The sequence below is a fragment of the Pseudaestuariivita rosea genome (genome assembly GCF_017592335.1).
Classification (GTDB): Bacteria; Pseudomonadota; Alphaproteobacteria; order Rhodobacterales; family Rhodobacteraceae; genus Parasulfitobacter; species Parasulfitobacter rosea.
The window spans coordinates 1-115,343 of the sequence record NZ_JACNMP010000002.1 but is presented as its reverse complement, the minus strand read 5'-3'; the positions used below and the strand labels follow the sequence as shown (position 1 = coordinate 115,343).

Below are 115,343 nucleotides of genomic sequence, written 5' to 3'. Positions count from 1 at the left end.
GAGGCAATCTATTGCCTTCTGATGCTGGAAAACGATTTCATTGCGCCCTCGATCAATGTCGAAACGCTGGACCCGGCGCTGGACCCCGCCGAAATCGCGACCGACCTGGTCGAAAACGCAGGACTGGACACAGTCATGACCAACAGTTTCGGCTTTGGCGGCACGAACGGGTCGATGCTTCTTTCAAAGTATAACGGATAATTTCACGATGGCGAATTTGATGACCGGAAAACGCGGCCTGATTATGGGTGTCGCAAATGAACGTTCCATCGCGTGGGGCATCGCCAAAGCGCTGCATGAGGAAGGCGCCGAACTGGCCTTTAGCTATCAGGGCGAGGCTTTTGGCAAACGTGTGGCCCCCCTGGCCGAAAGCGTGGGCAGCGATTTCCTGATCGACGTGGATGTGATGGATGACGATAGCCTGGATGCCTGCTTTGCCGCGCTGAAGGATAAATGGGGCAGTATCGATTTTCTGGTCCACGCCATCGCCTATTCCGATAAAAACGAACTGACGGGCCGCTTCATCAACACCACGCGCGAGAACTTCAAAACATCGATGTCGATCTCGTGCTATTCGCTGATCGACGTGTCCAAGCGCGCCTCGGAACTGATGCCGAATGGCGGAACGATCCTGACGCTGACCTATCAGGGATCGAACCGCGTGACGCCGTTCTATAATGTGATGGGCGTGGCAAAGGCGGCACTTGAATCGGCCGTGCGGTATCTGGCCAATGATCTGGGGCCAGAAGGTATTCGCGTCAACGCGATCTCGCCCGGGCCAATGAAAACGCTGGCCGGTGCGGCCATTGGCGGCGCGCGGCGCACTTTCCGCCAGACCGAGGCCAACGCCCCCCTACGCGCCAACGCAACGCTTGAGGCCGTGGGCGGCACCGCAGTCTATCTGGCCAGCGACTACGGCGCCAGCACAACTGGCGAAGTGGTGCGTGTGGACGGCGGCTATCACGTTCTGGGCATGCCGCAGCCTGAAAATCTTTGATAAGATTATCGTGGGGCTCTGCCCCACACCCCGGAGTATTTAGACCAAGAAGAAGGTATTAAACGCGATAAGCCCCTTCTTCTTGGCAAAAATACTCAAATCCCACCGTGCGCAGCTACAACCGGACGTTAGCATTTCTCGCCTAAAACCCGGCATCACGATATCGGACCAAGAATGGTTTTCCAGAACTTGTGTTTTGGCTTCACGACCCAAACCACAAGCCGCCTGAAAGATCATGCATGAAAGTTGAAAGCGGGGGCGTTGCGACCCCTTTCTGGCTAAACCAACCTTCAAGACGGTGGCGCCACCTTTCTTATCAGATCAGACCCAACACCCTGCCGCCGCAAGGCGCCGCGGGGCCAAGGGCGTTTCATCTACCTGCTCTTTCACTCGATCCACCGTCTGGCACCCGGACCTTTTTGACCCAACTGATCATCTGGATTGTACAGCGGACATTTCCCCAGGGACAGGCATCCGCAGCCGATGCAGCCATCCAGCTGTTCTTTCAGAAGGGTCAGTAATCGGATGCGCTCATCAATCACATCCCGCCACCCCTTTGAAATACGGCGCCAATCCTTTGCGCTTAGCTTTGCTTCGGCCGGGAAATCGGACAGGGCTTGCCGTATCTCAGACAGGCTCAGCCCGACCGATTGGGCCACCTTAATCACGGCGATCCGGCGCAGCATGGCACGATCATAGCGCCTGTGATTGGCTGCCGTGCGCCACCCCGATATCAACCCCTGTGCTTCGTAATAATGCACGGCCGACACCGCCACACCCGACCGCGCGGCCAGCTCACCCACAGTTAAATCACTGTTTTTTATCATAATAATCCATTTGACCTAAAGTTAACTTCAGGAATTACAGTGCCTGTCCATGTTCTAAAAATCAACAGACCGGGACAGACATATTGAAAAAGATCATAGCCATACTGCACGCCCTTCGACGCAGGCGCCACCCTCGTCTGCGCTTGATCGACATCAACGAACACGCAGCAAAGGACATAGGCCTCGAACGCGACCACCAGATCGCATGTATCCGCGACACCTTGCGTCGCTAAGGTTGTGCCCCGCGCACCACAAGGCGCGCGCTTTTCTTTTCAAAACCCACAAAAGGTCTTTATTTCGCCGCGCCGATTTTGGATCAAAGCGGAAACAAAAATGGATTTATGATGGCATTTCTATTCTGGTCGCTCGCCCTTTGTGCGGCAACAACCTACACCCTGCGCGAAGGCCTGTTTGCAAATGGGCAAGGGCAGATCCAGGGCATGGATCTGGAAGGCATGATACTGGCCGTCGCCGCCTTTGTCGCCGCTGCCTGGTTTTTCGGCCCGATGTATGGCGTGGCGATTGTGACCGGCGTCGTGATCCACGAATATGGCCATGTCGCCGCCTATCGCATTTGCGGCCACGATGATGCGCGCTTTCGCCTGATCCCGCTGATGGGGGGCGTTGCGATATCAGACAGGCTGCCCGACACCCAGGCCGAGGATTTCTTTATCTCGCTGATGGGTCCGGGCATCTGTCTGGCGCCGATGGTGCTGGCCTTTGCCGTATCGGGTCTGACGGTCGAAACATGGCCACAGGTGTCGCATTTTCTGTGGATTTTCGCCAGCGTCATGGGCGTTCTGAACTTTTTCAATCTGCTGCCCTTCTGGCCACTGGATGGCGGGCGCTGCGTCAGGATTATCGCCTATGCGATCTGGCCGCCACTGGCCACCGTCGTCGCCGTCGCGATGAGCGCCGCTTTCGCCGCCGTCGCGATCTATATGCAGTCGACGGTTTTGTTCATCTTTGCCCTGATGGGTGCGCAGAACCTGTTTACGACGCCCGACATCAGCAACCTGCAACGCCCGATGACCAAGATGCAGACGCTGACCGCCTTTGGTGCCTATGGCTTTACGGCTGCGGCGCATTTCATGGGTGGCTTTGCCCTTATTGATCTGTACCTGATCTAGGGTTGTTTCCCGCCGATTTTCCCCCCAAGGTGCCGTTAAGAAAAAGGGGGGACAATGGCGATTACAACCTGCATCTTTGATGCCTATGGCACGTTGTTCGATGTCTCGGCCGCCGCGCGCGAACTGGCCGACCGCCCCGAGCACGCAGATTTCGCCCCCCATTGGCAAAGCGTCGCGCGGGACTGGCGGCTGAAGCAGCTGCAATACACATGGCTGCGCGCCATCACCGGCGATCACACGGATTTCTGGCAGGTGACACAGGACGCGCTGGATTGGGCGTTAGAGGCTGCGGGCCAGACATCGGACACCCTGCGCGCCGATCTGTTGCAGCTTTACGAACATCTGTCGGCCTACCCCGAGGTGCCTGCGATGTTGCAGCAGCTAAAAGACAGGGGGCACCAGACCGGCATCCTGTCCAATGGCGCCCCCGCGATGCTAGACAGCGCTGTGCAATCGGCGGGCCTGGGCCGGTTGCTGGATCAGGTTCTATCGGTCGAGGATGTGAGCATCTTCAAACCCGATGCCCGTGTCTATGACATGGTGGGGCAACGCTTTGGCTGCAGCAAAGATCAAGTGCTGTTCGTCTCCTCAAACGGATGGGATGCGGCCGCTGCGGCCAGCTATGGCTTTGTGACCGCCTGGGTCAACCGCATGGGTGAACCCATCGACCGTCTGCCGGGCCGCCCTGACCACATCCTGAGCGATCTGTCCGGCATTCCGGGCCTGCTAAGCTGATGACGACGTTCAAGACCAGTGACGGCCTATCGCTTTACTACCGGGATCAGGGCACCGGATTACCCGTGCTCTGTCTGGCGGGACTGACACGCAATGGCGATGATTTTCAGCCCGTTGTCGACCACTTCGCGGATCAGGTTCGGGTCATCCGGCTGGACAGTCGCGGGCGGGGGCGGTCGGATTATACCGATTATCACAGCTATAGCATCATTCAGGAAAGCCGCGACGCCATGGCGCTGCTGGATCATCTGGGGTTGGACAGGGCGGCCATTCTGGGCACGTCACGCGGCGGGCTGATCGCCATGTCGCTGGCCGTGGCGCATCCGGACCGGCTGCTTGGGGTGATGCTGAATGACATAGGACCCGAGATTGACGCCCAGGGGCTGGCGGTGATCATGGACTATCTGGGCAACCGGCCGGGCTACAAGGACTTTACCGAAGCCGCGCAGCAGTTGCAGATCAAGCAAGCCAAGCGCTTTCCCGGTGTCACGCTGGACCAATGGGGCCAATACGCGCGCAATATATGGGTGCAGGCGGACGACGGGCTGGATCTGCGCTATGACCCGCTGCTGCGGCGCGCGGTGCTGGAACAGTCGGCCACGGGCGCCCTGCCCGACCTTTGGCCGCTTTACACGGCTGTTACGAAAGTGCCCCATGGCCTGATCCGGGGGCAGAATTCAGACATCCTGTCAGCGGAGACGGCGAAAAAGATGTGCCAGATTGCGGAAAACACTGTTTACGCCGAGGTGCCGGATCGCGGCCACGTGCCCTTTCTGAACGAACCACAGGCCATCGCGGCCATCACGGAATGGATAGGGCAGATGCAATGAACATAGATATGATCGAACAGGCGGCCGGGCGGTTGCAGGGCCACGCGCGCAGGACGCCATTGCTGTCGTCGCCCTTTCTGGATGATATCGCGGGGCGGCGGGTGTTTGTGAAGGCCGAATGTCTGCAACACACCGGATCGTTCAAGTTCCGCGGGGCATGGTCGGCGATATCGGCGCTGACGGACAATGCGCTGAAAACCGGCGTGATCGCGTTTTCCTCGGGCAACCACGCGCAGGGGGTGGCCTTGGCCGCGCGCCTGCACGGGGCACCCGCGACCATCGTCATGCCAAGCGACGCGCCGCAGTTGAAAATCGACAACACGCGGGCCCTGGGGGCCGAGGTTGTGCTGTATGATCGTGCGGGCGAAAGCCGCGAAGAAATCGGCGCAAAGCTGGCGGCTGAGAAGGGGCTGACCTTGATCAAACCCTTTGACGAACCGCAGGTCATCGCCGGTCAGGGCACCTGTGGGCTTGAGATCGCCGAACAAGCTGCTGCGGAAGGCATCGACCAAGCCGATGTTCTGGTCTGTTGCGGTGGCGGCGGGTTTACCTCGGGCATCGCGCTGGCGCTTGAGGCGAAAGCGCCCGGTCTGCGCCCCCGCCCGGTTGAGCCGGAAGACTTTGATGACGTCACTCGGTCACTGGTGTCGGGGAAGATTGAGATGAATGAGAAATCCAGCGGGTCGCTTTGTGATGCGATTCTGACCGAAAAACCCGGCGACATCACCTTTCCGATCATGCACCGCCTTTGCGGCCCTGGCATCGTCGTGCCCGAGGCTGACTGCCTGCGCGCCATGGTTCAGGCCTTTGTGCGGCTGAAGATCGTGCTGGAACCCGGCGGCGCGATTGCACTGGCCGCAGCACTCTATCATGGGGACCAGATCGAAGGCGATGCGGTGATCGCCACGGCCTCGGGCGGGAACGTGGACCGCCAGATTTTCCAAAACGCATTAGAGACCTACGGAGACGAGATATGACCCGTTTCACTGTCGCCAGTTTCAACGTTAAAAACCTGATCGGTGCGGATCAGGAGTATTACAAGTTCGAAAAATACACGCCCGAGGAATACGCCTGGAAACAGGACTGGCTGGCCGATCAGATCCTGACGATGGATGCCGATGTCATCGGGTTTCAGGAAATTTTCGAAGAAGACGCCCTGCGTCACGTCGTGGCCGAGGCCGACGTGCGTGGCGTGGCCGCGAATGAGGCGACGGTGCCCGATGCCTCAAAACGCTATCATAAGAAGGCGATATTCCGAAAGCTGGCCTATACGCCCTATACCGATGCCGCGCTGGCCTTTGCCCCCAACGCGAATGACGGTGGGCCGGGGCAGCGGCGGCCCGGTCTGGCGGTGTTGTCGCGTCTGGGGTTTGAGGGCACGCCAGAGGTGCTGCAGGTGCTGCCTGAACCGCTGGATATCCCCTTTCGCGATCTGACAGGGCAGGATGCCGGTCACTATCGCCTGACACGCCTGTCCCGCCCGGTGCTGAAGGTGCGCATACCGGTGGGCGGTCAGGTGATCACGCTGTTCAACTGCCACCTGAAATCGAAGCTGGGCGAATATCCACGGCCCGAGGGCGCGGCCTTTGCCCCCGAGGCTGATCTGACCAACTATGACCCCGCCGGTCGCGCCATGGGCAGCCTGCGCGCCGCCGTGCGCCGCATGGCCGAAGCCTGGGTCCTGCGCCGCGCGATACTGGACGAGCTGGAACAGGACCATCCGGTGATCGTGATGGGCGACTTCAACGACGGGGAACACGCAGTGTCCAGCGAGATCATCAGTGGAGAGATCCCGTTCAAGAACTACGCCTGGATGCGCCGCCATGACGCCGAGCGCCCCACTGACCGCTATACGGCCGAAGAAAATCTGCAGATCACCGAAGATGTGCAGCGCGTGCGGCTGCATTCGGCCGAAAAGCTGTTCGTCCGCAAATCGCTGCGCGATATGGTCTATACGGCCGCCTTTGGCGGTGTGTTCGAAAGCATCGACCAGATTTACCTGTCCCGCCATTTCGACCCCGATTTTGACACGCGTTTGGGCGAGATGGAGTATTTCAGCGTCTTCAACGACCACCTGACCGACGGCAGCCACCCCGAGGCACCCTATAACAAGCTGGCCTCGGACCATGGTCAGATCATGGCGCATCTGAAGTTACTGTAGTCCGGCGGAGCGCGCTGTCGCGCGCATTGTTTCTGGCACTTCGTGCGATTGGGGCTCTGCCCCAAGCCCCGGAGTATTTCGCCCAAGAAGAAGTCTAGAGTGACACACCCTTCTTCTTGGTAAAAATACTCCCGCCGGAGGCACGCTCTGAAAGAGCGTTACCTTAGGCCAATATTTGGGCTAACTTATAATTCCAGATCACAGTTCTAAATCCGGCACAGGCTTTGAAACATCTGAAAAACACCAGCAAACACGGCACGGTCATGGCCGTTTCGATGATGAAGGACGAGGCGCCTTTTTTGCTGGAATGGTTTGCCCACCACTTGGCCGTCGGGTTTACCGATATTCTGGTTTACACCAACGACTGCACCGACGGTACCGTTGAGATGTTGCAGCGGCTGGAACAACTTGGGCTGGGGTATCATCGCGAAAACAATATCCCAAAGGGCATCAAACCGCAGCCGAGTGCGATCAAACATGCGCAAGTCGAACCTTTGGTTCAGGCTGCCGATTGGGTGTTGCTGTTCGATGCGGACGAGTTTTTGTGCATCAATCACCCCTCAGGCACGATTGAGGGGATGTTGGATGATACCGTCGCCTTAGGCGCGAATGGCGTCGTGATCACGTGGCGGATTTTCGGGTCGGCGGGCCTGGTCGACTGGTCGCGCGCGCCTGTGACCGAACAATACACGCGCGCAGCGCCGCCGCTGTGGAACAAGGGGTGGGGTGTCAAGACTCTGTTCAAGTTCGACCCCGACTACTGGAAGCTAGGCATTCATCGCCCCAGCATCAAGAACAAGCATCTTGAGACGGGGTTCCCCGATACCGTCAAATGGCTGAACGGGTCGGGTCAACCGATGGAGGATTATTTCAAGTTCCGCGGCTGGCGGTCGATCCGGCGAACGCTTGGCTATGACTGGGCGCAGATGAACCATTATGCGATCAAGTCTATCGACAGCTACGCGGTGCGGAAATTTCGCGGCAATGTGAACAACAAGAAAGATAAATATAACGCCGATTACTGGGCGCTGCAGGACCGGAACGAGGTCGAGGATACCGCCATTCTGCGTCACGCCGACCGCCGCCGTCAGATCATGGACGAATTACTGACTGATCCGGTTTTGGCCAAGCTGCATTATGCAGCTTTGGAGCGGGTCGAGGCCACTTTGGCTGACTATAAAAAAACGCGCGATTACGAAGAGTTTCGCGATGGTTTGATTGAGGCGGGTCAGGTGCCGATCACTCAGGTCGAGGCCAAGCCGCCCAAGGCACGCGATCCGGCCAAGATTGCGCAGATGATGTCGTGGGTCGAAAAGAAGCTGGCCGATCAGCCCAAGGATGACCGCCGCAGCCCGGATGTGGCGGGATGGGCGGCGCAGGATGGGAACGCTTATCTTGCTGGGCCGATTGACCTGTCGGCGGACATTGCGGTGGACTGGGTGCCCAACCACGATATTGAGCTGCCCGCCGACCCCCGTATTTTTGCGCCCGAGGCCTTGAATGCGGTTTTGTCGGGCCGGTTTGATCGCCGCCATGCCCGCAATATCGCGGGGTATCTGCAGGGGTGTTCGCGTGTGCTGGACCTGGGCGCGGGCATCGGATTTGTACCCATGCGGGCGCTGCGGTTGATGCCGGATGTGGTTTTTATAGCGCAAGATCAAAGGACTGAACTGATCCGTATGGCGAAGCAGGTTGCGGAAAGGAATGCCTTGGCTGACACATCGCGGCTGAAGTTCACAGATGCCCCTTTGGTCTTTGAGACCGACGATGATGGTCACGCCAGCAGGCTGGCGGCATACCTGCGGGATTTTCGCCCCGATTGCCTGCGGATCAGCTATAGCACCCATGTGCCCCCCGATTTACTTGCAAATCAGGATATGGGGGACGTCAGGCGGGTGCTGATGCCTTTTGTATCACCTGATCAGGCCGCGCGGTTAAGGAAAGACTATGCGCCGGTTCTGCAGCACCTAGGCCTAACAGAGATGCCGGAAAGCGATAGCAGCGGGACGCTTCGATTTGATCGGCTGAGTTAGAGATATTTCCCCGCCTCGCGGCGGGCGAAGGGTTTCATCTGCGATCCGTGTTCCTCCAAAAACCCTTGCACCGCGGTGGCGTCGTGTTTGGAGAGTTCGCGCAGCCACCAGGCGACGGCTTTCTGGATGAACCATTCGGGGTCGGTGACATAGCCCGCGGCCCAGTCCAGCACCCTTTGACGGATGGCCAGATCGTCGGGTTTGGGGTGATTTTGTTTGGTCCAGGGCAATGTCATCACCAGCACTGCGCGGCGGGTCCACATGTGGTCGGACCGCGTCCAGGGTTCAAGCTGATCCGCGCGCTCAGGTTCCCAGACCAGCCGTTTCTGACCTGCGATGCTGGCGTGATCGGCGATGGCCCAGGCGTCAAAATCCGGCACCCAGCTTTTGATCAGGTCCCAGGCGGCGGTATCATCGGGCCTGATCCGCGCCTGGGTCAGCAGTTTGGCGGCAGCGATGCGGGCCTCGTGAATGTTGGTCTGCCAGAGTGCGGCGGCCAGATTCAAGCGTTGATCCAGGGAAAGATCCTTGCGCCATGCTTTGGTCAATGTGTCTATATCGGGGTTCGATACGCCCAGATAATCGCGCTGTGCCTTGTGATAGGCGGCCATATCGTCGGCCTTGCCCGCCACGGCCCTGGCGCGCATCTGGGCAAGAGCATCGTCAAGCTGCATCAGTCAATCAGACCGTCGGGTGGCAGAATATCGGTGGGCATGCCGTCGATCGTCGTTGTGTTGCGGTCGGCCCAATAGGTGCGGATCGCCTCGGGGCCTCGATCTTCGGCCCATTTTTCCAGCGTATCGCGCGGGCCGGTATAGTCGAAAAACGGGATCGAGTAGCCACAGGATGTCTGAACCAGATCGACCGACAGGTCATAGATTTGCCGGGCCGCGAACGAGGGCGGAAAATGATCGTAAAGCCCGCCCCAGTCGGCATCGCGCGGATGCAGGGTGCGGGCCGTGCCATAGACCCGCAGGATCATCGGGCGCGTCGTAAAGGAACACCACATCAGCGTCATACGCGGCGTGTCCAGCAGATGCCCCGCGGTTTCATTCCCGCTGCCGGTCAGGTTCAGCCAGGCAATGCGGTTCGGTCCCAAAACGCGCAGGCTGTCCATACCTTTGGGCGACACATTCACGCGCCCCCCGGCCGCAGCGGTGCCCACAAAGAACAGGTGTTGGTCCTCGATAAAGCGCTGATGCGGCGCTTCGATTTCAGAGAACTGTTTCGCCATCGTACTGATTTCTTCTTTTCATAGCTATGGTCATCACAACAAACACAATGCCGCCAACCATCAGAGATAAAAGACCAACACCAAAGAAAATCGATCCGAACCCCCAGATCGAAAACCAACCGTCAATGCGAATATGGTCATCGCGGTCATGGTTGTGGAAAACTTCAATTGTTTCGCCGATTTCGTAGTCGTAAAAGTTCGAAAACAGTTGCGATGCCGCTTCGCGGGTATCGCCTGCATTATCAACATAACGCACAGTGGGGCGATACGTTGGATTGTCGCCACTATTGTTAATATCCAAATGAATGACGACGGCCTCGACTTTTTGGGCACCAGACATGAACAGGTACTGTTTATAAAGGAAAACACCCCCTACCCCTATAAAAATCAGTCCAAGAGAAGCAAGAACGCCCAGTATCAACCAACGCGCTGTGTTTTCGGTCATCTGATCAATCCGTTGTCAAATAAAGCGACTATTCCACCGTCACAGATTTCGCCAGATTACGCGGTTGGTCAACATCCGTACCCTTGGCCACGGCGGTATGATAGGCCAGCAGTTGCGCGGGGATCGCATAAAGGATCGGGGCCAGCAGGCCGGGAACCTCGGGCATGATCAGCGTTTGCCACATGCCGTCGCCCGCCTGTTCGGCGCCCTTGGCGTCGGTGATCAGCAGCACTTTACCGCCGCGCGCCATGACCTCTTGCATGTTTGACACGGTCTTCTCAAACAGCGCGTCGCGCGGGGCCATCACGACGATGGGGGTCTTTTCATCGACCAACGCGATGGGCCCGTGTTTCAATTCGCCCGAGGCATAGCCCTCGGCGTGGATATAACTGATTTCCTTTAACTTCAGCGCGCCTTCCAGGGCCATAGGGTACATCGGGCCACGGCCCAGAAACAGGATATCCGTCGCCTCGGCCAGTTGGCGGGCGACGGCGTCGATATCGCCATTGCGGGTCAGCGCCTGGTTCATCAGCCCCGGCAGGTTGCGCAGGTCAGACAGGTGGCGCTGCAGCGTCGCATCGTCGATCCGGCCCTTATCCTGTGCGGCTTTCAGGGCCAGCAGGACCAGCACCGTCAGCTGGCAGGTGAACGCCTTGGTCGAAGCGACGCCGATTTCCGTGCCCGCATGGATCGGCAGCGCCACGTCGCTTTCGCGCGCGATGGAACTTTCAGGCACGTTGATCACCGACAGGATACGGTCGGCGCGCCCTTCGCAATAGCGCAAGGCGGCCAAGGTGTCAGCAGTTTCGCCCGACTGGCTGACAAACAGCGCCACGGTGCCTGCGGGGATGGGCGGTTCGCGATAGCGGAATTCGGACGCGATATCGACCTCAACCGGGATGCCCGCCAGCTGTTCGAACCAGTATTTCGCAGTCAGACAGGCATAAAACGCCGTGCCGCAGGCGACCATGACCAGCCTGTCGATGCCGGTAAAGTCAACCTCGGGCAGTGCAATCTGGCCATTCTGGATGTGATGGGCCAGCGCGTCGCCGATGACCGCAGGCTGTTCGGCGATTTCCTTGGCCATAAAGTGTTTATGTCCGCCCTTTTCGATCTGGGCTGTGTCGATCTGGATGGTTTTCACGGGCCGATTGGCCAGGGCACCATTGGCATCGCGGATCTGAACCGAGGTGCGGGTCAGAACGGCGCTGTCGCCTTCCTCAAGATAGGTGATCCGATCGGTCATGGGCGACAGGGCCAGCGCGTCTGAGCCCACGAACATCTCGCCCTCTCCATGTCCGATCGCCAGGGGCGACCCCTTGCGCGAGGCCACCATCAGATCGTCATGGCCATCAAACAGGAAACACAGCGCAAAGGCGCCGTGCAGCCGGTCGATGGTTTTCAGTGCGGCGTCCTGCGGGGAAAGGCCGGTGGTCATATAATGATGGGTCAGCAGGGCGACGGTTTCGGTGTCGGTCTCGGTCTCAAAACCGATGCCGTGATCCGCCAATTCGGCCCGAAGTTCGCGGAAGTTTTCGATGATACCGTTGTGCACCACGGCCACCGGCCCCGCCTTGTGCGGATGCGCATTCCCGACCGAGGGCGCACCATGCGTGGCCCAACGGGTGTGGCCGATGCCCGATTTCCCCGGCAGGGGGTCATGGACCAGCAGGTCCGACAGGTTGATCAGCTTGCCCAAGGCACGCCGGCGGTCCAGCGTGCCGCTGTTTACCGTGGCAATACCTGCGCTGTCATAGCCGCGGTATTCCAGCCGCTTCAGCGCCTCAAGAATAATGGGCGCGACCTCATGCGTGCCCAGAACGCCAACGATACCACACATCAGTTCAGCCCCTTCGCCTTGATCACGCGCAGTTTTTCCATCAACCGCCGCGCCAGCCCCGTTTTGTTGGTTTGTTTTTCGCGCGCCACGGCCAGATCACCGGCGGGCACGTCTTCGGTGATGACCGAACCGCTGGCGGTCATCGCCTCATCCCCGATCTCGACCGGGGCGACCAGCATGGTGTTCGACCCGATAAAGGCGCGTTCACCGATGGTCGTGTGATGCTTCATCACGCCGTCGTAGTTGCAGGTGATCGTGCCCGCGCCCACGTTGGTGCCCGCCCCGATGGTCGCATCGCCGATATAGGACAGGTGGTTGACCTTGGCACCCGTGGCCAGCGTTGCATTCTTGACCTCGACAAAATTCCCGATGCGTACGTCTTCTGCCAGTTCCGCACCTGGGCGCAGGCGGGCATAGGGGCCGACGATGGCCCCACGCGAGATATGGCAGCCCTCAAGATGTGAAAACGCGCGGACCCGCGCGCCGCTTTCAACGGTCACACCGGGGCCAAAGACGACATTAGGCTCAATCACCGTATCGCGGCCGATGACTGTGTCATGGGCAAAGATCACGGTGTCGGGCGCCTGCAACGTGACGCCGTTGTCCAGGGCTTCTGTGCGGGCGCGAGTTTGAAAGATACCCTCGGCCTGCGCCAGGGCTGCACGGGTGTCGATGCCCAATGTCTCGGCCTCATCACAAGTCACCACCGTTGCCGTCAGCCCGCGTGCACGGGCGATGCCGGGCACATCGGTCAGATAGTATTCCCCCGCCGCATTGTCGTTTGACACGGCATCCAGCAGGTCAAACAACGTCTGCGCATCCGCAGCAACGACGCCGGAATTGCAAAGGGTGATGGCACGCTCAGCTTCACTTGCGTCCTTATATTCAACGATCTTTTCCAGCACGTCGCCGGTCATCACCAACCGCCCGTAGCGCCCCGGATCGGCAGCCTGAAAGCCCAGCACGACAACCGCATGGTGCTGCCGCGCGGCGATCATCTTTTCCAGGGTTTCCGGCGCGATAAAGGGGGTGTCGCCGTATAGCACGATGACATCGCCTTGGAACCCTGACAGCGCCTGCCGCGCCTGCAGCACGGCGTGGCCCGTGCCCAGTTGTTCGGTCTGCAAGGCGACTTGCACCCTGTCGTCCCAATCCAGCGCCGCGGCTTTCACCTGATCGGCGCCATGGCCCGCAACAACGACCGTGCGGTCCGGCGCCAGCGACGCGCCCGACTTCATCGCGTGCACCAACAGCGGCGCACCGGCGATCTGGTGCAACACCTTGGGCAGGTCCGAATTCATCCGGGTCCCTTGACCGGCGGCCAGAATAATCAGGGCTGTGGGCATATTGGCCTCTTTCCTTCTGCTCATCGCCGTTCTATCGGTTCGGGGGCCGCCCGCAAGGGGGTGCGCCATCACAGTTGTTTACCAAGCATGACAGACGGGGTCCCATGCGCACAGTTATTTTCGATCTGGACGGCACACTGGCCGATACGTCTCGCGATCTGATTGAGGCCGCGAACAGCTGTTTTCGCGGGCTTGGCCTGGGCGATGTGCTGGACCCGGTGGCAGATGCATCGACCGCCTTTCGCGGCGGGCGTGCCATGCTGACATTGGGGTTTTCGCGCGTCGAGGGCTTTGGTGTGGATGAGATCGACCGCCAATATCCGCGGTTGTTGCAAAGCTATGGCGAAAATATCGACGTGCATACGGTGCTGTATCCTGGCGCGATGGACGCGGTTGAGGCGTTGAAGACCGATGGGTATGCAGTGGGGATTTGCACGAACAAGCCCGAAGGCCTGGCCGAGGAATTGCTACGCCGTCTGGGCGTGCGCGATGCCTTCGGGTCGATGATCGGGGCCGACACATTGCCCGTACGCAAACCGGACCCAGCACCCTATGTTGCCGCGGTTGAGCGCGCGGGCGGTGTTGTAGCGCAATCCTGTCTGATCGGCGACACGGTGACAGACCGCGAAACAGCGCGCGCAGCCGGCGTACCCTCGGTTCTGGTGACTTTCGGGCCGGACGGGGATGGTGTTAAAGCGTTGCAACCCGAAGCGCTGCTGCATGATTATCGGGACTTGGTGGGTGTTGTTAAAGAATTGATAGCCTGAAAATAGAGACATAGGGCAGCGACCGGCCCGAGGGTGGGTGCTGAAAGCGCCCGCCCTGGGGGGCGGGTCGGGCGCTGCCCGGTGGTGCTCACCGGGCAAAGACTTCCATTCAATGCTCAGCCCAAACCCGCTGAATATACCGGCTGGTCATCAAATCCAGATGTGCGCCGCCGCCGTTTTTGAACAGGGTGATCTGATCGTCGGACTGCCGCTGAAACGCACCAAGATCGTAATAATCGGCCAAGACATCATCGCGCGTGATGGCGCCTGAGGCGAGTGGGATTTTCAGCTCGCCTATATGATCAAGCGTCGTGTCAAAACTGTCGACGAAAATGCGCGCGCGGTTCAGGGCGGTGTCGTCGGCCTCGCGCATGTCACTGCGGTAGGCGCCGATCAGGTCGATGTGCTGGCCCGGTTGCAACCAATCCCCGCGGATCAGCGGTTCGGTCGTCATCGTGGCCGAGGTCACGATATCAGCCTGGCGCACGGCCTGTTCCATATCGGGCGCGGCTTTGGTGTTTTCATACTGGCTGGCAAAGCGGTCGGCCGCTGCGGCAGTCCGGTTCCAGACCAGAAACCGGGCGTTGGGGAAAGCGGCACCGTAAGCCTGTCGCAGACTGTGCCCCACCGTACCGGCGCCCACGATCAGGATCACCTGACTGTCAGGCCGCGCCAATCTGCGCGCGGCCAGCAGGCTGTCACCGGCGGTTTTCCATTTGGTCACCAGATGAAAATCCACCAGGCATTCCAATGTGCCATCTGTATCGGAAAAAATGCTGACCGCCCCGTTGACCAGCGGCGCGCCGCGGCCCGGGTTGCCGGGAAAAGCGGTGGCTGTCTTAACCGCCGCGCCCAATCCGTCGATCCAGGCGGCACGGGACAGCATGGTGTCGGGGTCGCGATAAAGGAACGTGTCGCCAATCTGAGCCTTGGGCAGGTCGTGACCCGCGGCCAGGGCATCGGTCAGCTCAAGCCAGTCGAGATGCGCCTCGGCCTGGGCCGGGATAATCTGAACCATCACGCAGCCTCGCTTTCAGTTAACAAACCAGCCTGCTGCAGCCGATCGGCCCAGCCTTGGGACCCCTGAAAATGATGCACCTGCCAGCCGCGCGCCTCGGCCATTTGGATATTCTCAAGCCGGTCATCCGTGAACAGCAGGCGGTCCGGTGACAGGCCACAATCCTGCTCAACCATCTGGTAAATCTGCGGTTCCGGCTTCACCGTCTTCATATGCCCCGAGATATAGCGTCGGTCGAATTCAATCAGCAGGGGGTATTGCGTTTCGGCATAGGCAAAGCTTTCGATCCCGAAATTTGTCAGCGCAAAGACCGGCACCCCCCTGGCCCGCAGCGCCCGCAGCAATCGCACAGAATGGTCAATCCGGGGTGTCGCCATTTCGATCCAATGATCGTACCACATGCGGATTTCATCGCCCCATTCGGGGTAGTGATCGGCCGTCGCATAGATCGTGTCGCGAAACGGCGCGCCGCGGTCGACCTGATCGTTCATGTCATGCAGATCGATGGCCTCAAACATCTGTTTGCGGCGCGCCTGACCGATCCGGCCGTCATAAAACCGCTCGGGCTGCCATTCGATCAGCACGTTGCCAATGTCGAAAATCACCGCCTCAACTGTCATGCCACGTCCCTTTTTGCCCGCTGCACCTCTCGTTCCAATGCATCCAGAAAGCGGGACCGGTCCGCCTTTGTAAACCCCTTGCCGCTGCCCTGGCGAAAGGGATCGGCTGCACGGATATCCGTCATCAGATCACGCATGGCCAGTTGCTGACCGATGTTGGCAGGTGTGAAGATTTCGCCATTATGACGCACGACGCGGGCGCCGGCATTGATGCATTTCGCAGCCAGGGGGATATCACCGGTGATCACTACATCCCCCGGCCCCGCGCGTTCGGCAATCCACTGATCGGCCACATCGGGGCCATCGGGGACAACAACCATTTCCACCAGCGGATTGGCCGACGGCCGCAGCCCACCGTTGCTGACGATATACAGCGTCAGTTTGTGGCGTGTGGCCACGCGTTCAGCCTCGGGTTTGACCGGGCAGGCATCGGCGTCGACATAGATCACGCGTAAAGCGCCTGTGCATGGAAAGCTATGTGATCTTCCATGAAACTCGACACGAAATAGTAGCTGTGATCATAGCCCTTTTGCATCCGCAGCACCGCCGGTTGTCGGCGTTCGGCGATGGCGTGGGCCAGCGCCTCGGGCTTGAGCAGGTCAAGGAACTGATCGCTGTCGCCCTGATCGATCAGGATGGGGCCGTCAAAGCCATGGTCGCGCATCAGAAGTGTCGCGTCGTGACGGGCCCAGGCGGCCTGATCGTCACCCAGATAGGCGCCAAGCTGCTTGATACCCCAATCCGACATGGTGGGATGCGCGATGGGCGCGAAGGCTGAGATACTTTTGAACCGGTCCGCATGGGTCATCCCGATGGTCAGCGCACCGTGCCCGCCCATGGAATGACCGGTGATGGCCTGCCTGTCGGGATCAATGGCGAAATGGTCTGTCAGCAACGCGGGCAGCTCATCACAGATGTAATCCCACATCCTAAAATGCGGCGCCCAGGGGTCTTGAGTGGCGTTGACATAGAACCCCGCCCCCTGACCCAAATCATAGGCCGCATCATCGGCCACCCCATCCCCACGGGGCGAGGTATCGGGGAAAACCACAGCAATGCCATGTTCGGCAGCCCACTGCTGCGCGCCGGATTTTTCCATCGCATTGGCGTGGGTGCAGGTCAGACCCGACAGATACCACAGCACCGGCACAGCATAATCACGTGCCTCTTCTGGCAGGAAAAGCCCGAAGGTCATGGGGCACTGACACGTGTCCGATTGATGGGAATAGACCCCCTGAATACCATCGAAGCATCTGTTTTCAGACTGTTTTTCCACCACATCCCCCTTTCGAAAATTATCCCGTTGTGCCCGGACTGGCGGCCCTGATTTCGTTAAAATGCCGATTATAACCGGTTTTTAACGACTCAGTCCCCATACAACCACGGGTGATATCGCGCTGTTTTTCTATTGATGACCGGACCCGGCGTGTACTGCAACCGTTGAACTGGGACAAATGCATATGAGCTTTATTAGAAACCTGCCGCTTACCTTCAAGTTACCGATGCTGATGGTCGCACTGCTGTTCGTAGCGGTCGGCGTGACCGGCTGGCTGGTTCTGAACGAGATGCGCAACTCGGCCAAGGCACAGATGGAGTATAATCTGCTCAAAGCGGCTGAACTACGCGGGGGCGAAATTTCGTACTGGGCGGAAAATATCTCAAAAAGTCTTGTCCGACAGTCCAAGATCAACACGGTCCACCGCGCGATGCAGGCCTTTAACTTTGCGTATCGCCGTGCCGAAACCGATATGGGCGCGCAGGCGTTGCAGGATGTCTATGTTGCCAACAGTCCCATGCCTGTTGGTGAACGTCATATGGTGGATGATCCCAAAGACGGGTCATCCTATTCCGGGGTTCACAGTCAGTATCACAGCTATTTTCGCAACCTGCTGGAATCCGAGGGCTATTATGACGTCTTCCTGATCGATACGCGCGGAAACGTTGTGTATACCGTATATAAGGAAAACGATTTTTCGACCAACATCCTGACAGGTCCTTGGAAAGACAGCGGTCTGGCGCAGGCCTTTCAGGCGGCTGTTGATAACAAGGACGACCAGCTTCATTCCAATTTCACTGATTTTGCACCCTATGGGCCGTCAGCCGATCAACCTGCCGGATTTGTGGGAAAAGCGTTGATCAACGAACGCGGTACGATGATCGGTGTGCTGGTCTTTCAGATGCCGATCAATCAGTTGGAAAAAGTCGTAAATTCAGAAAACAACCGCACCGAAACTACACGCTTTTATCTACTGGGCGGTGATGGAACGTTTCGAACGCCCGTTGCACATCTGGAAAACGGTGCAATCCTTCGTGACGGACTGGATACAGAGGCCCTTCGCCTGGCGAAAGAAAGCGAAACTGGTGCGGCACAGGGGATCGGGTCGGGCGGTGATACTGCCATATCGGCCGTGACCACAATTGATGTTCTGGGCGCCGAATGGACGCTGGTTGCGGAAAAGGCGCTGGCAGATGTCTATGCCCCGGTCTATGATTTCTTCCTGAACCTGGCCGCTCAGGTCGCTGTTTTGATGGCATTTTGTCTGACCGTCGCGATCTTTGCGTCCCGCGCCATCAGCCGCCCCCTGCAAAAGATCACGGCCTCGATGAAGAATGTCTCGGGCGGTGCGCTGGACACAAATGTACCCTATACAGGTCAGAAAGATGAAATCGGCGGTATTGCGAATTCGCTGGAACAATTCCGCCAGGCATTGGTCGCGTCCGAGGCGTTGCAACAGCAAAACCTGGAACGCAGCGCAGCCCTGGCTGGATCCGAGGCAGCCATGATGATCGTGGGCTTGGATAAGCGGATCAGCTATGCGAATGATGCCTGTGTCAAGCTGCTGACAAAAAACCAGGATGTCTTCTTGGTTGAAAACCCGGAATTTGCACCCGATGCGCTGGTGGATCAACCTTTGCCAGCCTTGCACCCAAGCTGCGCTGTGACCGAGGATTTGCTTGAAAATCCCGGTCAGTTGCCGTGGCAAGGCGAACTAAAGGTCGGCAAACGGCGCATTATTCTGTCTATAAACGCCATCACAGATGACGCTGGCAACTATTCAGGCAGCGTGATCCAGTTGGAAGATATCACAGAAGAAAAAATGCGCCGCGCCCTGCTGGATACGATTAATAGTGATCTTCTGACCGCCCAGGTCGCACCCGATGGTGTCATTATGCAGGCCAATGAAAATCTGGTCGCCGTCCTTGCCGGATCGTCAGATGAGTTGATTGATCAGCATATTGATCAGTTCATGGATCAAAAAGTCGCGCATGCCGTCGCTAATGGTGATCTGATTTCCCAGCTTTCCAAGGGTTTGACCGTCAAGGGCAGCTTTAAGATGGCCCGGACCAACGGCGACATCGCGTGGATCGAGGGCAGCTTCAGCCCCGTTCTGGACAGCGATGGCAAGCCGCGTCTGTTCCTGTTTATCGGGTCGGACATTACTCAGGCCCGCGTGGATCTTGAACGTGCCGATCAGGAACGTGAAGCGATGGTGGGCGCACAGACGACAGTGGTCAACGCCCTGCGCTTTGGTCTGCAGGCATTGTCCGAAGGCGACGTGCAGGCACGTATCGAACAGGCGTTTACCGATGAGTATGAAGAGCTGCGCCAGAACTTTAACGATGCCGCGCAGCATCTGGAAAGCGTTCTGGTCCAGGTCTTTGAAAACGCGCATACTGTGCAGAGTGAAGCCAGCGAAATCAGCAAAGCCGCCGAAGATCTGTCGGTTCGGACTGAAAAACAGGCCTCAACCCTTGAACAGACAGCCTCGGCTTTGGACCAGCTGACGTCCAGCGTCAGATCGGCCGCCGACAGTGCGGATCAGGCCAACCTTATCGCCACGCAGGCCAAGCAGAACGCCGAAACCAGCGGACAGGTGGTTGAACAGGCTGTTGTTGCGATGGATCAGATTTCCAGTTCATCTCAGAAAATCTCGAAAATCGTGGATGTTATCGATGATATCGCCTTCCAGACCAACCTGCTGGCCCTGAACGCCGGGGTTGAGGCAGCCCGTGCGGGTGAAGAAGGCCGCGGTTTTGCCGTTGTCGCATCCGAGGTTCGCGCCCTGGCGCAGCGATCATCCGAGGCCGCAAAACAGGTCAACCAGTTGATCTCGGAAAGCAGTCAGCATGTGTCGATGGGCGTCGAACTGGTGGGTGACACCGGCAATGCGCTGAACAAGATCGTCGATAATGTCCTGACAGTGTCCCAGCGCGTGTCCGAGATTGCGCAATCTGCGAAAGAACAATCGTCAGCGCTGTCCGATATCAACACATCGGTCAACGAACTGGACGCCGTGACGCAAAACAACGTTGCCATGTTCGAAGAAACAACCGCAGCAAGCCAGGCCCTGAACGCGCAATCCGATGCATTGCTAAAGGCAATCGGCAGTTTCAGCCTGTCTGCGCGGGCAACAAAAACCGAAGAGTCCAGCGACAAAACAAAGATGTCGGCGTAAGTCACGGTTGCAATAAATCAGGTCGGCCCAGCGGTTCACTCTGGGTCGAGCGGGTAAAGTTAAGGCAAGCATTTGGTTCTTGCCAATGCCGCAGGAATATTTAGCCGTCCATCTTCAGCGCCGAGATAAACGCCTCTTGCGGGATGTCGACCTTGCCGAACTGGCGCATCTTTTTCTTACCGGCTTTTTGCTTGTCCAGCAGTTTGCGCTTCCGTGTGGCGTCGCCGCCGTAACATTTGGCCGTCACGTCCTTACGCAGCGCGGCCAGGGTTTCGCGGGCGATGATGCGCCCCCCGATGGCCGCCTGAATCGGGATCTTGAACATATGGCGCGGGATCAGATCCTTTAGCTTTTCACACATCGCGCGGCCACGCTGTTCGGCGCGGTCACGGTGGACCATGGTCGACAAGGCATCGACGGGTTCATCGTTCACAAGGATCTGCATCTTGACCAGATGATCCTGACGATAGCCCGTCATCTGATAGTCAAAGCTGGCGTAGCCTTTTGTTACCGACTTCAGCCGGTCGTAAAAATCAAAGACGACCTCGTTCAGCGGCAGGTCATAAACGACCATCGCGCGGCTACCGGCATAGGTCAGGTCCAGCTGGATACCGCGGCGATCCTGACACAGCTTCAGCACATCGCCCAAATAATCGTCAGGTACCAGAATGGTGGCCTTGATCCGCGGCTCTTCCAGATGATCGACATGGGTCAAATCGGGCATGTCCGCGGGGTTGTGCAATTCGATCATCGACCCGTCGCGCATATAGACGTGATAGATCACACTGGGTGCAGTCGTGATCAGTTCAATATCATATTCTCGTTCAATACGGTCGCGGATGACCTCAAGGTGCAACAGACCCAAAAACCCACAGCGGAAACCGAAACCAAGGGCTGCCGAAGTTTCCATCTCGAAGCTGAAGCTAGCGTCATTCAAGGCCAGCTTTTCGATAGCGTCACGCAGGTCTTCGAATTCAGCGTTATCGACCGGGAACAGCCCGCAGAAAACCACAGGTTGCGAAGGCTTGAAGCCTGGCAGCGGCGTATCAGCCCCTTTCTTTTCAGTCGTGATGGTATCGCCCACGCGGGTATCGCGGACCTGTTTGATCGAAGCGGTCAGAAAGCCGATTTCGCCAGGTCCCAGTTCGTCAATAGCCTGCATCTGTGGGCGAAAAACGCCAATGCGGTCGACGGGATGGATACTGCCGTTCGACATCATCTTGATCCGGTCGCCCTTTTTCAGGACGCCGTCGATGATCCGAACCAGAACGATGACACCCAGATAGGCGTCGTACCAACTATCGACCAGCATAGCCTTGAGCGGTGCATCGCGGGTACCTTTGGGTGCAGGCAGAGTTTTGACAATGGCCTCAAGCACCTCATGAATCCCCTGTCCCGTCTTGGCGCTGACCGGGATCGCGCCCGAGGCATCGATGCCAATCACATCTTCAACCTGTTCGGCCACTCGGTCGATGTCACTGGCGGGCAGGTCGATTTTGTTGAAAACCGGGACAAGTTCGTGATCAGCATCGATGGCCTGATAGACATTGGCCAGCGTCTGCGCCTCGACCCCTTGGGTGCTGTCCACGACCAGAAGTGAGCCTTCGACAGCGCGCATGGACCGGCTGACCTCATAGGCGAAATCGACATGACCCGGCGTGTCGATCAGGTTCAAAACATAGTCCTCGCCGTCATCAGCGGTGTAGTCAATGCGAACGGTGTTCGCCTTGATCGTGATCCCGCGTTCCCGTTCAATGTCCATCGCATCCAGCAGCTGTTCCTTCATATCCCGGTCCTGTACGGTACCGGTTTCCTGAATCAGCCGGTCGGCCAACGTGGATTTGCCGTGGTCGATATGGGCCACGATGGAAAAATTACGGATTTTTGATAACTCGGTCATCCGCTGGATATGCGGCGGAAACGGGGTTTGGTCAATGGGGATTTATGGTGGGATTTGTCCTTTTGTCATGAGGTGCTTGCTGCAGGTCACCGCCCGCTTTCGCCGCTTAGGCGCGGGGTGACGCCTGGTTGATAAGAGATTGTCAGTGATACCCGGCTTGACCCCAATCAGCTTTATAACATTGTGTTTTATTCCGGATATGCATAACCTCATAACAAACAAGATAATTAACAAATAAGTTAAAAGGTTATTTGATGTCAAGTCCGGATAAGGTGTTTGAGGCCCTAGGATCGACGACCCGACGGCGTATACTGGCGTATCTGTCGGAAAAACCGCTGAGCGCGGGCGAGATTTCGAAACGCTTTGACATGTCACAACCCGCTGTTTCGAAACATCTTTCTATTCTGGAAGGTGCGGGGCTGGTCTGGCGAAAACGCGAAGGGCAGTTTGTGAGGTATGGCATGGAACGGGCAACGCTTGCCGGAACGCTCGCCAGTTTTCTGCAAGAGGTCTGCCCGCCATCGCGCGCGCTGAAAAAGGAGGCAAAGGCGCAAAAAGATGCAGACAGTCCGTCTGATGAATGAACCGCGCCCGCGTTGATGCAGGACAACGACAGTCAGCACCGCGTTGACCGATTTGCGCTGATATATCGTGGACACCCCACCTCTGCGCTAATTCAAAACCTGAAGACGGATATCGAAGCTCTGCGAGTTGGCGGCCAGGATATGCCGCTGAGCACAAGCAACGGATCCGATGCGCCGAACTGCTATATCTGCTGCCCAAGCGTGGCCTATATCGACTATGGTATTGAAGAAACACGACATTTCGACAGCCACCCCGTTATCAAGACAGCGCTGACTGGCATCATCAGGGCCAACCGGCCACTGATCCGGGCGACTGGTCTGGATCATCAGGTGCAGCCGAATAACTGGCTGTTTTCGACCAATCCCGTTCCCGACCTGACCCAAACAGATATAGAACAGATGCGCGATGATCTGGTCGCGCGCTTTCCGGATCGGGCGATTGTTCTTAGATCATTGAATGACCTGCGCGATCCCGAAAAGATCGAAGCCTTTGAAAAAGCAGGGTTTCTAATGCTGCCCGCCCGGCAGGTCTATGTTTTTGACCCACGGCATGCAGATATGTCAAAGGCCGATTTCAAACGGGATCAGACACTGCTGAGTCGAACGGATTATAGGGTGGTTGAGGGTGCCTGCTTTGCCGATGATGACTTTGACCGGGCGGCGGAGTTGTATGGGCAGCTTTATCTGCAGAAATACACGCCGCTGAACCCCGACTACACCCCGCTATATCTAAAGTCACTGCAGGCAAACGGTCTGATCCGCTTGTTTGGTCTGCAAACCCCCAACGGCCGGATTGATGGCATTCTGGGGTTGTTCGAAAATGCCGATACACTGACCGTTCCGATCATCGGCTACGACACCGGCCTGCCCAAGAAACTGGGTCTTTATCGCATGTTAAGCGCCCTGGCCCAGAAACACGCGATTGACGAAAACAAGGTTTTGAATTTCAGCGCGGGCGCGGCGGAGTTCAAGCGCAAACGCGGCTCGGTCCCGACGATTGAGGTGTCGGCGGTTTACGTGGCCCATCTGCACTGGCGCAAACGACTGGCAACGCGTAGTGTGAAGGCATTGCTTGATCGCATTGGTGTCCCGATTATGAAGCGTTTCGAATTATGACGATATCTGATTGGCGTCCTGTGGCTTTGGCCAAAGATGTTCTGCGACGCCCGCGACAGATTTGGTTTGAAAATATGCCGGTTGTGCTGTTTCACGACGGGCGCGATTTTCAGGCGCTGTTTGATCGCTGCCCCCACCGTTTTGCCGAACTATCAAAGGGACGCGTTATGCAAGGTGCGATTGAGTGCCCCTATCACGGTTGGCGGTTTCAGGGTGGCGGTAAATGCGTGGCGATGCCGGGGCATCTGGATGATTTGCCGAACATCCGCGTGAAATCCTTTGCCGTTCTGGAACAGGATCAGGTGATCTTTATCGCAGCCAAAGCCCCCGATCAGCCGCCCTATATCCACGCCATGGTCGGGCAGGATATTGTCGTCAAACGCGTCGAAAGCCGCGCGCAGTCAACATTGCTGGATGTCGCGGAAAATATTCTGGATGCAACGCACACCCATTTCACGCACAAGGGCATTTTACGAGGCCTCAGCGCCAAACGATACCGGGTAAAGGTTGAAGTATCGGGCGGCCCCGGCATGGTTGAGGCTGTCTATACCGGCGAAGATAAGCAGCAGGGGCTGGTCAGCACCTTGTTGGAAGGCGGGCGCACCAAGACCGTCGGGCGGTTTCGCGCCCCCGGTATTGCCGAGTTGGAATATTGGGGGCCGAAGGGCATAAACCTGGTCACGAGTTTTCATCTGCGCCAATCGACGCCGCAGACGGTCGATGGGATCGGATGGCTTGTGGGGCCGCGGGACGGCGGCCTGGGGCATCTGAAGGCGTTGTTTTTCAAGCCGCTGTTTCGGGTGGCCTTGGGGCAGGATCAACGCATTTTGGCCCGTTCCGCTGCAAATGCCGCGCGCGATCCGGTTGCAGCACCGGTCGTGGGGCCCCTGGATTTTCTGCGCGCCGATATCGAACGCATTCTGAACGGTGACCTGCCGCAGGCTTCCAAGTCGCCGCGCACCCACTACATCGAGCTTTGATCCGGCCCGTTCCATTCGATGTCAAAGGTCGACGCGGCCTGCAGGCTGATCCGCCGGGCCAGCGCGATACGCGCAATTTCAGCAACGGAGCGCAGCTGTTGTTTTTGCGGCCCAGGATCGCCGTCCCATTGCAAGGCATGCCGGGCGCAGCGGATATCCTGGAAAAACTGACCAAACTGCAGACCAGCAACAGCTTTGGGAAAGGCGTAAATCCACATGGCGGCGGGCACGGTCAGGGGTGTTTTGATATCCGGGTCGGCAAACCCATGACCAGAAAACGCCGTGGAAAACGCCCGCGCATTATGGAAGAAATGGATGCCGCTGACCGCGCGCGGGTTGCATTCCAGTGCGTATATTTTGCCTTGGGCCGTCCGGATGAAATCGAAAGACAGCTGCCCCGTCCAATCGATCCCTGCCGCGAATGTCGTGATGAAATCGGTGATGCCCGGGTCGATCACCGGGTCAAAATAAACCGCAGCACCCTTGCCCGCGCGGTATCGGGGGGCATAGATCGACAGCCCGTTCAGCTGGCCACGGGTGGCGAAGGCATAGGCGCAAAGCTCGGTCCCCTTGATGAACTCCTGTGCCACCCATGGAGTTGTCAGCGTCGGTTTGAATGTCAGTTTGCGTGGGTCCGGGCGGATCAGGACATTGGTCGCGAAGCGGGACCAGACCGGTTTGAAGACCAGATCGCGGGACTGCGCACGGTGTTTTTCCAGATCAGCCGGGTCGGTCAGAAGATAGGTCTGTGGCACCGGCAGCCCCAATTCCTGCGCCAGTTGCGTGAAGTCGTATTTGTTATGCGCGCGCGCCAAAAGACTGATATCAGGCGCGAAAAGTTGGGCTGGCATGGCGTCGGACCAGATTTGCGCCAGATAAAAGACCTCTTCACAGGTCGGGATGACCTGCGTGATGTTGTGACGGGTGATGACCTGTTTCACGGCCTCGGCGTAGGCCGACAGCCCATCGATGGGGCGCGGCAGGACTTCGTAGGCATCGCAGGCTGTTGAGACCGACGAAATGGTCTGGCGCAAACTGTCCGCCATGATCACCCGATGCCCTGCCCCGTGCATCAGCCGCGCCAGATGCAAACCCGCGGGCGCGCGGGCGCCGGTGATCAGCATTGTCTCAGCCATTGGGCTTATGCTGATTTTCAACGCGGCGCAGTTTCCGGTCGCCGCTGGTTTGCAGGGTGTGCGGTTCGACGGTGACGGCGGCATTCACCTGCTTTTTGGCCATCAAAGCAGTCATCGCCGACTGAACTGCAGCACAAACATCGGCAGGGGTCGCGGGTGGCAGATGCACCTGAATACTCTGCGGCCCGGTTTGCAACACGCGGAAATCGTCGATGCTGCGGTCGGTGTCGATGACGGTATTGCGCAGGATATCGGGGGTTAGCATGACCTGGCCATCGCGCCCCGGCAGATGAAAGCAGTCATCGGCACGCCCCACGACCTCGGCCAGAACATGGGTTGGCGCGCCGCAGGGGCACGGGTCGGGCGACAGGCGGACCAGATCGTTCATCCGATAACGCGCCATGATCTGCACGTGGCGGCTGAAATCGGTGATGATCATTTCTCGCAAGTCCGGATCATCCCCCACCTGCGGCAATTCGAAAAACATCGTATCTTCGTTCAGATGCAGCGCGCCGTGTTCGCAGGTGACGGCAAACAACCCCTCGGTCGCCATATAGATCTGGCCCATTTTCAGGCTGAAGTATTGGTTAATGATATCGCGGTCGAAATCATCCAGCTTTTCCGCGCCCGAGAAGACCCTGCGCGGGTTCAGCTGAACTTTCTGATCAACCATCCACCGCAAAACCTTGGGCGGCGCGATGATAACGGTGGGGTCTAAGCCCGTCAGATCATCGACCCACTGATCCATCGGCTGAGTCAGATCATAGAACCGAAGCTGCAACGTCGGCAGCCGATTGGCCGAGGCATAAAGCGGCGTGTTCAGCGGCAGCATGATCGCGATGCGATGCACCTGGCGCCAGAAGCCGGGCAGCGCCTTGGCCAGAATGGTGCCCAGCCAGCGAAATCGTTCGGCCTGCGAGATCACGAAAAGCCCGCGGTTGCCGCTGGTCCCCGTGCTGGCGCCGACGATGTGGTCGCCGACATGCTTATCGCCTGCGAAGGCCGCCCAACCCGTTTCCGCATCGATGCCCGCGGTGTTGAACTGATCGAAATTCTGCATCAGGACAGCCTTGTCGATGATCGGCAGGTCGGCCAGATCTGCGAGCGCATCGTGATAATAGGGCACTTTGGGCAGGCTGTTGTTCAGCCAGTGGTCCAATCTATGCTGTTGCAAACGCTCAAGCGCCGGGCGCGACCGGCAAGACCGCGCGGTCCAGCGCGTTTGGGCGTAGGCCATGATGGCGTGACGCAGGGCCAGTTTGCTGTCACCCATCGGTCTGATCCGTGAAATCATAGCGCGATGGGGCGGGATCATGGCACAGCAGGACCTCGCCCCCTTGATCAATGAAGGCGCGGATGCGGGTGATGCTGGCCTGTGACGCGGCCCGGTCGTGAAAGACCAGCGGGGTCGCCGGAAAGCCCGGAACGCGGTCCTGCGTTATCGCCTGCATCATCCATTGCGCGTCGGTGGCGTATAGCAGTGGCGGGTCGAGGTGCGGAAAACAGACCCCCAGATGCCCCGGCGCGTGCCCCGGCAGCGGGATTGTCAAGATTGAGCCGTCACCAAACAGGTCCGCGCCTTGACCAAGACCAAACGGCGCCTCGACTTGGGGCAGGCCAAGCGGATCAATCAAGCGGTCCGCAAAATCGTCGGGCAGCAGTTCGGTGAAGATACCATGGTGCACGTTGCCCAGATGGCTGTGGTTAGCCATAAACCGCACCGCCTCGGGCGCGATGATGAAGCGGGCGTTGGGGAAATCGCGCAGATAGGTGACATGGTCGGCGTGCAGATGGGTGACGATGATCGTCTGGACGTCTGCCGGATCAAATCCGTAGTGCGCCAGAACGGCCAGCGGGCTTTGCAGCGGGTCCAGCCGGGGTTTCAGCAAAGCCGCGTAGAGTTTCAGCGCCGCACTGCGCCCGGCCCCTTGGGTGACGCGGGGACCGTACCCTGCGTCAATCAGGACGGGTCCGTGTTTCGGATGACGGATCAGACCAAAGCGCACCCTTAATGCAACCTTGGTCAACCGCCCACCGCGCAGCACCAGACGTTCGCGGGTGAAAACATGGGCGCTATTTGCGAAAACCGGGATCATTGTGGCAGATCGGCGCCAAACGTGCGGCGGAACCCTTCGGGGAAGGACACCTGAGGCTGCCAGTTCAAATGGGTTTTGGCCTTGGTGATATCCATGGTCTGACGATAACGCATCAGGGCCAGACTGTAAGCGGTCACGGGCGGTTCGGGTCGACCGGGCAGAACCGATGCCGCCGTTTCGATCATGCGAACGGCCGACAGCGCCAGGCCAAAGGGCACGGTGCGCCAGCGGACGGGAATGTTGTGATGACGGGCGATGGCACAGATGATCTGGTCCATCCCGATGCATTGGCCGCCGCTGATGTTGAAGATTTCGCCGTGGGTTGACCCAGGGGCATCAAGCGCGGCCAGAGTGGCAGCAACAACGTCATCCACATGGGTGATATCGGTCGCGCCCATGCCACCGGGGAACCTTGGCAGACGAGATTTCTTCGCCACCTGCGACAAACGCGGCAGCAGGGCCGTATCGCCCACACCATATATGCCGCGTGGGCGCAAGATGATCGGGCCGATGTCGGGCGCGGCTAGAACCAATTGCTCGGACTGCGCTTTTGTCTTGGCGTAGAGGTTAACGGGGGGTGGCAGAACGGTGGTTTCGGGCAGTTGGTCCTGATCCTGAAACCGGAAATAAACGCTAGCGCTTGAGATATGGACGAAACGCCCAACGCCGCTGCGCCGGGCGAAATCGATCAGATTGGCGGTGACGGTGACATTGGCGCTTTCAAAAGCACGCGGATGGCCCCAAGGCGACGATAAAGCCGCCGAATGGACGATCGCTTCGATATTCGGGTTCGGATCAAGCGAATGGGCCAGATCGGCCGCCATGGTTTCCAGCCCCATGCTCTGCAACCCCGCCAACGCGTCCATGTTGCGCCCGGTTGCCAAAACGGGCTGACCCAGGTCATGCAGCCTACAGGCGACCGCGCCGCCCAGAAACCCCGTAGCGCCTGTGACCAGAACGGTCATTCAATAAACCATCGCGATGCCGCCAAAGGACACACCCGCCGATGTACCCAGCATCAACAGCCGTTGGCCGCGCGACAGGCGGCCATGGTCCACGGCATGGTTCAGGCTGATCGGCAGGGATGCCGCGATCTGGTTGCCATAGACCCGCGTGATATCGATGACCTGATCGGTCTGAAAGCCGCAGGCGCGGATCATATGGGCCAGGGCCAGCGGGCTGGCCTGGTGCGGCACGACCAGATCGACCTGATCCTTGGTCCATCCAGCACGGGCCAACAGATCGTCGACAAAACGGGCGAAATGCTTGCTGGACAGGCGAAACAGCTCTTTCCCGTCCATCTGAAACAGGGTGTTGGCCGCAAAATCTTCGGCCTGATCGCGGAAATCGAACCGCGTGCCCCCGGCCCCAATCCCGCAGATATCGTAACCGGACGGATGCGTTTCGAACCCGGTCGCGATGATCCCCTGCCCTTGCCCGCGTTCAACCACAACCGCCGCAGCGCCATCGCCGAAAAGGCCCGCGATATCGGGCCGTGTCTGCCAAGGCAAAGCACGCGAAGCGACCTCGGAACAGACGATCAGCGCACGCTGATACCGCCCCGCGGCCAACAACCCGTCGCAGCATTCCAGTGCGTTTAAAAAACTCAGGCAGGTGCTGTTGATATCGAATGCCGTGGCCTGTCCGTCGGGAATACCTAACGCCCGTTGCACCGCCGGCGCCGTTGACGGAATGGGCTGATAGGGCACCGCACATGCGCTGATCACAAGATCGATGTCGGTTGGCCGAAGACCTGCCGCGTCCAGCGCCGCATGGGCCGCCTTGGTCGCCATCGAGATCTGATCTTCATCGCCCACACAATAATGGCGAACGGGTACGCCGGTCTGACGCTCAACCTCGCCACAAGCCAGACCCAATCGCTGATCAAGCTGCTGCGACGTGGTTTTCCCATCGGGAATGTGGGCACCAATGCCCCTGATATGCAATCCGTCCGTCATCTAAAATATCTAGGTCTGATAAGCTGTGCACACAACGAAGAAACTGGTTCCGTTAATATTCACATTTTACCTTATAATCGGTCAGCGGTCAAAAGAGCTGCAGAACTTCACGGCACGCCCGCCGTTTTTCGCAAAATGTTCCCAAAATGTTCCATTTTTTCATTGGCCCTGATGGCGCTGCCCGCTATGTCTTGCCTATCGGTTAATGAGGGTCCCATGCCAGAGCTGAAAAAGATCGAAATTCGTGGTGCGCGTGAACACAATCTGAAGTCGGTTGATGTGGACATTCCCCGCGATGAACTGGTTGTAATCACTGGGCTTTCCGGGTCTGGCAAGTCGTCCTTGGCCTTCGATACTATCTATGCCGAAGGGCAGCGGCGCTATGTGGAATCACTTTCGGCCTATGCACGTCAGTTTCTGGACATGATGGAAAAACCCGATGTGGATCACATCAGCGGGCTAAGTCCGGCGATCTCGATTGAGCAGAAGACGACATCGAAAAACCCACGATCAACCGTCGGGACCGTGACCGAGATTTACGATTATATGCGGCTTTTGTTCGCCCGAGTCGGCACGCCCTATAGCCCTACAACCGGTCAACCGATCGAGGCGCAGCAGGTGCAGGATATGGTCGACCGCGTCATGGCGATGGACGAAGGCACGCGCGGCTATCTGCTGGCGCCCATCGTGCGCGACCGCAAGGGTGAGTACCGCAAGGAATTTGCCGAGCTGCGCAAGCAGGGGTTTCAGCGGGTCAAGGTTGACGGTGAGTTCTATGAACTGGATGAGCCACCCACCTTGGATAAGAAGTTCCGCCATGACATCGACGTGGTCGTCGACCGGATTGTCGTACGCGAAGGGCTTGAGACACGGCTGGCCGACAGTTTCCGCACGGCGCTTGATCTGGCCGACGGCATCGCCATTCTGGAAACGGCGCCCAAGGAAGGCGACCCTGAACGGATTACGTTCAGCGAAAAATTTGCCTGCCCTGTCAGTGGCTTCACCATTCCTGAAATCGAACCGCGGCTGTTTTCCTTTAACGCGCCCTTTGGCGCCTGCCCCGCCTGTGACGGCCTGGGGGTCGAGCTGTTTTTTGACGAACGGCTGATTGTGCCCGACCCATCTTTGAAACTGATCGACGGGGCCATTGCGTCTTGGCGCAAGGGCAAGTCGCCCTATCACACCCAGACGATCGAGGCGCTGGCGAAGCACTATGAATTCGACAAAAACGCGCGGTGGAAGGATTTGCCGAAGCATGTGCAGCAAGTGTTGCTCTATGGGTCCGGGGATGACGAAATCAAGTTCCGCTATGACGACGGTGGCCGGGTTTACGAGGTGACGCGCAGCTTTGAAGGCGTGGTGCCGAATATGGAGCGACGCTATCGCGAGACGGATTCGAACTGGACGCGCGAACAGTTTGAGCAATATCAGAACAACCGTGCCTGCGGTGTGTGTGACGGATACCGCCTGCGGGAAGAGGCCCTGGCGGTGAAAATTGCCGGGCTGCATGTGGGGCAAGTGGTTGAAAAATCGATCAAAGAGGCTCTGAAATGGTGCGAGGGCGTGCCGGAAACCCTGTCAGCGCAAAAGAACGAAATTGCGCGGGCGATATTGAAGGAAATCCGCGAACGTCTGGGCTTTTTGAACAATGTCGGGCTGGATTACCTGACGCTTAGTCGGAACGCGGGCACCTTGTCCGGAGGTGAAAGTCAGCGGATCAGACTGGCCAGTCAGATCGGGTCGGGCCTGACGGGGGTTCTCTATGTGCTGGATGAGCCTTCGATCGGGTTGCACCAGCGCGATAACGATCGGCTGCTGACCACGCTGAAAAACCTGCGCGATCAGGGGAATACGGTGATCGTGGTCGAACACGACGAAGAGGCGATCCGTGAAGCCGACTATGTTCTGGATATTGGCCCCGGCGCAGGCGTGCATGGCGGCCAGATCGTGTCGCGCGGTTCTCCGGCCGAGATTACGGCCGATCCGGCGTCCCTAACAGGGCAATACCTGTCGGGCCAGCGTGAAATCGCGGTGCCCGCCACGCGTCGCAAGGGCAACAAGAAGAAGGTGACGGTCAAAAAAGCCAGCGGCAACAATCTGAAGGATGTGACCGTTGATTTCCCGCTTGGTAAGTTTGTCTGCGTCAGCGGGGTGTCGGGCGGCGGAAAGTCGACACTGACGATCGAAACGCTGTTCAAAACCGCATCGATGCGGCTGAATGGGGCCCGTCAGACGCCCGCGCCCTGCGATGGGATCACCGGGCTAGAGCACCTGGACAAGGTTATCGACATCGACCAGCGCCCCATCGGACGCACGCCGCGCAGTAATCCAGCGACCTATACTGGCGCTTTCACGCCAATCCGGGATTGGTTCGCCGGCCTGCCCGAATCCAAGGCCCGCGGCTATAAACCAGGGCGCTTCAGCTTCAACGTCAAGGGCGGCCGGTGCGAGGCCTGTCAGGGCGATGGTGTGATCAAGATCGAGATGCATTTTCTTCCTGATGTTTATGTCACGTGCGAAACTTGCAATGGCGCCCGGTATAACCGCGAAACCCTTGAGCTTCGGTTTAAGGGTAAATCAATTGCAGATGTCCTGGATATGACAGTTGAAGACGCGCAGGAGTTTTTCAAGGCTGTGCCGTCGATCCGCGAAAAGATGGACGCGCTGATGCGTGTGGGTCTGGGCTATATCAAGGTGGGTCAACAGGCAACGACCCTGTCAGGTGGCGAGGCGCAGCGCGTCAAGCTGTCGAAAGAATTGTCGAAACGGTCGACAGGGCGGACGCTGTACATTCTGGATGAACCGACTACGGGTCTGCATTTCGAAGATGTGCGTAAATTGCTGGAAGTGCTGCATGAACTGGTCGATCAGGGTAATACGGTTGTGGTGATCGAACATAATCTAGACGTGATCAAAACGGCGGACCACATCATCGATATCGGTCCCGAAGGCGGCGATGGCGGCGGAACAGTCGTGGCCAAGGGCACGCCTGAACAGGTGGCTGAGGTCGAGCATAGCCACACAGGCCGCTATCTGAAACCAATGCTGGAAGCGCGTCGAAAGCGTGTTGCGGCTGAATAGACCTGTTTCCAGAACCCGATTTTAACGAAAAACGCCGCCCAGAAAGGCGGCGTTTTCATTAGGTTAATCGTTGGCTTAGTCTTTGCGCTGTTTCGCGCGCGCTTTGATCGGCGCCCACAAACGCTTGTTGGTCAGATACAGAAGAACCGCCAAAACCGTCAGGAACAACACGCCCGTCAGACCAGCCTGCTTACGCGCCATCATCTTGGGCTCAGCCGTCCACATCAAAAATGCAGCAACATCCTTTGACATGGACTCCAGATCGTTTGCATGACCGTCGTCAAATTCGATCCAGCCATCCTCAAGGGGGGGTGCCATCGAAATCCATCCGCCCGGAAACGCTTTATTTTCATAAAGTACGGCACCGGCTTCTTCGCGTATCTCACCTGTGTAACCGTTCAAAAGCGAAGCGATGTATTCCGGCCCGCCCATTCCGCGAACCAATTGGTTGATGCCAGAGCCATAAGGGCCGCTGAAACCAGCACGTGCCTTCGCCATCAGGCTAAGATCGGGCGCATTTTCAAGGTTTGATTCCGGAAAATGATCTGTTGGGGTTGCTGTACGAAAATCGCGAATGCTTTCGTCATAAACCTCCAACATCGCCGCATAAGCCCGCACCTGATCATCAGGCAAGTTCGGGCCACCTTCATCGCCCAATGTCCGGATCGGTACAAACTTCATACCATGACAGGCAGCACAGCTTTCGGTGTAGACCTTCAACCCACGCTGAAGTTGCTGCTGATCAAAGGTGCCAAAGGGCCCTTCGAAAGAAAAGTCATAGTCGGTGACTTCACCGGTTTTACCAGCAGCCATTGCACCGGATGCTGCAAGACCAAGGGTCAGGGCCATTGCGATTGTCAGTTTCTTCAACATGCTTATTGATCCCCTAGTCATTCAGCGGGCGACATGGCCGGTGCACCGGATGTCGATCCCTTGTTCGCATACATCGCGTTGAAATCATCTTCGATTGTCGCGGGTTGCGATAGCGGTTTCTCGAATATGCCCAGAAGCGGCAGGATCACCAGGAAGTAGGCGAACCAGTATGCCGACCCGATCAAGGCGATGGTTGGATAGATGCCTTCGGCCGGCATCGCCCCTGCCCACATCAGGACAAAGAAGTCGATGACAAGGACCGCAAAGAACCACTTGAACGCTGGTCTATAGCGACCTGACCGCACCGATGATGTGTCCAGCCACGGGGCCAGCGCCATCACGACCAGGGCACCGAACATCGCCAACACACCGAAGAATTTCGCATCCACGATACCGAAGGTGATCCATTCGACCGCGATCACGACCCAGACGTCACCGTCAAAGGCCCGCAGGATTGCGTAGAACGGCAGGAAGTACCATTCGGGCACGATGTGCGCAGGCGTGGCCAGTGGGTTTGCCTCGATATAGTTATCGGGGTGGCCCAGATAGTTCGGCATAAAGCCAACGATGGCGAAGAACACCAGCAGGATGATTGCCAGGGCAAACAGATCCTTGATCACGAAGTAAGGCCAGAAAGGCAAAGTATCACGCTCGGCTTCTTCTTTCGACGTGCGACGCACTTCGACACCGGTCGGGTTGTTATTGCCGGTTGTGTGGAAGGCCCAGATGTGAACGATCACAAGGCCTGCAATCACAAATGGCAGCAGATAGTGCAGTGAAAAGAAGCGGTTCAGCGCAGGTTGACCCACGGCGGAAGCGCCCAAAAGCCAGGTCTGGACCGACTCGCCCACGAAGGGGATCGCGCCAAACAGGCCAGTGATCACAGCCGTCCCGTGGAATGACATCTGACCCCATGGCAGAACATAACCCATAAAGGCCGTGCCCATCATCAGCAGATAAATCAGCATGCCGATGATCCACGTCACCTCACGCGGGGCCTTGTAGGACCCATAATACAGACCGCGGAAGATATGCGCATAGACCGCCGCAAAGAACAGCGACGCGCCGTTCATATGCACATAGCGGATCATATGCCCGCCATTCACATTCCGCATGATGTGTTCAACGCTAGCGAACGCCCTGTCTACATGCGGCACATAATGCATCGCCAGCACAACGCCGGTCGCGATTTGCAACACCAGCGTAAAGGTCAGAACGATGCCCCAGATCCACATCCAGTTCAGGTTTTTGGGGGTCGGGATCATCAGGGTGTCATACAAAAGACCCACAATCGGCAACCGCCGGTGCAGCCACTTTTCGCGGGCTGATGTGGGTTCGTAGTGATCGTGTGGGATTCCAGACATGTCTTAGGCCTCCTCACCCAGTAGAATTGTTGTTTCGTCAACGAAAGCGGCCATCGGAACCGGCAGGTTTTCCGGTGCGGGGCCGCTGCGAATGCGGCCCGAGGTATCATAGTGCGACCCATGGCAGGGGCAGAACCAGCCGTCAAAATCGCCAGCCTCGCCCACCGGCACACAGCCAAAATGCGTGCAGACGCCCATCATCACCAGCCATTCACCGCTTTCGCCTAGGGCGCGGTTTTCGTCGGTGGCGGGCACGGCTTCATCCAGATTGTCGTTCCGGGCCACCGGATCAGGCAGTTCGGACAGATCGACAGCACGGGCGGCCTCGATCTCTTCCGGGGTGCGATAGCGGATGAACACGGGCTTGCCCTGCCATAGCTGCGTCAGCTGCGACCCAGGCTGCAACCCACTGACATCAACGCGAATCGATGCCAGCGCCAGAACATCCGCACTTGGATTCATCTGATTGACCAGCGGCCAGACAGCGGCACCTGCCACCACAGTGCCAGCGCCAGCGGCCGCGTAATAGATAAAATCTCGGCGTGTACCTTCGTAATCGTCTGCGTGAGACACGGCTTAGATCTCCTTCCGGACTTGCGACATTCACCTATTTCATGGCGAACAGCATGTGAACCGTCAAAACGGCCTTTCGCGGGTATTTAGCCCCCCAATGCCGTGACGTCCAGCGGACATTCGCGCACAGGCACCTTTTGACAGTTTTGTCTAGCTTTGTGTTGGCGATATTCTTTAACATTGAATGTACGCGTATGAGTTGATGTCGGGTCTGTTGGGGATGCACCTGGTGAAAAGTAGTGTTTTAGGCGCCGTTTTGGCGATCGGTATGGCAAATTTGGCCCAGGCTGAATTTCAGCTGAGTCTTTATTCAGGTCTGCAGTCGGCCCCCGATGGCAATGTTGATGGCACGACCGGCGATGATACCTTTGATTTCGATGTGGAATGGAACGGAAATTCGACCGAAGTGCCGCCTTATTTCGGCTTTCGTCTGACCTGGTGGCAAAGCGAACGGCTTGGGTACGGGATTGAGCTGAACCACGCCAAGGTCGCTGCCAGTGACAGTACCCTACGCAACAGCGGATTTTCCGATCTTGAATTCACGGACGGCCTTAACCTTTTGACAGTCAACGGTTTTCACCGCTGGAGCCAGGAAAACAGGCGGTGGGATCCCTATATCGGTGGCGGCGTTGGCCTGGCCATTCCGCGTGTCGATGTCGAGATCGGCGCGAACGATACCTTTGATTATCAGATCACCGGCCCCGCAGTCGTCTTTATGGCGGGCGCGACGTATGAGCTGGATGAAAGCTGGTCGGTCTTCGGCGAATACAAGGGCAGCTATTCATCGAACACCGCTGATCTGGAAGATGGCGGCGAACTTGAAACCGACGTCATCACGAACGCGGTCAATGTCGGGCTGACCTTCAATTTCTAGCCAATTCACTGTCGGGTCGGGTGGCCTAAGCGATCATCAGATTTTTCAGCGGGCCGTCCGCTGCCCCATCAGGCAGAGAGACGTTGTGCAGCACCCTTATAGAGGCCAGATAAACGGAATAATGGCCGAGGCCAGTAGGCCAACCGAAAGATTTAACGGGATGCCCACCCGCAGAAAATCGGTGAACCGATACCCCCCCGGACCATAGACCAGCATATTTGTCTGATACCCGATCGGAGTGGCAAAACTGGCCGAGGCCGCGACCATCACCGCCACGACCAGCGGGCGGGCATCGATACCGATGGCATCGGCCAGACCGATGGCAATGGGCGTCACGACTACCGCGACGGCGTTGTTTGAAACCAGCTCGGTCAGGACCGACGTCAGCAGATAAATCGCCCAGACGATCAGGAAAGGCGGCAGGTCGCCCAAAGCAGGTGCAATCGCTTCGACGATCAGTCGCACAGCGCCTGAGGCTTCCAATGCGGCCCCAATCGCCAGCATGGCAAAGATCAGGGCCAGTAACCGTCCATCGACAAAGGAAAATGCCTCTTCGGCGTCAATGCAGCGGGTGATGAAGACCAGCGCGACGGCAAAAACGCTAAGCATCAGGATGGGGGCCACGCCAAAGGCCGCCAGCCCAACGATCCCCAACAGGGCCACCACGGCCAAAGGGGCATGGCCACGACGGAAAGCCCGCGCCTTGGGTTTGGCGACGTCCACCAGTTCCATATCAGACGCCAGTCGCTGAATGTCTTCGCCCGCGCCTTCCAGCAGCAAGGTGTCCCCAACCCGCACCACCAGATCATCCAACTGGCGCCCGATGTTCTGATTGCGCCGATGCACCGCCAGGGGATAAACACCGTACCGCCGTCGCAACCGGAGCGACCCCAGCGACCGCCCGATCATTTTACAGCCCGGAGTGATCAGAACCTCGACCGTAGTGGTCTGAACCGAACTCAGCTTATCCACCATGCGCACGTCTTTCGATTGCTGAAGCCCCAGCAATTCGGTCATTTGGGTGCGCAGAACAACCCGGTCACCGGCCCGCAAAACGACCTCGGACAGGTTTCGCCGTAGCGACGCATCGCCGCGCAGCACATCCACCAGCCGCACCCCTTCGCGCTTGAACAGATCGATGTCACCGACGGGCTGGTCGATCAGGCTTGAGTCCTCGGGGACGGCGACCTCGGTAAAGAATTTCATATTGGACTTCTGCGTCAGCAGGCCTGCCATACTGGTGCGTTCCGGCAGCAGAAATGGCCCGATGACGCGTAGATAAAGCATGCCCCAGATCACCAGAATAATGCCCAGCGGCGTGACCTCGAAAATCGTAAACGGCGCCAGCCCGTTGACCCGTGCAACACCATCGACCAGCAGGTTCGTGGATGTCCCGATCAGGGTCAGAGTGCCGCCCAGGATCGCCGCATAAGACAGGGGGATCAACAGCTTGGATGGCGCCAGCCCAAGCCTGCCGGCCAGTTGCACGAAGACCGGGATCATGACAACAACCACAGGCGTGTTCGACACGATGGCCGAAGACACGATGACAAACAGCATCAACCCGGCAATGGCCAGAACGGGCTGCCGATCCGCCCGCCGTTCGGCCATCTGAGTGAACCAGTCCAAGGCACCCGTCCGCACCAAGGCCCCCATCACGATAAACATCGCCGCAATCGTCCAGGGCGCCGGGTTGGCCAGAACGGCGACGGCGCGTTCATAGGGCAAAATGCCCAGAACCAGCATCAGCGACACCCCGGCGATGGCCACGACTTCGGTTGGATAGGACTCGCGTAAAAACAGCACGAACATGCCCGCGACGACGGCAAGGGCCACAATGGCCTGAGTGGTCTGAGAAAGCTCAAGCAAGCCCGTCATCAAAGCGGCGCGCCCTTTTTGATCCGAAAGCCGGTGTCAGAAAATATCATTCAAAGCATCCCCAAACTGTCAGATCGTTGACCAGAGCACAGATTAGCAGCGCAATCCGGCGCGCGCTACTGATTTCAGGGAATTGCTGCCTGCAAACGGCCACCATGGCGTATCATGCGTACCGTTTTGGCGCGGCCTGTCTGATCATCGGTTTCGACAAACAGACCAGATAATGTCGCTTCGCCCATGGCAGGGGTAAAGCGGCCCTTTGACATACCGGTGACAAAGCGGCGCAATGGTTCGGCCTTTTCCATACCGATGACCGAGTTATAGTCACCGCACATCCCGGCATCGGTCAGATAGGCCGTGCCGCCGGGTAAAATCTGCGCATCCCCCGTGGGCACGTGGGTATGGGTGCCCACCACGACTGATGCCCGCCCGTCGCAAAAATGCCCCATGCCCATCTTTTCCGACGTGGCTTCGCAGTGCATATCAACAACAATCGCATCGGCCTGCCCACCCAGGGGGTGATTGCGCAGAACCAGATCAACAGCCGAGAACGGATCGCCAAAGGCGCGCTTCATGAATACCTGACCCAGCACTTGCGTGACCAGAACCTTGCGCCCGTTTTGGGCCGTGAACAGACGTGCGCCCTGCCCCGGGGCCGTTTTGGCAAAGTTCAAAGGTCGCAGGATACGCGGTTCGCGTTCGATAAAACCCAGCATTTCCTTTTGATCAAACGCATGATCGCCCAGCGTCACACAGTCGGCCCCCGCATCAAACAGCAGCTTGGCATGATCGCCCGACAGACCGGCCCCATTCGTGGCGTTTTCGCCGTTGATGACGACAAAATCCAACCGCCACTCCTGGCGCAACTTCGGAAGGTGTTCGGAAATCGCAGACCGCCCAGCGCGGCCCATAACATCGCCTAAAAACAAAAGTCTCATGTCAAAAGCCCTAGGATTGATCAGTTCAAAGAACAAGTCTGAACACAGCATTGCGGGCGAAATTCGTCCTTATTGTCTGAAAACAGTGTTTTGTTATTGCTTAACAGTCGCCTTTTTTCTCTTGTCATCAGAGACTTTTCAAACGAGGCGCCCAAATGATCCGTAAAGCTTTCTTATTCAGTTTTTTTCTTATTGTTCTATCTGGATGTGAAACGATGACCAATAAAGAATGTATGCGGGCTGATTGGTACGGTATTGGGCTGTCAGATGGTCAGAGCGGTCGTTACAGCGATTATCTGGACAATCATGCGAAAGCCTGTGGAGATATCGGGATTGTCCCAAATCAGCAGAAATGGTTGGTCGGTCGTCAGGCTGGATTGCAGCAGTACTGTACTCCGGAAAATGCGTTCAAGATCGGTCGACGGGGCGATAGTATCAACAAGGTTTGTTCACCCGAACAACATAGTAAAATGTTTCAGCCATTTTACGTCGGTAAGCAAATTTATGACTTTGAATGGAGAATTAACTCACTTGAGTATGAACTCGAGCGGCTTCAATCTGACATTGACCAAGAGCTGATTTCAGAAAAACCAGACCTAAACGAAATTCGTAGATTACGGCGTAAAGTCCGGTCAAATGAACGCGAAATCCGCACGCTGCAACAGCAGAAGTTCGTTGTAGAGCTTAAGGTTCAGGACGTACTTTGATCCGGGCCAACCATGACCAGGTCTAGTTCTGTGACGACCATATCCAGCGGCTGATCCGTCGGGTCCAGCGGGATGTCGGGAAACTCTTGCGCGGCATAGGCAAATCCGATGGCCAGGGTTGGGTGTTTGGCGCGTAAGTTCTGCAGGGTGCGGTCATAGAACCCACCGCCATAGCCAAGTCGCCCGCCTGCGCGGGTAAAGGCCACCAGCGGGACGATCAGCAGTTCCGGTTCGATCCAGTCACCCGACGCAGGCACCATCACCTTGAACGGCCCTTCGACCAATTCTGCGTCCGGCTCCCACCTGCGGAATTTCAACGGCTTGCCCTGCGCTTCGATGACCGGGACGCAAACCGGTCCATGGGCTGCGGCTTCGGCCATGGCGGGCAGCGGGTCGATCTCGGACCGGATGGGGATATAGCCCGCAGTTGGCACGCCGCGATATCCGGCCAGAACCGACGACAAAACGCCCGCTGCAGCGCCGCTGTCCGTCGCATGGGCCTGCGCACGCCGTTGGAAAGCCTGCTTGCGCAATTCGGCCTTGCGATCCGCAAGGGTCATAAAAGCACCACCGCAGCCAGACCCAGAAACGCGAAAAAGCCGACGACGTCTGTCACCGTCGTCACAAATGCGCCCGAGGCCAGCGCAGGATCAATTTTCAGCTTGTCCAAAATTACTGGAATAACCGTGCCCGCCAGCCCGGCAACGACAAGATTGATCACCATCGCGGCGGCAATGACCCAGCCCAGATCGAACGAGTTGAACCAGACCAGCCCGACCAGCCCCATGACGACGGCAAAGATGACACCGTTCACCAGACCCACCAGAACCTCACGCCGGATCACGCGGAATACGTTGGACCCGGTCAGGTCTTTGGTCGCAATGGCGCGCACCGCCACGGTCAGCGATTGCGTGCCCGCGTTCCCACCCATCGAGGCCACAATCGGCATCAGCACGGCCAATGCAACGATCTGAGTGATCGCCTCTTCGAATTGCGCGATCACTGCGGATGCCAATATCGCCGTAATCAGATTCACCGCCAGCCACGGGAAACGGCGTCTGGTCGTGTTGATGACTTTATCGCTCAGACTGCCTTCGCCCACACCGGCCAGACGCAGGATATCTTCTTCATGCTCTTCATCCAGAACGGCCATGGCGTCATCAATGGTGATCACACCGACCAACCGTTCGTCTTCGTCGACCACGGGGGCTGAAATCAGGTGATACTGGTTAAAGGCATAGGCCACCTGATCTTCGGGCTGGGTCACGGGGATTGTGCGAAAACTGTCTTCGGTGATAATCGACAGCGGCACTTCGCGCCGATGCGACAAAAGCCGCCCCAGGGTGACATAGCCCGTGGGTTTCAGACGCGGGTCAACCAGAATGATGTGATAAAACTGTTCAGGCAGATCATCATTGGCGCGCATATAGTCAATCGCCTGCCCCACGTTCCAGTGTTCCGGCGCCATGACGAATTCGCGCTGCATCAGACGACCGGCGGACTCCTCGGGGTAAGACAGCGCCTGTTCGACCGCGACCCGGTCGGCATCATCCAGCGCCTCAAGCACGGCTTCCTGGGTGGGTTCGTCCAGATCCTCGACCAGGTCGACGACATCATCAGAGTCAAGATCGCGGACGGCTTCGGTCAGCGCCTCTTTCGGTAGAAAATCGATGATTTCTTCCCGCAGGGCTTCGTCCAGCTCGGACAGCACCTCACCATCGACGATCTCACTGGACAGCAGCAGAATTTCGCGCCGCTGCGCGGTGTCGACCTGTTCCAGAAGGTCAGCAATATCCGCCGCATGCAACGGCTGCAGCAACTCAAGCAAACGGGCGCTGTCAGCGGTTGCAACAGCAAGCCTGACCGACGAAATCAGCTTATTATCCAGCTTGTAGCTGTCTTCTGCGGGGGGGGCCTGTTCCAGCACTTCTTCCGTCATGTTCCGCCTTTCGATCATGCGCGCAGCCTAACCCGACCGACATCGGTGGCAATAGGTTAACGCGGGATTTACCCTGCCTGTTCCTGCGCATAGGGTGACAGCCATGACAGATCAAGATCGATTGCTGCTTGGCCAAACACTGACTTTTTCGGGCGACCCGTTCCATATGCCGATTGGGGACGCCTGTGATCACAACAGCCAGGGCGGCATTCTGATCCGCGACGGGGTGATTGCGGCGGTGGATCACGCCGACACCCTGAAATCGGCCTATCCCCAGGCCGAAGTGATGGATTACGGCCGCAATCTGATCCTGCCCGGTTTCATCGATACCCATGCGCATTATCCGCAGACCGCGATTATTGCCAGTTGGGGCAAGCAGCTGATCGATTGGCTGAACACATATACATTCCCCGAGGAAATGCGCTTTGTCGATCCCGACTATGCGCAGGCCATGGCGCGCACCTATCTGGACCTGCTGCTGCGCAATGGCACGACGACCGTTGTCAGTTACTGTACATCGCACCCCGTCAGTGTCGATGCCTTCTTTAGCGCCGCCACTGAACGCCAAATGTCTGTTTTTGCGGGAAAAACCTGCATGGATCGCAACGCGCCTGCGCCTTTGCTGGACACTCCGCAGCGCGCCTATGATGAAAGCAAGGCATTGCTGGATCAGTGGCACGGACGCGACCGATGCAAGTACGTGATTACCCCGCGGTTTTCGCCCACCTCGACCCCCGAACAGCTTGAGGTGCTTGGCCAGCTGTGGGCCGAACACCCCGATTGCTTGATGCAGACGCATATCAGTGAACAACTGCCCGAACTGGACTGGGTGGCAAAACTGTTCCCGAAGGCGCGCGATTATCTGGACACGTATGAGATGTTCGGGCTGTTGGGCGCCCGCGGGCTTTACGGCCATGCGATCCACCTGACCGACCGCGAGAAAAGCCGGTTAAGGGATGCGGGCGGCGCGCTGGTGCATTGCCCGACCTCGAACACCTTCATCGGATCAGGGCTGTTCGATATGGGCGCCCGCAAGGGCGAAGGGCATAAGGTCGGGTTGGCCACCGACACGGGCGGCGGATCGTCCTTTTCCATGTTACGCACGATAGCCGCGGCTTATGAGATCGGGCAGCTTTCCGGCACGGCGCTGCATCCGGCGCAGTTGTTATGGCTGGCGACGGCTGGCAATGCGCAGACCTTGCATGCCGATGATCATTTGGGGCACCTGGCGCCGGGATATGCAGCCGATATCACCGTCATCGATCTGACCTCGACCGCCGCCATCGAAACCCGCGCAAATCAGGCGGAAACCTTTTGGGATATGGTGTTCCCCACCATCATGATGGGGGATGATCGGGCAATTGCAGATGTTTGGGTGAATGGAGGACGTGTTGGTCAGCTGTCGTAGTCAAATCGCTGCAAAATCTCTAGCGCTGCCTGGTGTTGCTGGACCGAGGCCGCGGCCAGTGCACGCCCGCCGTCATGAACCGGCCCGCCGCTCCAATCCGTGACGATGCCGCCCGCCGCCTGGATAACGGCAATCGGCGCGGCAATGTCATAAGACTGCAAACCGGCCTCGATCACCAGATCAATCTGACCAGCCGCCAAAAGCGCATAGGCATAGCAATCCATCCCATACCGCGTCAGCTTGCAGTTTCGCGCAACCGCGTGAAAGGCGTCGCGCTCGGGCTGTGACCCAACCTCGGGGAATGTAGTAAAGATCGTAGACTGCGCAAGTGGCTGATCTGGCTTTGTTTTCAACGCCATTTGCCCATGCGGCCCGATCAGCGCCGCGTGGCCAAAGCCGCCTTCAAACCGCTCGGAAATATAGGGTTGATCGATCATGCCGTAGATCGGGCCATCCGCGTCAGACACTGCGATCAGCACACCCCAGGTCGGCGTGCCGGAAATAAACGCGCGGGTGCCGTCAATTGGGTCAAGCACCCAGGTCAACCCGGTTGTGCCGCCCTTTTGCCCGAACTCTTCGCCCAATATCGCATCATCGGGGCGCCGGTCCGCCAGAATGGCACGCATCGCTTCTTCGGCGGCACGATCGGCCACAGTGACGGGGTCAAAATCGCCGGCCAGCTTGTTTTCGACCGATAATCCGTTGCTGCGGAAATGCGGCAAAATCGCCTGCCGCGCCGCATCAGCCATCTGATGCGCCGTTTCACGCAGGTTTTCCTGATCAGAGGAACTTAGATTTATGCGGGCCGCCATAGATTTGGCGGTATCCCGCATCCACAGGGCGCGTCAAGCAGAACCACGCCCTTTACGTTTTCAGGCCGCTTCGCTCAGCACGCGGGCCAGGTCGAACAGACGACGGCGCTGATTTTCTGGGATCGCATAGTAGGACCGCACCAGTTCAAGCGCTTCTTTATCGGCCAGAATATCGCTTGGTACATTCGAATCTGTTCTGTTTTCATCCTGAATGTCACTGAGACCTTCAAAGAAAAAGCTCACCTCAACACCAAGGGCATCGGAGATATCCCACAGTCTGGACGCCGAAACGCGGTTCATGCCGGTTTCGTACTTTTGAATTTGCTGGAATTTGATACCAACTTTTTCGGCAAGCTGCTGTTGCGTCATGCCAACCATCCATCGGCGGTGGCGAATACGTTTCCCTACATGAACGTCAACGGGATGCTTCATTATGTATGCTCCTGGTTGTTTTTTATATCATACAACACGTTTATAAAGAAATCACGCGTTTTTCACGGTAAATTTCACGTTAATTTCACGAAGCTTTTGCGTGAGGCAATTTTTATAAGGTTTTTCAGCGTGTTTGTTTCTAGATTGAATACAGTTTTTTTACAACCTGAGGCTAAACGGCAACAAAAAACACACGCATCACCCTATCTAATCCCGCAATTCACGCAAAAACAGCGATTCTTTCCTCGCGTCTTTACAATCACTGATTTAATTTGACGCGAAAATAACCGGAGAACAGCATGCGCGCCTATCAAGTGAATGAACTTGGGAAAATTCCCTCTCTCGTTGATATACCCACACCTGAACCAAAAGAGGGAGAGGTCCGGGTGAAAATTCACGCTTGTGGGCTGAATTTCGCCGACCTTTTGCTGTTAAAGGGCCAATATCAGGAAAAACCGACACTTCCCTTCACGCTTGGGTTCGAAGTTGCGGGTGTTGTCGACGCCTGTGGGCCCGGTGTCAGCTTTCCACCGGTCGGAACGCGCGTCGCCGTGATGGGAAATTCCGGCGGGCTGGCAGATTATGGTGTTTTCCCCGCAAACCGTTGCCTGCCCATTCCGGATAAGATGCCTGCCGAACACGCCGCTGCATTTCAGGTCGCCTATGGCACCAGCCATCTGGCCCTGACGCAGCGCGCCGCTTTGAAAAAGGGTGAAACGCTGCTGGTTCTGGGGGCGGCGGGCGGTGTGGGGCTGACCGCCGTTGAAATTGGCAAGAAACTGGGCGCGACCGTGATCGCCTGCGCACGCGGGGCAGACAAACTGGCGGCGGCCAAGGCGGCAGGTGCGGATCATCTGATCGACAGCACAGATGCCGATATCACCGCCGCGGTCAAAGATCTGGGTGGCGCAGATGTTGTCTATGATCCTGTGGGTGGCGATCAGTTCACGGCGGCCCTGAAATCCTGCAAACGGGGCGCGCGGCTGCTGGTTATCGGCTTTGCAAGTGGTGATGTGCCCCCGATCCCCGCTAATATCCTTCTGGTCAAGAATATCTCGGTCATCGGATTTTACTGGGGCGGGTACCTGTCGATTGACGCCCCCGCCCTGATCGGCAGCCTGGGCGAATTGCTGCAATGGTATGAAAAGGGCGAACTGCACCCCCATGTCAGCAACGTCCTGCCGCTGGAACAGGCCCACGACGCGCTTGAGCTGCTACGCACCCGAAAATCCACCGGCAAGGTCATCGTTACGATGTAATGCTACCCCAAAGCCTGCGTCGCCGTGGCCTGATACGCCTCGGTGATCAGGCGGCATAGGTCGTCGATGGCGGGCACCTCAGGGCGGGGTTTGCGGTAGATATTCACCTTCATCGACGTCAAATCAGGCAGGGCGCCCCCGTGCTGGATATGTTCCAGATGATTGATCGACGTGCCCTGAAGCATCGCATGCACGGCCAGATCGGCACTGACCATGGCGCCAATCGTCCGAAAGCTGTCTGACTCAACCGCCATTTCCCAGGAAATACCCGCCTGATCCAACAGCTTCTGCACCCCGCTGCGAAAAACGCATGTATGTTCAAAGGCCAACCGCAATGGACGCTGGCGCCAGGCCTGCCCACCCGGGGCGCCCACCCAGACCAGTGGCAGTTCCAGCAGGGTCTGCCCGCCGTGATCCAACTGTTCTTCGGTCGTCAGAATCACGTCGACTTCGCCCGCCGCGAACTGTTGCTTTAACTTGCGGGTAAAAGACGACAGCAACTGCACCTTCACACGCGGGAACTGCTTGTCGAACCGTTGCAATACCTTTGGCAAGGCGGGATAAACAATGTCGTGGGGCACGCCCAGAATGATCTCACCTTCATAATCACGCGACGTCATCCGCGACACAGCTTCATCATTCAGGGCCAGAATACGGCGCGCGTAACTTAGCAGCTGTTCCCCTGCGCCCGTCAGCGCAACGGTGCGGTTGCTGCGGTCCAACAGCTCAAGCCCCAATGATTCTTCCAATCTTTTCAGCTGCATCGACACCGCCGATTGGGTCAGATTCAGAAAACCGGCGGCCTTGGTGATGCCGCCGACCTCGGCCACGGCCACGAAAGACCGCAATGATGTTGTGTCCAGATTTCTCATTATATCACAATTCCTGATACTAAACCCATCAATCATTCATTTTGAAAATGACACCGAGTCGCCTAAGTATCAAGGAAATTGATCATCACGTTCTAAAACATCACAAAAACTGCAGGAAGCAACCATGGCCTACATTACTGAAATCCACCACTTCCCAAAACGCCGTCATCATAGCATCCCGTCACTCAGACAAATGCTGGCTGTCATGAAAAGCCGCCGCGAACTGGCAAAACTAAGCGATTATGAGCTGAAAGACATCGGTCTGACCCGCGCAGAGGCAACAAAAGAAGCCCGCCGCCCCTTCTGGGATATCGCCTGAATCTAAAACCTGCGGCATACATGACAATTTTACGCAGGTTTTCGTACAAGTTACGCTTGAAAAAGACTGGCGCTCTGCCAATATCAAGGACAATAACGGGGGGATAACCCTTCGTCACTGTGTGACCTTTGGAGAGAGCAATGCAACAATACGCGAGAGTTCGGTCTACTGCCGGCATCCGCTCGGAAGAGATCGACGCCGGGCTTCGCGCCCATATGAACAAAGTCTACGGCACAATGTCCGTAGGGATGCTGATCACTGCACTGGCCGCATGGGCCATCGCAGGTTTGGCAACGACGACCGATCCGACGCTGGCAACGGCACAACTGGCAAATGGCACATTGCTGACCGGGCTTGGCTCGGCCATTTATCTGTCGCCATTGCGCTGGGTTATCATGCTGGCCCCTCTGGCCTTTATCTTCCTGGGCTGGGGCGCGCTGATGCGTAATGCCTCATCCGGCATGGTGCAGCTGTCGTTCTTTGGCTTTGCGGCCCTGATCGGCCTGTCGCTCAGCTCGATCTTCATCGTCTTCACGGCGTTCTCAATCGTGCAGACCTTCCTCGTGACAGCCATCGCATTCGCTGGCCTGTCGCTGTGGGGCTACACCACGAAGAAAGACATCTCGGGCTGGGGATCGTTCCTGATCATGGGTGTCATCGGTCTGATCGTGGCGATGATCATAAACATTTTCCTGCAATCGCCAGTGATGATGTACGCGATTTCCGCCATCGGCATTCTGATCTTTGCCGCGCTGACCGCGTTCCACACCCAAGAGATCAAGAATACATATGTTCAGATGGCCATGTCAGGCGATCAGGAATGGTTGAACAAAGCCGCTTACGACGGTGCGCTTAGCCTCTACATCAGCTTCCTGAACATGTTCCAGTTCCTGCTGATGTTTATGGGACAGGAATAGCGATCACCTCATATACATAAGAAAAAGGTCGGCCCAGTGCCGGCCTTTTTATTTGAATCTGTCCAGCATTGTCCGGGTTTCTTCGGTCCAGGCGTCCAGGTTTTTCTGATCTTCTTTTGCCAATTGGTGCCGTCTAAGAGGCCTCTTTTCCGGCAAACGTTCCGCCTGCACCAGCCAACCCTCATGCGGGGCGACGCCCAGAAATCCGGCCAGCGGCACAAGCTGCGCGCGCGGGTCGGCGACAACATCTTCATAATGAAACACGTGTTTGCGACTGTCGGGCAAAGCGTCAAAGGCGCGAATACCCATCTGCGTCAATGCCGACCAGAACGCAGCGCAGTCTTTCAATTCGGGTTCACGTTCAATAATCCGGCGGACGGGCAGCAACCGGCCCAGCATCTGTTCGGTAAATGCAATCATCCGGCTTTGGCCCACGTGACGGTCGGGGTTCAGGATATCCACCCCGAAGCGTTTGCCCATGGTCCAGACCCAGACCATAAACCGCAAGGGCTTATGCTGCTGCATCGACAGCACCACATCACGCCCATCCCGCAAAAGCAGGGCCATGCGTGCCTCGGGGAAAGCCGCGGCGGCTATGCCAGTGCCCAACAGTGACCCGCCCGACCGTTCGACCCACATCTTCGCACCGGTTTCCTGCATCAGCAGGGAAAATAGATGCCGATAATGATCAGGCCGCGTCTGGGCGGGAACTGTCGAAAACCCCTTTGCCAGCCTATCAAACACAGCATCGGGGTCCTCAAACAGATGCGGCAGGACCACGGCCAGAATGGGCGGGCAGTTGTTCACATCGAACCGACGACGTTCAACCGTGTGGTACAGGAATTCATTCGGGGAAACATCGGGCCGCGCCAAAACCCGTGTCAATGGCGTCGGGCGCGCCATCTGTTGCCAGAACGCAGGACCCGAAATACGACCCGGCACCAATGCCTGGCTGCCCTGCAGCGCAAACAGCTCAGACACACTTAGAATATCAGGATGCAGCCGGATGATCTGCGACATCATCGTGGATCCGGTGCGCGATGCCCCCAGGATCAGCGCGCCCGGCGTGACGTCAGTCATCTATGCCTTATTCAAGCAGCTACATGCGCTGCAACCCATCAAAGCAATTGGTGAGATCAGCAAAAGATACCCCGTACGCATCAAATCATACTCCTTCAAACCAGCGACGTTTCACCGGCAAGACTGACGCGCCCGCAGCGATCCCGCGAGTCTTACAACGTTTTCTGCATCTGAACCGCCGGAAAGATCATACCGCCCCGCAGTTTGACGTCGATGGGCCCAAGCGTCACGAACCCTTGCGACGCGTAAAACGGCACTGCCGTTCGCGTCGACATGCAATTCAGAACCGCCACGCCCGAGGTCTTGGATATATCAAAGATATGCTGCATCAATTGCCGCCCGATCCCCTGCCGAACGTGCCGGTGGTCCGTGACCACGTGACGAATATCGGCCACAGGGGCTGATCGCGATGCCGTCCAGCCGCCTGCCCCCACAATCAGCCCCCCGTCGGTTTCGGCGACATAATAGGTACCGCTGGCCAAAAGACTGGGCCGTGCGCGGCTGATCACAGGCAGGGCCGTGACCAGAACCGAGGGCGGGTAGTCGTTTTTCAAAAGCTTTGGATAGCTGCGAGATAACAGCAGATCCACTTGTGGAATATCTGCGCGTGTGGCCACCCTGACCGTGAATTGGGTCATCCCCGTGCCTCCAAAAGCAAAAAGCCACGCATCACGCGTGGCCCTTGTAATCCCCATGTGTCTGAAAGGTCGGCTTACTTGATTTTGCCTTCCTTGTACTCGACATGCTTGCGAACCACCGGGTCGTACTTACGCACGACCATCTTTTCGGTCATTGTACGCGCATTTTTCTTGGTCACATAGAAGTGCCCCGTGCCCGCGGTCGAGTTCAGACGGATTTTAATCGTGGTCGGCTTCGCCATGATATCTCTCCTGCAGCAAACCCGGCATCGGGCTGCCAAAAACTGTTCAAGCCCCGCCTTTTAAGCAGTTGCCAACGGCTGTCAACCGGATTCGGTCAAGTTTTCGGGGCGCCGCTTAGGTTTGCCGTAATGTCCTGTGACACGACCAGCAGCGCTGCAACACTTCCGCCGGTATCAAAGATCGGTGATAGGCTGACATCCCACTTACGGTCGTTGCCCCTGCGTGTTTCCCGCAGCGCCTGAAACCGCATCGACGCCCCCTTGGCGCCGCATCCCACCGCATCCTGCATCGCGGCATGGGCACTGTCGGGCCAGATCGACCACCAGCTTTGTCCGATGACATCCTGCGTCTCTTCCAGTTCCAGCAAATCCAGTCCCGGAGGATTGATGTTCAGAATCACGCCGTCGCTTGTCAGAAGTTTGACGCAATCCTGCGACGCCGCGAAAAAGCCATCCAGTGCCCGCAGTTGGTCAAGCGACAACGATCCAGCCAAAGCCTGCAAGGCACTTGGCGGTATTGAAGATGCGGATGACTGGCTTTGCATCTATTTTTGTCCTTTCACGGCGATCAGGGCTTGGGTGTCCCCAGTTTACGCCAGTATAGAACCGATTTAGATCAAGAATAAATACAACTTAATGATCAATTCGCACCATAGCGGCACAAACACCCACCGCATGGGGCGCATCCGCTGCGTTGGCCACTGACATCGCGCGACACAGCAAGGATCTTGTCGACACGCCCGTTCGGGCAATATATCGCCCGCACTGTCACATCCCAACACCGCATATTGTGCTTCATCGTGGGGCAACCGGCCTCGAACTGGACGATTTCACCTGCGCGGGCCCGTTCAAACGCAGATTTGACGAAAGACTGCGATTCTTCTGGCCAAAGGTCCCACCATTTATGTCCGACCACCTTGAAAAAATCGTCAATCTCCATCGCGCACATACCGTTCTCGCTCATGAAATTCAGATTGCCATGCAGATCCAAGACCTTAACACAGTCCGGCGTCATACTAAGATGGGCCAAAACGAACGAGGGAAGATTTTCGCCAACACAATCCAGAACAATAGAATCAACAATGGCTTTGTGGATAACGTCTTCAATCTCAGTCACTGTTACCTCCTAAAACTGCACGCTTAAGTTGATAATGATTCTTTATGGTCACAATTTGACGTAAAGTTAGCGCACGGCGGGCGTGTAAGCCGGATTCTGTCCAAGGTGTGACCTTGGGATGGCCATTCATCTTAATTCACCGTTACCGATGAACCTCTGGCTGCCAACCCGAACCCCGGGGCTGAAGCGGCCCAGATGGGGTTCCTATTTGGCATTGCTCCCGGTGGGGCTTGCCGTGCCGGTCCGGTTGCCCGTCCCGCGGTGGGCTCTTACCCCACCGTTTCACCCTTACCCCGCAAGGCGCGGGGCGGTTTGTTTTCTGTGGCGCTTTCCCTGGGGTTGCCCCCGCCGGGCGTTACCCGGCACCGTCGCTTCATGGAGTCCGGACTTTCCTCGGGCCATGCGACCCGCGGCCATCCAGCCCACCGTGCAAGGGTGCAGTTAAGCGGTGTTTGGGTCGCGGTCAACGCCGAAGCGTGCCGACAGATCAGCCGCGGCCGCCATATCCCAATCGTCCAAGGGGCCGGTTTCATGGGGCCGGAACCGCTGGCGAAAGGCATCCAGCAGGACATCTGCCCCCAGATCAGGGTATCCAAAATTCACGAGACTTTCACAGAAGCGGTCAGCATCCGTCGGTGTCGTCGCCGTGACATTTGGCCAGACCGCAAGCCCCTGCAGCGCCAGACGCCGCCAGTCAAAGCGCCGCCCCGGATCACATTTGCGCCCCGGCGCCATGTCGGAATGACCGATGACAGCCTTTGGCGGCAGATCGAACTGTTCCAGGATCTGCCGCAGCAGGCCCTCAAGCGCGGTCATCAGTAGTGCGGCGAAAGGCGATGATCCGTCATTGGCCAACTCAATCCCGATCGACCGGGAATTGATGTCATCCAAGCCGCGCCACGACCCGACGCCCGCGTGCCAGGCACGCATCTTTGGATCGACCATTTCATAGCACGCACCATCTTCGGCAATCAGATAATGGGCTGAAACTTCGTACTGCGGATCGCACAAGCGGTCCATCGCTGCCTGCGCACTATCCATCGCGGTATAGTGCAACACCACAAACTGAACCCCGGCCCCGGCTTTGCGCGGGCCGAAGTTGGGCGACGATCGCTTTATGATGTTCAGTAGCGCACCTGACGGAAAGGCGACGGATCCCAGGCACAGGCAAAGCCGTCGCCATCCGGATCAAGCGCCTTGCGATCCCGTTCCGGGCCACCGCTGGCCAGAAAATCCTCTTGCGCGACGTCGGACGACGGATATTGCGCACAGGCGCGAATAGACCGGTTTTCCAGGTTGATCCCGCGCCGCCTATATAAGCTGTCACCCACATTATGCGTCGTGCTTAGCGCATATTGCACGATATTCGGGCGATCTCCGGCCTGGGACCGGTCCGGCAATTCCGTGGGCTGAACCACCTGGTATTGCTGACGCTGGCGTTCCAGGCGTTCTGCGTCGCTTTCGATCGTTTCACGTTCTGACACGACCTCGAAATCGTTTTCCTGCGATATCGATCCATCACTGTTGCGCAGCGGTTCAGACTGGGCGGTGCCTTGCCCCAAAGCTGCCGTCGTGGCGGCGGCGATCTGTTCTGCCTCGGACTGTGGCCGTTCGTTGGAAATGGCGGCTGGTGGCAAAGACGCCCTGACGCTGCTGCTCAGCGCTGCATCCCGCACGCGCTGCTGTTCGCGATAGTTGTCATAATCGCTGAATCCGACGCCACTTTGTTGGGTTGTGGGTTCACAGGCCGCAACACCCAAAAGCGCTGCGGTGCCCAAAATCAATGCTCTCATGCCTGCATTTCCATTTTTGTTTTTTAGTGCTTTACCACCATTTCGACGGTTTTTCCACAAATCCTGTCGATTGTTCCAAACAATATGCAAAATTCAGCATTTCATCTTCGGCCCAGGGTTTACCGATCAACTGCAGACCTAACGGCAGACCCTGCTTGTCCAGGCCCGCAGGCACGGCAACACCGGGCAATCCGGCCAGGTTCACGGTCACCGTAAAGACGTCATTAAGGTACATTTGCACAGGGTCCGCATCGCTCATCTCGCCCAGGCCAAAAGCGGCCGAGGGCGTGGCGGGCGTCAGGATTGCATCGATGCCCTGATCGAACACCTGTTCGAAATCGCGCTTGATCAGTGCCCGCACTTTGCGCGCGCGATTGTAATAGGCGTCATAGAAGCCCGCACTAAGGACATAGGTGCCCACCATGACACGGCGCTTGACCTCGTCCCCGAAGCCTTCGGCGCGGGTTTTTTCGTACATCTCGGTGATGCCATCGCCCTGCGCCAGCTTGGCCCGGTGCCCAAAGCGGACACCGTCATAACGCGCCAGGTTCGACGATGCCTCAGCCGGGGCAATCACATAGTAAGCCGGCAGCGCGTATTTGGTGTGCGGAAGTGAGATATCGACAATCTCGGCCCCTGCGTCGCGCATCATCTCGCGGCCCTGTTCCCATAGCTTTTCAATCTCATCCGGCATCCCGTCCATACGATATTCCTTGGGGATGCCGATTTTCTTGCCACGGATATCGCCCGTCAGCGCGGCCTCAAAATCCGGCACAGCCAGATCTGCGCTGGTCGAATCCTTGGGATCATGGCCGCACATCGTCTGCAGCATGATCGCCGCATCGCGCACGGTTTTGGTCATGGGCCCCGCCTGATCCAGCGAGCTGGCAAAGGCGACAATCCCCCAGCGCGAACAGCGACCATAGGTGGGTTTGACACCCGTAATCCCGACAAAAGCCGCCGGTTGCCGGATCGACCCACCGGTATCGGTGCCCGTCGCCGCCAGACACAGATCTGCCGCAACCGCCGCCGCCGACCCGCCCGACGACCCGCCGGGGGTCAGGGCCGTGTCTTCGTTCCCGCGCCGCCAGGGGTTGACCACATCGCCATAGGTTGAGGTTTCGTTCGACGACCCCATGGCAAATTCATCCATGTTCAGCTTGCCCAGCATCACCGCGCCCGCATCGAACAGGTTCTGCGTGACGGTGGATTCATACTCCGGCTTGAACCCGCCCAAAATGGCCGAGGCCGCCTGCGACGGCACGCCCTTGGTGCAAAACAGGTCCTTGATGCCCAGGGGAATGCCGCACATATCGGGCGCATCGCCGCCCTTGATACGCTCATCCGCCGCCTTGGCCTGATCCAGCGCAATCTCGGGCGTGTTGTGGACAAAGGCGTTCAGGGCCTTGGCGCCCTCAATCTCACTCAGGCAGGCCTCGGTCAGTTCAACCGCGGTCACATCACCGGTGCGCAGTTTATCGCGGGCCTCGGCAATCGTCAGTTTTGACAGTTCGCTCATTATTCCACCACCTTCGGCACGGCAAAGAACCCCTCACGCGCGTCGGGGGCGTTGGCCAGAACCTTGTCCGGCTGATCACCATCGGTCACCACGTCTTCGCGCCGTTTCAGCCGCATGGGCGTGACCGAGGTCATCGGCTCAACCCCCTCAACATCAACCTCATTGAGTTGTTCGATAAACCCAAGGATCGTGTTGAATTCCTGCGCCAGCGCGGGCAGCGCATCATCTTCGACCTGAATGCGGGCCAGTTTGGCCACGCGGCGGGCGGTTTCCGTGTCGATTGACATGGGGGGTACTCTCCGTTCTGCGTCGGGTTTCGTTTAGCGCCACATCGCGGCAATGCCAAGCGGATGTCAGGCCCGTCCGGTCGCAATCATGTGTTTTCTGTAAACCTCGATCATCCAGCCCAGCATGATGCCGTTCAGAATATGCCACATGAAATGCGTGCCCAATGGCAATGCCGCGCACAGGGGTTCGTCCAGCGTGCGGAACGTCAACGACGCAATCAGGATCAGCGCCCCGATCAGCAGACCCCGCGACACCTGCGGCAACCGCTGGCCCAGAAACGCCGCATAAAGCAGGATCAGCAGCGGCACGGGCCAATAGGCGGCCGAGGGTTCCGTGATCGGGATCAGGTTGAAAATCGGGATCATCATACCGGCGTAAGGGATGAACAGCAGCGTCGCGCCCAGTGCCGCCCACAAGCCGAAATTCAGGTAATGATAATTCGCCACAAAGACATAGACCAGAATAAACAGCGCAATCGGCACCACATCCGCCGTCACCGCCCAGACCGTAGCGTGGGTGTGAAACAGATAGGACCCCACCCCAATCGCCGCCAGTATCCCGACCAGCAGATAGGCCAGCGGCAACCTGGTGCCCCGCAACCGCCAAAGCATCACCAAAGCCGCAATCAGAAAGGCCGCGTTGGTCACGGCATTGATCGGCTCGGACCAATAGGTCAGATCCGTCCGTTCGCAATAGGCATCAAACTGCTGCGTCCAATCCATCTGACCATCCCCGCCCGCGTTGGTGTGGTTATATATGGTGCAGTTCTGCAGAACTCAAAAAGGTAATCTAGAGCATCATCCTAAAAACCTGCAATGCTTTATCCGCCCATCTCGCCCGGTGGGCGCCACCGGGCAGCGCCCGACCCGCCCCCCAGGGCGGGCGCTTTCAGCACCCACCCTCGAGCCGGTCGCTGCCCTCAGCTCTCATCAAACACATTTCAGATTTTTAGGACGATGCTCTAACCCTTCAATCCAGCGCCTTTTATCGCCCACGCCATACTATACTTCCTTCATTTGATAATGCTTTGGCAGCCGCAGCCCTTGTTTCGCAGCGCTGGCCTCTAGTGTGTCGGACAGAAAGATATCGGGCTGCGACAGCTTCTGTTCCCTCCAAAGATGGGCGCCGCCGATGGCGTCATGCGATACTGCCAGGCCGGTGATGGCCTTTTTGATGGGGGCGATGCCGCGATAGTTCTCGTATCCTTCAATCCTATAGCACCCATCCTTGCTGTGATCCGGGTTGAAGGTGTCCAGAAACTGCCCAATTCGCAGGCCATAGTAGTTACCCGGATAGACCTTATTTCGCGGCATTGAGATTTTGATAGGCCAGAACTGGTGCACGCCGGGCTCAAGCTCTTCAATGAGCAATTTCAGTCCTTCATCAACCGCCAGAAGCCCGCCGTTCAACATTATCAGCGAACCTAATGTTTTGTATCCCTTTGCTGTTCTAAACTCTTTCGGACACCATTCTTGCCTCACTTCGCCATGCTCATTTCGAAACCGGTTTGTGAAATTGGTAAGGTCGAAACTTCGTGTCATTCCTAGCTTTGCTTTTTCAGCATCGGTTAACTCCTCAAAGTATTGGCGTCTCAATTCCTCGTACCAACCAACATAGCTCACCTCCGGAAAGAACGCTCCAAAGCTGCTCGGCTCGTGCATGCCCCATGCCATATCAATCACTCCCTCTATTCCCGCCTTTGTGGCGGTGTCTGAAATCTTATTTCCCGCCCGACCACCGGATCAGCACCCCAAGATCAGCGACGTTCGTGCCCGTCGCGCCTGTGATCAGCAGATCATCCGCGGCCTGCAGAACGGCGTAGCTATCGTTATTCGCCAGCATCGCCTGCACGTCGCAACCGGCAGCGCGGGCGTGCGTCAGGGTGCCTGCGTCGACCAATCCCCCTGCGGCGTCGGTGGGGCCGTCACGACCGTCCGTGCCGCCCTGCAGATACACCCAATCCGTCCAGCCGTGCTGTTCGGCCAGCAGGGCCACCCGCAACGCCAGTTCCTGATTGCGACCGCCCCGCCCGTCGCCCGCCAGATGCACCGTGGTTTCGCCACCAAACAGATAGATGCCCGGACCCTGGGCGAAGCTGATGACCTTTTCGGCGGCGTCTGACACGTCGCCCTCAAGCGGGTCGGGGAAAACCACCGCCTCGGGCGCGGCCTGGGCCATGGCGTTCAAACTCAGGGCATTCGACCCGATCAGTTCGTTTTCAGCCTCGGGCAAGGGTTGCGGTTCAACAGAACGCCCCAGATGCGCCTGAACCGAAGCGGGCATTTGATCCCACAGCCCCAGGTCCTGCAAAGTCGCACGCGCCATCTCAGCTGTACCCAGCGGCGCCACTGTCGGACCACTGGCAATCGCGCGCAGGTCGTCGCCCACCACATCCGACAGGATCAGCGCACGCACCTGGGCCGGGGCCGCCAGCCGCAACATTCCGCCGCCTTTCAACCGCGACAACTGCTGCCGGATCAGGTTCATCGTCACGATATCCGCCCCGCTGGCCAAAAGCGCTGCGTTGACCGCGGCTTTCTCGGCCAAAGCAATGCCGTCCACCGGCGCGGGCAGCAGGGCAGAGCCCCCCCCGCTGATCAGCGCCAGCACCTGACCTTGGGCTTGCGACAAGGCAGTGCACACCGCATCGGCCGCCGCCGCGCCATTTTCATCGGGTACAGGGTGGCCTGCGGCGAAAACCGTGGCGCCGGGGACTTCGGTCGCATTTTCATAATTGGTCACGATCAGCACATCGCCGACCGCAGGCAAAACCGCCTGCGCCGCGCGCGCCATACGCACCGCGGCCTTGCCCACCGCGATAACCAGGGGCGCGGGGCCTGCCAAAGGCCTGGCCTGCAGTGCGGACTGAACCGCCTTGTAAGGATCGGCACAAGCCACGCCTGCGTCGAACACCCCACGCGCCACCGCGCGCTGTTTTGAAAGATCAGCAACCATATCCGTTTGATGCCCCTTTGTGACAGCGCGGTCCAGTGCGGAAAAATGGCAAAGTTTTGCCGATCAATACGGCACATCCGCTTGCGATTATGCTGCCTAATGCTTGATCACCTTGTTATATATTGCGGAAAAGCCCGTTAAAAACTCATATTATTTTCAACAGATTAGCCCTGAATTTCCAAGTTGCGTATCTGGCAGACGATTCAGTATAGTTCGCCTAATAATAGTGCAGAGTATCCTGGTTTCCCCTGCGTTAAGCTGTCCGGTCCCTTGACGATGGCGGCCTTTCGCATTGCACTTACGCAATCAAGCAAAAAGAACACCGACAGAGGAGATGTCTTGTATGCTTTTCCAACCCCTTAAGAAAACCTTGCAGGCCGCGACCATCGCAGTCGCCTGCGCCGGCGCCGTGTCGGCCGAGGTTTACATGCGCGGCAATGACAGCGACCCCGAAACGCTGGACCAGCACAAGACATCGACCGTGGTCGAAGCCAACCTGCTGCGTGACCTTTACGAAGGGCTTGTGATCTATAACACCCGCGCCGAGGTCATTCCCGGCGTGGCCACCGACTGGACGATTTCGGATGACGGTCTGGTCTACACTTTTAACCTGCGTGAAGATGCGCGTTGGTCGAACGGTGATCCGGTCACCGCGGGCGATTTCGTCTTTTCGCTGAACCGTATCATGGAACCTGCGACAGCCGCGAAGTATGCGAACATCCTGTATCCGATCAAGGGCGCCGAGGCGATCAACAAGGGTGAGGGCGAAGGCATCGAGATGGGCGTGCGCGCCGTCGATGACACAACGCTGGAAATCACGCTGGAACAGCCCACGCCGTTTTTCATCGAACTTCTGACCCACCAGACCGCCCTGCCCCTGCATCCGGCCAGTGTTGAGGAACACGGCGATGCCTTTGTCCGCCCCGGCAACATGGTGTCGAACGGGGCCTATACGCTGGTGTCTTTCACCCCCAACGACAAAATCGTCATGCAGAAGAACGAGATGTTCCACGACGCTGAAAACGTGGCAATTGAAGAGGTGCATTTCATCCCCTTCGAAGACCGCGCCAACTGCGCCCGTCGGTTTGAAGCAGGCGAGGTGCACAGCTGTTCCGACATCGCGGCCGAGCAGATCGGCGATCTAAGGGACCGTCTTGGCGACCGTGTGCGTGTTGCACCCTACTTGGGCGTTTACTACTATGGCGTGAACTCGGCCCGTGAGCCTTTCGACGATGTGCGCATCCGTCAAGCGCTGAGCATGACCATGGATCGTGAATTCTTGGCCGAAGAAATCTGGTCTGGTGCAATGCTGCCTGCCTATAGCTGGGTTCCGCCCGGCATCGGTAACTATGTCGATGAACAGCCAACGCTGGACTATGCCGATCTGCCAATGCTGGACCGTGAAGACCGCGCGATCGAGCTGATGATCGAGGCAGGCTATGGCCCCGATAATCCTCTGGACGTCGAAATTTCCTACAATACGTCAGAAAACCACGAACGCACAGCGAATGCGATTGCTGATATGTGGGCACCGCTTGGTGTGAATGTGACCTATCAGGTCCGCGATGCTTCGGCCCACTACGCCATGTTGCGTGATGACAAGATTCACGATGTGGCGCGTGCCGGCTGGATCGGCGATTACTCTGACCCGCAGAACTTCCTGTTCCTGAACCGGGCCGATAACCCTGGCTTCAACTATGGCGCCTATGACAACCCCGAATATGACGGGTTGCTGGATCAGGCGGCTGCCACGGTTGATCTGGAAGAGCGCGCGCAAATCCTGGCCGAGGCCGAGGCGATGTTCCTGCGCGATGTGCCGCAAATTCCGATCCTGTTCTACTCCTCGAAGTCGCTGGTGTCCGACCAGCTAAGCGGGTGGGACGACAATATCCAGAATGTGCACCCGACACGCTTCCTAAGCCTGTCGAACTGATAAAACCCGCCGCGGGCGTTACGAAAAGGAATGGAACAGGAATTCTGAAGGAAGTTGATCAAAGAACCCGCCCGGTGGGCACCACCGGGCAGCGCCCGACCCGCCCACGTCACGCCAAAGGCGTGCTTACAGCACGACGGGCGGGCGCTTTCAGCACCCACCCTCGGGACGGTCGCTGCCCTCTGATCTTAAAAACGAACTTCAGCGTTCCATTCCTACCCTCTCAATCGCCCGCAGCATTGCTCGGACATCCCACATGCTGCGCTATATCTTTCGCCGTCTGCTCGGCGCCATACCGACGTTATTTCTGATCGTCACCACAGCGTTCTTTCTGATCCGCATCGCGCCGGGTGGCCCCTTTGACGCCGAACGCGCGCTGGAACCTTCGGTTTTGGCCAACCTGAACGCTTACTTCCACCTGGATAAACCGCTCTATCAGCAATACTTCCTGTATCTGTGGAACCTGTTGCAGGGCGATATGGGCCCCAGCTTTTTCCGCCGTGACTTTTCCGTGCAGGAACTGCTGGCCGCTGGTCTGCCTGCGTCAATCACTCTGGGCACATTAGCGCTGCTGACCGCGATTGTTTTCGGCAGCATCCTGGGCTGCATCGCCGCCCTGCGTCAGAACAGCTGGATCGATTATACCGTCGTCGCCACCGCCACCTTTGGGATCACAGTGCCGAATTTCGTTGTCGCCCCCCTTCTGGCGCTGGTCTTTGGCGTCTGGCTGAACCTGCTGCCCGCGGGGGGCTGGAACGGCGGTGCGCCCGCCAATCTGGTGATGCCCGTCATCGCGCTGGCCCTGCCGCAAGTCGCCGTCATCGCCCGAATGATCCGCGGCGCCATGATCGAGGCGCTGCGCTCGGACCACGTGCGCACGGCCCGCGCCTATGGCCTGCCCACGCGGATGATCGTTGTGACGCACTCGCTGCGCGCCGCCGCCCTGCCCGCCGTATCCTACCTGGGTCCCGCCGCCGCGGGCCTGCTGACCGGGTCCATCGTGATCGAACAGATCTTTGGCCTGCCCGGCATCGGACGTGAATTCGTCAACGCAGCGCTCAGCCGTGACTATACGCTGGTGATGGGCACGGTGATCGTGATCGCGGTCTTTGTGCTGATCTTCAACCTGATCGTTGACATCCTTTATGCCGCGCTTGATCCGCGCGTCCGCTACGAGTGACCCATGGCTGATATACAAATCGACGAACTTGACCTTGGCACCAGCCGTTCGCTTTGGGCAACGGCCTGGCTGCGCCTGCGCAAGAACAAAGCGGCGATGGTGTCGTTGGGTGTGCTAATCATCTATGTGCTGATCGGCATCTTCGGGCCGATGATGACGCCCTATGGCCATGACCAGACCTTCCGCGATTTCACCCGTGAACCCGCCAGTCTGGAACGCTACCCCCGCGTGGACGAAATTGTGCCCGCTGCAGAAAGGGTTGTGACCAGATCGCGCCTGCAAGCCGAAGAGATCGTGCTGGACGGCGACACGATCACCATCACCGCCACATCCCGGCGTGAAATGGACGAACGCGTGACGCGGTACATCGACCGGTCCGATATCTTTTCGAACACCCGCATTCTGGAAATGTCAGACGACAATCTGCGCGTGACCATGCAGGCCGATGTAAACCGTTATCTGTTCATATTCGGCACAGACACCAACGGACGTGACCAATTGGCCCGTCTGGCGATTGCGATCCGCATATCCTTGCTTGTCGGTGCGGCGGCAACAGTTGTGGCGCTGGCCATCGGCGTGCTTTACGGCGCGATTGCGGGCTTTATAGGCGGCATGACCGACAACATCATGATGCGCATTGTCGATATCCTCTATTCGCTGCCCTTCATCTTTTTCGTCATCCTGCTGGTGGTGTTTTTCGGCAATAATGTCTTTCTGATGTTCATCGCCATCGGCGCGATTGAATGGCTAGATATGGCCAGGATTGTGCGCGGTCAGACCCTGTCATTGCGCAGGCGAGAATTCGTCAGCGCAGCCGAGGCAATGGGCGTCAGGCCGATCTCGATCGTGAAACGCCACATCATCCCCAACACCCTTGGCCCGGTGATCGTCTACACCACGCTGATGGTGCCCAAGGTGATCTTGCTGGAATCCTTTCTGTCGTTCCTGGGGCTGGGCGTGCAGAACCCGCTGACCTCACTAGGGCTGATGATTTCCGAAGGATCGCGCGACATTCAGGGCACGCCCTATCTGCTGATCTATCCCGCGCTGGCGCTGACCATTCTACTGTTCGCGCTGAACTTCCTGGGCGATGGCCTGCGCGACGCACTTGACCCAAAGGACCGCTGACGTGACCGAAACCATCCTTGATCTGAAAGACATCACCGTCAGCTTCGACACCCCCGATGGCACGGTCGAGGCCGTGCGCGGCGTCAACATGCAGGTCCATCAGGGCGAAACCGTTGCAATCGTGGGCGAAAGCGGGTCCGGCAAAAGCCAGGCGATGATGGCCGCGATGGGTCTTTTGGCCGACAATGGCACCGCCACCGGGTCGGCGATGTACCGCGGGACCGAGTTGATCGGGCTGCCTCTGGCTAGAATAAACAAGATCCGCGGCGCCAAGATCACGATGATCTTTCAGGAACCCATGACATCGCTCGATCCGCTTTACACCATTGGGCAACAAATCTGCGAACCGCTGCAGGTGCATGGCAAGCTGTCACGTGCCCGCGCCAAAGCCCGCGCGCTGGAACTGCTGGAACTGGTGCAAATCCCCAATGCGGCCGAACGGGTGAAGGCCTATCCGCATGAACTGTCGGGCGGTCAGCGTCAACGCGTGATGATCGCCATGGCGCTGGCCAATGACCCCGACCTGCTGATCGCCGATGAGCCGACAACGGCGCTGGATGTGACCATTCAGGCCGATATCCTGGGGCTGCTGGCCGATCTGCAAAAGCGTTTGGGCATGTCGATCCTTTTCATCACGCATGATCTGGGCATCGTCGATGCTTTCGCCGACCGCGTCTACGTTATGCGCCACGGGCAAGTGGTCGAGGAAGGCCCGACCGATCAGATTTTCAACGCCCCGAGCGAGGACTACACAAAACTGCTGCTGGCGGCCGAGCCCGAGGGCGAAAAAGCCCCCGTCCCAGACACTGCGCCCGAAGTGTTGACCGCCGATGATGTGGTCGTGACCTTTGGCAGCGGCGGCGGTTTTCTGGGTGGCAAACGACGCGAAGTCAAGGCCGTGAAACACGTCAGCCTGTCGCTGCACAAAGGCCAGACGCTTGGCATCGTGGGCGAAAGCGGGTCCGGCAAATCGACCCTGGGCCGCGCGATCTTGCAGCTGTTGCCCGCAACCGGCCGCGTGGTCTTTAGCGGTCACGACATCAGTGGCCTGACGCCACATCAGATGCGCGCCTACAGGCGTGATCTGCAGATGGTGTTTCAGGACCCCTATGGGTCGCTCAGCCCGCGCATGACGGTGGGTGAGATCATCACCGAAGGGCTGCTGGTCCATGAACCGGGTATCAGCGGCAAGGAACGCGACCAGCGCGCGATGGACGCCCTGCGCGCCGTTGATCTGGACCCCAATGTGCGCCGCCGCTTCCCGCATGAATTTTCCGGCGGCCAGCGCCAGCGCATCGCCATCGCGCGCGCGGTGATCCTACGCCCGACGGTGATGGTGCTGGATGAACCGACCTCGGCGCTGGACCGGTCTGTGCAAAAGCAGATCATCGCACTGCTGCGGGATATCCAGCAAGAGCTTGACCTGTCCTACATATTCATCAGCCATGACCTGTCCGTCGTGCGTGCGATGTCGGACACGGTGATGGTGATGAAAGACGGCGACGTCGTTGAACAGGGGCCCACGCAGACGATCTTTGACAACCCCCGCAGCGACTACACCCGCCACCTGATGCGCGCGGCCTTTGACCTGAAATCGGTGCTGCGCGAACATATCGAGCTTACTGGATAATATTTTCTAAAAAGCGGCAAAAAAAATGAGCAACTTGGACAAGCTTATCAGTATACGGGAACGTCTTTGGAATACTTCCGGTTTCTTTTCTCCATCGGAATGTCTGGCCGAGATCAGTGAACTTGAAAACAATTGTGATGCTAAAGCCCTTGATCACCGTGAGGGCGCTGAAATCGCCTATCTACGCGGCTATATCTACAAGCGTCAGCACAAATATGCATTATCAAACGACGGGTATTTCAAAGCTCTGAAATATAATGATAAAGAACCATTCTTGGCCGCAGATGTCGTACTGAACACACGCTACGCACTTGTTACGAATTATACAGAGTTGGGCCAATACGCCGAAGCCATTGATCTCATTGAAACTATTTTAGCAAATTCGGAACCATCATCATCCATATCTGAAGATACAATAGCTATCATTAATGGAACACTGGCATTTTGCCTACACGAAGTTGGCCGGTTCACAGACGCTTTGCAAGTCAACAAAAGTGTTCTTGCCGTTGAGGAGCGCCTTTTCGGTTCAAAAGGTTATGAACTTAAGAAAGTTCTTACAAATATCGCACAGAATTATTACGAACTTCACCGCTACGATGAGGCTCCGAATGTCTTGCGAAGGGCTTTGAAACTTAGTGAAATACATGAAGACAAGGATGGTATAAACGAGTTTCTTTTCCAATTGGGTGTCGTTGCCTTTGAGGCGGGCCGGTACGACGAAGCAAACGAATACCTCGAACGCGCTTTACAGCACGCCAAACAAACAGAGGACCCTATTCTGATCGAAAGGGCGACCCGTAACATCAAAACTCTTTCAGAAAAATCTTGCAATAAATCTGGTGATTAAGCAGTTCATTTTGAACTTACTCAAGTTGATCTGCACAAGCCCTGCACAAACCACATACGGGGTCTGCAGGCCGCGGCGTCATATCTGTCAAAAAAGGGGACAGATATGACCGGCTATTTCACGACACGGCGTACATTGAACATCAGTCTTGGCATGGGATTGATTGGCCTGGGCTTTGGGGTCATCATGCAAATCCTGCACGTTAAATGGGATGCATTCTATCTGCCTGACCCACCGCTGTTTCTGATGGCTGCTTTTGCGGGCGGTTTTGCGGGCGGCCTGAGTTCTGCCTGGACTTTTGGCCGGTCCGGTGGGTCGGGCTTGCTGTGGGCGCTTGGGGGCGGCATTCTGGCCACAACCATCGGCGCTGCAGTCGGAGGTGCGGCCTTCAGCATCACCTTTGGCGCGCTGGTCGGCATCATGGCGGTGGCTGACGCTATGATCAGCTATCCGATAACCGTTGTGCCATGGCTTGTCATGATGCTGATCCTGCACGCCCTGACCGTCAAATGGCCTCGGCACCTGATGGCCTCCTGACTCAATTCGCCCTGAAAATTCAAAGGTTGAAAAACCTGTATCGTTGAGTATTTGGACCAAGAAGAAGGATAAGTGCCGTCTCGGAAACGCTTTGGGGTAGCGTTTCAAGCCCGAACAGGCGGAGCCCAGTAATGCACTTCACTTCTTCTTGGCAAAAATACTCATAATCCCACCGTACGCCGCCCTAAGCAGGCGTTAGCATTTCTCGTCTAAAACCCGATCCCACGACGTCGAACCAAGGAAATGGTTTTTCCAGAACTTGCGCTGCGGATTTACGACCCACAGTGCAAGCCGCCTGAAAGATCATGCATGAGACTTGAAAGCGGGGGAGTAGCGCCCCTTTCTGGCAAAACCAACCCAAAGACGGTGGCGCCACCTTTCTTATAATCATCAGCCCCAACCCCCTGCAGCCGGACCGGCCACGCGGGGCCAAGGGCGTTTGATCAGCCAACATAGCCCTGAAACAGGCGCCGTTCCATATCGCTGTTGGTTCCGGCATAAGCGATTGTCGTCATGCGCTTGAACCAGGCAGCGCAGGCAAACGACAACATGCCCGACACCAGCAGCAGTTCAACACCAGCAGCCCACAGCCGCGGATAGGCTCCGACATTAAAGGCCGGCAGCATCGTGGTCTGGACAAAGTAAGACGCAGACGCGACCAGCGCGGTATAGATGAAGGCAAGGATCAGAATAGCCGAAAACCCGCGCGCAAAGGTGCGTACACCTTGCAAATAGCCCGCGCGCTTGATGCCGGACAAACCTGTCAGGCCGAAAAACAATGCCGCACAGACAAACACAGCCTGTGTTGGCAAAGACATAAGATAGGCCTGCAGATCTGTTGATACGATGGTTGAAAACGCCTGAAGTCTCAGTTCGCCCAAACCCAGTATGGTAATATTCGTCGACAGCACATACCCAACCAGAGATGCCAAAAGAACAAAGGCCAACCCCGCCGTCGGCAGCCATGGCAAATTGGGCCAGATGTAATTCAACGGTCGACCATAGCCATCGATATCGATAACACGACCCGCAATCCTGTGCAGTTGAAAGGCCAGCAGCAAAGCCGCAAAACCTATGGCAATAGTCACAACAACCATTTGGATCGTCGTGGCCGTTACAGCATCCGGCTGCGCTCCGACGGCCGATGCGATCGGCCCCGTTACATCGGTCACCGCCGTTGTTGCGGCATCAGACAACTGCAGCGATGGCGCAAAATACAACACTGCAACAAGCAGCAGGATATATGGTAATGCATACAGCAGAACCATCAGCCCCCCGACAGGAGCCGCAATCAGATTCAAAATCAAACGACCGGTTTTCATCGCACAACAGTCCCCCAAGCGGATCCGCCGTCACAGTCATCTTGCCGTGACATCTTAGGATCAGCAGACAAATGCAGTTAACGACCCTCGATAAGACCGAGTCAAATCGACAACGCCAACGCCCCTATAAAGTGGCAACATTATGTCGAAATGCCACAGTTTTGCCTAGAAGTATTTTAAGCCATGTGGTTGTAAATGCAGCAAAATCATTGAAAATACACGCATAGATATTTTTGTAAAATATTAACTCGCGCATAGCTAGCATTGCCCGCCAGACAGGCAAAGGCGCACTTGTGCAATAAGCTGCTCGGTTGGCTCATATATCATGTTGGGCGCGCATAGCCCCAGATCAAATCTATAGCCCGCCGACGGATACAACAAAACCGGGCCAATCAAACGGCGGTCCGTAAGCAGGAATGGACCTGTGCCCCAGATCGCACTCTCTTCTGCGATACGGCTATCTTCAGGTATAAAAAATGTCACCGGTTGATCTGCATCAGCCCCGATGACACCCCCACGAAACACCCAGTCATCACTGCTGATCTGCCCTATCACAATACTGATCCGGTCGTCTTCCAGCGCCGCCTGGGCAAGCGACAGAATATCCGGGGTGTCGCAGCTTAGGGAATAGGCGGGCATGCCCATGGTACAAAAGATCACTGCTGCAAGTGCGTAAAATCGTTTCAAATCCAGTCTCCTCTCACGGTCAGTACAAGTAAGACGCGGTTGGATCTGAAAATCTTGGCGACTTAGAACCGAAAGTCAGGCATGTTGTCGCGCGTCGTAATATGCATTGGCCGCTTCGAAGTATTGTGGTGGGCCAAGCCATTCCAAGTTACAAACGTGATTGTAGAAATAGTCGCTTTCATTTTCAAAGAGCAGTCCGTCGGGATCAATTTCCTCGACAATCTCACGACGCTTTTCACTGTCGAGCTCATAACCGTTCGGAAATTTATCCATCGCCTGCTGCAATTGATGGGCCGCTTGCTGCAATCCTATTCTTTCAAATCCTTTAACGGCTTCCGGTGCAATTGTTCCCGTTGAATTGAAGAAGAATTGCCATATACCGCCATTGGCAATTTCCAGATGCGCCCAATGCATTGCAAATAGCTCAACAGCTTCGTCCGACACACCCTGGCAGCTTTTTTCCCATTCTTCGCGGGTACCGTAGAAGTCAAAATCCTCATAATGATCTATAAAAACTGCCATGTATCTGGCATTAGGTAGTGGACGGTTCAATATACGGCGCACAATCCATTCGAGGGGCATGAAGATCAGATTCAATACAAGGTTAATTACCAAGGACAGAAGCTGAAATGGAAACAAAATGACTTTTATAATTATTTCCATTGTCAACCCAATTCAAAACAAGAAATACCGCTGTGCCATGGGCAGTTCTTTGGCGGGCTCGCAGGTCAGCAACTGACCATTGGCCCGCACTTCGTAGGTTTCGGGGTTCACCTCAACCTCGGGTGTGGCGTCGTTCAGGATCATGTCTTTTTTACCGATCCCGCGGGTGCGTTCGACCGCAAGCGTGGATTTCGCCAGCCCCAGTTGCCCGCCGATATCCGCCGCCTGCGCGGCACCTGACACGAAGGTCACGGCAGAGTTTTCGACCGACCGCCCAAAAGCCCCGAACATAGGCCGGGTGTAGACGGGCTGAGGCGTCGGGATCGACGCATTCGGATCACCCATCTGCGCACAAGCAATGGTGCCGCCGATCAGCACCATCTCGGGCTTCACCCCGAAAAATGCAGGGCTCCACAGGCATAGGTCGGCGCGCTTACCTTCCTCAATCGACCCGATATGCGTGCTGATCCCATGGGCGATCGCGGGGTTGATTGTATATTTCGCGATATAGCGGCGGACACGCAGGTTGTCGTTGTCGCCCGCTTCCTCAGCCAAACGCCCGCGCTGGACCTTCATTTTATGGGCGGTCTGCCATGTGCGGATGATCACCTCGCCCACGCGGCCCATGGCCTGGCTATCGGACGCGATGATCGAAAACGCGCCCATGTCGTGCAGGATATCTTCGGCCGCAATGGTTTCCTTGCGGATGCGGCTTTCGGCAAAGGCCACATCTTCGGGGATGGACTTATCCAGGTGGTGGCAGACCATGAGCATATCCAGATGCTCTTCCAGAGTATTCACTGTATAGGGCCGCGTCGGGTTGGTGGAACTTGGGATCACATGGTCCAGCCCGCAGACCTTGATGATGTCGGGCGCGTGCCCGCCGCCTGCGCCCTCGGTATGGAAGGCGTGGATCGTCCGGCCCTTCATCGCGGCGATGGTGTTTTCGACAAAGCCGCTTTCGTTCAGCGTGTCGGTGTGGATCATCACCTGCACATCCATATCATCAGCCACAGACAGGCAGCAATCGATGGCGGCAGGCGTGGTGCCCCAATCTTCGTGCAGCTTCATGGCGCAGGCACCGGCGTTGACCATCTCAACCAAAGCCGCGGGTTGGCTGGCGTTGCCCTTGCTGGACAGGCCGACGTTCATGGGAAAGGCATCCAAAGCCTGCAGCATCCGCCCGATATGCCACGGCCCCGGCGTGCAGGTGGTGGCCAGCGTGCCGTGCGCGGGCCCGGTGCCGCCGCCCAGCATCGTAGTCAGGCCGGAATGCAAGGCATCCTCGATCTGCTGCGGGCAGATAAAGTGGATATGCGCATCAAAGCCGCCCGCGGTCAGGATCTTGCCCTCGCCCGCGATGGCCTCGGTTCCGGGGCCGATGATGATGTCGACACCCGGTTGCGTATCCGGGTTGCCCGCCTTGCCGATCTTGTGGATCTGCCCGTCTTTCAGGCCGACATCCGCCTTGTAGATGCCCGTGTGGTCGACGATCAAGGCGTTCGTGATCACCGTGTCCACCGCCCCGTCGGCCCGTGTGACCTGAGACTGCCCCATCCCGTCACGGATCACCTTACCGCCGCCGAACTTGACCTCTTCACCGTAGGTGGTCAGGTCGCGTTCGACCTCGATGATCAGGTCGGTGTCGGCCAGCCGGACTTTGTCGCCCGTGGTGGGGCCAAACATATCAGCATAAGTCGCGCGGGATATTTTTGCGGGCATTTCTTGGTGCTCCCTCGTCTGTCTGATTTATGCACTTAGGGCAGCGCCGGCCCGAGGGTGGCGCAATCGCGCCGCCCATGGGGGCGGGTCGGCGCGGCCCGGTGGTGCCCACCGGGCAGGTTCTGTTACCGATAGAAAAAACGTCGTGACTACCAAACTCACTCCAACGCCCCCATCACCTTGGCATTAAACCCGAACACTCGGCGGGCGCCGCGTAGGGGGACCAGGCGGACCTCGCGGGTTTGGCCGGGTTCGAACCGCACGGCCGTGCCCGCCGCGATGTCCAGGCGCAGGCCGCGGGCGGCGTCTCGGTCAAAAGACAGTCCCGGATTGGTTTCGGCAAAGTGATAATGGCTGCCCACCTGAATAGGCCGGTCGCCCGTGTTTGACACCGTCAGCACGATCACCTCGGCCCCGTCGTTCAGGGTGATCTCGCCCTTAGCCGGGAAGACCTGGCCGGGGATCATGCGTCTTCCCGCGTGCGTTCGGCGCGGATGACTTTCTGCACCACGAAATCTGAAATCCGCTTGCCGAACAGACCCACGCCCGCGCCCACAACCAGCAAAAACGCCGAGGTATCAATCCCGAACACCCCACAAAACGCAGCGCCCGCGATCAGCATGACAATCAGCGTCAGCAGGTCGAATTCGTTGGGGTCCAGCTTGACCTCGGACAATGCGACCTTTTCCATGAAGGCTTTCAGTTTGGGTTCGATCACGGGCACCAGATAGCCTGCGATTACTCCGACAATAAGACTTCCAAGCATGGCTGAATTCCTTTGCTAGCGAATGGGATGATGAACGGTCACCAGTTTGGTGCCATCGGGGAATGTGGCTTCGACCTGCACGTCGTGGATCATTTCGGGGATACCGGGCATGCACTGATCTGCGGTGATGACATGGGCGCCGGCCTCCATCAGATCGGCGACGGACCGGCCATCGCGGGCGCCTTCGACCACGAAATCGGTGATCAGAGCGATTGCCTCGGGGTGGTTCAGCTTGACACCACGTTCCAGACGGCCGCGGGCGACCATGGCGGCCAGGCTGACCAGCAGTTTGTCTTTTTCACGTGGGGTCAGGTTCATGCGCTCTCCTACAATTGCCAGACCCGCGGCAGGGGGGCCGTTCTAAGGGTATTGAGAACCAAAGCCGTCGCCTGACGCAAGGGAAAAGCGTCACTGGCCATCATCCGGATCACGCATTTGCCGTCCCAGGCCGAGGCCGCGGCGGGGATGTCCGCGGGCAATGCGGCGCGCACTTTGGGCAGATGGTCAGCGGCATCGGGGGCCAGCAACGCAATGGTGGTGAACGCGCGGTGGCCCGCCAGTGTGGCGGGGTTCTGGCGGTCTGTCAGGGTGTCGGTGGTGATGCGCAGGGGTTCGATCATCTCAGAACGGCCCGCGCGGGTGATCTGACGGTGATCGGTGAACTGCAGGGTGTCGACCGTTTCGCCCATGGCGGCGCGGCCCAGAACGATGGTTTCGACGAACAGAAAGCGGGCGTCATCGGCCAGGTCAACGCGGGTTTGCCGGGCCAGGGCCGCGCCGTCGAACAGGATCGTTTCCTGTGGCAGCCAGTCCAGCGATGCACCCTGCCCGACCGTGATCTGAACATCCAGCCGCGCGACACCGCCGGGGCTGGCATAGGCGCGCTCGGCCGTTTGGGTTGTCGCCACCAGCTGCGCATTTGGGGCGACATCAATCTGGAATATCAGGTGATCGCCCCCGGTCAGCCCGCCCGCGGTGTTCAGAAACACGACCTCGGGCACTGGATCATGGACATTGGGCAGAAAGGCCTTGGCCGAGCCTGACTGATGCAGGTCCCGCAGCACAGTGCGCCCGCCTTTGGCCTGCACGCCCACATGGGCGCGCCCGCGTGTGCGCTGAAGCGATTGGGAAGTCTGTGTGTCGAACATCTGTTTCAGGTTAGTGCATGCTTCGAAAAATCTGCAATACTCCATTAGGACAAATCGCCCGGTGGGCACCACCGGGCAGCGCCCGACCCGCCCCCCACGGCGGGCGCTTCTCGCCCACCCTCGGGCCGGTCGCTGCCCTTACATCTTTGTTTTCTTGGGCTTTCATGCAGAAAAGTGCGGCTGCCTAATTCTGAAAGACATGATCCACAGGAAAACCTGACTTGCGCAAATTTTAGGCACCAACCCCATGGTGCTGACCGCCCCGATTGTGTAAGCGGATGATATGACTGACCGAATAACGATCCGCCGCCCCGACGACTGGCATTTGCACCTGCGCGATGGGGCGATGCTGCAAGGTGTTCTGCCTGAAACCACCCGCCATTTCGCCCGCGCTATTGTGATGCCGAACCTGGTGCCGCCCGTTATGACCGGGGCAGACGCCGCCGCCTATCGTGACCGGATCATGGCCGCGATGCCGGATGGGGCCACATTTACCCCACTGATGACGCTCTACCTGACCGAGGACACCGACCCCGACGATGTCGCCGCGGCCCACGCCAGCGGGCTGGTCACGTCGGTCAAGCTTTATCCCGCGGGGGCCACAACGAACTCAGCCTCAGGCGTGCGGGATTTTGACAAGGTCCGCCCGGTGCTGGAAAAAATGGCCGAAATCGGCATGCCCCTTTGCGTTCATGGCGAGGTCGTGGATGCCGACATCGACATCTTTGACCGCGAGGCCGTGTTCATCGACCGCGTGCTGGACCCGATCCGCCGCACCACACCGGGGCTGCGCGTGGTGATGGAGCATGTGACAACCCGCGACGCGGTGGATTATGTGCAAAGCAATCCGGCCGATCTGGGCGCCACGATCACGACGCACCACCTGATCATCAACCGCAACCACATGCTGGTGGGCGGCATCAGACCGCATTACTACTGCCTGCCCGTGGCCAAGCGCGAAAGCCATCGTCAGGCTCTGGTTGCCGCCGCAACCAGCGGCGACGCACGGTTTTTCCTGGGCACCGACAGCGCGCCGCATACGGATCCGAATAAGGAAAGCGCTTGCGGCTGTGCGGGTGTTTTTTCGGCCACGAACACGATGTCTTGCCTGGCCGAGGTGTTTGAGGCAGCGGGCGCCCTGGAAAAGCTGGAAGGCTTTGCCAGCCTGAACGGCCCCGCCTTCTACCGTCTGCCCCCGAACGACGCCCAAATCACCCTGATCAAAGGCGATCCGGTGACTTACCCCGACAAAATCCACACCGGCGACGGCCCCGTGACCGTCTTTGACCCCGGCTTTCCCCTGCACTGGCGTATTGAGGTTGACGCATGATCCCCACAAGTTTTCCCGATGCCAAAGAAATGGCCCGCCTGACTGCGCGGATGCTGCTGGAAATCAAGGCGGTGCACTTCAATGCAGATGAGCCGTTTACGCTGGCCTCGGGCCTGCCCTCGCCCACCTATATCGATTGCCGCAAGCTGATCAGCTATCCGCGCATCCGGTCGACGCTGATGGATTTTCTGACTGTGACCGTCATGCGCGACGCAGGGTTTGAGGCCTTTGACAACATCGCGGGTGGCGAAACGGCGGGCATCCCCTTTGCCGCGATGGTGGCCGAACGGATGGCGCTGCCCATGACCTATGTGCGCAAAAAGCCCAAGGGGTATGGCCGCAACGCCCGCATCGAGGGGGCGATGTCTGAAGGCCAGCGCGTGCTGCTGGTCGAAGACCTGACGACCGACGGCGGATCAAAACTAAGCTTCGTCGATGCGATCCGCGACACCGGGGCCACCTGCGGGCATACGGCAGTGATTTTCTATTACGGCATTTTCCCTGAAACCGAGAAGACGCTTGGCGATCACGGCATCACTTTGCATTCCCTTTGCACCTGGTGGGACGTTCTGGCCGAGGCCAAGGCGCAAAAGGCTATTGATGCCAATACCTTGCGTGAAGTCGAAGCCTTCCTGAACGATCCCCGCGCCTGGCAAGCGGCCCGCAGCGGTGGATAACATGTGGACAGAACTGTCCACAGAATCGCTTTGGGCGACAAGATTTAGAGAAGACCCGACGCAGGCAACCAAGATATAGCCGTCCGAAAATACCCCACCGGTTTTGCACCGATTTATCCCGCATCTTATCCAAAAAGATTTGCACGTGGATTTTTATATGTTCTAACTGGTATCTGATCGTTCACAACAGAAAAGACGGGCAGTCACGATGAACGACCTGACAGCGGTTAAACCTGCGTCTGATGTGCAGGATATTGCGGATATTATGCCGCATTCGATCGAGGCCGAGCAGCAATTGCTGGGCGCGATTCTGACCAACAATGATGTGTTCGACCGGGTGTCTTCGATTATCGGGCCGCAGCATTTCTATGACCCCGTGCATGCCGAGATTTTTGAGATTGCCGCGCGGCGGATTTCGCAGAACAATCTGGCCTCGCCCGTCACGCTGAAGCCGTTTCTGGAAGATCACGCAGGGCTGGCTGAACTGGGCGGGCCCACCTATCTGGTGCGGCTGGCCGGGGCGGCGATCAGCGCGTTTGCGGCGCGGGATTATGCGCAGATGATCTATAACCTTGCGATCCGGCGTGAGTTGATCGGGCTGGGGCAGAATATCTCGTCCAAGGCGGCCAAGGTCGATGTCGACAGCGAACCGCGTGAACAGATCGTCGAGGCGGAACAGCATCTTTACAAGCTGGCCGAACAGGGGCAGGCGGAAAGCGGGTTTCAAAGCTTTCTGAAGGCTGTCACCGATGCAGTGAACGTCGCCAACGCCGCCTATCAGCGGGACGGCGGGCTGGCCGGTGTGTCGACCGGGCTGGTCGATATGGACAAGAAACTGGGCGGGCTGCACCGGTCAGACTTGCTGATTTTGGCCGGGCGCCCGTCGATGGGGAAAACCTCGCTGGCGACCAACATCGCGTTCAACATCGCCAAGACCTATAAGAAAGGCGCGCTGCCCGATGGGTCTGAGGGCGCCGTCGACGGGGGCGTTGTGGGCTTCTATTCGCTTGAGATGTCGGCCGAACAGCTGGCCGCGCGGATTTTGTCTGAAGCGGCCGAAGTGCCATCAGAACAGATCCGCCGCGGCGACATGACCGAGGCCGAGTTCCGGCGGTTTGTCGAGGCGGCAAAGGCGCTTGAGGCCTGCCCGCTTTATATCGATGACACGCCCGCCTTGCCGATTTCCCAACTGGCCGCGCGTGCCCGGCGGCTGAAACGGACCCACGGGCTGGACGTGCTGATCGTCGACTATCTGCAACTGGTCCGCCCCGCGACGGCCAAGGACAGCCGGGTGAATGAGGTGTCGGAAATTACCCAAGGTTTAAAGGCCATCGCCAAGGAGCTGGACATTCCGGTGATCGCGTTGTCGCAGCTGTCACGTCAGGTGGAAAACCGCGAAGACAAACGCCCGCAGCTGTCGGACCTGCGCGAATCCGGATCGATCGAACAGGACGCCGATGTGGTGATGTTCGTCTTCCGCGAGGAATATTACAAAGAACGCGAAAAGCCCGGCGACCACGATCTGGACGCCATGGCCAAATGGCAGGAAGAAATGGAGCATTTGCACGGCAAGGCCGAAGTCATCATTGGCAAACAACGTCACGGCCCCATTGGCACCATCGAACTAAGCTTCGAGGGTCAATTCACCCGCTTCGGCAATCTGGTCAAGCCGTGGCAGCAAGGTAGTGGCGGAAATGATTTCTGATATCCATCCACCACTACTGCTGAATACATAACATTGGCCGCTTTATGTGCAGCGAATTTCGAACTTCAAGACGCCGGTTTCAGAGTCAGAAAACAAGATCATTTCCGGTGACACTTCCAGAAAATAGACGTCGTCTTGAGTGATCGGCAGGAGATGTTGTTGCCCTGCGGGAATGACATGTCCTTGATGAGCAACCGCAAGTTCCATTCTATCGTCAATCGCCGGCTGTTCGCCATATATGACAGCGCTGACAGCAAGGGGTGTGGACGCGTTGTTTTGGACTGCGATCAACTGAGCGTTTGGCAGGTTGTCAAAAACTTCCGTGCCCTGATTGTCAAAATTCAAAGCTTCGGCATCACCAAACGGCAACAAGAAAGCCATTGTGCTGTCACTACAGTTTTGGGCAGTCAAAATCGCAAGCGTGTCATCTTTTACCGTTGTATTGAAGTAAAAATAGCTGCCACCAGCGGCCACGAAGCCAAGGATGCCCAGAATAGATCTGGTGCGTTGCGCTTTGAAGATCAGTACCAACAGCAAACATAGTAGCATAAACCCCGCAGGCACACCGTAGAGAAGAAGTTCGAAAGTCGTCTTTGACACAAGCATTGAAGGTCCACTCCTTGTATATTCAATGTGCGATACGGGTAGCCTTCAAAGTAAACGACTCTCAATCCTGATAGGCTGAACTTATGAAGATATGCATCAGCAGATACTGAAATACATCATGGCCCAAATGGACTATGCCTGATCACTGCGGCACGCCATTTGTCTGCTTTATTGCACAGACAACCCATTGATTTTAAATATTTTCAATGCCCAGGTAAAAGATACTATCTGACATGGTTTTGGGCGTTTGACCTTCGCCCCCTGAAGCGCGGGTAGATGTTGGAACAGTTCAGTCTGCAGATCATGTCATACTCAGGATGGAAGACGGACGGTACATAAGTTCTTTGCAATGACGAACAAAAAACAGGAATGGCCTGCCCCCCGAGGATAGAAAGTCCGCCCAGATTATGATCTATCTGATGGAACGGATTGCGGATCAGGGCACTGGCCCATGACAGGTGTGGCCCAGCCTTGCAGAAACCCGGCCAGGTGGGTTTCGATATCCAGTTTGGGGGCCAATCCGGGCTGTACGCGGCCGATCAGGCGACGCAGCAGGATGGGGCTGAGCAGTGACAGGACAAGCTCCATCGGCGGGCCGTTACGCAGGTGACCTGCGGCCTGATGCTGGGCGATGACCTGTCCCACGCGGGCCATGGCGGCGGCGGGGATATGACGGGCCTCATCTAGCACCGCATCGCGCTGCACGCTCAGCATGAAATCCGCCAAAAGACTGATATTACGGTCCAAAAGGCGGCTGTAGGCGTCGATAATCGCTTTCAGATCGCGGGTCAGGTCGCCAGTGTAGTCGATCCCGTCGCCTGCAAAAAGGTCAGCCTCTTTCGCCAGGGCTGCTGTGAACAGGGCCGATTTATCACCGAAACGACGGAAGATCGTGACTTCGCCTATTCCAGCGCGTTCAGCCACCTTTCGGGTGGTCGCGTCACGCAGGCCCTCTTCGCGCCAGATTTCCAATGCGGCGTCCAGAATGCGATCCTCGTTGATGGGCGCAGGCATGGCATATCCTCCCTTGTATTTTTCTTGGTTGACACCATCTGCTTTCAATAGCTAATGAAAGCGTATACTTACAATGCGATGAAAAAGACAGCAAAAACGACCGACACGGACAGGTTGCCACGGGCAAACCTTGGACAAGGGATGCAGAATGACTGAACCAGGCAAGGCCGACAATCGCGAACCAAAATTGCCGCTGAAAGAAACCGGTGTATCCAAGGCCGATACGGCTGCCCCTGCAAAAAAGAGGCGTCTGCGCTGGGTGCCCCGACTGGCGATGTTATGGGTCTTTTTGATTGTTGGCGGCGTGATCGGGTTGTATTTTCAACCCCCTGCTCTGCGTGCGATTTTTGCGGCAACCGGTCTGGAACCAGGCGGCGGCACTGATACCCCCATTGCTGTCGCAATCGCCCAGATCGAAGCGGCTGAGGAAATCGCGGTTCTATCCGAAGGCGATGTTGTGGCCCTGGGTCGGATCATTCCACAGGGTGATATTGTCGTGCTGGCGCCGCCCTTTGGAGCAGGTGACGCGCGTGTTGACACTTTGAACGCATCAGAAGGCAATCAAGTCAGCAAAGGCGATATTCTGGCGGTGCTGGATAACAAGGCCCAGCGCGAAAGTGCCGTTGCCACAGCCCGTGCAGCATTGCAGGTGCAGCGGGCCGCATTGGTTCAGTCACGCGCCGATGTGACGGCCAGCCTGGCCGAAGCCCGCGCATCTCTGGAACGGGCCGAAGCGACCGCCGAAGCGGCATCCTCGGATCTGGAACGGGCCACTGAATTGCTGGAACGCGGCGTGACGACGCGTGCGACTTTTGATGCGGCTTTGGCCCGCGCGACCGAGGCTGAACGCGATGTCGCCCGTAACCGCGCCACACTGTCCCGGTTCGAGATGACCGAGGGCACCGCACAACCCGCCATCCTGCTGGCCGAAGCGAATGTCGCCTCGGCCGAGGCCGAATTAAGCCGTGCAGAGCTGGCGCTTGACGAAGCCTTGGTGCGCGCACCGATTGACGGCACCGTTTTGTCGATCAACCTGCGCCCCGGCGAACGGCCCGGGTCCGACGGTATCATGAATTTGGGCAATACCGACGTCATGACAGTCGAGGCCGAGGTTTATCAGTCGATGATCGGTCGTGTGGCCATTGGTGACCCGGCCCAGATCACCGCCAGACCCTTTTCTGCGCCACTGACCGGAACGGTCACCGCGATCGGTCTGGAAATCGGGCGTCAGACGATCACCTCGGATGATCCAGCGGCCAATACCGATGCGCGTGTCGTGGATGTGATTGTCACGCTAGACCCTGAATCGTCGACCCAAGCCCGGCGATACACCAATCTGGAAGTCATCACCCGGATTGATGCAGGGCGCCAGGAATGACGCGATTTCTATCATGGGTGCTGGGACGACTGCCCATCGGCTGGCTACAGCTTAGTCATTCGCGAGCACGTCTGATCGTTGCGGTGGCCGGTGTGGTTTTTGCCAATGTGCTGGTTTTCGTGCAACTGGGCATTATGGGCGCGCTGAATGCCTCGGCCGTGGCGCCATATGATTTGTTCAAAGCGGATATCATGATCACCGCAAGCGACGCAAAGACGCTGACCGACGGCTCGAATGTATCACGTGCCCGCATGTTTCAGGCGCTTTCGATCCCCGGCGTCAAAGCAGCCGCCCCGATTTATATCGGGAATGTGGAATGGCAACGGCCCGATGGCGGCAGTTCGACTGTGCAGGCCATCGGTCTTGATCCCAGCCAGCCAGAGTTTGCCCGGAAAGACCTGCAAAGCAGCATGCAGACGCTTCAACTGGCCGACACGGTTCTGTTCGATGCGCTGACACGTGGCATCGCGCCCGGCCTGCTGGACACCGCCACCCCCGCAGCCCCCTATCAGGTCGAGCTGACCGGTCGGACGATCAATATTGTGGGCACAATGGAAGTCGGGGCGGGTTTTTCTGCTGATGGCACGCTTTATACCTCGGATCAGACGTTCCTGCGGCTGTTCAACAACCGCAGCTCTGGGGCACCCACGCATATTCTGGTCAACGTTGAAGACGGTCTTGACCACAATGTCGTCGTTGAGCGGTTGCGCCATGTATTGCCCGCGGATGCGGTCAAGGTCGCAACAACCGAAGACGCAATTGCCGCCGACCTTAGGTATCAGACAACAGAACGCCCCACAGGCATCATATTTGGCTTTGGGGTGATCATCGGCATCATCGTCGGGATCGTCATCGTTTATCAGGTGCTATCGACCGATGTGGCCGATCACCTGTCGGAATATGCCACCTTCAAGGCGGTGGGCTATCCACAAGGGTTCTTTGTTTCCATAGTGATCGAACAGGCGATCATTCTGGCGGTGCTGGGTTTTCTGCCGGGGCTTGCGATCGGCACAAGTATTTATGTGGTCCTTGGGGCCGCCACGGGATTGCAGATGACCATGACGTTCAGCCTGGCGCTGTCGGTGTTGATCGGAACCATTGCCGCCTGTGCCCTGTCGGGGGTGATTGCAACGCGACGGCTGGCGGCGGCTGATCCGGCGGATCTGTTCTGATGGACGGTGTAACGAAAACCGGGTTTGCTGTGTCTGTGTCGGGCATGAACCACTATTTCGGGTCGGGTGAGGCGCGCAAACAGGCGATCTGGGACGTATCGCTGGATATTGCCCCGGGCAGTCTGACGGTGCTGATGGGGCCATCGGGGTCGGGCAAGACCACGGTTCTGACCCTGATGGGCTGTTTGCGCGATGTGCAAGAGGGCAGCGTGCGTCTTTTGGGCGAAGAACTGAACGGCGCGTCTGGGGCGCAAGTGGTGGCGCTGCGCAAACGCATCGGCTTTATTTTTCAGGCGCACAACCTGCATGGCAGCCTGACCGCCACACAGAATGTCATGATGGCGTTGCAGGTGCATGGGTCCGGTGACACCGCAGCACAGCGCCGCGCCGCACATCATATGCTGGGCCTGGTCGGGTTGGCCGACAGGGTCAATTATCTGCCGCAGAACCTGTCGGGCGGTCAGAAACAACGGGTGGCCGTCGCCCGCGCGCTGGTGTCAAACCCCGAGGTCGTCTTTGCCGACGAACCCACCGCCGCATTGGACAAAGAGTCGGGCATGACGGTGGTTGATATGCTGAAAGACCTTGGCCGTCTGCGGGGCACAACGACAGTGATGGTCACCCATGACAACCGCATTCTGGACCGCGCCGATCGGATCGTGACGCTGGAAGACGGGCGGGTCGTTTCTGACAAGAATAACACGTAAATCGGTTATCTCGACTACATCCTACAACCTTTGTAATACGATCCTGACCTTGGTCGCGATATGTCGTTGACCTGACATTCCAGTGTTACGTTCAAACAATACGTCGGACTGAGACATGTCTTGAAGGAGATTCCGATGAAAAGTTTTCTGGGCCTGATCGCGGCCCTTGCGATGGCCGGAACGGCCGCTGCCGATGTTTCCGGCAAACTTGTTTTGTACACGTCGCAGCCCAATGCCGATGCGCAGCAGACTGTTGACGCCTTTACCGCCAAATACCCCGATGTCGAGGTCGAGTGGATCAGGGACGGCACGACCAAGGTCATGGCGAAACTGCGCGCTGAATTCGAAGCCGATGCACCCCAGCCTGACGTTCTGCTGATCGCCGATATGGTCACGATGGAGGGGCTGAAGGCCGAAGGGCGTCTGATGGCGCATATGGATGCGGATGTATCAGCCTATGATCCCGCGCTGATGGATCAGGACGGGTTTTATTTTTCGACCAAGCTGATCACGACAGGTATCGTCTATAACACGGCCGCACCCATGGTGCCCACGTCCTATGCCGATCTGCTGCGGCCCGAGGCGAAAGATCGTCTGGCCATGCCGTCGCCCCTGACATCGGGGGCTGCCACGATCCATATGGCGGCGATCACATCGCATCCTGATCTGGGCTGGGATTTCTATGAAGGCTTGGCCGAACAGGGTGCGAACCCCCAAGGCGGCAATGGCGGCACCTACCGGGCGATCGCGGGGGGCGAGAAGCTGTATGGGTTTGTCGTCGACTTCCTGCCGATCCGCAACAAGCTGGACGGCGCACCGGTTGAGTTCGTTTTCCCCGAGGAAGGCGTTTCTGCCGTGACCGAACCCGTGGCGATCCTGTCGACGGCACAGAACCCCACGGCGGCCAAAGCCTTTGTCGATTTCCTGATTTCACCCGAAGGTCAGCAACTGGCGGCCGACATGGGTTATCTGCCCGCACATCCCGATATCGCGCCACCCGAAGGTTTTCCCGACCGGTCGCAGATCAAGCTGCTTGATTTTGATCCCGCTCAGGCGTTGCAGGATGATCAGGCCAACAAGGAACGCTTTATCGAGATATTCGGCGGCTGATGCTGCGCCGTTTTCTGGGCGGCGAGTATCTGATGCTGGCCGCTCTGATCCTTTTTGCACTTTTTCTGTTCGTGCTGCCAATGGGCCTGTTGGGTCGGGTGGCACTTGGCGATGGGCTGGCACCCATTGGCGAGGCGCTGCAAAGCCGGTCCGTGCTGCTGGCGCTATGGAATTCACTGGAAAGCGCGGCACTGTCATCGCTGCTGGCTTTGGTGGCGGGCACTCTGGCTGCGCTGATCCTGGGGTTGACGGATGTTCGGGCCAAGGGGCTGTTCACCTTTCTGCTGCTGATCCCGATGATGATCCCGCCCCATGTGACCGCAATTGCGTGGATACAGGCGCTGGGGCCATCGTCGGCGTTGTTGCAGTCGGTGGGGCTGGCACCCGAGATCGGGTCGACCCATCCGCTTTATTCGCGTCAGGGGGTCATCCTGCTGTTGGGCCTGCAACACGCGCCGCTGGTCTTTCTGGTGGTTCTGGCCGCATTGCGCAGCCTGCCACGTGAGATGGCAGATGCTGCGCGGGTCGCAGGTGCACGGCCCTGGCGGCTGATGGTGCGGATCATCCTGCCGCTTTTGCTGCCATCACTGATCGCGGCATTTGCGCTGGCTTTCGTCTCGGCACTGGGAAATTTTGGCATCCCTGCGCTTTTGGGGATACCGGCGCGCTATACCACCCTGCCCGTCCTGATCTGGCAGCGGCTGGCCAGTTTCGGGCCTTCGGTTCTGACCGATATGGCCGTGATTGCCAGCCTTGTCGCCGTGATCGCGGTTCTGGCCGTTTTACTGCAGATGTGGCTGTCATCGCGCCAGCGCAACGCGCTGATCGGTCCGCCGCAGCCATCGCTTGATATTCGCCTTGGCCGCGCCCGGCCATTGGTTGAAGGTGGTCTGATCATGGTTCTGGTGGCGGTACTGGTTTTGCCCATCACCGCGCTTTTTGCAACGGCCCTTGTGCCGACCTATGGCGTGCCGCTGACGGCTGAGACCATCACGCTCAGCAACTTCTACGAAATCCTTTTCCGCCAGGCTGTGACCGCGCGGGCCTTTCTGAATTCGACCATCGTTGCAGGGTCCGCGGCGGCTATCATCGCGGTTCTGGCAACGCTGGTGGCGCGTTTCATGACCGTACCGCAGCGTTCGATGCGGCGGGTCGGGACGGGGCTGACCACACTGGCCGAGATGACCTATGCCATCCCCGGTCTTGTCATATCGGTGGCTTTTATCCTGGCCTTCATCAGACCAATCCCACTATTGAATATCTCAATCTACAACACGCTGACGATCATTCTGTTGGCCTATCTTTGCGCCTTCTTTTCCATCGCGCTGAAACCGGTCAGTTCGGCCTATCTGCAACTTGACCCGGCGTTGGATGAGGCCGCGCGCGTGGCGGGTGCCAGCTTTGGTCGCAGGTTGCGCCGGATCACCCTGCCCCTGATCGCCCCTGCCGCGGCCTCGGGCGGTATTCTGGTGTTTCTGACGGCCTATAACGAGGTGACGGTGTCCGCACTACTGTGGTCCAGCGGGACCGAGACGATCGGCACCACGATTTTCAACTATGAAGACGGCGGATATACCACTCTGGCCTCGGCCATGGCGGCGGTCACGGTGATTGCGACTGTGATGCTTATGTTACTGCTGGACTGGCTGGGCCGCCGTGCGCCGCCGGGTGTTGTGCCTTGGCGGATTTAGCCCGGCAAAACCCAAGCCTTTTCAAAGATCAGACGCAATTGTTCACCGACCTGAACCGGTTGTTGAACGTTCAATTGAATATCGGCATCGAGACCAGCGCTGTTGACTGTGACCTCCCAATGGCTGCCGCGATAATGAACGGATGTCACCTGGGTGGGCCAGCCATCGGGACCGGTTTGAATGTTTTCGGGTCGGACAAACAGGATACAGGGCCCGTCGGAAACGCCTGTCACCGCGATGTCCTGATCGGCAACCCTAGCACGTCCGTCTTGAACGGTGGATTTTATCAGCGTCCCCCGCCCGATGAACCGCGCGACTGTTTCGTTCGCGGGTTCGGCATAGATCTGCTGTGGCGGGCCGATCTGCAGAATATGACCCTGATCCATGACAGCCATGATATCGGCTAGCGCCATCGCCTCGCGCTGGTCGTGGGTGATGAATAATGTGGTGACACCGGACCGATCATGGAAGGCGCGCAGCTCGGTCTCCATCGTTTCACGCAGATGCGGATCAAGGTTGGCCAAGGGTTCATCCATCAGGATCGTCTGGGCCTTGCCCGCCAGACACCGGGCCAAAGCGACCCGCTGGCGTTGGCCGCCCGAAAGGGCCTCGGGGCGGCGGCCAGCGTATTGTGTCAGTGCGACGGTCTGCAGATGCTCGGCTGCCTTGGCACGCGCCTCGGCCTTCGCGAACCCCTGGGACTGATAGGGAAAGGCCACATTTTCCGCGACCGTCAGATGCGGCCACAGCGCGTAGGACTGAAACACAACACCAACACGGCGGTCTTCCGGCGGGATGAAAACATCATCGCCCACAACCCGTTGGCCATCCAATTCGATAGATCCGTGCTGCGGCGTCTCAAGCCCCGCGATCAGACGCAGCAGGGTGCTTTTACCGCAGCCCGACGGCCCGACGACGCAGAATAACTTGCCCTTCGGGATATCGAACGACACATCATCAACGGCGCGATGATGCCCGAAAATCTTCGTCAACCCTTTGACAGATATGCTCATTTATTCCCTACCCCCACTCTTTGCCATTCAGCATAGCTTTGTGTCAGAGGTATAACAGTCTGGTCTGGCGCGTTATCGCAAGAACCGCACACTGTCACGTTCGATCAGTTGCACATCATGCGTTTCCATGGCCGCGTCCGGCACCGCATCCGCGGCGATCAGGCCCAAGAGCAGTTTCATCGCGGCTTCGCCGATATCCAGCCGCGGCTGCCGAATGGTCGTCAGGCGGGGGCTGGCGACTTTGGAAAAGGCGATGTCGTCAAATCCGATCACTGACACATCCTGGGGGACACGCAACCCCAGAACGGCGCATTCGGACATAAGACCAATGGCCATTTCATCGTTTGAACAGAATATCACTGTCGGCGAATTGGTTTGGTTGACCAACGAGCGGGCCGCAGCAATGCCGCTTTCAATTGTGAAGTCCCCGTCGAAAATATGATCGGGCGCAACGGTCAGCCCGGCATCTTTCATACCGTCCAGAAAGCCCTGGTGTCGCTGTCGGGTCAGGATGTTGTCGGCGGGGCCTCTAAGATGAGCAATGCGGCGGTGACCATGATCAATCAGGTATTGCACCGCCATGCAGGCCGCGGCCGCGTTATCGATGCCGACGTGGGGCACGACCTGCTGTTCCAGACCTTCGGACACGGACACGATCGGCGGCAGGGTTGCGCCCGACGGTCCAAACCGCTCGACTAAGGAGGGTGGCAGATGGCCGTTCAGCAACAGCGCCCCATCCGCTTGGCCGTTGATCAGGGCATTCAGGAATTTTTCAGCTCGTCTAGGGTCTTGCCCGGCATCACCAATCAGGATTGTCTGATTGGCTGCCGATGCAACGCGTTCGATCCCGGCCAGGATTTCGGAAAAGAAGGTGTTCCCAATATCAGGCACCAGAACAATGACCGCATTGGCACGGCGTTGGCGCAGATTGCGGGCGGCCTGGTTTAAGGTGAATCCGGTCTGATCAATCGCGCCAAAGACGGCCTGCCGGGTCGAATCGGACACAATATCGGGCGTGTGGATCGTACGGCTGACGGTTGCTGTCGATACGCCCGCGATGCGGGCGACGTCCTCGATTGTGGCGCGTTTATTCATGGTTAACCTTTTGATCTGACTGGCTTTAAACGCTTGGTCGTTTACCAGCAAGAAAATCCTTTACAGCGCACAATGTAAAGGATTACATAAATATGTAAAGGTTTACATACCTTTCATGGGAGGAGAAAATGGCCAAACAAGACGGCCAGCCAAGTGCGCTGCTTGCCGGTGTGCAGATCCGCAAATCCTACGGCCCGGTCGAGGTGCTGCATGGTGTGGATTTTGACGTGCGCCCGGGCGAAGTTCATGCCCTGCTTGGTGAAAACGGCGCCGGAAAATCAACGCTGGTTAAAGCTCTGTCCGGTCTTGTCACGCCGACAGATGGTCAAATCCTGGTCGACGGGAGTCAGGTCTCTTTCAAGTCGGTTGCTGATGCCGAGGATGCAGGCATTATCCTGATCCATCAGGAATTCAATCTGGCCGAACTGCGCACGGTTGAGGAAAACATCTTTCTGGGTCGCGAACGCCGCCGTGGGCCGTTTCTGGATAAAGCCGCGATGCGCACCGAGGCACGCGCATTGCTGGATCAGTTGAATTGTTCTGCCCCGGCTACGGCGCAGGTCGCAAGCCTTGCCGTTGCAGACAAACAGATGGTCGAAATCGCAAAAGCCATGTCACGACAGGCCCGCGTGCTGTTTCTGGATGAACCCACCGCGGTGTTGACCAAGGCCGAGACCGCGTCTCTTTTCGCGCTGGTGCGGCGGTTGAAGGCCGAGGGCGTGGGCATCGTGTTCATTTCCCACAAGCTGGATGAGGTGGCCGAGATTGCAGATCGGATCACCGTTTTGCGTGACGGGGCCTGGGTCACGACGGTGGATGCCCAAGGGGTGACCCCCGATGACATGGCCCGGATGATGGTCGGGCGGGAACTGTCGGATTTTTACCCTGATATGCCAGAGCCGCTGCCGGATGCCTTGCTTGAGGTCGACAGTGTGGTGGCCCCCGGTGTAAGGCGTGCCAGTTTCAATCTGCACAAGGGTGAGGTGCTGGGCTTTGCCGGGCTTCAGGGTGCTGGTCGCACGGCTTTGATGGAGGCGCTGATCGGTCTTCACCCAAAGCAGAGCGGGACGGTGAAGCTGGGCGAAGCGGCACAGCATTTTCATAGCGTGGCCCAATCAAAAGCCGCGCGCATCGCCTATCTGACCAAGGATCGTAAGGGCAAGGGGCTGTTGCTTGGTAACGATCTGATCTGGAACTTTTCGCTGTTTGCGCTGGATAAATTCGCGAAGCCCTTTATCGACCGCAAAGCCGAAAGGCGGGCCTATGAAGCGGCGGCGCAATCGGTCGACCTGCGCGCGGCCTCGCCCAAGTTGACGGCGGGCAGTCTGTCCGGGGGCAATCAACAGAAGCTGCTGCTGGCCAAGGTTCTTGAAGCGGACCCGCAGATCATCATCATCGATGAACCCACCCGCGGGATCGATGTGGGCGCCAAGGCGCAGATCTATGGATTTATCGCCGATCTGGCGGCCCAGGGACGTGGGGTGATCGTTTTGTCGTCCGAACTGCCCGAAGTCATTGGCCTGAGTCATCGCGTGGTCGTCATGCACGACGGCCATGTCACGGGATGCCTGAGCGGCCCGGATATCAACGAAGAAACAATCATGCGCTATGCCTCGGGCCTTGTGTCCGATCAGGCAGCGTGACGGAGCGGATATGTCAGAGACAACAGCACAAGGCGCGGAACAGTCGAAATGGGCGCGGATCGATTGGAAGATGCTGGGACCCGTCGCGGCCCTTGTCGCTTTGCTGATCCTGGGCAGCTTTCTGAACGAAAACTTCCTGTCGGCGGGCAATCTGCTGAATATCCTGACGCGTTCGGCCTTTATCGGGATCATCGCGATCGGCGCGACCTTTGTGATTTCGTCCGGCGGCATTGACCTTAGCGTCGGGTCCATGGCGGCGTTCACGGCCGGTGTGATGATCATGCTGATGAACTGGATGCTGGGCATGACCGATATGATCTGGCTGATCGTCATGGTCGGTGTCCTGGCGGGCGCCTTTATCGGAACAACGGCGGGGTGGATCAACGGCATTTTGATCACCCGCGGCGGGATCGAGGCCTTTATCGTGACCCTGGGCACCATGGGGATTTACCGCAGTCTGGTGACTTACCTGGCCGATGGCGGTACGCTTAGCCTGGATCGTGAGGTGCGCGCACTTTATCGCCCGGTCTACTATGGCGATGTTCTTGGGCTGCCAATTCCGGTTCTGCTGTTCGCCTTGGCCGCCGTGATTGGGTGGGTTGTGCTGAACAACACCGCTTTTGGCCGCCACGTCCAGTCTGTGGGCGCGAACGAAGATGTGGCACGGTATTCGGCGATCAATACCAACCGGATCAAGGTTTACGCCTTTATGATCCAGGGGGCCTGTGTGGCCCTGGCCACCATCGTTTATGTGCCCCGTCTTGGCTCGGCCTCGGCGACCACCGGTGTTTTGTGGGAACTTGAGGCGATCGCAGCCGTGATCATCGGCGGCACACTGTTAAAGGGCGGATACGGTCGGATCGGCGGCACCATTGCGGGCGCACTGATCCTGACCCTGATCGGCAATATCCTGAATCTGACCGATCTGATTTCGAACTATCTGAATGGCGCTGTTCAGGGCGTCATCATCATCGCGGCCGTGTTCCTGCAACGCGGGCTGGGCCGAAAATCATAGACTGATACTTAAAGGGAGGAGACCCATGAAACACTTGCTTTCAACACTTGCCGTGGTGGCGTTCAGCGCCACAGGTGCGGCAGCCGAGGATGTGACCATCGGCGTATCCATTCCGGCGGCGACGCATGGTTGGGCCGGTGGTCTGAACTGGCATGCGGCCGAGGCCGAGCGCCGGCTTGAGGCGCAGCACGAAGGGCTTGATATCGTCATTTCCGCCGCCGGATCTGCCACAGAACAGGCCAATGCGCTGGAAGACATGGTTGCGGTTCAGAACATCGATGCGCTGGTCATCCTGCCCTTCGAATCCGACCCGCTGACCGATCCGGTGGCCCAGGTCGCCGCCAGCGGCGCCTTTATCACTGTGGTTGACCGTGGTCTGGCCGATCCGTCGATCCAGAACATCTACGTGGCTGGCGATAACGTGGGCTTCGGCCGATCAGCGGGCGAATATATGGTTGATCGCCTTGGCGGCAGCGGCAAGGTCGTGGCGATGCGCGGTATCCCCACAGTTATCGACGATCAGCGCATGCAGGGCTTTGAAGCCGCTATCGAAGGATCAGGGATCGAACTGATGGCTGCCGAACACGCCAACTGGTCACGCGACAAGGCGTTTGAGGTCATGCAGGATTACCTGACGCGCTTCCCTGAGATCGACGCCGTCTGGGCGGCTGATGATGACATGGCGCTTGGCGCTCTGGAAGCCATCCGGGAAGCTGGCCGCGAGGACGAGATGTTCCTGGTCGGCGGCGGCGGGGCCTCGGCCGTGATCAAGGGCGTTGCCGATGGCGATGCATCTATCCCGGCGACTGTGCTTTATCCGCCTTCCATGATTGCCACGGCGATTGATCTGACGGTTGCGCGGTTCATGTCAAACGGTCCGGTTGAGGGCACGTTCAACCTGGCCTCGCCGCTGATCACCTCTGAAAATGCGGCGGCGTTCTATTTCCCGGACTCGCCTTACTGATCCTTATTTCAGTCCGGGGCGGCGGCATACCCTTTACGCCGCCCCGACATTTTCTACCTTTAATCTACGGGAGGTGACGATGCCGTCGTCCATCAAGGGCCCTGGCCTGTTTCTGGCGCAATTCGCCGATGATCACGCGCCATTCAATTCGCTGGCCGACATTACGAAATGGGCCGCCGGTCTGGGCTATAAGGGCGTTCAGATCCCGACATTCGATGCGCGGCTGTTCGATCTGGACAAAGCGGCCGACAGTCAGACCTATTGCGATGAGGTGGCCGGGATTTGCGCCGAGGCTGGCGTCGAAATCACCGAACTGTCGACCCACCTTCAGGGGCAGCTGGTTGCGGTCCACCCTGCTTATGACCTGGCCTTTGATGCCTTTGCGCCCGAGGCTGTGCACGGCAACCCCAAGGCGCGTCAGGCCTGGGCGGTGGATCAGATGAAAAAAGCGGCAAAGGCATCACGGAACCTGGGCCTGGATGTATCGGTCAGCTTCACCGGGTCGCTGGCCTTCCCCTATCTTTATCCATGGCCGCAGCGCCCCGCTGGCCTGATCGAGGATGCCTTTGCCGAACTCGCCCGCCGTTGGACGCCGATTTTGGATGTTTATGACGAACACGGTGTTGACGTGGCCTATGAAATTCATCCGGGCGAGGATGTTTTCGATGGCGCGACCTGGGAACAGTTTTTGCAGGCCGTCGGCGGTCATCCCCGCGCGGCGATCAACTACGACCCATCGCACTTTCTGCTGCAACAGCTTGATTACCTTGCCTTTATCGATCTTTATCACGACCGCATCCGGGCTTTTCACGTAAAGGATGCTGAATTCAACCCCACCGGTCGCCAGGGCGTTTATTCCGGCTATGCGGGTTGGGTCGATCGCGCCGCCCGCTTCCGGTCGCTTGGGGATGGTCAGGTCGATTTCGCAGGGATTTTTTCCAAGCTGGCGCAGTACGGATATGACAGTTGGGCTGTGCTGGAATGGGAATGCAGCCTGAAATCGCCTGAACAGGGGGCCGCACAGGGGGCACCATTTATTTCGCGCCATATCATCGAAGTAACAGGCAAGGCCTTTGACGATTTCGCAGGCGCCGCAACAGATCAGGCGCGCAATCACGCGATGCTGGGGCTGTCGTCATGACCCCGCTTAAGCTTGGTATGGTCGGCGGTGGCCAGGGTGCCTTTATCGGGGGTGTGCATCGCATGGCCGCCCGTTTGGATGGACACTGGACACTGATCGCCGGTGCGTTTTCGTCCGACCCTGCCCGCGCCCATGCCTCGGCCAAACAACTGGGCGTAGCACCCGACCGCAGCTATGACAGCTTTGAACAGATGGCCGCGCAAGAGGCTACGCGGGATGACCGGATCGATGCCGTGTCGATTGTCACGCCCAACCACCTGCACGCCCCTGCTGCGATCGCGTTTTTAAAGGCCGGTATCCCCGTGATCTGCGACAAGCCCCTGACCGCGACCGAAGATCAGGCCATTGAGTTGGCCAAGGTCGTTCGATCCACCGGCACACCGTTCTTTCTGACGCATAACTACACAGGCTATCCCCTGATCCGCGAAGCACGTGAAATGATTGCGCGGGGTGATCTGGGCCAGATCAGGGTGATCCAGGCCGAATATGCCCAGGATTGGCTGGCCGAGGCGATCGAAACAGACGGACAGAAACAGGCCGCCTGGCGCACCGATCCGGCAAAATCCGGCGCTGGCGGTGCGATCGGCGATATCGGCACCCACGCGCTAAACCTGATCAACTTCGTGACGGGTGAAGCGCCCTCGGCGCTGTCTGCTGATCTGCAAAGCTTTGTGTCGGGGCGCAAGCTGGATGACAACGCTCATATCATGCTGCGCTTCGATAGCGGCGCCCGTGGTATGATCTGGGTCAGTCAGGTCGCTGTGGGCTGCGAAAACGGTCTGCGGATCAGAGTTTTCGGAGAAAAGGCGGGTCTGGAGTGGGCGCAGGAAGACCCGAACCGGATGAAGTTCAGCGAACTGGGCAGACCCACCCGCTGGCTGACCCGCGCCGGGGCTGGCACTGGCGCATTGGCAACACGTATCCCGGCGGGTCATCCCGAAGGGTATCTGGAAGCCTTTGCCACACTTTATACTGAAATCGCGCAGTCCCTGCAGGGTGATCAAACGGCCGCACGGCTGATCCCAGGGCTGCAAGATGGTCTGGCGGGCATGACATTCATAACCAAATGCGTTCGTTCAACCGCCAAGGACGGACAATGGGTGAACCTTGGTGACGGCGCTCTTTGAGCACAAAGGTTTCGTTCCATGATTTCGATCGCAACAGCGCACATATGATGCAAAACCAGATTACCCCGCTGACCCAAAGACCCCGTTGACGTGTCGATCAGAGGCCGCTAAACCCCGAAAGCTGGCCGGTGTGGCGGAATGGTAGACGCAGGGGATTCAAAATCCCCCGATGGCAACATCGTGAGAGTTCGAATCTCTCCACCGGCACCATTTCACATTTTTCTTTCAAACCTTCCAAAAACCTAAAGATTACAGAGGGTTGCGGAGTTCGAAATCCCTCTCTGCGGTGGTAGGCCAAAGGAGCCTGAAATGCTGTTTTCAGGATGGTTTTTCTCATAGCAAGTGTGCCTTTTTCGTAGATATTCCAGGGACTTGACAGGAAGGCTTTCAAAAGTTCGAAAATCTCGTCCTTGCTGTACTTCGGTTTGGTGTTTTGTGTGAGTTTATCGCTCAGGCGCAGTTTGTCTTCTTCCAGTTTCGCGACCTTGGATTCGAGCGCTGCCATGACCTTTGGGTTGGATGTTTCAACCAGCCGTTCCAGCAAGGCATCCTGTTGCTTATCCAGTTCAGTGATTTGACGCTTGAGAGCAGTTTGTGAGTGTTTGGATTGGGCGTCGCGTTGCGATGAAGCATCATGCAGCATTGAGGTCACAATATCCCGTATTGTCTTACTGGGCGTCATTGCCCGCAGGATGGCTTCAAAGCCCGTGTCGATTTTCTCTGCCCGGATACTCTTGCGGTATTCAGGGCAATCGCGTGTCTGGCACCAGTAATAAGGATAGCGCTTGCCTGTCGCACTCTTGGACCAGCAGGAGGTCATAGGTTGATGACAACAGGCGCAGGTCACGGCCCCACGCAGTGGGAAGTCTTCGTTGATATCTTTGCGTTTGGGTGCGAGTGACCTAGCCGCTTTACGCGCCTGGACCTTTTCATAGGTGTCCAGCGAGATGATCGGTTCATGGTGACCTTTGCGGCGGGGGATGCCCCAAGGCTCATGTTCAATGTATCCCGCATAGATCACGCGGTTCAGAATATCACTCACCTTTTGCTGGCGGATTTCTCCATGGGGCAGGTCTTTGGGAAAATCAGGTTGCGCTTCAAAGAACCGCTTTACTTCCACCTGTGTCGCGAAACGACCCGAGGCATAGCCTTCAATCCCTTCTTTGATGATTGATGCTAAAGGTTCATTGCGGGTGAGCAGTTTCCCATGCGATCCGGTCTTCTTGTATCTGTAACCGATGGGCGCGGCGAAGACGGAATAGCCATTCATCATCCGCCCCTTCATGCGGTTGGACGTTTGTTCCGCATTCTTCTCCCGTTGGTGTTGCGCCACCGATGCCAGCATATGCTCCACCAATCGCGAGTCACTATCTTCCCCAAACTCAATGGATGGGCTTTCCAAGATACCGCCAGCATCAGCCAAGGTTTCGCGCAGTTTGATATGGGCCTGCACATTGCGGGCAAAGCGACTGATATCATCGATAATGACCACGACACTGCCCTTGGGATGGAGACGTAAAAAGGCCAGCATCCGATCCATGGCGGGACGACGTTCAAATTTGCCAGACATGTCATCGGCAAAAACCTCGACAACATCATAGTCCTTATAGGTGGCATATTCCCGGCAGCGGTTTTCCTGTGAGGCCAGACCATCACCTTCACGGACCTGTTTTGGGCCGGAAACACGGGCATAGATGACCGCCTTTGTCGGTTTGTTTGTGTCTAGTCCTGCCATTGTGCCTCCTCTTCTGCGCGGGTCCGCGCCCATTCATTATTCAACAAGGATACCAAATCAGAGGAATCCTCATCCAACGCTTCCTGATCTTCTCCACAGATTTGCTGCACAGGATCGAGATCAAACCCTAGATCAACAAACATCACCACAATCGACCATAGGGTTTCGACCAGTTCCTTTTGCTGTTCCAAAGGCATATCGCTTTCTTCCAGCATAGCAGCATAGACTTCCCAATCCACGGATAGGCTGGGGCGTTTGGTCATATCAATCAGATCATGCGTGTTGGGTGGCTGGGACATGGGCCGGTCCTTTCGTAATAAATTTGGGAAAATGTGCGTCTCATCGTGTCCGTTGTTGCGGACACAGAATGAGAACAAATATAGAACATATTGACACACTTCCCATCGATCACGCAAGGAAAATCTCTGAATAATCCCCTGCGCTTAGCCCGTTCCTAGCATTGCAAGACCTCTCCAATCCCGGGTGTTCCACGGGTGAATACGGGTGTATGAAAGCGCATGGTGTTTGATCCGAAAACAAAGCGCACAAGGCACAGCTTTATCCTGTGCTCAAAGCCCTGGCTGACCTTGATCCACGTAAGACACCGGAACTGGTTATGGATGAGGCTGTGGGATACGCCATCGCCCGTGGTCAGGATTACACCCGCAATATGCGCCGGGGTGATATCAACAGCACATTCGCCGACCTGACGTATCACTGGCTGATGGAACATCACTTCGATCTGGCCCATCGGATATCGCCTGAGATATTCCCGGAAACACCGGAACAACGATGGCAGGCCATCCTTGATAAACGCGCAATCACAGATCGCTTCAGACTTGTTCTGGTTCCGCAATCTCTGGGCATTGTCCAGCGCAAAAGCCAGCTCAAACCAGCGGGCACAACACTCCGACTTGGTCAGAGGTTTTGCTTTGAGCTGGATAGTGAAATAGAGGGCTATGCCGTTGCACTACAGGGTGTTCGCGGCCAGTGGCATAGCATTCCTCTTGGGTCAGATGGCAGTGTAATTGCTCCGCTCAAACGCGGGATAAATCAACTGCCGCGAACAACGGACGGAACACTCGATCCACTTTCGGAGAACGATGACGAAGGGCAACATGAGTTTGTACTTGTCACTGCGCAAACACAGGATATTCCATCTGACATCAAAAACCTGATCACCTGGGTCAATGATGTTTCATTGCAATTGCACCGAACTCGGGTTCAGTTCGTGAAGTGACCACCCAATATGGGCTTAAGTGCTTCATTGCATGGCCAGAGCTTCGCCCATTCTCTGGCTCCTTGTGTCTTGAGTTCATCATGTCTTGATACGTCGCCAATCTTGGCAATCTCCAAATCCTTGAAGAAGTCTTCTGGCTTACCGAGATCATGTTCGATAGTTTCTGCGCCTGTAGCCTGCGCCAGATGAATTGCATCAAAAAAACATGGGATTGTAACATTCTGAGCAAAGGCTTTCAGTCGTTCATCATGGGGCAAGTGCGTTGGGTCACCATTCAATTGTGTCTGGATCAACGGTAACTCCGCCACATGCCCCAAAAGCTGAAAAATCCGGGTCGCCGCCTTAGGGTGTGTTCGCCCCTTGCAACTGTTCTTGGCATCTTCTCGTTCAATCAGCATCATCATGCCTGAGATTGCCATTACCCTTCGTCTTAGTTCTTCATGGCTATGACAGCTGAAAGCCCCCAAGAACACTTCAGTAGCTTCATGATCCGCTTGCATTTCTAGGCATTGACCTACGTAAAATTGATGTTTTGACGGTAGTTGAGCAATAGAATTCTGCTTGAAGGATAATCGCTGCGCGACACCGAAACTGTCAGAAAACCTGAAATGGCCAAGCAACTGATGGTGGGTTTCGTGCAAAAGCAGCCAATATATGGATTTATCTAGTAGTCTGGCAGAGCAGGTCATGGAAACATGGGCGCTAGGTTCATCAGCAAACGCTCCATACCAAATACCTTTGGTAGTCTGTATCAGTCCGGAGCTAAGAAGAATCGTCACGCCAACCCCAGACTGTTGCGTGAAGGCCCAAAATGAACGGTCGGGAGCAACTTCTAGCTTCATAGTGCAGCCTAACACTTGATGAACTGCGAACAATCTAGCATACTAGTAGCCTTTCTTGCGATAGCTCGTGATGGCACCCCATAGTCCCAATTTACCAACGAATTTAAGCATACCTATCACTCCGTCGTGCAGTATGGGTTTGCCAGTCAAGTGTTCTTAAATGGCAAAATATGGTTACCAATCAATGCGATATTGCTATATGATGTGTTCACTATATTTAAGATGCAACCTTAGGGAGAAATAAAACTGCAGGAAATAACGCCAGAAGAATTGCAGGAAATCTTGTCTGGGGATCCTGATGAGATTGACGTTCATCTGCAACTAGTTGAACGCGACATTCAGGTTGATGGCTGCGCTGTAAGAGTTCACTGCCACTGCATGACTGTGGATGGCAATGGTCTGGTTAAACCAATGCGGCTCGCCGAATTCATGAGAGATGCGATTGCTGATTACGCTATACCAAAGGCGAAGATGTCTGCAGCACGTGAGCGTGATCTAAAGTACAAGTCTTCAAGTGCTGTCACCCGACTTCATAATGAAGCAAGGGCAACTTTTACTGATCTAAGTAAGTCTGGTGAAGGTGGGGAAATGCTTTTGTTTCTCTTAGCAGAACGCTTTTTGGGGATTCCTCAAGTACTTTGCAAGATGGACCTCAAGACTGATTCTCATATGCATTATCATGGCGCTGATGGTGTATACGCAAGTGTTACTGATGAAGGTCTCTTGAAACTGTTTTGGGGAGAGTCAAAGATTTATTCAGACGCAACTACCGCAATCCGTGACTGCCTAAAATCCCTCGCTCCATTTTTGGTAGAAGATGATAGCGAAGGCTCCTCGCGGGAACGGGACTTAGTATTGCTCAGTGATAAAGCTGATCTGCATAACCCTGAACTTACCGGTGCGTTTAAAAAGTACTTCGACAGGACGTCAAAGCTTTCGAATCGAGTGCAGTATTGTGGCGTAGCACTTATTGGTTTCGACGCTGACTTTTACCCGAAAGATGGCTCAAAGGCCGTTTCCAACGAGATTGTTGAGGCTGCACGTACTGAAATGAGTGGTTGGATCAATAATGTTGGCAATCGACTTTCAGAGGAGAAAATTCAAGACTTTGAGATACAGTTCTTATGTGTCCCAATACCCTCTGCGAACGATTTTCGGAAATCATTTCTTGAGGCCTTGGGACTGAGCAATGAACCAAGATGATCTTTTCGATTGGCTAGAAAAGGAGGGTGTCGCCGACGAAGTTGCCACTCTTACAAGGCTTACCGTTCGCGCCGAAATTGACAATTTGGAGTTGTCAGAAGGCAGTGACGAACTTGAGGCCGAGTTTGACTGGAATCGACTAATGCTCGCTGGAAGCATATTAGCTCGTTCGAATGTAAGGCGACATAAGGAATTTGCATTACGAATTGCTACTGCTGCTGTCACTTTGGACACTTCTGTAGTAATTAAAGATGCTGGTGCTGTGTTACTAGAGAAATTGTCTAATCATCGGTCAGCGAAGCTGGCAGAGGATAGGTCTCTCGTATCTGCAAATAGAGACGAACGTCTTGGTGTCTCGATGCGTTTAGAATCTAGTCGGAGGTTACTGGAAGACTCAGTTTTAGTTGGTTCAGATGGTACATGGCTAAACGTAAACGAGTTCCAGGGCGAATTTTGGGAGGGCGCGTCTTCAAAGGGCTCTTGGCTCTCCGCGTCAGCCCCAACTGCCTCGGGAAAGACATTCCTTATTTTGCAATGGCTTGTTGACCAGCTGTTATCAGGTGAAGCAAAAGTGGCTATTTACTTAGCACCAACTCGTGCTTTGGTCACGGAAATCGAAACAAGCCTGAAGGAGCTGGTTGGAAAATGGGATAATATTGAAGTGTCATCCCTTCCTTTGACCGATTATTTCTTCTCGGCTATCACGCAAGAAAAGGCGATTATCTATGTATTTACACAGGAACGCTTGCATCTTTTAGCAAACCTACTTGAAGAAGAGTTGGTGATAGACCTTTTGATCGTTGATGAGGCTCACAAAATTGGAGATAACCAACGGGGCGTGATTTTACAGGACGCAATTGAACGAATTTCAAGAGCCAACCGAAAGATGAAGGCGGTTTTTGTAAGTCCTGCCACTCAAAATCCAGGGGAACTGCTCGCTGATGCGCCGGAAGGTATTTCAAAAGTTGAGGTGGATAGCGACAACCCAACAGTGTTACAGAACATAATTTTGGCCGAACAAGTACCACGCAAACCAAAACAGTGGACTATGCAGTTGGACTGGGGTGAGGACAGACTACCTATCGGTACTTTGAAATTAACTAACAGCCCAGGAACGATAAAAAAGAGGCTCGCATTTATTGCGGCAGCAGCCGGAGAACGCGGTGGAACACTGGTATACTGTAATGGCGCTGCTGAGGCAGAAGATGTTGCTCTTCTGATTAGTCAATTGTCGGGATCAGAAAAAACAGAAGATCAGGAGTTGCTTGATCTTGCTGATTTAGCGAGAAAAGGTGTTCATAGAAGTTATCAGCTCGCACCGCTTGTTGAGCGTGGCGTAGCCTTTCATTACGGAAACATGCCTGCTCTTATTCGAATGGAAATAGAGCGGTTGTTCAAGCTTGGAAAGATTAGATTTCTCGCATGTACATCCACCCTAATTGAAGGCGTCAACCTTTCCTGCCGAACTATCGTTGTTCGTGGCCCAAGAAAAGGTAAAGGACACCCGATGGAACCGCACGACTTTTGGAATCTGGCGGGGAGAGCAGGTCGTTGGGGTAACGAGTTTCAAGGTAATATTATTTGTGTCGAACCACATAACGAGAAAGCGTGGCCATCTGGCGTTCCGAAAAGATCACGTTATCCAATTAAACGCGAAACAGACGCAGTGATGGCTGATGTTGATGGCTTAAAAAACTATCTAGCGACCAGGACTGCCGTTGATATGAGAGAAATTGCGGACTCAGACCAATTTGAACAGGTAAGTAGCTTTCTCATAAATACTTATGTGCGAAATGGATCGCTTCTACAGGCGGCATTGGCAAAAAGGCATGACCAAGAAAAGCTTGAGATACTTGATAAAAGCCTTGCTGTTATTGCGGAGGAATTAGAACTTCCAGAAGAAATCATGACTAGGCATCCGGGTGTAAATCCAATTGGTTTGCAGAGGCTTCTTCAGGCTTTTAGTGACTATAAACTTGATGTTGAAAACCTAGTACCAGCCCCTTCCGAAAGTACGGATGCATATGAACGCTATGTCTCTGTGATGCGTCGAGTAAATCAAAATGTTTTCCCAGCATTTGTTCCAGATGGTATTGTTCCACTTCATGCCATGATTGTCGTGGAATGGCTCAAGGGATTTTCTCTATCATATATCATTCGTCGCCGTATTGAATATCAAAACCGACGTGGAAATACTTATAAGCTGGCGGTATTAATTAGGGAAACCATGGAGATGGTAGAGACTGTTGCCCGCTTTAAGGCGCCAAAATATATCTCAGCATATGTTGATGTTCTAAAACACTATCTACAGAGCGTCGGCCGTGACGATTTAATAGATGATGACTTGGACATCGGTGTTGCATTGGAATTCGGCGTTTCGAGTCAAACTCTTTTGTCTCTTATGGAGTTAGGTTTGTCGCGCATGTCCTCTGTGGAGTTATATGAAAAGATCGCTGATAGTGAGCTAGACAAAAATGGTTGTATCGAGTGGATTCGACAACATGGTCCCGGATTTGAAGGAATGGATATCCCTAATTTAATAGTTCGGGAGGTGCTCGAAAAAGTACCGCTTGAAAATCAAGGGGAAGATTAGAATGCCAGCAAAACCTATTGATATTGGGCCTTTGCATTTTGAACGCAAAGGTGATGCAATCAAATTTCTTCAAAATATACTTTATACATATGAATTAGGTGACCGAGTAACAGCAGAACATGCTAAAATTCTTACTGACTTAATATCTATGCATCCCGAAGCGTCAGAGAAGATTGGTTCTGGCATAATGGGATTTAGCGTACGTTCTGGCGATTTTGGAACACAGTGCTTCTGGGTTAATCGAACTGATGGCACAAGCGACAAGTTTTCTTTTCGGACTTGTCTGTAAGGCAATACTCTAGGACCTCGCTCTTGGATAACCGCCAGTTGTGGGTCATGTGACCCCTTACGCTGCGCGCCCAAGGGCCAGCTTACGATCTCAGGGTGATCGCAAGATGTGTGGGGTAGTACCCCACATCTTGACAAGGGGGCCCGCTGCGCGCCCCCGTTGTATCCCCCAGGGCCATGGCTCGGATCAGGGCATTGAGCCCCCAACCAAGCCAGTAGACCGTATCGCCGGTCAAACCCTCGTCGGGGAGATGTCATCTCTCCCCAACACCCCATAGATCAACCGTCCGCCGATTGAATGCCGCCAACGTCTCGGCGCTGGACCCAATCAAGGGGGCGGTGCGTGCCCCCTTGCAACCCACGCGCAGGCGTTTGGCCGCTGCACCACCAGTTAAAAACATTTCTTTTCGAAATGCCGATAAGCCAGTACTGATGATTCAATAATCATAGATAAATCAGCTTGGCAGATACGGCGTGTAAAAGCATTGATCTACTTGGTGGCGTTGCCTATAGCAGATCAGGTTGACACATCATTCTTCGGGAGATTTGAATGCTATTTCAACGATTTGAAGAACTTTACGACGAAGAAACATGTGGTTGGCATATTCCAAAGCAATGGCCTACGCGTTTCGAACCACATATGGTTCAAGAGTGGCGTAAGAAATACCCCCCTATGACCTCCCCGGTCGAGCGTGAAGTCGGGCAGCTTTACGCAGCGCTTGTTGCAATGGAAAGACCGTCTCGTGTCATAGAAACGGGTACAAACTTTGGATATTCGGGCCTAGCAATTGGCCACGCCTTGTACAAGCTTGGTGGCGACCGACATCTTTATACCGTTGATGTTTGGGGATGCGCCCATCTTTTTAAAGGGTCAGAAGCAGCCCCTTATATCACATTTTTAAAAGGCTCCTCCTTCGATGTAGAACTGCCAGAAGAGCGCTTTGATATGGCATTTCTGGACAGTGATCATAGCTATAAGACAATCATTAAAGAGCTGAACCGTTTTGCACCTATTATCGCGAATGACGGGCTAATCGTCATGCATGACACGCGTCACTTTGACGGTGTCGGCCTTGCTGTAAAGCAGTTGATGGAATGTGACGCATTTGAGGTTGTGAACATCAAAAGCCCTCGTAAAACTGGTGAAAATGAACGATGCCCTGGTGTGTCAATCGCGCGCAAAATCAAAGATGTCAGCCCGGGCTTTTTGGAAGAAAAATCTGAATACTTTGATGTGGTTCAATCCCTTCCAGGTCGAACGCTGAACTCACCACCATTGCTGCTTTGAATACGGCGTTCAATGGAGGCTTCTAAATCACTGAATTGAGCCCCTGTAAGAGATTGTAGTTGCGCAACAGGGACTCAATGGGAGCCGTTGATGAATTATTGGTGGCCCTTCCCAATCAAGAAAGGGCCACTCAATGAGCCGCAGTGGACCGATCTAAAACGCGAAATCGTTCTCCATGAGATCGTCAAGGGTCAGACCTTCTAGTGTCAGGGTAGCCCCGGCCAAGTTGTCGATCACAACGCCATTTACTGTCTCGCTCAGGTGATTGGTGATGAGGTCCTGATAGTCATCGATACCTGACAGACCGCTTAGACTGATCACGTCATCCCCCGTTCCAAAGTCGGTAATGGACGATATGCCACCGCTGAAGATGAACGTATCATTGCCAGCGCCACCGGTCATCGTATCACTACCCACCCAGGCATGAATAATATCGTTGCCATCACCAGCGTTAACCAGATCATGGCCAGCGCCAAGATAAATGACATTATGACCAGAGGAGCCGAAGAGCTGATCATCACCGTCGCCGCCACCAAGGGTATCATCATCCCCTGTTGCACCTGCGTAGATGGTATCATTGCCAGCGTTACCCCAGAGTTGGTCAGAACCGTCACCCCCACCTAAGATATCATCGCCAAGACCACCACTCAGAATGTCATTGCCGGTCTCACCCCAAAGCTGATCTGAACCATCACCACCGAGCAGAGTATCATTTCCGTCATAACCGATCAGGATGTCATTACCCGCGTCTCCGGTAATGCTGTCATTCCCTTCGTTCCCATTAAGGCTGTCATGGCCAGCGCCGCCATAAAGCCTGTCTTCACCAAGGCCCCCATACACTATATCATTGCCCTGACCACCCCACATCGTATCGCGGCCCTGACCTCCCCATATTTCATCAGCATCATCGCCGCCTGCCGCGTTATCATCACCATCGCCGCTGTAGATGGTGTCCATACCCGAGTCACCGATCAAATCGTCATTGCCTGCGTTGCCTTGCATAACATCAGCGCCTGCACCTCCGACAATACTATCATTTCCTCCTTCGCCACGCAGGTCATCATCACCAAGGCCACCAAACAATGTGTCATTGCCGTCCCAGCCACGAAGTTCATCGTTTCCATCCCCGGCATACATTTGATCATGACCATCACCGCCAAGCAGCGTGTCATTTCCAACGCCACCGTCAACGGTGTCATCCCCGTCACCGGCCCAGAGCGCGTCATTGCCTTCACCGCCAGAGATACTGTCGTCACCGCTCTCGCCAAGTACTGTATCATTGCCAGCAAAGCCCAGCACAGTATCATTGGCTGCAGTTCCGGTTAAACTATCTGCATCAGCAGTTCCGTTCAGTGAAAGACCTGTAAAGGCACCAACTGTGATATTGGCTGTAGCCGTCGACCAAGCACCAAGGTGATCGCTGACACCATAGGTGATACTCTCAATGATCGTCTCACCGTAATCGAGTCCATCATAGGCGCCATTCTGATCGAATTGCAGCATACCGCCGGCCAACAGAGTTACCGTCGCGCCTGAAGCAAGCGAGACAGTCCCGTTTTCGGACACTCGCTGCCCCGCCACATGTGTTACCATTAGCGTGTCGCCATCGGGATCGCTATCATTGTCCAACAGATTGATCTGGCCATTAATGCCCTTGTTGAGGGTCAATGCATCATTTGTCAGCTGCGGAGTATTATTTCCGGTTCCATCACTATCCCGAGTGGTTTTTTCAAGAATGCTATCGAGATTGAGTGTCCAGCCGTTCGCAAACTCAATTCTTTCCATCGTGCTGTGATTGTTTGCAACGAAATGACCGAGGATCGTAACGACATCCCCATTGGGGGTTGTGATCACTAAGTCACTCTGATCGTTTATCGCAAAGCTGACGTCAGTTGCATACAGATCGTTGAATATCAGGACATCATTGCTGCTAAAGATCGTGTAGTCACTGATCGTGTAAGACCCATCTCCAAGGCTGTGCGTATAGGTCTCATCAAGCCGTGTTCCAACAACTGCTCCAGTCGCTTTCATTTGATCCATTAGCATATTGCGTAGCCCTTCCGATGTGAGAAGGGAGCCGTCGGCAAACTCAAACTGCTCAATATGACTAGCTATATGCCTAAAGGCATTGGGATTAAGCTGACCAAGCAAAGTGATGCTTTCTCCGTTCGGGAGTGTGAGGATCATATCCACTCCGTCCCGCGCCAAGCTGATATCTTCTAAAGCCACATCCGTGAAAACAAGCTTATCAGCATCATTGAATATAGTGTAATCACTGATCGTGTAAGATCCGTCACCCAGTGTATGTTCATAAATTTCACTTCGCGCGGTTCCGACAACTTCACCACTGGCCTTCATCTGCTCAACAAGCAAATTTCGCATATCAGCTTCCGTGAATACGGTACCATCGGCAAACTCAAAGCGCTCAATGTCATGCACGCCATCGTAATCCAGCTGGTCTTTCAGCGTGATTGTTTCACTGTTTGGCAGTGTGATGATCAAATCGTTGCCAAAGCGGGTCAGACCGAGATCTTCTAAGACCACATCCGTGAAAACCAGTTTGTCAGAATTTCTATGTATGGCAGTGTCGTTAATGATATATGATCCATCGCCCATTGAATGAACATAAGTCTCACTCAGGCCGGTCCCAATCGCCTCACCGGTGGCTTTCATCTGCTCAACGAGCATATTCCGCATATTTTCTTCGGTTAGCACTGTGCCATCGGCAAATTCAAATAATTCAATGGTATCCTCGCTACCACCCCTGAAAACCCACAGCTGATTTTTAAGTGTAATTGTACCGCCATCAGGTAGCGTGAGTATCAGATCATTTCCATTGCGAGATAGAGTCAGATCAGCAGGATTAAGATCAACCAGGTGCAGTTTATCCGTCCGATCATGCCCAATTTCATTATCCTCAATGACATCATTTCCATCACCTAAGCGATAGATATAGGTGTCGCGCCCCCTGTTCCCGTACAACATGTCATCCCCTAGGCCACCCATAATCGTGCTTTCTTCGGTTCCCCCGGTAATCACATCATTGCCTTCATGACCCAGTACAACACCGGCTTCGGTAATGTTTATTGTGTCGTCTGTCGCAGTGCCTTCATGCGCGATTGTGATGTCGAAAACCTCTTCAATGCGCGCACGGTCAATATCCTTGAAGGCTGCTGCGACCAATGCGCCGAGTTCCGGGATATCTGTTTTGAACATTCCCAGAATATCGAGCGCTTCACTATCCGTCCCATAGCCTTCTGAGCGGTAGAGATTGATGAAATCTTCTGCGAATTTATTGGATGCACCAGATATATCATCGGTGAATGGATTGAAGTACAGATGTTGGAACGGCGCCAGACCGCCTAGATCAGCATCCTCACCCTCTTCGGCAATAATTGACCAAGCAGATTGCACCAGATACCGCGCGGCGTTGTAATCGCGGATTGAATTATAGGTACTCATCAAAGCATCAATTTCGTCCTCTTCCGGCCGTGCCACGACAACATTTTCAGGCGCAATGAAGTTCTCGGCCCGTCTGAAATTGAAACCTGTTGCCAGTTGCATAAAGGCAAACGCACTTGCGTCCATTGCTGGCGGTTCATTCACTTCACCCTCACCGAGTACTTCGAAGCGATCCACCCGCATTGTTTGCGGGCCAGAACTGCTACCTACACCGACACTAGGTCCGCTGAGATCAGCCGTGGATATAGGGAATCTCCAGTAACTTGGACGTTCAACATAATCACGTGGGAAGACCCCGTCCAACTCAGTTAAGAGCTCGTTTACCTCAACTCGGTCAAGAGATTCCGGCCCACCTATATAAAACGCAAATCCAAGAACCGTGGGCGCTGGACCATCATAGTGTGTGCCTTCACCGTTAAGTCCTATGATATCTGGTCCAACTTCAGCCATAATCTGAAATATCGTTTCTCGATCATAGATGAAGTCCACGTAGAAGTTCTCAACTTCTTCCAGCCAAATCACATCATCTGTTCCAGCCCAAGACGCAAGAAATGCGTCAAAATTTGTTGTAAAATCGTTGTAATTTCCATTGCGCGCTAGAGAAATGACATCGCGCGCCTGTTGAGCGAGTTCTGCATTTTCTGTCATACTGACCCAAAGATCAGAGATTGTTCCAGAGCCACGTAAAAATGGCATCGTGAATACGTCGCTATTGTATTCATAGTCATCTGACAGGTTAATAGTCGATTCAATCTGTGATAGATTAAACAACACTTCCCACGACTGTGTCGTTGTTCCATCTTCGAAAACAACTTCAGCAGTTTCAATAACGTCGTTGCCTTCAACGGTCTGATTCACCTCAGACACATTCAGGCTGATCTCTGCGATTCCAGCCTCCTGCAGCGATGATAATTCAACGGCTTCTGAGCGCCCATCACCATCGGTATCCTGCCACAGCAGAAGTTCAGAGAAAATGGCGTCATTGGCATTGATTACACCATCACCATTGATATCAAAATCGCCCAACTCTTCATAACCCGTACGATCTTCCGAACCAAAAACTTCTGTAATATCGTCAATCTGACCATTGCCGTTGCGATCTATCGCCAATAAAGCGTCATCTGGGCTCACCCAACCGGTACGTTCCGCAAAACCATCTCCATCAAGGTCGAAATATGCTTCTGAGGCATTCAGAGAAATCAACTCCAGTCCATCACCGTCAAGATCAATCACAAGTGGATCAATTGGTGGGCCTTCCCCAAGGATATCTGCAAGCGTTGGAATATCGCTCAACCAATCCGGGTTGAATTTTGTGTAGTAATCCCAAGCAAAACCAGCCGCTACGCCAGCTATCAGAGCTACCCCAATAATAACAGCTGCTGGCAAGGTGAATGCTGCTGCAACTGTCCCTACAACAACTGAAGCAGCAAAGGAGATAACAATCGCAGTCGATGCATTGGCCATTGTTTGCAATGCGCCATCGACATCGCCGTCTGCCCATTGCCCCTGGGCCTTCACCGCCGCAAAACCAAGTTGTCCAATATCTGCGACCGTTCCACCAAAGGCTAGGTAGCGTCCGCCCGGAATAGATGTCATCGCATCCTGAAAAGATCCGTAGGCATTCTTAATGCCATTCACCAGATTATTACTGAGCGCCTCAAACTCCACAGCGGACACAGCATTTGCCATACGCCCAAGATAATTATTCAAAGCATTCGTTAGGCTTCCGAAGTCCGCTCTGAACACATCTGCGTCAATGGCCGCTGCGGCATCAGGTGAAATCCGGCCTAAATTATTAGAGAACGAGTCAAGGAATGAGGAAAAACGTGACGTTGTATCCGAAAAATCTACCGTACCTGATGTCGGGTTATTGGGATCAAAACCGTCATTCAATCGATTTGTGAGCTCATGGACCAGTCTTTGAGGGCCGGGTACCTCGGCCAACGAACCGCGATTGGGCAATTTTGTATATTCGCCAGTTTCTGAATTGGTCGACTCAAACCCGATATGTTTCTTTAAAGCCTGGGAAAATGACTCGTCTGCGGTGCTTTTGATCTCCACAGTATCCTGATTGCCAGCACCATATGCACCATTTGTTGAATCGCCATTCAAAGCCGTTTTAAAAGCATCTGATTGACGGATTTTTTCCGGGGAGAACTGTTGACGATAATGTTCATGCATTTGCTCGGTGGTTGGGGTGTCACCAAAAAAAGCCTTAGCTGCTGGATCCTCACGGCCGATAAATGTCTTAAATTCTGTTTGTGGGTTGTCTGGGTTGGAGTAATCAAGCGCTCCTCGGAAGAAACTATGCGCTGCCTTAAACTGCTGTGCTTTTTGAATATCGCTGGCATCACTGGAGTCGATATCTTCTATTATGTTTCTCCAAGCGTTATTAAGCCAAGGATGTGAGCCCAGATGCTTTGGCAGTTTCATGGCTTCAGCGCCCTCTACCGTTGTCGGAAGCAGCACCAGATTATAAGCAGCATTTTGTACATATGGGACATTAGAGCCACTTTTAGTCCACCGATCTATGATATCTTTGAATTCATCATAAACTGCAGTCGGTAATATGTGATGAACCTGAACACCATCAGCCATAAACTATTCTCCAATTCTGATAGAAGACTTACTTAATATTTTTTGCTTTGAAGCATCGCGGCATCCGCAAACCTGTTTCTTTCAAGGCGTCTCGCAATTGATCTGACATCAATAATGAGCCAGGATATCTGGCCTCACGCCAAAGATGAATGTCGGACAACTTAGAAGGGTCAACAGTGATATCCTTTTTGTATTCAATGATGCGCTTGTCGGTGTTGTTTGGATTCGTCACGAATTTTTCAACGCTTGATTGATCGTCAACAATACTGTCACGGGTTTCAGTGACATTGATTGCATAGCATGGCGTGTCATGGGGCGTTCCGTTCCGATGGCGTATCTCAATCGGAAAAAACTGATGCAACCTAGAGTCCATTTTTTGGATAAGGTCACGGAACGGCTTCTGAACAATTTGAAGACCATTTTGGACGCGGAAATAGGAAGGTAGGCTTGTTGGATTTTTTCTGAGCTTGTATAGGGAAGGTACTTCCTCTGGCTGAAGCTTGCGCTCCCCATATCGATAAATATTCGATAGATCAGCCCTTGTGTTCAAATCTGGCTGCACCTCTTCAAATCCAATGAAATCCCCACCTTGCACTGTGGGTCCGACAAGCTGCAAATCAAACACATAGGTCATAGTTTTTCTTCTTTTCTTTTACTTTGAGGGTTTTAGCTTTGAAACATCTCGGCATGCGCAAGCCTGTTTCTTTCAAGGCGTCTCGCAGCTCATCTGACATAAGCAAAGACTGTGGATACCTTGCCTCTCGCCACAGATGAATATCAGATATCGTTGAAGGATCGACTGTGATATCTTTTTTGTAATAGATGATATGCTTGTCAGTATTTTTGGGATTCGTTACGAACTTTTCAACACTCGATTGCTGGTCAACAATACTGTCGCGCGTTTCGGTTACATTAATCGCATAGCATGGTGGATCATGCGGTGTCCCGTTTCGGTGACGCACTTCAATTGGGAAAAACTGATGTAGACATGGGTCTAATTGCTCAATCAGATCATAGAAAGGTTTTTGTACTATATAAAGGCCGTTTTGAACCATAAAGCTGGCTGGCAAGCTGTCTCGGGCTTTATCTAATTTGAAAATCTTAGGGATTTCTTTCGAAACGAGCTGACGAGTACCTTCAGCATAAACATTCGAAAGGCTTGCACGCATAGATACATCAGGTATCTGCTCTTCAAACCCAACGAAACCGCCAGTTTGGAACTGCGGGCCTACAATTTGCAAATTAAAGACATAGGTCATAGTTTTTCGTCTCTTCTTTTACTTTGAGCATTTTAGCTTTGAAACATCTCGGCGTGCGCAAGCCTGTTTCTTTCAAGGCGTCTCGCAACTCATCTGACATGAGAAGAGACCAAGGATAACGTGCTTCTCGCCACAAATGAATGTCGGTCAATTTGATGGGGTCAACCGTGACGTCTTTTTTGTAGTAAATGATATGTTTGTCAGTGTTGTTTGGATTGGTTACGAATTTTTCGACACTCGATTGTTCATCCAAGATACTGTCGCGTGTTTCTGTGACATTTATTGCATAGCATGATGGATCATGCGGTGTTTCATTCCGAAGACGCACCTCGATTGGGAAAAACTGGTGCAGTCCCGGGTCCAACTTTTCGATCAGATCACGGAACGGCTTTTGGACTATGTAAAGGCTATCAGCTGTCATGAAGCTAGCTGGTAAGTTTTGTGGATTTTTCTCAAGCTTAAGAACCGATGGCACTTCGTTTGGTTCAAGTTTGCGACCACCATATCGATAAACTTTGGATAAATTTGCTCGAACACTCAGGTCTGGCTGGACATCTTCAAATCCGACAAAATCGCCAATTTGCATCGTCGGTCCAACAATTTGCAAATCAAACACATAGGTCATGGTTTTCGTCTCTTCTTATTTGAATTTTATACTTTGTTACGCCTTTGTAATCGTAAATCGGCCTTCTGGATCAGTACTCTACTCCAAATGCATGATTTTGATCCTAAACGATTCTTTACCCCTCTTGCTTGTGACGGTACACGCGATGGTTTTGCAGGATAGGTATGGAATTCCATACTTTTTGTGGAAATGGCAATGCAGCAAGGCTATGTATTATAAGAAAAATTTTTCCACCACCCGCATTGGCAAGATCACGCTGTTTTGGACTGGATGGCAAGCACTGATCTGCAACATGGTATCGACCTATGCTGCGTGTACATCTTCTGTCATCCAAAATCGGATCAGTTTGAACAGTCCAACAATCATTCGGCCCAGAATAAAAAGGACAACAAATGTGAGGATCATGTTTTCCTGATCAACGGCATCAAACTTGCTGGTCTCCCCGATGATATTATGCCGATAGAAATAATAAACGGGGCCAGCCAGCAGAAGAGATACCATCACAAGCACCAGATAGCCACGCCAACTGACATTTGTCGCTTTTCTACGCCGTTCTGATCTTTGTTCCTGCTCTTCGATCTCGGCAATATCGTCATCTGTCAGTTGCCGGTATATGTCTTTGATCTCATCTGGAATGATGCGATATGGCTGTCTCATCATACCATCCGACAACACTTGACGCAGCGCTTCCATGAGCTGAGATCGCTCATGACTGTCAACAAGATGCAGAAAAAACGTTGGGCGCTCAATTGATCGAAAATGCAGAACAATTCCTGTTTCTTTTTTCGCCTTGGATTGTTCAACGGTGTTTTTTAGAGCCAGTCCAATTGACCCACCGATGCCCCGCGCACCGCCTGAGTGAAGGTAGTAATAATCATCTGTTGAAGGCACCGTTTCCGTTGTTTTCCTTAAATCAGATAATGGCAGAACGGCGTCTTCCCAAAGACCATTCACTTTTTCAAACAGAATTAAAGACTGCTTTTTGATGTTGATGGAAAAGCCCACATTTCCGCGAAAATACACCAGGTCGTCATGTTCGAAATCTTCTAAAAATAGAAGCGGCAATTCCTCAGTATCGGTTTCGTTTGGAAACAGTACATCGATCTGAAAGGGCTGCATGGTTTTCTGACCTCCTGATTAGGCGCCAGAAGCAGAAGGTCAAAAAGGGTCCTTTTTTATAGCTCTATCCCAAGTCGTCAATTGCACCACTCACGGGATATTATCCCCACGTTTTTGGGCTGTATCCAGCCCATGTCACCCAGGCTGACAGCGGCATTCAAAAAGGACCCTTTTTGACAAGAGGAAAATGCCATGATGCGTGCTTGCCAGTATAGAAAATCCCGTCACACTCGACAGGTGAGTAAAAAATATCATGAGGGACGCAAAATTGGATATATGCGGGTATCTGATTTAGATCAGTCAGAAGCGTTGCAACGGGATGCTTTGCAACAGGCGGAATGTGATTTGATTTTTTGTGATCACGGCCTGTCTGGTGTCACGCAGAAACGCCCCGGTCTTTCCGAACTGATGGTAGAACTCCGCTCCGGGGATACACTGGTTGTCTGGAAACTGGATCGCCTGGGCCGGTCTACGATCCATCTTTTGAAAATCCTCGAAGAGCTGCGAGATCGCGGCATGTATTTTACAGCGCTGACGCAAGGCATTGACACAACAACCGCCGTAGGTCGGATGATCTATGGGCAACTAGCAGTTTTTGCAGAATATGAACGTAGTCTGATTTCAGAGCGAACCAAGGCCGGAATGGCTGCTGCAAAAGCCCGTGGCAAAATCCTGGGTCGTCCTAAAATCATTACCACTGAGCGGGCTCGCCGTTATGCCAGCCGGGTTGAAAGTGGCCAAATCACATTGGCCGATCTTGCCAAAGACATTGAAGTATCCCCACGAACACTGCATCGGGCGATCTGCGGGTTTCTGGGATAGGCCTATGACTTCGGCTTTGAATTCGCCAAGAGGAAGTCATCGTAACCAGGGGGTTCCCCTTTGAACGGCAATGGCTTCCCATCGCGATAGTTGGTACACATGTCTAACCAGAGAAGCATTATTAACCATTCTCCAAATGCTTTTTCGGGTGGACGTTTTTTATCAAAGTCTTTGACCCAAGGAACAACATCCTGCCCCTGTTCAACCAGCCAGTCATAATAGTCCCAGTGTTCCTGATGAACGACAGCATTTTCTAGCTGCCCACGCCCATTTTCCAGCATTCGCCCAACTGGGGCATAACCTTCCTCTACGGATGAACCGAGATAATCATCTTGTTGGTAACCTTCAGGTGAGATGATAAGTGGGCACGTTTTACCTGTCAGATAGCGTTTGCGTTCATCATATTGCAGATTGGCCACCATCTGTTGGGTCATTGTCAGTTTTTCACCATGATGACGTCTGATCGCATCAACACGTTTCACCCAGGCAATCATGTCTTCGTCAGTATCCGCCAACCAGTCAAAATATTGCCAGTGCACTTCAGGCAGTTCTACCTCGACCGATTGACCCAGTCTGTTGATTAATGTTCTGACCGATGCATTATGCTCTGGTTTAATCTCAAAATCTTCGTATTCCATATGTCATAATTGTATCAGCAATGCTGACATAATTCCACAGATATCATCTTTTTCGACCACGTTTTGGGTCATGATCGGGAGGCTCAATATCAGGCGGTTTGATCCCATTATATTTCTCCAGCGTATCCATAACGATTTGCTTTTCCAAAGTTGTTTCTGGCTTTTGATGCCACTCACCCGCTTGGAAATGCGTTTTTGGTACCTCTTTTTCACCTTCAAGCAGGATCAGAATAGAAACATGCCCGCCATCAACGCCAAGCGGTGATTTTTCGTCTTCAATACGAGTTAACACACTATATCCATGCACTTTCTCATCAACGGTTATGTTTTCTCTCAGAAAGTCTATGGGAGGTACTTTGTCTTCTTTTTTACCAGTCTCTTTTTTAGGCGTTGTCTGCTTGACAGAAGACGCGCCACTGGGTCCGTTTTCGGGAGTAAAAAGGATCACGTATTCCTTTGGCTTATACTTGGGTGCTGTGTTGCTCTTGTCTGGCGGGGTCTCTTCAAAGACTTCCTTGTTGAACTCATCGCTCAAGCGTCTTTCGTCATTGCCAGACATGGTGTTCTCCTGTTTCAATTGATAAGCGGGATTATTGCTCTGCATAGAGATTGACGCCCAGGTCCTTCAGGTCTTCATCGTTAAACCATTCCGTTCTTTGGGCGATGATGGGATGAACATTTTCAATCAGGATCAGTTGTTGGTTTGATCCCAGACGCATCAGTTCATCGGGATAGATCAGCTTGCGTTGTGCCGCTGCATGGGTGTCAGACGTCGTTGTCGTGTCTGAGGAAGACCCACCGCCTGATCCGGAACTTCTGCCAATGGCACGCGACACCGCCGTACTGAACGTCCAGACCGTTTTTTCACCACAAAGCGCCGAGAAATATTCAGCCGTCATTTTATCCGAGGAGCCGAAGTAATTGATCATTCCTGCATTGGAAATGAACGACTGCCAGCCCTTATCGTAAATCCGTTCCAACTGGTTGAGGTCTTGAACGATCCCCCAAAGCTGGATACCAAATCCAGCCATCAGACCATAGGCCTGTTCAACCATGGTCAAGCGGCCTAAAGCTGCAAATTCATCAAGAATAAACAGCACAGCTGGCTTGGGAATATTGTCAACATCGCGGGCGTTCACTGTGATCGCCTGCTGCACCAACAAACGCAACCAGCGCCCAAAGGCATTGAGCCTGTCAGCTGGTAAAACCAGATAGATGGTCATGGGTTTGGATTTCAAATCCTCAAATCTGAAACTCGACTGGCTGAGGTTTTCCTGCAAACGACTACTATCCAGAAAATGCGTTTGAGCCTGCGTTGTTGCCAGAACGTTGGAGAGAAGTTCCGGGTCTTTCTGGATACATCTCATCCCTGTGCTGGCCACAATATGATGGAGGGATTTGGCCATTTTCTGATACAGGTCTTGCGCTGCTTTAGGCTCCAGCAACAACAATTGCCGTACACGGCTCAGTGTCCGTCGACCATCTTCTTCTTTTGCAGTGGCCACATAAAGAATGAGACCTTGCAGTAAGGCGCGCGCCTCTTCATTCCAGAAACTGTCCGAATGATTGTCGCCAACCACCAAAGCATCGGCCAGCAGCATGGCGTTTTCGGTGATATCCACATCAGTGATATCCAGCCAGTCCAGGGGATTGAACTGTGAGGTCTCAATGCCAGGAACGGCTGTAACCCCCCAGGGATCAACGATATGAACATCTTGCCCCATATCTTTGCGGCATTGAGCGGTGGTTCTTGCATTCTCACCTTTCGGATCAATGACAAGAGCCGAGCCCTCATAGGTCAGCAGGTTTGGAATAATCTGTGTTGCCCCCTTACCAGACCGTGTTGGGGCAACTGTCAGCAAATGACGTTCGCCTTTGTAAGACAGCAGTTGAATAGCCTCGTCGCCTTCGTGATATCGTTCGCCGATACAAATCCCTTCATCGCCAAAAATATCGTTTTGAGTGAGGTCTTCCGTTGTTGCCCAACGGCTTGATCCAAATGTGTTTGGCGTTTCGGCCAGTTTCGTCAAACCGGTTCGCGCCCACCACCCCAATGCAGCGAAAAAACCGATCAGGGATGCAAAGAACGTCAGGCTCCATCCGATAAAACCGTCAAAGATCAGGATTGTAATGATAACAGCCAATAGAATGACGAAGGAGAGGACCTGTCTGACATCCTTGGCAGTATCGGACATGAACCAACCAATCAGAAATCCCAGGCTTGATGACAAGACAACAACCAGAAGCCGAAGAAATCCTGCCGCAGTATCAACAGGTTCTGACTGAGTGCTTCTACCGGTATCAAATATCGACGCATCGGCGGGGAAGATAGAAAATGTGAAACAAAACAAAGCACTCAGAATAACGAAACATATCGTTTTCCAGGACATATCTGATCCTTATGAGATGACTAAATTGAAAGATTGGGGCCGCGCTTGCGGCGGCGGGTGGTCTCCTGTTGTGATGTATTAATCGGTTGGCGATGCAGACTTTGCATGACATCATGGGCCAGAATGCGCCGGTCATGTTTTTGCTGTTTCCGCAAGGTGATCAGCTTCTTCTGCAATTCCCGTCGATCTTTTATTTGGTCGATCACGAGTTGGTCCCGTTGTTTCTGATCACGCCTGGCGCATTGCAAGGCTTCCAGTTCGTTGCGCTTCTGCATGGCTTTGTGGGTGCCAGTCAGACGATCAAACAGACCGCGCAACCCGCCATTCAGGCGTTCAGATCGGGCCTTAACCTCCGCCCGCCAGCGCTTTTGCTGGTTGGACTGCAAGCGCTGGCGTTCCGCCCGGTGTTGGGTGATGAGGTCGGCTTTGTCTTGTAGCAATGGCCCAGCCTCTTTATGGTGCTGGGCTTTCACCTGGGCGATATACCCCCGCATCTGATCCGTGACTTTGGACCGGATGGTGGATTTGGTATCATCAACGGAAGGCAGGTTGTCAGGCGATCCAAGTTTATTGCGAACATCTTTGGCCTTCAGGCCTGCCCATTTGGCGACGGCGTAGATATTGCCATCAACATCCAGGGCAACAAAGCCGCGCCGATCGCCTTTGGCGAGGAAATACCCGCGTTCTTCCAGGGCATTCTTAAAGCCGATCTTACTGTCGCAGCGTTCCCAAGCCTGTTGGAAGGTCTGTTTGATCTCTCGCGGATCAAGCCCTTGCCTTTTGGCCTGTTGCCATTCTTCAAGCGTGAAGTTCAGGGGAGACTTATTGCCATAAGTGGCCAATCCATCAGGCAGTGCCCAACCATGATCCAGAAACAGATCGCGGGACAGGTCCCGCAGCTTGATTTTGAAGTGCGGCAGGTTGATCGCTTTCAATGCGCCTGCATCAATGCGCGACCACACCACATGCGCATGACGCCTGCCTTCCTTCTCATGAATGATGATAGCGCGGGGCTGGCCCTTGAGACCTAATTTCTCTTCTGCACGGTCAGCAGCCTCCAGAAACTGATCTTCCGTCGCGATATGATCTTGCGGTGGATTAAGGCTGAGGGAAAACATGTATTGCTGACAACGGGTGGCTTTCGAAATGGCGTGGGTTTCTACGAATGCACCGTGTACGTCATCTGATACGAATCCTTTCAACTCTAAGATGTGAATGTGATCATTGTCACGCTCATTCATCAGGTGATCGGCCAATTGTTTGGCCCCACCGCGTTGGGACCCTTTGAGGATCATGATCTCTCCTCCAGGTGCTCACCAGCGGTATCCGTTGTCTTCAGCCCAAGCGCCTGCATCAGTGTCACCCGCATCCAGGCCACCTCGGCAATGGCGACCGTGAGAGAAGCATGGGTGTCGTCGTCCAACAATAATGTCCCATCTTGCACGGCCTGGGCGATCTGTTGTAGGTTGCGATGGGTGTCACTCGCCCCGAGCCGCGCCAGAATATGCGCGAGCAGCTGTTGATCCGCCTCAGGTGCCCGCCGCCGTTTACGATAGCGCGGCGCCTTCTCATCTAGCACCACCGACTTCACATAGGCCGCCAGAGGCAGCGCCCCCGCCTTACGTTCCAAGACCGCCCGTTCGTTTTCCGTCAGGCGCAGCGAAAAGGGCGCGGGGCGCTTCTTGCGCTTGGAGGTAGGTGCGTTGTTTTGACTGGGTTCAAGAGCCTGAGACCTCATAGTTTCGGCCCTCGCAACAGCTCATCCCGAAACGGTGCCAACTGATCATTCCACTCGGACAGCTCATTAAACAGCTCTTCAAGATCAATGTCAGATGCACTCAGATCGAGATCAAAATCAGCCCCATCACCCTCGGGAAAAAGGTTCGAACTTTCTCCTTCCGGGCGCACCAATGACCTAGCAGATTTTTTGACTTCGTTCATTTGGCGAGTCCTACAGTTTTGCTTTTGTTCTGTTGAGCTGCCCCTAGGTTTGTAGACGCTTTGCCCCCTAACTTTGAGGCGAGGAGGCCGACATGGGGACAAGCAATTACAGCGACGAGTTCAAGCGCGACGTAGTGCATCAGATCACAGTGCGAGGCTATCCGGTTCGCGAGGTATCGCGGCGTTGGGGTGTCAGCACGCATTCTCTTTACAAATGGATGAAGCTGTTTGGGGGTCCGGAGCCTAAGCCTGGCGTGGACC

The 115,343-nt window shown here is 55.9% G+C and carries 109 protein-coding genes, 1 tRNA gene, 1 other RNA gene and 1 pseudogene (1 of these 112 running past the window's edge); 47 read left to right on the top strand and 65 right to left on the bottom strand.

Features of this window, described 5'->3' with window-relative positions; genetic code table 11:
* Positions 1–201: the 3' portion of a beta-ketoacyl-ACP synthase I gene (gene fabB, locus H7848_RS02120; RefSeq protein ID WP_208347593.1), read on the top strand. It extends 1,029 nt beyond the left edge of the window; only the last 201 of its 1,230 coding nucleotides appear in the window; the start codon falls outside the window, past its left edge; its stop codon occupies positions 199–201.
* Positions 202–208: 7 nt separating this feature from the next.
* Complete coding sequence (locus H7848_RS02115; RefSeq protein ID WP_208347591.1) at positions 209–997, top strand: enoyl-ACP reductase FabI; 789 nt, start codon at positions 209–211, stop codon at positions 995–997.
* A 386-nt stretch (positions 998–1,383) separates the two neighbouring features.
* Here H7848_RS02115 and soxR read toward each other — a convergent pair whose 3' ends face one another.
* The gene (gene soxR, locus H7848_RS02110; protein WP_208347590.1) at positions 1,384–1,824 is read right to left on the bottom strand and encodes a redox-sensitive transcriptional activator SoxR; all 441 of its coding nucleotides are present in this window, start codon (positions 1,822–1,824) and stop codon (positions 1,384–1,386) included.
* 344 nt (positions 1,825–2,168) lie between these two features.
* Between soxR and H7848_RS02105 the strand changes: the two genes are divergently transcribed.
* From H7848_RS02105 to H7848_RS02080, 6 genes are all read left to right on the top strand, one after another.
* Positions 2,169–2,954 (top strand): metalloprotease, encoded by a 786-nt coding sequence (locus tag H7848_RS02105; protein ID WP_208347589.1) that lies wholly within the window; start codon positions 2,169–2,171, stop codon positions 2,952–2,954.
* Between the two features lie 54 nt (positions 2,955–3,008).
* Positions 3,009–3,689, top strand: coding sequence for a haloacid dehalogenase type II (locus H7848_RS02100; protein ID WP_208347588.1), 681 nt, complete (start codon positions 3,009–3,011; stop codon positions 3,687–3,689).
* Positions 3,689–4,519: an alpha/beta fold hydrolase gene (locus H7848_RS02095; protein ID WP_208347587.1), complete on the top strand. Its 831-nt coding sequence runs from the start codon at positions 3,689–3,691 to the stop codon at positions 4,517–4,519. Before H7848_RS02100 ends, H7848_RS02095 begins: the two co-directional genes overlap by 1 nt.
* Positions 4,516–5,496, top strand: a complete 981-nt coding sequence (locus tag H7848_RS02090) for a threonine ammonia-lyase (RefSeq protein ID WP_208347586.1) — start codon at positions 4,516–4,518, stop codon at positions 5,494–5,496. Before H7848_RS02095 ends, H7848_RS02090 begins: the two co-directional genes overlap by 4 nt.
* Positions 5,493–6,680 carry an endonuclease/exonuclease/phosphatase family protein gene (locus tag H7848_RS02085; RefSeq protein WP_208347584.1) on the top strand — a complete coding sequence of 396 codons (1,188 nt, stop codon included), beginning with the start codon at positions 5,493–5,495 and terminating at the stop codon, positions 6,678–6,680. Before H7848_RS02090 ends, H7848_RS02085 begins: the two co-directional genes overlap by 4 nt.
* Positions 6,681–6,904: 224 nt before the next feature.
* The gene (locus tag H7848_RS02080; RefSeq protein WP_237072529.1) at positions 6,905–8,713 is read left to right on the top strand and encodes a glycosyltransferase family 2 protein; all 1,809 of its coding nucleotides are present in this window, start codon (positions 6,905–6,907) and stop codon (positions 8,711–8,713) included.
* On the opposite strand, the gene H7848_RS02075 is transcribed toward H7848_RS02080, so the two are convergent.
* Genes H7848_RS02075 through glmU form a run of 5 tightly spaced genes read right to left on the bottom strand, consistent with a single transcriptional unit; the run spans position 8,710 to position 13,578 of the window.
* The gene (locus H7848_RS02075) at positions 8,710–9,387 is read right to left on the bottom strand and encodes a DNA alkylation repair protein (RefSeq protein WP_208347582.1); all 678 of its coding nucleotides are present in this window, start codon (positions 9,385–9,387) and stop codon (positions 8,710–8,712) included. The two genes, H7848_RS02080 and H7848_RS02075, sit on opposite strands and share 4 nt — an antisense overlap.
* Positions 9,387–9,947 carry a pyridoxamine 5'-phosphate oxidase family protein gene (locus H7848_RS02070; protein WP_208347580.1) on the bottom strand — a complete coding sequence of 187 codons (561 nt, stop codon included), beginning with the start codon at positions 9,945–9,947 and terminating at the stop codon, positions 9,387–9,389. Before H7848_RS02070 ends, H7848_RS02075 begins: the two co-directional genes overlap by 1 nt.
* Positions 9,928–10,392, bottom strand: a complete 465-nt coding sequence (locus H7848_RS02065; RefSeq protein WP_208347579.1) for a DUF3592 domain-containing protein — start codon at positions 10,390–10,392, stop codon at positions 9,928–9,930. Before H7848_RS02065 ends, H7848_RS02070 begins: the two co-directional genes overlap by 20 nt.
* A gap of 28 nt (positions 10,393–10,420) precedes the next feature.
* Positions 10,421–12,232 carry a glutamine--fructose-6-phosphate transaminase (isomerizing) gene (glmS, locus tag H7848_RS02060; protein ID WP_208347578.1) on the bottom strand — a complete coding sequence of 604 codons (1,812 nt, stop codon included), beginning with the start codon at positions 12,230–12,232 and terminating at the stop codon, positions 10,421–10,423.
* Positions 12,232–13,578 carry a bifunctional UDP-N-acetylglucosamine diphosphorylase/glucosamine-1-phosphate N-acetyltransferase GlmU gene (glmU, locus tag H7848_RS02055; protein WP_208347577.1) on the bottom strand — a complete coding sequence of 449 codons (1,347 nt, stop codon included), beginning with the start codon at positions 13,576–13,578 and terminating at the stop codon, positions 12,232–12,234. Before glmU ends, glmS begins: the two co-directional genes overlap by 1 nt.
* Positions 13,579–13,682: 104 nt before the next feature.
* Between glmU and H7848_RS02050 the strand changes: the two genes are divergently transcribed.
* Positions 13,683–14,345: an HAD-IA family hydrolase gene (locus tag H7848_RS02050; RefSeq protein WP_208347576.1), complete on the top strand. Its 663-nt coding sequence runs from the start codon at positions 13,683–13,685 to the stop codon at positions 14,343–14,345.
* 109 nt (positions 14,346–14,454) lie between these two features.
* Here H7848_RS02050 and H7848_RS02045 read toward each other — a convergent pair whose 3' ends face one another.
* The 4 genes from H7848_RS02045 to fghA are packed head-to-tail and all read right to left on the bottom strand — an operon-like array spanning position 14,455 to position 17,259.
* A complete protein-coding gene (locus H7848_RS02045) occupies positions 14,455–15,363 on the bottom strand; it encodes an ornithine cyclodeaminase family protein (protein ID WP_208347575.1) in 909 nt (302 codons plus the stop codon).
* Positions 15,363–15,983, bottom strand: coding sequence for an HAD family hydrolase (locus tag H7848_RS02040; protein WP_208347574.1), 621 nt, complete (start codon positions 15,981–15,983; stop codon positions 15,363–15,365). Before H7848_RS02040 ends, H7848_RS02045 begins: the two co-directional genes overlap by 1 nt.
* Entirely contained in the window at positions 15,980–16,432 is a 453-nt protein-coding gene (locus H7848_RS02035; protein ID WP_208347573.1) for a YaiI/YqxD family protein, read from the bottom strand. The genes H7848_RS02040 and H7848_RS02035 overlap by 4 nt, the downstream gene beginning before the upstream one ends.
* The gene (gene fghA / locus H7848_RS02030) at positions 16,429–17,259 is read right to left on the bottom strand and encodes an S-formylglutathione hydrolase (RefSeq protein WP_208347572.1); all 831 of its coding nucleotides are present in this window, start codon (positions 17,257–17,259) and stop codon (positions 16,429–16,431) included. Before fghA ends, H7848_RS02035 begins: the two co-directional genes overlap by 4 nt.
* Positions 17,260–17,443: 184 nt before the next feature.
* Between fghA and H7848_RS02025 the strand changes: the two genes are divergently transcribed.
* Complete coding sequence (locus tag H7848_RS02025) at positions 17,444–20,440, top strand: methyl-accepting chemotaxis protein (RefSeq protein ID WP_208347570.1); 2,997 nt, start codon at positions 17,444–17,446, stop codon at positions 20,438–20,440.
* 100 nt (positions 20,441–20,540) lie between these two features.
* On the opposite strand, the gene lepA is transcribed toward H7848_RS02025, so the two are convergent.
* Positions 20,541–22,340: a translation elongation factor 4 gene (lepA, locus tag H7848_RS02020; RefSeq protein WP_208347569.1), complete on the bottom strand. Its 1,800-nt coding sequence runs from the start codon at positions 22,338–22,340 to the stop codon at positions 20,541–20,543.
* Positions 22,341–22,594: 254 nt separating this feature from the next.
* Between lepA and H7848_RS02015 the strand changes: the two genes are divergently transcribed.
* The 3 genes from H7848_RS02015 (at position 22,595) to H7848_RS02005 (ending at position 25,020) form a co-directional block, all read left to right on the top strand.
* Positions 22,595–22,924 (top strand): metalloregulator ArsR/SmtB family transcription factor, encoded by a 330-nt coding sequence (locus H7848_RS02015; RefSeq protein WP_208347568.1) that lies wholly within the window; start codon positions 22,595–22,597, stop codon positions 22,922–22,924.
* Between the two features lie 141 nt (positions 22,925–23,065).
* Positions 23,066–24,040: a GNAT family N-acetyltransferase gene (locus tag H7848_RS02010; protein ID WP_208347567.1), complete on the top strand. Its 975-nt coding sequence runs from the start codon at positions 23,066–23,068 to the stop codon at positions 24,038–24,040.
* Positions 24,037–25,020: a Rieske 2Fe-2S domain-containing protein gene (locus H7848_RS02005; RefSeq protein ID WP_208347566.1), complete on the top strand. Its 984-nt coding sequence runs from the start codon at positions 24,037–24,039 to the stop codon at positions 25,018–25,020. Before H7848_RS02010 ends, H7848_RS02005 begins: the two co-directional genes overlap by 4 nt.
* Here the strand turns inward: H7848_RS02005 and H7848_RS02000 are convergent.
* The 5 genes from H7848_RS02000 to H7848_RS01980 are packed head-to-tail and all read right to left on the bottom strand — an operon-like array spanning position 25,005 to position 30,210.
* Positions 25,005–26,156: an ATP-grasp domain-containing protein gene (locus H7848_RS02000; protein WP_208347565.1), complete on the bottom strand. Its 1,152-nt coding sequence runs from the start codon at positions 26,154–26,156 to the stop codon at positions 25,005–25,007. The two genes, H7848_RS02005 and H7848_RS02000, sit on opposite strands and share 16 nt — an antisense overlap.
* The gene (locus tag H7848_RS01995; RefSeq protein WP_208347564.1) at positions 26,149–27,429 is read right to left on the bottom strand and encodes a F390 synthetase-related protein; all 1,281 of its coding nucleotides are present in this window, start codon (positions 27,427–27,429) and stop codon (positions 26,149–26,151) included. The genes H7848_RS02000 and H7848_RS01995 overlap by 8 nt, the downstream gene beginning before the upstream one ends.
* Positions 27,422–28,252, bottom strand: coding sequence for an MBL fold metallo-hydrolase (locus H7848_RS01990; RefSeq protein WP_208347563.1), 831 nt, complete (start codon positions 28,250–28,252; stop codon positions 27,422–27,424). Before H7848_RS01990 ends, H7848_RS01995 begins: the two co-directional genes overlap by 8 nt.
* Entirely contained in the window at positions 28,249–29,217 is a 969-nt protein-coding gene (locus tag H7848_RS01985; protein ID WP_208347560.1) for an NAD-dependent epimerase/dehydratase family protein, read from the bottom strand. The genes H7848_RS01990 and H7848_RS01985 overlap by 4 nt, the downstream gene beginning before the upstream one ends.
* Positions 29,218–30,210 (bottom strand): 3-oxoacyl-[acyl-carrier-protein] synthase III C-terminal domain-containing protein, encoded by a 993-nt coding sequence (locus H7848_RS01980; protein WP_208347559.1) that lies wholly within the window; start codon positions 30,208–30,210, stop codon positions 29,218–29,220.
* Between the two features lie 216 nt (positions 30,211–30,426).
* Between H7848_RS01980 and uvrA the strand changes: the two genes are divergently transcribed.
* A complete protein-coding gene (uvrA, locus tag H7848_RS01975; protein WP_208347557.1) occupies positions 30,427–33,291 on the top strand; it encodes an excinuclease ABC subunit UvrA in 2,865 nt (954 codons plus the stop codon).
* A 75-nt stretch (positions 33,292–33,366) separates the two neighbouring features.
* Here uvrA and H7848_RS01970 read toward each other — a convergent pair whose 3' ends face one another.
* From H7848_RS01970 to petA, 3 genes are read right to left on the bottom strand one after another with little or no spacing between them, the layout of a single operon-like run.
* On the bottom strand, positions 33,367–34,164 hold the full coding sequence (locus H7848_RS01970) for a cytochrome c1 (RefSeq protein WP_208347556.1): 798 nt from the start codon (positions 34,162–34,164) through the stop codon (positions 33,367–33,369).
* A gap of 17 nt (positions 34,165–34,181) precedes the next feature.
* Entirely contained in the window at positions 34,182–35,528 is a 1,347-nt protein-coding gene (locus H7848_RS01965) for a cytochrome b (protein ID WP_208347555.1), read from the bottom strand.
* 3 nt (positions 35,529–35,531) lie between these two features.
* The gene (petA, locus tag H7848_RS01960; RefSeq protein ID WP_208347554.1) at positions 35,532–36,101 is read right to left on the bottom strand and encodes a ubiquinol-cytochrome c reductase iron-sulfur subunit; all 570 of its coding nucleotides are present in this window, start codon (positions 36,099–36,101) and stop codon (positions 35,532–35,534) included.
* A 229-nt stretch (positions 36,102–36,330) separates the two neighbouring features.
* Here petA and H7848_RS01955 point away from each other — a divergent pair, with 229 nt between their 5' ends.
* Entirely contained in the window at positions 36,331–36,975 is a 645-nt protein-coding gene (locus H7848_RS01955) for an outer membrane protein (RefSeq protein WP_419555485.1), read from the top strand.
* A gap of 96 nt (positions 36,976–37,071) precedes the next feature.
* Here the strand turns inward: H7848_RS01955 and H7848_RS01950 are convergent, their stop codons facing one another.
* Both H7848_RS01950 and H7848_RS01945 read right to left on the bottom strand, forming a co-directional pair.
* Positions 37,072–38,853, bottom strand: a complete 1,782-nt coding sequence (locus H7848_RS01950; RefSeq protein ID WP_208347552.1) for an SLC13 family permease — start codon at positions 38,851–38,853, stop codon at positions 37,072–37,074.
* Between the two features lie 125 nt (positions 38,854–38,978).
* Positions 38,979–39,791, bottom strand: a complete 813-nt coding sequence (locus tag H7848_RS01945) for a TIGR00282 family metallophosphoesterase (RefSeq protein ID WP_208347551.1) — start codon at positions 39,789–39,791, stop codon at positions 38,979–38,981.
* Positions 39,792–39,946: 155 nt separating this feature from the next.
* Here H7848_RS01945 and H7848_RS01940 point away from each other — a divergent pair, with 155 nt between their 5' ends.
* The gene (locus tag H7848_RS01940) at positions 39,947–40,498 is read left to right on the top strand and encodes a DUF2799 domain-containing protein (protein WP_208347549.1); all 552 of its coding nucleotides are present in this window, start codon (positions 39,947–39,949) and stop codon (positions 40,496–40,498) included.
* Here H7848_RS01940 and H7848_RS01935 read toward each other — a convergent pair.
* A complete protein-coding gene (locus H7848_RS01935) occupies positions 40,483–41,058 on the bottom strand; it encodes a 5-formyltetrahydrofolate cyclo-ligase (RefSeq protein WP_208347548.1) in 576 nt (191 codons plus the stop codon). The two genes, H7848_RS01940 and H7848_RS01935, sit on opposite strands and share 16 nt — an antisense overlap.
* Positions 41,055–42,455 (bottom strand): magnesium transporter, encoded by a 1,401-nt coding sequence (mgtE, locus tag H7848_RS01930; RefSeq protein WP_237072527.1) that lies wholly within the window; start codon positions 42,453–42,455, stop codon positions 41,055–41,057. Before mgtE ends, H7848_RS01935 begins: the two co-directional genes overlap by 4 nt.
* An 85-nt stretch (positions 42,456–42,540) precedes the next feature.
* Here mgtE and guaD point away from each other — a divergent pair, with 85 nt between their 5' ends.
* The gene (guaD, locus tag H7848_RS01925) at positions 42,541–43,845 is read left to right on the top strand and encodes a guanine deaminase (protein WP_208347547.1); all 1,305 of its coding nucleotides are present in this window, start codon (positions 42,541–42,543) and stop codon (positions 43,843–43,845) included.
* Here the strand turns inward: guaD and hisN are convergent.
* Together hisN and H7848_RS01915 are read right to left on the bottom strand one after the other, a co-directional pair.
* Entirely contained in the window at positions 43,833–44,678 is an 846-nt protein-coding gene (gene hisN, locus H7848_RS01920) for a histidinol-phosphatase (RefSeq protein ID WP_419555484.1), read from the bottom strand. The genes guaD and hisN overlap by 13 nt on opposite strands.
* A 39-nt stretch (positions 44,679–44,717) precedes the next feature.
* Positions 44,718–45,089, bottom strand: coding sequence for a helix-turn-helix domain-containing protein (locus H7848_RS01915; RefSeq protein WP_208347546.1), 372 nt, complete (start codon positions 45,087–45,089; stop codon positions 44,718–44,720).
* 299 nt (positions 45,090–45,388) lie between these two features.
* On the opposite strand from H7848_RS01915, the gene H7848_RS01910 reads away from it, so the two are divergent.
* A complete protein-coding gene (locus H7848_RS01910) occupies positions 45,389–46,348 on the top strand; it encodes an NADPH:quinone oxidoreductase family protein (protein ID WP_208347545.1) in 960 nt (319 codons plus the stop codon).
* Between the two features lie 2 nt (positions 46,349–46,350).
* Here H7848_RS01910 and H7848_RS01905 read toward each other — a convergent pair whose 3' ends face one another.
* Positions 46,351–47,223, bottom strand: a complete 873-nt coding sequence (locus H7848_RS01905; RefSeq protein ID WP_208347837.1) for a LysR substrate-binding domain-containing protein — start codon at positions 47,221–47,223, stop codon at positions 46,351–46,353.
* Positions 47,224–47,344: 121 nt separating this feature from the next.
* Here H7848_RS01905 and H7848_RS01900 point away from each other — a divergent pair, with 121 nt between their 5' ends.
* Together H7848_RS01900 and H7848_RS01895 are read left to right on the top strand one after the other, a co-directional pair.
* Positions 47,345–47,539, top strand: coding sequence for a DUF1127 domain-containing protein (locus H7848_RS01900; protein ID WP_208347544.1), 195 nt, complete (start codon positions 47,345–47,347; stop codon positions 47,537–47,539).
* A 140-nt stretch (positions 47,540–47,679) separates the two neighbouring features.
* On the top strand, positions 47,680–48,456 hold the full coding sequence (locus tag H7848_RS01895; RefSeq protein ID WP_208347543.1) for a Bax inhibitor-1/YccA family protein: 777 nt from the start codon (positions 47,680–47,682) through the stop codon (positions 48,454–48,456).
* Positions 48,457–48,504: 48 nt separating this feature from the next.
* Here the strand turns inward: H7848_RS01895 and H7848_RS01890 are convergent, their stop codons facing one another.
* The 13 genes from H7848_RS01890 to H7848_RS01830 form a co-directional block, all read right to left on the bottom strand.
* On the bottom strand, positions 48,505–49,536 hold the full coding sequence (locus H7848_RS01890) for a sulfotransferase family protein (RefSeq protein ID WP_208347542.1): 1,032 nt from the start codon (positions 49,534–49,536) through the stop codon (positions 48,505–48,507).
* 152 nt (positions 49,537–49,688) lie between these two features.
* Entirely contained in the window at positions 49,689–50,174 is a 486-nt protein-coding gene (locus H7848_RS01885) for a GNAT family N-acetyltransferase (RefSeq protein ID WP_208347541.1), read from the bottom strand.
* Positions 50,175–50,248: 74 nt separating this feature from the next.
* Positions 50,249–50,416, bottom strand: a complete 168-nt coding sequence (gene rpmG / locus H7848_RS01880; protein WP_007814563.1) for a 50S ribosomal protein L33 — start codon at positions 50,414–50,416, stop codon at positions 50,249–50,251.
* Between the two features lie 95 nt (positions 50,417–50,511).
* A complete protein-coding gene (locus tag H7848_RS01875; protein ID WP_208347540.1) occupies positions 50,512–50,961 on the bottom strand; it encodes a PAS domain-containing protein in 450 nt (149 codons plus the stop codon).
* A gap of 95 nt (positions 50,962–51,056) precedes the next feature.
* Positions 51,057–51,533 (bottom strand): PAS domain-containing protein, encoded by a 477-nt coding sequence (locus H7848_RS01870; RefSeq protein ID WP_208347539.1) that lies wholly within the window; start codon positions 51,531–51,533, stop codon positions 51,057–51,059.
* 69 nt (positions 51,534–51,602) lie between these two features.
* Positions 51,603–51,962: RNase P RNA component class A (rnpB, locus tag H7848_RS01865), an RNA gene on the bottom strand.
* Between the two features lie 12 nt (positions 51,963–51,974).
* Positions 51,975–52,592: an N-acetylmuramoyl-L-alanine amidase gene (locus H7848_RS01860; protein WP_336512051.1), complete on the bottom strand. Its 618-nt coding sequence runs from the start codon at positions 52,590–52,592 to the stop codon at positions 51,975–51,977.
* A gap of 65 nt (positions 52,593–52,657) precedes the next feature.
* Positions 52,658–53,326 (bottom strand): hypothetical protein, encoded by a 669-nt coding sequence (locus tag H7848_RS01855; protein ID WP_208347538.1) that lies wholly within the window; start codon positions 53,324–53,326, stop codon positions 52,658–52,660.
* Positions 53,327–53,357: 31 nt separating this feature from the next.
* Positions 53,358–54,845: an Asp-tRNA(Asn)/Glu-tRNA(Gln) amidotransferase subunit GatA gene (gene gatA, locus H7848_RS01850; protein WP_208347537.1), complete on the bottom strand. Its 1,488-nt coding sequence runs from the start codon at positions 54,843–54,845 to the stop codon at positions 53,358–53,360.
* Entirely contained in the window at positions 54,845–55,132 is a 288-nt protein-coding gene (gene gatC / locus H7848_RS01845) for an Asp-tRNA(Asn)/Glu-tRNA(Gln) amidotransferase subunit GatC (RefSeq protein WP_208347536.1), read from the bottom strand. The genes gatA and gatC overlap by 1 nt, the downstream gene beginning before the upstream one ends.
* A gap of 66 nt (positions 55,133–55,198) precedes the next feature.
* A complete protein-coding gene (locus H7848_RS01840; RefSeq protein ID WP_208347535.1) occupies positions 55,199–55,855 on the bottom strand; it encodes a ceramidase domain-containing protein in 657 nt (218 codons plus the stop codon).
* Positions 55,856–56,134: 279 nt separating this feature from the next.
* The gene (locus H7848_RS01835) at positions 56,135–56,806 is read right to left on the bottom strand and encodes an imm11 family protein (protein ID WP_336512053.1); all 672 of its coding nucleotides are present in this window, start codon (positions 56,804–56,806) and stop codon (positions 56,135–56,137) included.
* A 46-nt stretch (positions 56,807–56,852) separates the two neighbouring features.
* Positions 56,853–58,088 carry a glycerate kinase type-2 family protein gene (locus H7848_RS01830; protein ID WP_208347531.1) on the bottom strand — a complete coding sequence of 412 codons (1,236 nt, stop codon included), beginning with the start codon at positions 58,086–58,088 and terminating at the stop codon, positions 56,853–56,855.
* A 343-nt stretch (positions 58,089–58,431) separates the two neighbouring features.
* Between H7848_RS01830 and H7848_RS01825 the strand changes: the two genes are divergently transcribed.
* From H7848_RS01825 to H7848_RS01800, 6 genes are all read left to right on the top strand, one after another.
* Positions 58,432–60,021, top strand: a complete 1,590-nt coding sequence (locus H7848_RS01825) for a peptide ABC transporter substrate-binding protein (protein ID WP_208347529.1) — start codon at positions 58,432–58,434, stop codon at positions 60,019–60,021.
* Between the two features lie 256 nt (positions 60,022–60,277).
* Positions 60,278–61,201, top strand: coding sequence for an oligopeptide ABC transporter permease OppB (gene oppB, locus H7848_RS01820; protein ID WP_208347527.1), 924 nt, complete (start codon positions 60,278–60,280; stop codon positions 61,199–61,201).
* Positions 61,202–61,204: 3 nt separating this feature from the next.
* Positions 61,205–62,329 carry an ABC transporter permease gene (locus H7848_RS01815; protein WP_208347525.1) on the top strand — a complete coding sequence of 375 codons (1,125 nt, stop codon included), beginning with the start codon at positions 61,205–61,207 and terminating at the stop codon, positions 62,327–62,329.
* Position 62,330: 1 nt separating this feature from the next.
* Positions 62,331–63,959 (top strand): ABC transporter ATP-binding protein, encoded by a 1,629-nt coding sequence (locus H7848_RS01810; protein WP_336512050.1) that lies wholly within the window; start codon positions 62,331–62,333, stop codon positions 63,957–63,959.
* Between the two features lie 25 nt (positions 63,960–63,984).
* The gene (locus H7848_RS01805; protein WP_208347521.1) at positions 63,985–64,806 is read left to right on the top strand and encodes a tetratricopeptide repeat protein; all 822 of its coding nucleotides are present in this window, start codon (positions 63,985–63,987) and stop codon (positions 64,804–64,806) included.
* A 105-nt stretch (positions 64,807–64,911) separates the two neighbouring features.
* On the top strand, positions 64,912–65,343 hold the full coding sequence (locus H7848_RS01800) for a hypothetical protein (RefSeq protein ID WP_208347519.1): 432 nt from the start codon (positions 64,912–64,914) through the stop codon (positions 65,341–65,343).
* Positions 65,344–65,786: 443 nt separating this feature from the next.
* Here H7848_RS01800 and H7848_RS01795 read toward each other — a convergent pair whose 3' ends face one another.
* From H7848_RS01795 to H7848_RS01760, 8 genes are all read right to left on the bottom strand, one after another.
* Positions 65,787–66,611 carry a hypothetical protein gene (locus H7848_RS01795; protein WP_208347517.1) on the bottom strand — a complete coding sequence of 275 codons (825 nt, stop codon included), beginning with the start codon at positions 66,609–66,611 and terminating at the stop codon, positions 65,787–65,789.
* Between the two features lie 312 nt (positions 66,612–66,923).
* Complete coding sequence (locus H7848_RS01790) at positions 66,924–67,352, bottom strand: hypothetical protein (RefSeq protein ID WP_208347516.1); 429 nt, start codon at positions 67,350–67,352, stop codon at positions 66,924–66,926.
* Positions 67,353–67,427: 75 nt separating this feature from the next.
* Entirely contained in the window at positions 67,428–68,015 is a 588-nt protein-coding gene (locus H7848_RS01785; RefSeq protein WP_208347515.1) for a DMP19 family protein, read from the bottom strand.
* Between the two features lie 12 nt (positions 68,016–68,027).
* On the bottom strand, positions 68,028–69,737 hold the full coding sequence (ureC, locus tag H7848_RS01780) for an urease subunit alpha (RefSeq protein ID WP_208347514.1): 1,710 nt from the start codon (positions 69,735–69,737) through the stop codon (positions 68,028–68,030).
* 158 nt (positions 69,738–69,895) lie between these two features.
* On the bottom strand, positions 69,896–70,204 hold the full coding sequence (locus H7848_RS01775) for an urease subunit beta (RefSeq protein WP_208347513.1): 309 nt from the start codon (positions 70,202–70,204) through the stop codon (positions 69,896–69,898).
* Positions 70,201–70,503 carry a hypothetical protein gene (locus H7848_RS01770; protein WP_208347512.1) on the bottom strand — a complete coding sequence of 101 codons (303 nt, stop codon included), beginning with the start codon at positions 70,501–70,503 and terminating at the stop codon, positions 70,201–70,203. Before H7848_RS01770 ends, H7848_RS01775 begins: the two co-directional genes overlap by 4 nt.
* Before the next feature lie 15 nt (positions 70,504–70,518).
* Positions 70,519–70,821, bottom strand: coding sequence for an urease subunit gamma (locus H7848_RS01765; protein WP_208347511.1), 303 nt, complete (start codon positions 70,819–70,821; stop codon positions 70,519–70,521).
* A gap of 8 nt (positions 70,822–70,829) precedes the next feature.
* Positions 70,830–71,651, bottom strand: a complete 822-nt coding sequence (locus H7848_RS01760) for an urease accessory protein UreD (RefSeq protein ID WP_208347510.1) — start codon at positions 71,649–71,651, stop codon at positions 70,830–70,832.
* 283 nt (positions 71,652–71,934) lie between these two features.
* Between H7848_RS01760 and pyrC the strand changes: the two genes are divergently transcribed.
* The 3 genes from pyrC (at position 71,935) to H7848_RS01745 (ending at position 75,363) form a co-directional block, all read left to right on the top strand.
* Complete coding sequence (pyrC, locus tag H7848_RS01755) at positions 71,935–72,981, top strand: dihydroorotase (RefSeq protein WP_208347508.1); 1,047 nt, start codon at positions 71,935–71,937, stop codon at positions 72,979–72,981.
* Complete coding sequence (locus H7848_RS01750) at positions 72,978–73,658, top strand: orotate phosphoribosyltransferase (protein WP_208347506.1); 681 nt, start codon at positions 72,978–72,980, stop codon at positions 73,656–73,658. Before pyrC ends, H7848_RS01750 begins: the two co-directional genes overlap by 4 nt.
* 208 nt (positions 73,659–73,866) lie before the next feature.
* Complete coding sequence (locus tag H7848_RS01745; RefSeq protein WP_208347504.1) at positions 73,867–75,363, top strand: replicative DNA helicase; 1,497 nt, start codon at positions 73,867–73,869, stop codon at positions 75,361–75,363.
* Between the two features lie 42 nt (positions 75,364–75,405).
* Here H7848_RS01745 and H7848_RS01740 read toward each other — a convergent pair whose 3' ends face one another.
* Entirely contained in the window at positions 75,406–75,969 is a 564-nt protein-coding gene (locus tag H7848_RS01740) for a hypothetical protein (protein ID WP_208347503.1), read from the bottom strand.
* A 405-nt stretch (positions 75,970–76,374) separates the two neighbouring features.
* Positions 76,375–76,983 carry a TetR/AcrR family transcriptional regulator gene (locus H7848_RS01735; RefSeq protein ID WP_208347502.1) on the bottom strand — a complete coding sequence of 203 codons (609 nt, stop codon included), beginning with the start codon at positions 76,981–76,983 and terminating at the stop codon, positions 76,375–76,377.
* Between the two features lie 148 nt (positions 76,984–77,131).
* Here H7848_RS01735 and H7848_RS01730 point away from each other — a divergent pair, with 148 nt between their 5' ends.
* From H7848_RS01730 to H7848_RS01710, 5 genes are all read left to right on the top strand, one after another.
* Complete coding sequence (locus tag H7848_RS01730; RefSeq protein WP_208347501.1) at positions 77,132–78,361, top strand: HlyD family efflux transporter periplasmic adaptor subunit; 1,230 nt, start codon at positions 77,132–77,134, stop codon at positions 78,359–78,361.
* Positions 78,358–79,533: an ABC transporter permease DevC gene (devC, locus tag H7848_RS01725; RefSeq protein WP_208347500.1), complete on the top strand. Its 1,176-nt coding sequence runs from the start codon at positions 78,358–78,360 to the stop codon at positions 79,531–79,533. The genes H7848_RS01730 and devC overlap by 4 nt, the downstream gene beginning before the upstream one ends.
* Positions 79,533–80,240: an ATP-binding cassette domain-containing protein gene (locus tag H7848_RS01720; RefSeq protein ID WP_208347499.1), complete on the top strand. Its 708-nt coding sequence runs from the start codon at positions 79,533–79,535 to the stop codon at positions 80,238–80,240. The genes devC and H7848_RS01720 overlap by 1 nt, the downstream gene beginning before the upstream one ends.
* Before the next feature lie 135 nt (positions 80,241–80,375).
* Positions 80,376–81,350: an ABC transporter substrate-binding protein gene (locus H7848_RS01715; RefSeq protein WP_208347498.1), complete on the top strand. Its 975-nt coding sequence runs from the start codon at positions 80,376–80,378 to the stop codon at positions 81,348–81,350.
* Positions 81,350–83,041 carry an ABC transporter permease gene (locus H7848_RS01710; protein WP_208347497.1) on the top strand — a complete coding sequence of 564 codons (1,692 nt, stop codon included), beginning with the start codon at positions 81,350–81,352 and terminating at the stop codon, positions 83,039–83,041. Before H7848_RS01715 ends, H7848_RS01710 begins: the two co-directional genes overlap by 1 nt.
* On the opposite strand, the gene H7848_RS01705 is transcribed toward H7848_RS01710, so the two are convergent.
* Entirely contained in the window at positions 83,038–84,054 is a 1,017-nt protein-coding gene (locus H7848_RS01705; protein WP_208347495.1) for an ABC transporter ATP-binding protein, read from the bottom strand. The two genes, H7848_RS01710 and H7848_RS01705, sit on opposite strands and share 4 nt — an antisense overlap.
* Positions 84,055–84,126: 72 nt before the next feature.
* A complete protein-coding gene (locus H7848_RS01700; protein ID WP_208347493.1) occupies positions 84,127–85,149 on the bottom strand; it encodes a LacI family DNA-binding transcriptional regulator in 1,023 nt (340 codons plus the stop codon).
* A gap of 128 nt (positions 85,150–85,277) precedes the next feature.
* Between H7848_RS01700 and H7848_RS01695 the strand changes: the two genes are divergently transcribed.
* The 6 genes from H7848_RS01695 to H7848_RS01670 all read left to right on the top strand — a co-directional run bounded on the left by H7848_RS01695 (position 85,278) and on the right by H7848_RS01670 (position 91,249).
* Positions 85,278–86,792 carry a sugar ABC transporter ATP-binding protein gene (locus H7848_RS01695; RefSeq protein ID WP_208347491.1) on the top strand — a complete coding sequence of 505 codons (1,515 nt, stop codon included), beginning with the start codon at positions 85,278–85,280 and terminating at the stop codon, positions 86,790–86,792.
* A 10-nt stretch (positions 86,793–86,802) separates the two neighbouring features.
* A complete protein-coding gene (locus H7848_RS01690; RefSeq protein WP_208347489.1) occupies positions 86,803–87,807 on the top strand; it encodes an ABC transporter permease in 1,005 nt (334 codons plus the stop codon).
* A 25-nt stretch (positions 87,808–87,832) separates the two neighbouring features.
* The gene (locus tag H7848_RS01685) at positions 87,833–88,771 is read left to right on the top strand and encodes a substrate-binding domain-containing protein (RefSeq protein ID WP_208347487.1); all 939 of its coding nucleotides are present in this window, start codon (positions 87,833–87,835) and stop codon (positions 88,769–88,771) included.
* Between the two features lie 79 nt (positions 88,772–88,850).
* On the top strand, positions 88,851–89,912 hold the full coding sequence (locus H7848_RS01680) for a sugar phosphate isomerase/epimerase family protein (RefSeq protein WP_208347485.1): 1,062 nt from the start codon (positions 88,851–88,853) through the stop codon (positions 89,910–89,912).
* Complete coding sequence (locus H7848_RS01675; protein ID WP_237072525.1) at positions 89,909–91,039, top strand: Gfo/Idh/MocA family protein; 1,131 nt, start codon at positions 89,909–89,911, stop codon at positions 91,037–91,039. Before H7848_RS01680 ends, H7848_RS01675 begins: the two co-directional genes overlap by 4 nt.
* A 124-nt stretch (positions 91,040–91,163) precedes the next feature.
* Positions 91,164–91,249 (top strand) — tRNA-Leu (locus tag H7848_RS01670).
* Between the two features lie 550 nt (positions 91,250–91,799).
* Here the strand turns inward: H7848_RS01670 and H7848_RS01665 are convergent.
* Positions 91,800–92,774 (bottom strand): annotated as a pseudogene (locus tag H7848_RS01665) (recombinase family protein); the annotation flags it as partial.
* A complete protein-coding gene (locus tag H7848_RS01660; RefSeq protein ID WP_208347483.1) occupies positions 92,762–93,073 on the bottom strand; it encodes a hypothetical protein in 312 nt (103 codons plus the stop codon). The gene H7848_RS01660 and the pseudogene H7848_RS01665, both read right to left, overlap by 13 nt.
* A gap of 317 nt (positions 93,074–93,390) precedes the next feature.
* On the opposite strand from H7848_RS01660, the gene H7848_RS01655 reads away from it, so the two are divergent.
* Entirely contained in the window at positions 93,391–94,014 is a 624-nt protein-coding gene (locus H7848_RS01655; protein WP_208347482.1) for a hypothetical protein, read from the top strand.
* Here H7848_RS01655 and H7848_RS01650 read toward each other — a convergent pair.
* Positions 93,999–94,856 (bottom strand): hypothetical protein, encoded by an 858-nt coding sequence (locus H7848_RS01650; protein ID WP_208347480.1) that lies wholly within the window; start codon positions 94,854–94,856, stop codon positions 93,999–94,001. The genes H7848_RS01655 and H7848_RS01650 overlap by 16 nt on opposite strands.
* 270 nt (positions 94,857–95,126) lie before the next feature.
* Here H7848_RS01650 and H7848_RS01645 point away from each other — a divergent pair, with 270 nt between their 5' ends.
* From H7848_RS01645 to H7848_RS01630, 4 genes are all read left to right on the top strand, one after another.
* Entirely contained in the window at positions 95,127–96,059 is a 933-nt protein-coding gene (locus H7848_RS01645) for a HamA C-terminal domain-containing protein (RefSeq protein WP_237072524.1), read from the top strand.
* Positions 96,046–98,652 carry a DEAD/DEAH box helicase gene (locus tag H7848_RS01640; protein ID WP_208347479.1) on the top strand — a complete coding sequence of 869 codons (2,607 nt, stop codon included), beginning with the start codon at positions 96,046–96,048 and terminating at the stop codon, positions 98,650–98,652. Before H7848_RS01645 ends, H7848_RS01640 begins: the two co-directional genes overlap by 14 nt.
* 1 nt (position 98,653) lies before the next feature.
* Complete coding sequence (locus H7848_RS01635) at positions 98,654–98,941, top strand: DCL family protein (protein WP_208347478.1); 288 nt, start codon at positions 98,654–98,656, stop codon at positions 98,939–98,941.
* Positions 98,942–99,490: 549 nt separating this feature from the next.
* Positions 99,491–100,228 (top strand): O-methyltransferase, encoded by a 738-nt coding sequence (locus tag H7848_RS01630; protein WP_208347477.1) that lies wholly within the window; start codon positions 99,491–99,493, stop codon positions 100,226–100,228.
* Between the two features lie 153 nt (positions 100,229–100,381).
* Here the strand turns inward: H7848_RS01630 and H7848_RS01625 are convergent, their stop codons facing one another.
* The 5 genes from H7848_RS01625 to H7848_RS01605 all read right to left on the bottom strand — a co-directional run bounded on the left by H7848_RS01625 (position 100,382) and on the right by H7848_RS01605 (position 109,291).
* Positions 100,382–106,288 (bottom strand): calcium-binding protein, encoded by a 5,907-nt coding sequence (locus tag H7848_RS01625; RefSeq protein ID WP_208347476.1) that lies wholly within the window; start codon positions 106,286–106,288, stop codon positions 100,382–100,384.
* A 28-nt stretch (positions 106,289–106,316) separates the two neighbouring features.
* Positions 106,317–106,922 carry an imm11 family protein gene (locus tag H7848_RS01620; RefSeq protein WP_208347475.1) on the bottom strand — a complete coding sequence of 202 codons (606 nt, stop codon included), beginning with the start codon at positions 106,920–106,922 and terminating at the stop codon, positions 106,317–106,319.
* Positions 106,906–107,547: an imm11 family protein gene (locus tag H7848_RS01615; RefSeq protein ID WP_208347474.1), complete on the bottom strand. Its 642-nt coding sequence runs from the start codon at positions 107,545–107,547 to the stop codon at positions 106,906–106,908. The genes H7848_RS01620 and H7848_RS01615 overlap by 17 nt, the downstream gene beginning before the upstream one ends.
* Positions 107,531–108,172 carry an imm11 family protein gene (locus tag H7848_RS01610; protein WP_208347473.1) on the bottom strand — a complete coding sequence of 214 codons (642 nt, stop codon included), beginning with the start codon at positions 108,170–108,172 and terminating at the stop codon, positions 107,531–107,533. Before H7848_RS01610 ends, H7848_RS01615 begins: the two co-directional genes overlap by 17 nt.
* A 303-nt stretch (positions 108,173–108,475) precedes the next feature.
* A complete protein-coding gene (locus tag H7848_RS01605) occupies positions 108,476–109,291 on the bottom strand; it encodes a hypothetical protein (RefSeq protein WP_208347472.1) in 816 nt (271 codons plus the stop codon).
* A gap of 192 nt (positions 109,292–109,483) precedes the next feature.
* Here H7848_RS01605 and H7848_RS01600 point away from each other — a divergent pair, with 192 nt between their 5' ends.
* Entirely contained in the window at positions 109,484–110,113 is a 630-nt protein-coding gene (locus H7848_RS01600) for a recombinase family protein (RefSeq protein ID WP_237072523.1), read from the top strand.
* Between the two features lie 2 nt (positions 110,114–110,115).
* On the opposite strand, the gene H7848_RS01595 is transcribed toward H7848_RS01600, so the two are convergent.
* The 6 genes from H7848_RS01595 to H7848_RS01570 all read right to left on the bottom strand — a co-directional run bounded on the left by H7848_RS01595 (position 110,116) and on the right by H7848_RS01570 (position 115,082).
* Positions 110,116–110,751, bottom strand: a complete 636-nt coding sequence (locus H7848_RS01595; protein ID WP_208347471.1) for a hypothetical protein — start codon at positions 110,749–110,751, stop codon at positions 110,116–110,118.
* 43 nt (positions 110,752–110,794) lie between these two features.
* A complete protein-coding gene (locus H7848_RS01590; protein ID WP_208347470.1) occupies positions 110,795–111,310 on the bottom strand; it encodes a hypothetical protein in 516 nt (171 codons plus the stop codon).
* A gap of 31 nt (positions 111,311–111,341) precedes the next feature.
* Entirely contained in the window at positions 111,342–112,946 is a 1,605-nt protein-coding gene (locus H7848_RS01585; RefSeq protein ID WP_208347469.1) for a type IV secretory system conjugative DNA transfer family protein, read from the bottom strand.
* A 215-nt stretch (positions 112,947–113,161) separates the two neighbouring features.
* Positions 113,162–114,436, bottom strand: coding sequence for a relaxase/mobilization nuclease domain-containing protein (locus H7848_RS01580; protein WP_208347466.1), 1,275 nt, complete (start codon positions 114,434–114,436; stop codon positions 113,162–113,164).
* The gene (locus H7848_RS01575; protein ID WP_237072522.1) at positions 114,433–114,879 is read right to left on the bottom strand and encodes a hypothetical protein; all 447 of its coding nucleotides are present in this window, start codon (positions 114,877–114,879) and stop codon (positions 114,433–114,435) included. Before H7848_RS01575 ends, H7848_RS01580 begins: the two co-directional genes overlap by 4 nt.
* Complete coding sequence (locus tag H7848_RS01570; RefSeq protein ID WP_208347464.1) at positions 114,876–115,082, bottom strand: hypothetical protein; 207 nt, start codon at positions 115,080–115,082, stop codon at positions 114,876–114,878. Before H7848_RS01570 ends, H7848_RS01575 begins: the two co-directional genes overlap by 4 nt.
* A 92-nt stretch (positions 115,083–115,174) precedes the next feature.
* On the opposite strand from H7848_RS01570, the gene H7848_RS01565 reads away from it, so the two are divergent.
* On the top strand, positions 115,175–115,343 hold a 169-nt coding region (locus tag H7848_RS01565), incomplete at its 3' end, for a transposase (RefSeq protein WP_208347827.1).

Bases quoted from the DNA above. Each gene is read 5' to 3' on its own strand.
- H7848_RS01715 (WP_208347498.1), top strand. From the start codon at position 80,376: ATGAAAAGTTTTCTGGGCCTGATCGCGGCCCTTGCGATGGCCGGAACG.
- H7848_RS01770 (WP_208347512.1), bottom strand. From the start codon at position 70,503: ATGCTTGGAAGTCTTATTGTCGGAGTAATCGCAGGCTATCTGGTGCCC.
- H7848_RS01970 (WP_208347556.1), bottom strand. From the start codon at position 34,164: ATGTTGAAGAAACTGACAATCGCAATGGCCCTGACCCTTGGTCTTGCA.
- gatC (WP_208347536.1), bottom strand. From the start codon at position 55,132: ATGTCAATCGACACGGAAACCGCCCGCCGCGTGGCCAAACTGGCCCGC.
- H7848_RS01595 (WP_208347471.1), bottom strand. From the start codon at position 110,751: ATGGAATACGAAGATTTTGAGATTAAACCAGAGCATAATGCATCGGTC.
- H7848_RS01570 (WP_208347464.1), bottom strand. From the start codon at position 115,082: ATGAACGAAGTCAAAAAATCTGCTAGGTCATTGGTGCGCCCGGAAGGA.
- H7848_RS01910 (WP_208347545.1), top strand. From the start codon at position 45,389: ATGCGCGCCTATCAAGTGAATGAACTTGGGAAAATTCCCTCTCTCGTT.
- H7848_RS01990 (WP_208347563.1), bottom strand. From the start codon at position 28,252: ATGATCCCGGTTTTCGCAAATAGCGCCCATGTTTTCACCCGCGAACGT.
- H7848_RS01720 (WP_208347499.1), top strand. From the start codon at position 79,533: ATGGACGGTGTAACGAAAACCGGGTTTGCTGTGTCTGTGTCGGGCATG.
- H7848_RS02050 (WP_208347576.1), top strand. From the start codon at position 13,683: ATGCGCACAGTTATTTTCGATCTGGACGGCACACTGGCCGATACGTCT.
- gatA (WP_208347537.1), bottom strand. From the start codon at position 54,845: ATGAGCGAACTGTCAAAACTGACGATTGCCGAGGCCCGCGATAAACTG.
- H7848_RS01765 (WP_208347511.1), bottom strand. From the start codon at position 70,821: ATGAACCTGACCCCACGTGAAAAAGACAAACTGCTGGTCAGCCTGGCC.
- oppB (WP_208347527.1), top strand. From the start codon at position 60,278: ATGCTGCGCTATATCTTTCGCCGTCTGCTCGGCGCCATACCGACGTTA.
- H7848_RS01730 (WP_208347501.1), top strand. From the start codon at position 77,132: ATGACTGAACCAGGCAAGGCCGACAATCGCGAACCAAAATTGCCGCTG.
- H7848_RS01690 (WP_208347489.1), top strand. From the start codon at position 86,803: ATGTCAGAGACAACAGCACAAGGCGCGGAACAGTCGAAATGGGCGCGG.
- H7848_RS01995 (WP_208347564.1), bottom strand. From the start codon at position 27,429: ATGGGTGACAGCAAACTGGCCCTGCGTCACGCCATCATGGCCTACGCC.
- H7848_RS01650 (WP_208347480.1), bottom strand. From the start codon at position 94,856: ATGAAGCTAGAAGTTGCTCCCGACCGTTCATTTTGGGCCTTCACGCAA.
- H7848_RS01695 (WP_208347491.1), top strand. From the start codon at position 85,278: ATGGCCAAACAAGACGGCCAGCCAAGTGCGCTGCTTGCCGGTGTGCAG.
- H7848_RS01630 (WP_208347477.1), top strand. From the start codon at position 99,491: ATGCTATTTCAACGATTTGAAGAACTTTACGACGAAGAAACATGTGGT.
- lepA (WP_208347569.1), bottom strand. From the start codon at position 22,340: ATGACCGAGTTATCAAAAATCCGTAATTTTTCCATCGTGGCCCATATC.
- glmS (WP_208347578.1), bottom strand. From the start codon at position 12,232: ATGTGTGGTATCGTTGGCGTTCTGGGCACGCATGAGGTCGCGCCCATT.
- mgtE (WP_237072527.1), bottom strand. From the start codon at position 42,455: ATGATCGAAAGGCGGAACATGACGGAAGAAGTGCTGGAACAGGCCCCC.
- H7848_RS01815 (WP_208347525.1), top strand. From the start codon at position 61,205: ATGGCTGATATACAAATCGACGAACTTGACCTTGGCACCAGCCGTTCG.
- H7848_RS01915 (WP_208347546.1), bottom strand. From the start codon at position 45,089: ATGAAGCATCCCGTTGACGTTCATGTAGGGAAACGTATTCGCCACCGC.
- H7848_RS01745 (WP_208347504.1), top strand. From the start codon at position 73,867: ATGAACGACCTGACAGCGGTTAAACCTGCGTCTGATGTGCAGGATATT.
- H7848_RS01585 (WP_208347469.1), bottom strand. From the start codon at position 112,946: ATGTCCGATACTGCCAAGGATGTCAGACAGGTCCTCTCCTTCGTCATT.
- H7848_RS01840 (WP_208347535.1), bottom strand. From the start codon at position 55,855: ATGGATTGGACGCAGCAGTTTGATGCCTATTGCGAACGGACGGATCTG.
- H7848_RS01800 (WP_208347519.1), top strand. From the start codon at position 64,912: ATGACCGGCTATTTCACGACACGGCGTACATTGAACATCAGTCTTGGC.
- guaD (WP_208347547.1), top strand. From the start codon at position 42,541: ATGACAGATCAAGATCGATTGCTGCTTGGCCAAACACTGACTTTTTCG.
- H7848_RS02095 (WP_208347587.1), top strand. From the start codon at position 3,689: ATGACGACGTTCAAGACCAGTGACGGCCTATCGCTTTACTACCGGGAT.
- H7848_RS01750 (WP_208347506.1), top strand. From the start codon at position 72,978: ATGATCCCCACAAGTTTTCCCGATGCCAAAGAAATGGCCCGCCTGACT.
- H7848_RS01980 (WP_208347559.1), bottom strand. From the start codon at position 30,210: ATGACGGACGGATTGCATATCAGGGGCATTGGTGCCCACATTCCCGAT.
- H7848_RS01700 (WP_208347493.1), bottom strand. From the start codon at position 85,149: ATGAATAAACGCGCCACAATCGAGGACGTCGCCCGCATCGCGGGCGTA.
- H7848_RS01710 (WP_208347497.1), top strand. From the start codon at position 81,350: ATGCTGCGCCGTTTTCTGGGCGGCGAGTATCTGATGCTGGCCGCTCTG.
- H7848_RS01795 (WP_208347517.1), bottom strand. From the start codon at position 66,611: ATGGTTCTGCTGTATGCATTACCATATATCCTGCTGCTTGTTGCAGTG.
- glmU (WP_208347577.1), bottom strand. From the start codon at position 13,578: ATGCCCACAGCCCTGATTATTCTGGCCGCCGGTCAAGGGACCCGGATG.
- H7848_RS01675 (WP_237072525.1), top strand. From the start codon at position 89,909: ATGACCCCGCTTAAGCTTGGTATGGTCGGCGGTGGCCAGGGTGCCTTT.
- H7848_RS01635 (WP_208347478.1), top strand. From the start codon at position 98,654: ATGCCAGCAAAACCTATTGATATTGGGCCTTTGCATTTTGAACGCAAA.
- H7848_RS02085 (WP_208347584.1), top strand. From the start codon at position 5,493: ATGACCCGTTTCACTGTCGCCAGTTTCAACGTTAAAAACCTGATCGGT.
- H7848_RS01950 (WP_208347552.1), bottom strand. From the start codon at position 38,853: ATGACGGGCTTGCTTGAGCTTTCTCAGACCACTCAGGCCATTGTGGCC.
- uvrA (WP_208347557.1), top strand. From the start codon at position 30,427: ATGCCAGAGCTGAAAAAGATCGAAATTCGTGGTGCGCGTGAACACAAT.
- H7848_RS02045 (WP_208347575.1), bottom strand. From the start codon at position 15,363: ATGGTTCAGATTATCCCGGCCCAGGCCGAGGCGCATCTCGACTGGCTT.
- H7848_RS01620 (WP_208347475.1), bottom strand. From the start codon at position 106,922: ATGACCTATGTGTTTGATTTGCAGCTTGTCGGACCCACAGTGCAAGGT.
- H7848_RS02100 (WP_208347588.1), top strand. From the start codon at position 3,009: ATGGCGATTACAACCTGCATCTTTGATGCCTATGGCACGTTGTTCGAT.
- H7848_RS01610 (WP_208347473.1), bottom strand. From the start codon at position 108,172: ATGACCTATGTGTTTGATTTGCAAATTGTTGGACCGACGATGCAAATT.
- H7848_RS01625 (WP_208347476.1), bottom strand. From the start codon at position 106,288: ATGGCTGATGGTGTTCAGGTTCATCACATATTACCGACTGCAGTTTAT.
- H7848_RS01900 (WP_208347544.1), top strand. From the start codon at position 47,345: ATGGCCTACATTACTGAAATCCACCACTTCCCAAAACGCCGTCATCAT.
- H7848_RS02105 (WP_208347589.1), top strand. From the start codon at position 2,169: ATGGCATTTCTATTCTGGTCGCTCGCCCTTTGTGCGGCAACAACCTAC.
- H7848_RS02115 (WP_208347591.1), top strand. From the start codon at position 209: ATGGCGAATTTGATGACCGGAAAACGCGGCCTGATTATGGGTGTCGCA.
- H7848_RS01965 (WP_208347555.1), bottom strand. From the start codon at position 35,528: ATGTCTGGAATCCCACACGATCACTACGAACCCACATCAGCCCGCGAA.
- H7848_RS01740 (WP_208347503.1), bottom strand. From the start codon at position 75,969: ATGCTTGTGTCAAAGACGACTTTCGAACTTCTTCTCTACGGTGTGCCT.
- H7848_RS01705 (WP_208347495.1), bottom strand. From the start codon at position 84,054: ATGAGCATATCTGTCAAAGGGTTGACGAAGATTTTCGGGCATCATCGC.
- H7848_RS01590 (WP_208347470.1), bottom strand. From the start codon at position 111,310: ATGTCTGGCAATGACGAAAGACGCTTGAGCGATGAGTTCAACAAGGAA.
- H7848_RS02005 (WP_208347566.1), top strand. From the start codon at position 24,037: ATGACGATATCTGATTGGCGTCCTGTGGCTTTGGCCAAAGATGTTCTG.
- H7848_RS01580 (WP_208347466.1), bottom strand. From the start codon at position 114,436: ATGATCCTCAAAGGGTCCCAACGCGGTGGGGCCAAACAATTGGCCGAT.
- pyrC (WP_208347508.1), top strand. From the start codon at position 71,935: ATGACTGACCGAATAACGATCCGCCGCCCCGACGACTGGCATTTGCAC.
- H7848_RS01655 (WP_208347482.1), top strand. From the start codon at position 93,391: ATGGATGAGGCTGTGGGATACGCCATCGCCCGTGGTCAGGATTACACC.
- H7848_RS01885 (WP_208347541.1), bottom strand. From the start codon at position 50,174: ATGACCCAATTCACGGTCAGGGTGGCCACACGCGCAGATATTCCACAA.
- hisN (WP_419555484.1), bottom strand. From the start codon at position 44,678: ATGCGGGATACCGCCAAATCTATGGCGGCCCGCATAAATCTAAGTTCC.
- H7848_RS01680 (WP_208347485.1), top strand. From the start codon at position 88,851: ATGCCGTCGTCCATCAAGGGCCCTGGCCTGTTTCTGGCGCAATTCGCC.
- H7848_RS01875 (WP_208347540.1), bottom strand. From the start codon at position 50,961: ATGCAAAGCCAGTCATCCGCATCTTCAATACCGCCAAGTGCCTTGCAG.
- H7848_RS01600 (WP_237072523.1), top strand. From the start codon at position 109,484: ATGATGCGTGCTTGCCAGTATAGAAAATCCCGTCACACTCGACAGGTG.
- H7848_RS01575 (WP_237072522.1), bottom strand. From the start codon at position 114,879: ATGAGGTCTCAGGCTCTTGAACCCAGTCAAAACAACGCACCTACCTCC.
- H7848_RS02015 (WP_208347568.1), top strand. From the start codon at position 22,595: ATGTCAAGTCCGGATAAGGTGTTTGAGGCCCTAGGATCGACGACCCGA.
- H7848_RS02075 (WP_208347582.1), bottom strand. From the start codon at position 9,387: ATGCAGCTTGACGATGCTCTTGCCCAGATGCGCGCCAGGGCCGTGGCG.
- H7848_RS01640 (WP_208347479.1), top strand. From the start codon at position 96,046: ATGAACCAAGATGATCTTTTCGATTGGCTAGAAAAGGAGGGTGTCGCC.
- H7848_RS02000 (WP_208347565.1), bottom strand. From the start codon at position 26,156: ATGGCTGAGACAATGCTGATCACCGGCGCCCGCGCGCCCGCGGGTTTG.
- H7848_RS02065 (WP_208347579.1), bottom strand. From the start codon at position 10,392: ATGACCGAAAACACAGCGCGTTGGTTGATACTGGGCGTTCTTGCTTCT.
- H7848_RS01685 (WP_208347487.1), top strand. From the start codon at position 87,833: ATGAAACACTTGCTTTCAACACTTGCCGTGGTGGCGTTCAGCGCCACA.
- H7848_RS01945 (WP_208347551.1), bottom strand. From the start codon at position 39,791: ATGAGACTTTTGTTTTTAGGCGATGTTATGGGCCGCGCTGGGCGGTCT.
- H7848_RS01935 (WP_208347548.1), bottom strand. From the start codon at position 41,058: ATGACCCTTGCGGATCGCAAGGCCGAATTGCGCAAGCAGGCTTTCCAA.
- H7848_RS01735 (WP_208347502.1), bottom strand. From the start codon at position 76,983: ATGCCTGCGCCCATCAACGAGGATCGCATTCTGGACGCCGCATTGGAA.
- ureC (WP_208347514.1), bottom strand. From the start codon at position 69,737: ATGCCCGCAAAAATATCCCGCGCGACTTATGCTGATATGTTTGGCCCC.
- H7848_RS01605 (WP_208347472.1), bottom strand. From the start codon at position 109,291: ATGCAGCCCTTTCAGATCGATGTACTGTTTCCAAACGAAACCGATACT.
- H7848_RS01615 (WP_208347474.1), bottom strand. From the start codon at position 107,547: ATGACCTATGTCTTTAATTTGCAAATTGTAGGCCCGCAGTTCCAAACT.
- H7848_RS01835 (WP_336512053.1), bottom strand. From the start codon at position 56,806: ATGGCATGGGGCATGCACGAGCCGAGCAGCTTTGGAGCGTTCTTTCCG.
- H7848_RS01785 (WP_208347515.1), bottom strand. From the start codon at position 68,015: ATGGAAATAATTATAAAAGTCATTTTGTTTCCATTTCAGCTTCTGTCC.
- H7848_RS02070 (WP_208347580.1), bottom strand. From the start codon at position 9,947: ATGGCGAAACAGTTCTCTGAAATCGAAGCGCCGCATCAGCGCTTTATC.
- H7848_RS01775 (WP_208347513.1), bottom strand. From the start codon at position 70,204: ATGATCCCCGGCCAGGTCTTCCCGGCTAAGGGCGAGATCACCCTGAAC.
- rpmG (WP_007814563.1), bottom strand. From the start codon at position 50,416: ATGGCGAAGCCGACCACGATTAAAATCCGTCTGAACTCGACCGCGGGC.
- H7848_RS01825 (WP_208347529.1), top strand. From the start codon at position 58,432: ATGCTTTTCCAACCCCTTAAGAAAACCTTGCAGGCCGCGACCATCGCA.
- H7848_RS01895 (WP_208347543.1), top strand. From the start codon at position 47,680: ATGCAACAATACGCGAGAGTTCGGTCTACTGCCGGCATCCGCTCGGAA.
- H7848_RS01760 (WP_208347510.1), bottom strand. From the start codon at position 71,651: ATGTTCGACACACAGACTTCCCAATCGCTTCAGCGCACACGCGGGCGC.
- H7848_RS01890 (WP_208347542.1), bottom strand. From the start codon at position 49,536: ATGACTGACGTCACGCCGGGCGCGCTGATCCTGGGGGCATCGCGCACC.
- devC (WP_208347500.1), top strand. From the start codon at position 78,358: ATGACGCGATTTCTATCATGGGTGCTGGGACGACTGCCCATCGGCTGG.
- H7848_RS01855 (WP_208347538.1), bottom strand. From the start codon at position 53,326: ATGAGAGCATTGATTTTGGGCACCGCAGCGCTTTTGGGTGTTGCGGCC.
- H7848_RS01660 (WP_208347483.1), bottom strand. From the start codon at position 93,073: ATGTCCCAGCCACCCAACACGCATGATCTGATTGATATGACCAAACGC.
- H7848_RS02025 (WP_208347570.1), top strand. From the start codon at position 17,444: ATGAGCTTTATTAGAAACCTGCCGCTTACCTTCAAGTTACCGATGCTG.
- H7848_RS02090 (WP_208347586.1), top strand. From the start codon at position 4,516: ATGAACATAGATATGATCGAACAGGCGGCCGGGCGGTTGCAGGGCCAC.
- H7848_RS01985 (WP_208347560.1), bottom strand. From the start codon at position 29,217: ATGACCGTTCTGGTCACAGGCGCTACGGGGTTTCTGGGCGGCGCGGTC.
- H7848_RS01940 (WP_208347549.1), top strand. From the start codon at position 39,947: ATGATCCGTAAAGCTTTCTTATTCAGTTTTTTTCTTATTGTTCTATCT.
- H7848_RS02040 (WP_208347574.1), bottom strand. From the start codon at position 15,983: ATGACAGTTGAGGCGGTGATTTTCGACATTGGCAACGTGCTGATCGAA.
- H7848_RS01830 (WP_208347531.1), bottom strand. From the start codon at position 58,088: ATGGTTGCTGATCTTTCAAAACAGCGCGCGGTGGCGCGTGGGGTGTTC.
- H7848_RS02010 (WP_208347567.1), top strand. From the start codon at position 23,066: ATGCCGCTGAGCACAAGCAACGGATCCGATGCGCCGAACTGCTATATC.
- H7848_RS01805 (WP_208347521.1), top strand. From the start codon at position 63,985: ATGAGCAACTTGGACAAGCTTATCAGTATACGGGAACGTCTTTGGAAT.
- soxR (WP_208347590.1), bottom strand. From the start codon at position 1,824: ATGATAAAAAACAGTGATTTAACTGTGGGTGAGCTGGCCGCGCGGTCG.